The 113,971-nt window shown below is 68.0% G+C and carries 100 protein-coding genes and 2 pseudogenes (1 of these 102 running past the window's edge); 39 read left to right on the top strand and 63 right to left on the bottom strand.

Going from position 1 to position 113,971, the window contains the following annotated elements; genetic code table 11:
* The 4 genes from J2X65_RS07320 to J2X65_RS07305 all read right to left on the bottom strand — a co-directional run.
* Nucleotides 1-383, bottom strand: partial view of a sarcosine oxidase subunit gamma family protein gene (locus J2X65_RS07320; protein WP_310199799.1) — the 5' portion only. Its footprint begins 175 nt before the window's first position; the window shows 383 of its 558 coding nt (coding positions 1-383); it begins with the start codon at nt 381-383; its stop codon lies off the left edge, out of view.
* On the bottom strand, nt 376-3,438 hold the full coding sequence (locus J2X65_RS07315; RefSeq protein ID WP_310199797.1) for a sarcosine oxidase subunit alpha family protein: 3,063 nt from the start codon (nt 3,436-3,438) through the stop codon (nt 376-378). The genes J2X65_RS07320 and J2X65_RS07315 overlap by 8 nt, the downstream gene beginning before the upstream one ends.
* Nucleotides 3,439-3,819: 381 nt before the next feature.
* Nucleotides 3,820-4,110, bottom strand: coding sequence for a sarcosine oxidase subunit delta (locus J2X65_RS07310; RefSeq protein ID WP_310199794.1), 291 nt, complete (start codon nt 4,108-4,110; stop codon nt 3,820-3,822).
* Between the two features lie 251 nt (nt 4,111-4,361).
* Nucleotides 4,362-5,627 carry a sarcosine oxidase subunit beta family protein gene (locus J2X65_RS07305; RefSeq protein ID WP_310199792.1) on the bottom strand — a complete coding sequence of 422 codons (1,266 nt, stop codon included), beginning with the start codon at nt 5,625-5,627 and terminating at the stop codon, nt 4,362-4,364.
* 274 nt (nt 5,628-5,901) lie between these two features.
* Between J2X65_RS07305 and J2X65_RS07300 the strand changes: the two genes are divergently transcribed.
* Both J2X65_RS07300 and J2X65_RS07295 read left to right on the top strand, forming a co-directional pair.
* Nucleotides 5,902-6,864 (top strand): DUF533 domain-containing protein, encoded by a 963-nt coding sequence (locus tag J2X65_RS07300; protein WP_310199790.1) that lies wholly within the window; start codon nt 5,902-5,904, stop codon nt 6,862-6,864.
* Nucleotides 6,865-7,072: 208 nt separating this feature from the next.
* Nucleotides 7,073-7,720, top strand: coding sequence for an outer membrane beta-barrel protein (locus J2X65_RS07295; protein WP_310199788.1), 648 nt, complete (start codon nt 7,073-7,075; stop codon nt 7,718-7,720).
* A 9-nt stretch (nt 7,721-7,729) separates the two neighbouring features.
* Here the strand turns inward: J2X65_RS07295 and J2X65_RS07290 are convergent, their stop codons facing one another.
* Entirely contained in the window at nt 7,730-8,311 is a 582-nt protein-coding gene (locus tag J2X65_RS07290) for a cytochrome b (RefSeq protein ID WP_310199786.1), read from the bottom strand.
* 231 nt (nt 8,312-8,542) lie between these two features.
* Between J2X65_RS07290 and J2X65_RS07285 the strand changes: the two genes are divergently transcribed.
* Nucleotides 8,543-8,806, top strand: a complete 264-nt coding sequence (locus J2X65_RS07285) for a GlsB/YeaQ/YmgE family stress response membrane protein (protein WP_310199784.1) — start codon at nt 8,543-8,545, stop codon at nt 8,804-8,806.
* Between the two features lie 158 nt (nt 8,807-8,964).
* Here J2X65_RS07285 and J2X65_RS07280 read toward each other — a convergent pair whose 3' ends face one another.
* On the bottom strand, nt 8,965-9,483 hold the full coding sequence (locus J2X65_RS07280; RefSeq protein ID WP_310199782.1) for a helix-turn-helix transcriptional regulator: 519 nt from the start codon (nt 9,481-9,483) through the stop codon (nt 8,965-8,967).
* A 368-nt stretch (nt 9,484-9,851) separates the two neighbouring features.
* Between J2X65_RS07280 and J2X65_RS07275 the strand changes: the two genes are divergently transcribed.
* Both J2X65_RS07275 and serA read left to right on the top strand, forming a co-directional pair.
* Nucleotides 9,852-11,027, top strand: coding sequence for a phosphoserine transaminase (locus J2X65_RS07275; protein WP_310199780.1), 1,176 nt, complete (start codon nt 9,852-9,854; stop codon nt 11,025-11,027).
* A gap of 217 nt (nt 11,028-11,244) precedes the next feature.
* Nucleotides 11,245-12,831 carry a phosphoglycerate dehydrogenase gene (gene serA, locus J2X65_RS07270; protein WP_310199778.1) on the top strand — a complete coding sequence of 529 codons (1,587 nt, stop codon included), beginning with the start codon at nt 11,245-11,247 and terminating at the stop codon, nt 12,829-12,831.
* A gap of 75 nt (nt 12,832-12,906) precedes the next feature.
* Here the strand turns inward: serA and J2X65_RS07265 are convergent, their stop codons facing one another.
* The 4 genes and pseudogenes from J2X65_RS07265 to eda form a co-directional block, all read right to left on the bottom strand.
* Nucleotides 12,907-13,875 (bottom strand): alpha/beta fold hydrolase, encoded by a 969-nt coding sequence (locus J2X65_RS07265; protein ID WP_310199776.1) that lies wholly within the window; start codon nt 13,873-13,875, stop codon nt 12,907-12,909.
* 3 nt (nt 13,876-13,878) lie between these two features.
* Nucleotides 13,879-14,061, bottom strand: a pseudogene (locus tag J2X65_RS07260) (GNAT family N-acetyltransferase); the annotation flags it as partial.
* Between the two features lie 12 nt (nt 14,062-14,073).
* Nucleotides 14,074-14,301 (bottom strand): hypothetical protein, encoded by a 228-nt coding sequence (locus J2X65_RS07255; RefSeq protein ID WP_310199774.1) that lies wholly within the window; start codon nt 14,299-14,301, stop codon nt 14,074-14,076.
* A 19-nt stretch (nt 14,302-14,320) separates the two neighbouring features.
* Nucleotides 14,321-14,968: a bifunctional 4-hydroxy-2-oxoglutarate aldolase/2-dehydro-3-deoxy-phosphogluconate aldolase gene (gene eda, locus J2X65_RS07250; protein WP_310199772.1), complete on the bottom strand. Its 648-nt coding sequence runs from the start codon at nt 14,966-14,968 to the stop codon at nt 14,321-14,323.
* Nucleotides 14,969-15,200: 232 nt separating this feature from the next.
* Between eda and puuE the strand changes: the two are divergent.
* Both puuE and J2X65_RS07240 read left to right on the top strand, forming a co-directional pair.
* A pseudogene (gene puuE, locus J2X65_RS07245) lies at nt 15,201-16,118 on the top strand (allantoinase PuuE); the annotation flags it as partial.
* 19 nt (nt 16,119-16,137) lie between these two features.
* The gene (locus J2X65_RS07240) at nt 16,138-16,494 is read left to right on the top strand and encodes an MliC family protein (RefSeq protein ID WP_310199770.1); all 357 of its coding nucleotides are present in this window, start codon (nt 16,138-16,140) and stop codon (nt 16,492-16,494) included.
* 28 nt (nt 16,495-16,522) lie between these two features.
* Here J2X65_RS07240 and J2X65_RS07235 read toward each other — a convergent pair whose 3' ends face one another.
* Entirely contained in the window at nt 16,523-16,954 is a 432-nt protein-coding gene (locus J2X65_RS07235) for a two pore domain potassium channel family protein (RefSeq protein WP_310199768.1), read from the bottom strand.
* Between the two features lie 15 nt (nt 16,955-16,969).
* On the opposite strand from J2X65_RS07235, the gene J2X65_RS07230 reads away from it, so the two are divergent.
* Nucleotides 16,970-17,842: a GNAT family N-acetyltransferase gene (locus J2X65_RS07230; protein ID WP_310199766.1), complete on the top strand. Its 873-nt coding sequence runs from the start codon at nt 16,970-16,972 to the stop codon at nt 17,840-17,842.
* Here J2X65_RS07230 and J2X65_RS07225 read toward each other — a convergent pair whose 3' ends face one another.
* Together J2X65_RS07225 and J2X65_RS07220 are read right to left on the bottom strand one after the other, a co-directional pair.
* Nucleotides 17,843-18,760 (bottom strand): DMT family transporter, encoded by a 918-nt coding sequence (locus J2X65_RS07225; RefSeq protein WP_310199764.1) that lies wholly within the window; start codon nt 18,758-18,760, stop codon nt 17,843-17,845. It lies immediately after the preceding gene.
* 223 nt (nt 18,761-18,983) lie between these two features.
* Nucleotides 18,984-19,859 (bottom strand): VOC family protein, encoded by an 876-nt coding sequence (locus J2X65_RS07220; RefSeq protein ID WP_310199762.1) that lies wholly within the window; start codon nt 19,857-19,859, stop codon nt 18,984-18,986.
* Nucleotides 19,860-20,178: 319 nt separating this feature from the next.
* Here J2X65_RS07220 and J2X65_RS07215 point away from each other — a divergent pair, with 319 nt between their 5' ends.
* The 3 genes from J2X65_RS07215 to J2X65_RS07205 all read left to right on the top strand — a co-directional run bounded on the left by J2X65_RS07215 (nt 20,179) and on the right by J2X65_RS07205 (nt 23,297).
* Entirely contained in the window at nt 20,179-21,474 is a 1,296-nt protein-coding gene (locus J2X65_RS07215; RefSeq protein WP_310199760.1) for an adenylosuccinate synthase, read from the top strand.
* A gap of 28 nt (nt 21,475-21,502) precedes the next feature.
* Nucleotides 21,503-22,981, top strand: a complete 1,479-nt coding sequence (locus J2X65_RS07210) for a hypothetical protein (protein WP_310199758.1) — start codon at nt 21,503-21,505, stop codon at nt 22,979-22,981.
* A gap of 184 nt (nt 22,982-23,165) precedes the next feature.
* Nucleotides 23,166-23,297 (top strand): hypothetical protein, encoded by a 132-nt coding sequence (locus tag J2X65_RS07205; protein WP_271180486.1) that lies wholly within the window; start codon nt 23,166-23,168, stop codon nt 23,295-23,297.
* 59 nt (nt 23,298-23,356) lie between these two features.
* Here the strand turns inward: J2X65_RS07205 and J2X65_RS07200 are convergent, their stop codons facing one another.
* The 8 genes from J2X65_RS07200 to gcl form a co-directional block, all read right to left on the bottom strand.
* The gene (locus J2X65_RS07200; protein ID WP_310199756.1) at nt 23,357-23,689 is read right to left on the bottom strand and encodes a YciI family protein; all 333 of its coding nucleotides are present in this window, start codon (nt 23,687-23,689) and stop codon (nt 23,357-23,359) included.
* Nucleotides 23,690-23,911: 222 nt separating this feature from the next.
* Nucleotides 23,912-24,808: a succinate--CoA ligase subunit alpha gene (gene sucD, locus J2X65_RS07195; protein WP_310199754.1), complete on the bottom strand. Its 897-nt coding sequence runs from the start codon at nt 24,806-24,808 to the stop codon at nt 23,912-23,914.
* Nucleotides 24,808-26,007 carry an ADP-forming succinate--CoA ligase subunit beta gene (gene sucC / locus J2X65_RS07190; RefSeq protein ID WP_310199752.1) on the bottom strand — a complete coding sequence of 400 codons (1,200 nt, stop codon included), beginning with the start codon at nt 26,005-26,007 and terminating at the stop codon, nt 24,808-24,810. The genes sucD and sucC overlap by 1 nt, the downstream gene beginning before the upstream one ends.
* Nucleotides 26,008-26,106: 99 nt before the next feature.
* Nucleotides 26,107-26,880 carry a fumarylacetoacetate hydrolase family protein gene (locus tag J2X65_RS07185; RefSeq protein ID WP_310199750.1) on the bottom strand — a complete coding sequence of 258 codons (774 nt, stop codon included), beginning with the start codon at nt 26,878-26,880 and terminating at the stop codon, nt 26,107-26,109.
* Nucleotides 26,881-26,891: 11 nt separating this feature from the next.
* On the bottom strand, nt 26,892-27,869 hold the full coding sequence (locus tag J2X65_RS07180; protein ID WP_310199748.1) for a 2-dehydropantoate 2-reductase: 978 nt from the start codon (nt 27,867-27,869) through the stop codon (nt 26,892-26,894).
* A gap of 369 nt (nt 27,870-28,238) precedes the next feature.
* A complete protein-coding gene (locus J2X65_RS07175) occupies nt 28,239-29,129 on the bottom strand; it encodes a 2-hydroxy-3-oxopropionate reductase (RefSeq protein ID WP_310199746.1) in 891 nt (296 codons plus the stop codon).
* Between the two features lie 39 nt (nt 29,130-29,168).
* Entirely contained in the window at nt 29,169-29,954 is a 786-nt protein-coding gene (gene hyi, locus J2X65_RS07170; RefSeq protein ID WP_310199744.1) for a hydroxypyruvate isomerase, read from the bottom strand.
* 221 nt (nt 29,955-30,175) lie between these two features.
* Nucleotides 30,176-31,942: a glyoxylate carboligase gene (gene gcl, locus J2X65_RS07165; RefSeq protein WP_310199742.1), complete on the bottom strand. Its 1,767-nt coding sequence runs from the start codon at nt 31,940-31,942 to the stop codon at nt 30,176-30,178.
* 333 nt (nt 31,943-32,275) lie between these two features.
* Between gcl and J2X65_RS07160 the strand changes: the two genes are divergently transcribed.
* Nucleotides 32,276-33,094, top strand: coding sequence for an IclR family transcriptional regulator (locus J2X65_RS07160; RefSeq protein WP_310199740.1), 819 nt, complete (start codon nt 32,276-32,278; stop codon nt 33,092-33,094).
* Nucleotides 33,095-33,240: 146 nt separating this feature from the next.
* Nucleotides 33,241-33,918, top strand: coding sequence for a hypothetical protein (locus J2X65_RS07155; protein ID WP_310199738.1), 678 nt, complete (start codon nt 33,241-33,243; stop codon nt 33,916-33,918).
* A gap of 373 nt (nt 33,919-34,291) precedes the next feature.
* Here J2X65_RS07155 and frc (J2X65_RS07150) read toward each other — a convergent pair whose 3' ends face one another.
* The 5 genes from frc (J2X65_RS07150) to J2X65_RS07130 all read right to left on the bottom strand — a co-directional run bounded on the left by frc (J2X65_RS07150) (nt 34,292) and on the right by J2X65_RS07130 (nt 41,010).
* Nucleotides 34,292-35,542, bottom strand: a complete 1,251-nt coding sequence (frc, locus tag J2X65_RS07150) for a formyl-CoA transferase (RefSeq protein ID WP_310199736.1) — start codon at nt 35,540-35,542, stop codon at nt 34,292-34,294.
* 248 nt (nt 35,543-35,790) lie between these two features.
* The gene (gene frc, locus J2X65_RS07145; protein WP_310199734.1) at nt 35,791-37,068 is read right to left on the bottom strand and encodes a formyl-CoA transferase; all 1,278 of its coding nucleotides are present in this window, start codon (nt 37,066-37,068) and stop codon (nt 35,791-35,793) included.
* 151 nt (nt 37,069-37,219) lie between these two features.
* Nucleotides 37,220-38,962, bottom strand: a complete 1,743-nt coding sequence (gene oxc, locus J2X65_RS07140) for an oxalyl-CoA decarboxylase (protein ID WP_310199732.1) — start codon at nt 38,960-38,962, stop codon at nt 37,220-37,222.
* Nucleotides 38,963-39,223: 261 nt separating this feature from the next.
* Nucleotides 39,224-39,949 carry a GntR family transcriptional regulator gene (locus tag J2X65_RS07135; RefSeq protein ID WP_213362632.1) on the bottom strand — a complete coding sequence of 242 codons (726 nt, stop codon included), beginning with the start codon at nt 39,947-39,949 and terminating at the stop codon, nt 39,224-39,226.
* 359 nt (nt 39,950-40,308) lie between these two features.
* Nucleotides 40,309-41,010 carry a GntR family transcriptional regulator gene (locus J2X65_RS07130; protein WP_310200071.1) on the bottom strand — a complete coding sequence of 234 codons (702 nt, stop codon included), beginning with the start codon at nt 41,008-41,010 and terminating at the stop codon, nt 40,309-40,311.
* 446 nt (nt 41,011-41,456) lie between these two features.
* Here J2X65_RS07130 and oxlT (J2X65_RS07125) point away from each other — a divergent pair, with 446 nt between their 5' ends.
* Both oxlT (J2X65_RS07125) and oxlT (J2X65_RS07120) read left to right on the top strand, forming a co-directional pair.
* Complete coding sequence (gene oxlT / locus J2X65_RS07125) at nt 41,457-42,755, top strand: oxalate/formate MFS antiporter (RefSeq protein ID WP_310199728.1); 1,299 nt, start codon at nt 41,457-41,459, stop codon at nt 42,753-42,755.
* A gap of 873 nt (nt 42,756-43,628) precedes the next feature.
* On the top strand, nt 43,629-44,948 hold the full coding sequence (gene oxlT / locus J2X65_RS07120) for an oxalate/formate MFS antiporter (protein ID WP_310199726.1): 1,320 nt from the start codon (nt 43,629-43,631) through the stop codon (nt 44,946-44,948).
* 124 nt (nt 44,949-45,072) lie between these two features.
* Here the strand turns inward: oxlT (J2X65_RS07120) and J2X65_RS07115 are convergent, their stop codons facing one another.
* Nucleotides 45,073-45,516 carry an NUDIX hydrolase gene (locus J2X65_RS07115; protein ID WP_310199724.1) on the bottom strand — a complete coding sequence of 148 codons (444 nt, stop codon included), beginning with the start codon at nt 45,514-45,516 and terminating at the stop codon, nt 45,073-45,075.
* Nucleotides 45,517-45,722: 206 nt separating this feature from the next.
* Here J2X65_RS07115 and J2X65_RS07110 point away from each other — a divergent pair, with 206 nt between their 5' ends.
* The gene (locus J2X65_RS07110; protein WP_404977677.1) at nt 45,723-46,961 is read left to right on the top strand and encodes a lytic murein transglycosylase; all 1,239 of its coding nucleotides are present in this window, start codon (nt 45,723-45,725) and stop codon (nt 46,959-46,961) included.
* Nucleotides 46,962-47,005: 44 nt separating this feature from the next.
* On the opposite strand, the gene J2X65_RS07105 is transcribed toward J2X65_RS07110, so the two are convergent.
* From J2X65_RS07105 to J2X65_RS07095, 3 genes are all read right to left on the bottom strand, one after another.
* Nucleotides 47,006-47,893: a cation diffusion facilitator family transporter gene (locus tag J2X65_RS07105; RefSeq protein WP_310199722.1), complete on the bottom strand. Its 888-nt coding sequence runs from the start codon at nt 47,891-47,893 to the stop codon at nt 47,006-47,008.
* Between the two features lie 182 nt (nt 47,894-48,075).
* Entirely contained in the window at nt 48,076-48,984 is a 909-nt protein-coding gene (locus J2X65_RS07100) for a sugar kinase (RefSeq protein WP_310199720.1), read from the bottom strand.
* A gap of 146 nt (nt 48,985-49,130) precedes the next feature.
* Nucleotides 49,131-50,339 (bottom strand): pyridoxal phosphate-dependent aminotransferase, encoded by a 1,209-nt coding sequence (locus J2X65_RS07095; RefSeq protein ID WP_404977676.1) that lies wholly within the window; start codon nt 50,337-50,339, stop codon nt 49,131-49,133.
* A 136-nt stretch (nt 50,340-50,475) separates the two neighbouring features.
* Here J2X65_RS07095 and J2X65_RS07090 point away from each other — a divergent pair, with 136 nt between their 5' ends.
* The 3 genes from J2X65_RS07090 to radC all read left to right on the top strand — a co-directional run bounded on the left by J2X65_RS07090 (nt 50,476) and on the right by radC (nt 53,377).
* A complete protein-coding gene (locus J2X65_RS07090; RefSeq protein WP_310199715.1) occupies nt 50,476-51,639 on the top strand; it encodes a GNAT family N-acetyltransferase in 1,164 nt (387 codons plus the stop codon).
* A 116-nt stretch (nt 51,640-51,755) separates the two neighbouring features.
* Nucleotides 51,756-52,580 carry a type I methionyl aminopeptidase gene (gene map, locus J2X65_RS07085; RefSeq protein ID WP_310199713.1) on the top strand — a complete coding sequence of 275 codons (825 nt, stop codon included), beginning with the start codon at nt 51,756-51,758 and terminating at the stop codon, nt 52,578-52,580.
* Nucleotides 52,581-52,684: 104 nt separating this feature from the next.
* On the top strand, nt 52,685-53,377 hold the full coding sequence (gene radC / locus J2X65_RS07080) for a DNA repair protein RadC (RefSeq protein ID WP_310199710.1): 693 nt from the start codon (nt 52,685-52,687) through the stop codon (nt 53,375-53,377).
* A gap of 18 nt (nt 53,378-53,395) precedes the next feature.
* Here the strand turns inward: radC and J2X65_RS07075 are convergent, their stop codons facing one another.
* From J2X65_RS07075 to J2X65_RS07055, 5 genes are read right to left on the bottom strand one after another with little or no spacing between them, the layout of a single operon-like run.
* Nucleotides 53,396-53,584 carry a hypothetical protein gene (locus tag J2X65_RS07075; protein WP_310199708.1) on the bottom strand — a complete coding sequence of 63 codons (189 nt, stop codon included), beginning with the start codon at nt 53,582-53,584 and terminating at the stop codon, nt 53,396-53,398.
* The gene (locus tag J2X65_RS07070) at nt 53,581-54,636 is read right to left on the bottom strand and encodes a cytochrome d ubiquinol oxidase subunit II (protein ID WP_310199706.1); all 1,056 of its coding nucleotides are present in this window, start codon (nt 54,634-54,636) and stop codon (nt 53,581-53,583) included. Before J2X65_RS07070 ends, J2X65_RS07075 begins: the two co-directional genes overlap by 4 nt.
* 2 nt (nt 54,637-54,638) lie before the next feature.
* Nucleotides 54,639-56,078, bottom strand: coding sequence for a cytochrome ubiquinol oxidase subunit I (locus J2X65_RS07065; protein ID WP_310199704.1), 1,440 nt, complete (start codon nt 56,076-56,078; stop codon nt 54,639-54,641).
* A 2-nt stretch (nt 56,079-56,080) separates the two neighbouring features.
* Nucleotides 56,081-58,378: an FdhF/YdeP family oxidoreductase gene (locus J2X65_RS07060; RefSeq protein ID WP_310199702.1), complete on the bottom strand. Its 2,298-nt coding sequence runs from the start codon at nt 58,376-58,378 to the stop codon at nt 56,081-56,083.
* Between the two features lie 38 nt (nt 58,379-58,416).
* Nucleotides 58,417-59,256, bottom strand: coding sequence for an AraC family transcriptional regulator (locus J2X65_RS07055; protein WP_310199700.1), 840 nt, complete (start codon nt 59,254-59,256; stop codon nt 58,417-58,419).
* Between the two features lie 359 nt (nt 59,257-59,615).
* Here J2X65_RS07055 and J2X65_RS07050 point away from each other — a divergent pair, with 359 nt between their 5' ends.
* The 3 genes from J2X65_RS07050 to J2X65_RS07040 are packed head-to-tail and all read left to right on the top strand — an operon-like array spanning nt 59,616 to nt 64,985.
* Nucleotides 59,616-60,764, top strand: coding sequence for an efflux RND transporter periplasmic adaptor subunit (locus J2X65_RS07050; RefSeq protein ID WP_310199698.1), 1,149 nt, complete (start codon nt 59,616-59,618; stop codon nt 60,762-60,764).
* Nucleotides 60,765-60,769: 5 nt separating this feature from the next.
* Nucleotides 60,770-63,865: an efflux RND transporter permease subunit gene (locus J2X65_RS07045; RefSeq protein ID WP_310199696.1), complete on the top strand. Its 3,096-nt coding sequence runs from the start codon at nt 60,770-60,772 to the stop codon at nt 63,863-63,865.
* A gap of 10 nt (nt 63,866-63,875) precedes the next feature.
* The gene (locus tag J2X65_RS07040; protein ID WP_310199694.1) at nt 63,876-64,985 is read left to right on the top strand and encodes an FAD binding domain-containing protein; all 1,110 of its coding nucleotides are present in this window, start codon (nt 63,876-63,878) and stop codon (nt 64,983-64,985) included.
* Between the two features lie 18 nt (nt 64,986-65,003).
* On the opposite strand, the gene J2X65_RS07035 is transcribed toward J2X65_RS07040, so the two are convergent.
* The 3 genes from J2X65_RS07035 to J2X65_RS07025 form a co-directional block, all read right to left on the bottom strand.
* On the bottom strand, nt 65,004-66,590 hold the full coding sequence (locus J2X65_RS07035; protein WP_310199692.1) for an MFS transporter: 1,587 nt from the start codon (nt 66,588-66,590) through the stop codon (nt 65,004-65,006).
* 5 nt (nt 66,591-66,595) lie between these two features.
* Complete coding sequence (locus J2X65_RS07030) at nt 66,596-67,810, bottom strand: HlyD family secretion protein (protein ID WP_310199690.1); 1,215 nt, start codon at nt 67,808-67,810, stop codon at nt 66,596-66,598.
* A gap of 139 nt (nt 67,811-67,949) precedes the next feature.
* Nucleotides 67,950-69,164 carry an MFS transporter gene (locus J2X65_RS07025; protein WP_404977675.1) on the bottom strand — a complete coding sequence of 405 codons (1,215 nt, stop codon included), beginning with the start codon at nt 69,162-69,164 and terminating at the stop codon, nt 67,950-67,952.
* A 171-nt stretch (nt 69,165-69,335) separates the two neighbouring features.
* Between J2X65_RS07025 and J2X65_RS07020 the strand changes: the two genes are divergently transcribed.
* Nucleotides 69,336-70,226 (top strand): LysR family transcriptional regulator, encoded by an 891-nt coding sequence (locus J2X65_RS07020; protein ID WP_310199689.1) that lies wholly within the window; start codon nt 69,336-69,338, stop codon nt 70,224-70,226.
* Between the two features lie 72 nt (nt 70,227-70,298).
* Here the strand turns inward: J2X65_RS07020 and J2X65_RS07015 are convergent, their stop codons facing one another.
* From J2X65_RS07015 to J2X65_RS06985, 7 genes are all read right to left on the bottom strand, one after another.
* Nucleotides 70,299-72,110: an ATP-binding protein gene (locus J2X65_RS07015; RefSeq protein ID WP_310199687.1), complete on the bottom strand. Its 1,812-nt coding sequence runs from the start codon at nt 72,108-72,110 to the stop codon at nt 70,299-70,301.
* 228 nt (nt 72,111-72,338) lie between these two features.
* Nucleotides 72,339-72,866, bottom strand: coding sequence for a DsbA family protein (locus tag J2X65_RS07010; protein ID WP_310199685.1), 528 nt, complete (start codon nt 72,864-72,866; stop codon nt 72,339-72,341).
* Nucleotides 72,863-73,375 (bottom strand): redoxin domain-containing protein, encoded by a 513-nt coding sequence (locus J2X65_RS07005; RefSeq protein ID WP_310199683.1) that lies wholly within the window; start codon nt 73,373-73,375, stop codon nt 72,863-72,865. The genes J2X65_RS07010 and J2X65_RS07005 overlap by 4 nt, the downstream gene beginning before the upstream one ends.
* A 61-nt stretch (nt 73,376-73,436) precedes the next feature.
* Nucleotides 73,437-73,955: a DNA starvation/stationary phase protection protein gene (locus J2X65_RS07000; protein WP_310199681.1), complete on the bottom strand. Its 519-nt coding sequence runs from the start codon at nt 73,953-73,955 to the stop codon at nt 73,437-73,439.
* Between the two features lie 258 nt (nt 73,956-74,213).
* Complete coding sequence (locus J2X65_RS06995) at nt 74,214-74,573, bottom strand: response regulator (protein WP_310199679.1); 360 nt, start codon at nt 74,571-74,573, stop codon at nt 74,214-74,216.
* A gap of 125 nt (nt 74,574-74,698) precedes the next feature.
* On the bottom strand, nt 74,699-75,358 hold the full coding sequence (locus tag J2X65_RS06990; RefSeq protein ID WP_310199677.1) for a response regulator transcription factor: 660 nt from the start codon (nt 75,356-75,358) through the stop codon (nt 74,699-74,701).
* Entirely contained in the window at nt 75,355-76,800 is a 1,446-nt protein-coding gene (locus J2X65_RS06985; RefSeq protein ID WP_310199675.1) for an ATP-binding protein, read from the bottom strand. Before J2X65_RS06985 ends, J2X65_RS06990 begins: the two co-directional genes overlap by 4 nt.
* A 337-nt stretch (nt 76,801-77,137) precedes the next feature.
* On the opposite strand from J2X65_RS06985, the gene poxB reads away from it, so the two are divergent.
* Complete coding sequence (poxB, locus tag J2X65_RS06980) at nt 77,138-78,871, top strand: ubiquinone-dependent pyruvate dehydrogenase (RefSeq protein WP_310199673.1); 1,734 nt, start codon at nt 77,138-77,140, stop codon at nt 78,869-78,871.
* A 266-nt stretch (nt 78,872-79,137) separates the two neighbouring features.
* Here the strand turns inward: poxB and J2X65_RS06975 are convergent, their stop codons facing one another.
* The 10 genes from J2X65_RS06975 to J2X65_RS06930 all read right to left on the bottom strand — a co-directional run bounded on the left by J2X65_RS06975 (nt 79,138) and on the right by J2X65_RS06930 (nt 89,010).
* Nucleotides 79,138-79,974, bottom strand: coding sequence for an alpha/beta hydrolase (locus J2X65_RS06975; RefSeq protein WP_310199671.1), 837 nt, complete (start codon nt 79,972-79,974; stop codon nt 79,138-79,140).
* 259 nt (nt 79,975-80,233) lie between these two features.
* Nucleotides 80,234-81,001 (bottom strand): AprI/Inh family metalloprotease inhibitor, encoded by a 768-nt coding sequence (locus J2X65_RS06970; RefSeq protein WP_310199669.1) that lies wholly within the window; start codon nt 80,999-81,001, stop codon nt 80,234-80,236.
* 8 nt (nt 81,002-81,009) lie between these two features.
* Nucleotides 81,010-82,014 carry a 2-hydroxyacid dehydrogenase gene (locus J2X65_RS06965; RefSeq protein ID WP_310199667.1) on the bottom strand — a complete coding sequence of 335 codons (1,005 nt, stop codon included), beginning with the start codon at nt 82,012-82,014 and terminating at the stop codon, nt 81,010-81,012.
* 228 nt (nt 82,015-82,242) lie between these two features.
* Nucleotides 82,243-82,731 carry a MarR family transcriptional regulator gene (locus J2X65_RS06960; RefSeq protein ID WP_310199666.1) on the bottom strand — a complete coding sequence of 163 codons (489 nt, stop codon included), beginning with the start codon at nt 82,729-82,731 and terminating at the stop codon, nt 82,243-82,245.
* A 100-nt stretch (nt 82,732-82,831) separates the two neighbouring features.
* Nucleotides 82,832-83,452 (bottom strand): NAD(P)H-dependent oxidoreductase, encoded by a 621-nt coding sequence (locus J2X65_RS06955; RefSeq protein WP_310199664.1) that lies wholly within the window; start codon nt 83,450-83,452, stop codon nt 82,832-82,834.
* An 87-nt stretch (nt 83,453-83,539) separates the two neighbouring features.
* Entirely contained in the window at nt 83,540-84,946 is a 1,407-nt protein-coding gene (locus tag J2X65_RS06950) for an FAD-binding oxidoreductase (protein WP_310199662.1), read from the bottom strand.
* Complete coding sequence (locus J2X65_RS06945; RefSeq protein ID WP_310199661.1) at nt 84,943-86,286, bottom strand: cytosine deaminase; 1,344 nt, start codon at nt 86,284-86,286, stop codon at nt 84,943-84,945. Before J2X65_RS06945 ends, J2X65_RS06950 begins: the two co-directional genes overlap by 4 nt.
* Before the next feature lie 26 nt (nt 86,287-86,312).
* Nucleotides 86,313-87,107 carry an ABC transporter permease gene (locus J2X65_RS06940; RefSeq protein WP_310199659.1) on the bottom strand — a complete coding sequence of 265 codons (795 nt, stop codon included), beginning with the start codon at nt 87,105-87,107 and terminating at the stop codon, nt 86,313-86,315.
* Between the two features lie 15 nt (nt 87,108-87,122).
* Nucleotides 87,123-87,965 carry an ABC transporter ATP-binding protein gene (locus J2X65_RS06935; RefSeq protein ID WP_404977683.1) on the bottom strand — a complete coding sequence of 281 codons (843 nt, stop codon included), beginning with the start codon at nt 87,963-87,965 and terminating at the stop codon, nt 87,123-87,125.
* 19 nt (nt 87,966-87,984) lie between these two features.
* Complete coding sequence (locus J2X65_RS06930) at nt 87,985-89,010, bottom strand: ABC transporter substrate-binding protein (protein ID WP_310199655.1); 1,026 nt, start codon at nt 89,008-89,010, stop codon at nt 87,985-87,987.
* 122 nt (nt 89,011-89,132) lie between these two features.
* Here J2X65_RS06930 and J2X65_RS06925 point away from each other — a divergent pair, with 122 nt between their 5' ends.
* From J2X65_RS06925 to J2X65_RS06915, 3 genes are read left to right on the top strand one after another with little or no spacing between them, the layout of a single operon-like run.
* Nucleotides 89,133-89,528, top strand: coding sequence for a RidA family protein (locus J2X65_RS06925; protein ID WP_310199653.1), 396 nt, complete (start codon nt 89,133-89,135; stop codon nt 89,526-89,528).
* Between the two features lie 32 nt (nt 89,529-89,560).
* Nucleotides 89,561-90,379: a creatininase family protein gene (locus J2X65_RS06920; RefSeq protein ID WP_310199650.1), complete on the top strand. Its 819-nt coding sequence runs from the start codon at nt 89,561-89,563 to the stop codon at nt 90,377-90,379.
* Nucleotides 90,380-90,411: 32 nt separating this feature from the next.
* Nucleotides 90,412-91,419 (top strand): Ldh family oxidoreductase, encoded by a 1,008-nt coding sequence (locus J2X65_RS06915; protein ID WP_310200065.1) that lies wholly within the window; start codon nt 90,412-90,414, stop codon nt 91,417-91,419.
* 99 nt (nt 91,420-91,518) lie between these two features.
* Here J2X65_RS06915 and ppa read toward each other — a convergent pair whose 3' ends face one another.
* Nucleotides 91,519-92,046: an inorganic diphosphatase gene (gene ppa / locus J2X65_RS06910; protein WP_310199649.1), complete on the bottom strand. Its 528-nt coding sequence runs from the start codon at nt 92,044-92,046 to the stop codon at nt 91,519-91,521.
* 218 nt (nt 92,047-92,264) lie between these two features.
* Here ppa and J2X65_RS06905 point away from each other — a divergent pair, with 218 nt between their 5' ends.
* The 8 genes from J2X65_RS06905 (at nt 92,265) to J2X65_RS06870 (ending at nt 101,751) form a co-directional block, all read left to right on the top strand.
* Nucleotides 92,265-92,555, top strand: a complete 291-nt coding sequence (locus J2X65_RS06905) for a hypothetical protein (protein WP_310199647.1) — start codon at nt 92,265-92,267, stop codon at nt 92,553-92,555.
* Nucleotides 92,555-93,301: a zinc ABC transporter ATP-binding protein AztA gene (gene aztA / locus J2X65_RS06900; protein ID WP_310199645.1), complete on the top strand. Its 747-nt coding sequence runs from the start codon at nt 92,555-92,557 to the stop codon at nt 93,299-93,301. The genes J2X65_RS06905 and aztA overlap by 1 nt, the downstream gene beginning before the upstream one ends.
* Nucleotides 93,298-94,170 carry a metal ABC transporter permease gene (locus J2X65_RS06895; protein WP_310199644.1) on the top strand — a complete coding sequence of 291 codons (873 nt, stop codon included), beginning with the start codon at nt 93,298-93,300 and terminating at the stop codon, nt 94,168-94,170. The genes aztA and J2X65_RS06895 overlap by 4 nt, the downstream gene beginning before the upstream one ends.
* A gap of 12 nt (nt 94,171-94,182) precedes the next feature.
* On the top strand, nt 94,183-95,148 hold the full coding sequence (locus tag J2X65_RS06890; RefSeq protein ID WP_310199642.1) for a metal ABC transporter substrate-binding protein: 966 nt from the start codon (nt 94,183-94,185) through the stop codon (nt 95,146-95,148).
* Nucleotides 95,149-95,224: 76 nt separating this feature from the next.
* A complete protein-coding gene (locus J2X65_RS06885; RefSeq protein WP_310199640.1) occupies nt 95,225-96,199 on the top strand; it encodes a GTP-binding protein in 975 nt (324 codons plus the stop codon).
* Nucleotides 96,200-96,291: 92 nt separating this feature from the next.
* Nucleotides 96,292-97,281, top strand: a complete 990-nt coding sequence (locus J2X65_RS06880) for a WD40 repeat domain-containing protein (RefSeq protein ID WP_310199639.1) — start codon at nt 96,292-96,294, stop codon at nt 97,279-97,281.
* A 189-nt stretch (nt 97,282-97,470) separates the two neighbouring features.
* Nucleotides 97,471-100,893 (top strand): autotransporter domain-containing protein, encoded by a 3,423-nt coding sequence (locus J2X65_RS06875; protein ID WP_310199637.1) that lies wholly within the window; start codon nt 97,471-97,473, stop codon nt 100,891-100,893.
* 117 nt (nt 100,894-101,010) lie between these two features.
* Entirely contained in the window at nt 101,011-101,751 is a 741-nt protein-coding gene (locus J2X65_RS06870) for an acetoacetate decarboxylase (RefSeq protein WP_310199635.1), read from the top strand.
* 64 nt (nt 101,752-101,815) lie between these two features.
* Here the strand turns inward: J2X65_RS06870 and J2X65_RS06865 are convergent, their stop codons facing one another.
* The 6 genes from J2X65_RS06865 to J2X65_RS06840 all read right to left on the bottom strand — a co-directional run bounded on the left by J2X65_RS06865 (nt 101,816) and on the right by J2X65_RS06840 (nt 107,972).
* Nucleotides 101,816-102,760: a nickel/cobalt transporter gene (locus J2X65_RS06865; RefSeq protein WP_310200063.1), complete on the bottom strand. Its 945-nt coding sequence runs from the start codon at nt 102,758-102,760 to the stop codon at nt 101,816-101,818.
* Nucleotides 102,761-102,765: 5 nt separating this feature from the next.
* Nucleotides 102,766-103,407 carry a DUF1007 family protein gene (locus J2X65_RS06860; RefSeq protein WP_310199634.1) on the bottom strand — a complete coding sequence of 214 codons (642 nt, stop codon included), beginning with the start codon at nt 103,405-103,407 and terminating at the stop codon, nt 102,766-102,768.
* Between the two features lie 245 nt (nt 103,408-103,652).
* The gene (locus J2X65_RS06855; RefSeq protein ID WP_310199632.1) at nt 103,653-104,690 is read right to left on the bottom strand and encodes an aspartate-semialdehyde dehydrogenase; all 1,038 of its coding nucleotides are present in this window, start codon (nt 104,688-104,690) and stop codon (nt 103,653-103,655) included.
* A 204-nt stretch (nt 104,691-104,894) separates the two neighbouring features.
* Nucleotides 104,895-106,100: an MFS transporter gene (locus J2X65_RS06850; protein ID WP_310199630.1), complete on the bottom strand. Its 1,206-nt coding sequence runs from the start codon at nt 106,098-106,100 to the stop codon at nt 104,895-104,897.
* Nucleotides 106,100-107,383, bottom strand: coding sequence for a flavodoxin-dependent (E)-4-hydroxy-3-methylbut-2-enyl-diphosphate synthase (gene ispG / locus J2X65_RS06845; RefSeq protein ID WP_310199629.1), 1,284 nt, complete (start codon nt 107,381-107,383; stop codon nt 106,100-106,102). The genes J2X65_RS06850 and ispG overlap by 1 nt, the downstream gene beginning before the upstream one ends.
* Nucleotides 107,384-107,468: 85 nt before the next feature.
* Nucleotides 107,469-107,972, bottom strand: coding sequence for a transcriptional repressor (locus tag J2X65_RS06840; RefSeq protein WP_310199627.1), 504 nt, complete (start codon nt 107,970-107,972; stop codon nt 107,469-107,471).
* 188 nt (nt 107,973-108,160) lie between these two features.
* Here J2X65_RS06840 and J2X65_RS06835 point away from each other — a divergent pair, with 188 nt between their 5' ends.
* From J2X65_RS06835 to J2X65_RS06825, 3 genes are all read left to right on the top strand, one after another.
* Nucleotides 108,161-108,940, top strand: a complete 780-nt coding sequence (locus J2X65_RS06835) for a 3-hydroxybutyrate dehydrogenase (RefSeq protein WP_310199625.1) — start codon at nt 108,161-108,163, stop codon at nt 108,938-108,940.
* A 29-nt stretch (nt 108,941-108,969) separates the two neighbouring features.
* Nucleotides 108,970-110,550 carry a patatin-like phospholipase family protein gene (locus tag J2X65_RS06830; RefSeq protein ID WP_310199623.1) on the top strand — a complete coding sequence of 527 codons (1,581 nt, stop codon included), beginning with the start codon at nt 108,970-108,972 and terminating at the stop codon, nt 110,548-110,550.
* Between the two features lie 94 nt (nt 110,551-110,644).
* Nucleotides 110,645-111,388, top strand: coding sequence for an RNA pseudouridine synthase (locus tag J2X65_RS06825; RefSeq protein WP_310199621.1), 744 nt, complete (start codon nt 110,645-110,647; stop codon nt 111,386-111,388).
* Nucleotides 111,389-111,475: 87 nt separating this feature from the next.
* Here J2X65_RS06825 and J2X65_RS06820 read toward each other — a convergent pair whose 3' ends face one another.
* Complete coding sequence (locus tag J2X65_RS06820) at nt 111,476-112,426, bottom strand: glucokinase (protein WP_310199619.1); 951 nt, start codon at nt 112,424-112,426, stop codon at nt 111,476-111,478.
* 143 nt (nt 112,427-112,569) lie between these two features.
* On the opposite strand from J2X65_RS06820, the gene rsmB reads away from it, so the two are divergent.
* The gene (rsmB, locus tag J2X65_RS06815) at nt 112,570-113,946 is read left to right on the top strand and encodes a 16S rRNA (cytosine(967)-C(5))-methyltransferase RsmB (RefSeq protein WP_310199617.1); all 1,377 of its coding nucleotides are present in this window, start codon (nt 112,570-112,572) and stop codon (nt 113,944-113,946) included.
* Nucleotides 113,947-113,971 lie beyond the last annotated feature (25 nt).

Here is a 113,971-nt window from a genome sequence, read left to right as displayed (position 1 = left end):
GGGCACCCTTGGTTGAGCACATAGGCGGCGCGCGGGCCTTCCACCGCGATGCCGAGCGCGCGGGCGGAAACATCGACCAGCGCATGCGGCAGGCCGGCAAGCGCGGCTTCAAGATCGGCCTGGAGCGCCGCCGGATCGGCGTCCTCGGCGATCAGCAGCCATTCGTCCGGCCCGAGCCAGGCGGCGAGGCGGGCGCCGGAACGATTGAGCCGGCAGGCCTGGCGCGGCAGGGCGACGCCGAAGCTGGCGCCGGCCGGGCCGATCGCCGCCTCGCGGCCGCGGAAAGAAAGCTGCGTCGACGGGGCAATCACCGACAGGCGTGCCTCGGCGATGTCGGCGGAGGTGGCGGCGAGGGAGCCGAGAGGCGAGATGAGATCAGACATCGAGGCGGGCTCCTTCGGCGTCGTAGAAGACCGGATCGACCACCTCGACGGCAATCGGGCCGCTCGGCATCGGCACATACAGGGTCTGGCCGATGCGCCCGCGCCCGCCCTTCACCATGGCGAGCGCGATGGAGCGGCCGAGCGTGGCGCTGGCATAGGAGGAGGTGACGTGCCCGAGCATCGGCACCGGCAGGGCGGCGTTGGGCGCGGCGACCAGCTGGGCGCCTTCCTCCAGCACCACGGAAGGATCCCTGGTGAGCAGGCCAACCAGTTGCTTGCGGTCGGGCATGAAGAAGGCGGCGCGGCCGAGCGAACGCTTGCCGACAAAATCCTTCTTCGCCTTGCCGATCGCCCAGCCGAGGCCGACATCATCGGGCGCGGCGGTGCCGTCGGTCTCCTGGCCGACAATGATGTAGCCCTTCTCGGCGCGCAGGACGTGCATGGTCTCGGTGCCGTAGGGGGTGATGCCGAACGGCTCTCCGGCCTTGAAGATCGCCTCCCATACCGCGCGGCCCTGCGCCGCCGGCACATTGACCTCGAAGCCGAGCTCGCCGGCGAAGGAGAGCCGGAACAGCCGCGTCGGCACCCCGGCGATGCGGCCCTCGCGCACGCTCATATTGGGCATGGCGTCCTTCGACAGGTCGATGCCCTCGACCAGCGGCGCCAGCACCTCGCGGGACTTCGGCCCCTGCACGGCGATGACCGCCCATTGCTCGGTGGTGGAGGTGAGCCAGACATCGAGATCGGGCCATTCGGTCTGGAGATAGTCTTCCATATGCGCCAGCACCCGGGCGGCGCCGCCGGTGGTGGTGGTGACGTGGAAGCGGTCCGGCGCGAGGCGGCCGACCACGCCGTCATCCATCACGAAGCCGTCCTCGCGCAGCATCACGCCGTAGCGCAGCCGGCCGGGCTCGAGCTTGCTCCACGGATTGGTGTACATGCGGTTCATGAACTCGGCGGCGTCGGCGCCGACCACCTCGATCTTGCCCAGCGTCGAGGCATCGAAGATGCCGACGCCCGCGCGCACCGCACGGCACTCGCGGGCCACCGCCGCGTGCATGTCTTCGAGACGCCCACCCTCGCCCTTCTCGGGGAAATAGTGCGCGCGCATCCACAGCGAGACCGGCTCGAACGCCGCGCCGCGCGCTTCCGCCCAGCGATGGATCGGGGTGACGCGGACGGGATCGAACAGGTCGCCGCGGGCGGTGCCGGCGAAGATGCCGAAGGTGGTGGGGGTGTAGGGCGGGCGGAAGGTGGTCAGCCCGATCTTCGGCACGCTCTCGCCCAACGCCTCCGACACAATGCCGAGCGCATTCATGTTGGAGGTCTTGCCCTGGTCGGTCGCCATGCCGGTGGTGGTGTAGCGCTTCACATGCTCGATGGAGCGGAAGCCTTCGCGTGTCGCCAGCGCGATGTCCTTGGCGGTGACGTCGTTCTGCCAATCGACGAATGCCTTGGCGAAGGCCGGGTTGCGGCCGTGCGGCGTGGCGCCGATGAAGCCGTCCGTACCGGTTTCGCGGGCGACGACGCCGAAGGCGCGGCTGGCGATGGCATGGCGGCCGGCAGGCCTGGCGGAGCCCTTCAAGGCCTCGGCGGCGGTGCTTTTCAAGGCCTCGGCGGCGGCCTGCTCGCCGGCGTGGTAGCCATCGGCCAGGGCGGCGGCGAGCCCGTAGCGGCCGCGGCAGGCGCCGGCGGAGCGCTCGCGCTCGGCCGACTGGGCGGGCAGATAGGCGCCAAGGGTCTCGTCCCAGGCCAGCCTGCCGCGCGACTGCGAGAACAGGTGCACCGAGGGGGTGAAGCCGCCGGACATCAGCACGGCGTCGCAGGCGACGACCTCCGGCGGGCCGACGACGCCGTTCTTCACCTTGGCGAGGCGGGCCGCCTTCACCCGCAGCCGGCCGGCGGTGCCGGCGACCACGGTGGAGGGGCGCACATCGATGCCGGCGGCGAGCGCGCGGGCCGGCCACTCGCCTTCCGGAGCGGCGCGCAGATCGGCGATGGCGGCGATGGCGACGCCGCCCGCCGCGAGATCGAGCGCGGCGCGGTAGCCGCTGTCGGCGGCGGTGAAGATCACCGCCCGCTCGCCGGGGCGCACGCCGTAGCGGGTGAGGTAGGTGCGGGCGGATTCCGCCAGCATGACGCCGGGCCGGTCATTCTCCGGGAACACCAGCGGGCGTTCCAGCGCGCCGGCGGCGATCACCACCTGCTTCGCCCGCACCTGCCAAAGCCGCTCGCGCGGCAGGTTCGGGTCCGGGCTGGCGAGATGCTCGGTGACGCGCTCGCAGAGCGCGACCATGTTGTGCGGGAAATAGCCGAAGGCGGTGGTGCGCGGCATGATGACGACGCCCGCCGCCGTGAGTTCGGCGAGGGCGTCGGCAAGCCATTGCGTAGCCGGCTTGGTATCGATCGCGGCATCGGTGGCGGCGAGCAGGGAGCCGCCGGGCTCGGCCTGCTCGTCGACGAGGATGACGCGGGCGCCGCCGGCCGCGGCCGCCAGCGCGCCGGCGATGCCGGCCGGGCCGGCGCCGATCACCAGCACGTCGCAATGGGCATAGTGCTGGGTGTAACGATCGGGATCCGGCAGGGTCGGCGCCCGGCCGAGGCCGGCCATGGCGCGGATCTTCGGCTCGTAGAAGCGCTTCCACGCCCCCGCCGGCCACATGAAGGTCTTGTAGTAGAAGCCGGCCGGCAGGAAGGGCGCGAACAGGTCGTTCACCGCGCCGGCATCGCGGGCGAGCGAGGGCCAGCGGTTCTGGCTCGCCGCCTCCAGCCCGTCATAGAGCTCGACCTGGGTGGCGCGCAGGTTCGGGGTGATGCGGGCGGCGTCGCGGCGGATTTCCACCAGCGCGTTCGGCTCGTCGGAACCGGCCGAGAGAATGCCGCGCGGGCGGTGATATTTGAACGAACGGCCGACGAGATGCACGCCATTGGCCAGCAGTGCCGAGGCGAGGGTGTCGCCGGCAAAGCCGTGATAGGTCGCTCCGTCGAAGCGGAAGGCGAGGGCGGCGGCGCGATCGATGCGGCCGCCGGTGGGGGTGCGGAAGCGGGCGGTCATGGCCACAACTCCGAGGGCAGGTTTACCTCTCCCCGGTGGGGAGAGGTCGAGGCGCAGCGGCGGGTGAGGGGGAACGACATCGGGGAGCCAGGAAGAGGGCGCCCCCCCCCCCCCCCCCCCCCCCCCCCCCGGCGGGGGGGGGGGGGCGGGGGGGGGGGGGGGGGGGGGGGGGGGGGGGGCCCCCCCCCCACGACATCGGGGAGCCAGGAAGACCCCTCACCCCAACCCTCTCCCCCATGGGGAGAGGGAGAAAGAGTCTGCTCATTTCGTTCCCCGTTCGGCATCGGTCCACGCCGGACTGGAGGGCGTGGATGGTCGGGCCAAGCCCGCCTATGACGGGGTTCGTCGGCGCAGGAGAAGCAGCAAGACGAATGGCGGCGTTCATTGTACGTCCCCCTCGACATCCCGTCGGGCCTCGCCGGGCTTGTAGGTGGCGACGAAGAAGTCGCTCACCGTGTCGCGCACGGCGTTGAAGAAGCGGCCGCAGCCATGGGTGTGGCGCCAGCGCTCGGCGTGGCGGCCCTTGGGGTTGGTGCGGTTGTAGAGGAAATCCGCCCATTCCTGGTCCGACAGGGCGGACGGATCGGCCGGGCGGGCGATGTGCGCCTCGCCGCCATAGACGAACTCGACCTCGGGCCGCTCGCCGCACCAGGGGCAGGTGATGATCAGCATGGATCAGAGCCTCGTCTTGGCGGCGGCGGTCGCCGGATGGCCGGTGTCGGGGGTGCGCAGCTTCCCGATGTCGTTCCCCCTCACCGACCCGCTGCGCGGGCCACCTCTCCCCCTCGGGGAGAGGGAATCCAGGCCCGGATCCCCGCCTCGGGGGTCGTTCCCGGCGGTTGATGCACCCTCATCCCGAGGCGCAAGGCGATGCGCCGGGCTTTGAGGGACGGTCGTGGGAGAGTCTTGCATCCTCGCCCCCCTCAATGCGCCACCGCCGCCGCAGCAGCCTCGTCGATGAGCAGGCCGTCGCGGAAGCGCTCGATGGTGAAGGGCGCGTTGATCGGGTGCGGCGCGTCCCTGGCGATGGTGTGGGCGAAGACATGGCCCGAGCCGGGCGTCGCCTTGAAGCCGCCGGTGCCCCAGCCGCAATTCACATAGAGGCCGGGCACCGGGGTCTTGGCGATGATCGGCGAGCGGTCCGGCGTCACGTCGACGATGCCGCCCCAGTTGCGCAGCATGCGCAGCCGGCGGAACTGCGGCACCAGCTCGCAGATGGCATCGAGCGTGTGGGTGGTGACGTGCAGGGCGCCGCGCTGCGAATAGGAGGTGTAGGCATCGGTGCCGGCGCCGATCACCATCTCGCCCTTGTCCGACTGCGAGATGTAGGCGTGGATGGTGTTGCTCATCACCACGGTGGGGAAGGCGGGCTTGACCGGCTCGGACACCAGCGCCTGCAGCGGGAAGCTTTCCAGCGGCATGCGCACCCCGGCCATCGCCATCACCACCGAAGTGTGGCCGGCGGCGGAGACGCCGATCTTCTTGGCGCCGATGAAGCCCTTCGATGTCTCCACCCCCTCCACCGCGCCGGAGGGGCCGCGGCGGATGCCGGTCACTTCGCAGTTCTGGATGATGTCGACGCCGCGGGCATCGGCCGCGCGGGCGAAGCCCCAGGCCACCGCGTCGTGCCGGGCGGTGCCGCCGCGCCGCTGCAGCGCGCCGCCGAGGATCGGGTAGCGCATGGAGGTGATGTTGAGCGGCGGGCAGAATTCCTTCACCTGCTCGGCGGTCAGCCACTCATTGTCGACGCCGTTGAGGCGGTTGGAATGGACGTGGCGCTTGAAGCTCTGCACGTCGTGATGGTTGTGCGCCAGCATCAAGACGCCGCGCGCCGAATACATGACGTTGTAGTTGAGATCCTGCGACAGACCTTCCCACAGCTTCACCGCGTGCTCGTAGAGCCCGGCGCTCTCGTCGAACAGATAGTTGGAGCGCACGATGGTGGTGTTGCGTCCGGTATTGCCGCCGCCCAGCCAGCCGCGCTCGATCACCGCGACATTCGATATGCCGTGCTCTTTCGCCAGATAATAGGCGCAGGCGAGGCCATGGCCGCCGGCGCCGACGATGATCACGTCATATTCCGCCTTCGGCTCGGGAGTGCGCCATTGCGGCTGCCAGCCCTTGTGGCCGCCAAGCGCGCGGCGCAGCAGCTGGAAGCCGGAGAAGCGTTGGCCGGAGGAGGTCTGCATGGCGTGGTCCTGCCCCGAATGTCCGTCCGATTGAGCGTGATGACAGCCATGCTGGACCGGCGGCGGCGGATGGGCGAGCATCTTTTGGGCGCTGACGTTGAATGGATGCGACATGAGGAATGCGACGCCGGCTGCCGGGCATCCGGGCGCCTGCCTTCATGCCGTCAATGTGATCTGCACTTGTCGTGCGCTGACGAAGGGGCCCGGAACTCACCTTGCGGAAGCCATGTTCGGGCCCTACCTCGCTGCTGACCTTAGCTTAAGGAAACCGAGCATGTTCGACCCCCGCACCTTCGACGCCAAGCGCCTCCTCGACCAGTTCCTCAGCCCGCAGCAACCGGCGGGCGGACAGGTGCCCGCGCGTCCGGCGCAGGCGGGCGGCAGCCCGCTCGACGGCATACTCGGCCAACTCGGCTCGCTTGCCGGCGGCTTCGGCGGCGGGCAGCCCGCCCGCAGCCCCAACGGCTTCGGCGGCACCCAGCCTCCCGGCGCCCGGCCTTCCCATGCCCAGCCTTCCCATGCCCAGCCTTCAAATGCGCAGCCTGCCGGCGCGCAGCCCTCCGGTGCCGGCGACCTGATGGGCCGGGCCAAGGACTATCTCGGCAATAATGGCGGCTCGCTCGCCTCCGGCGCGGCGGCCGGGGCGCTGGTCTCGCTGGTGCTCGGCTCCAAGAGCGGGCGCAAGATGGCCGGCAACGCCGTGGCGCTGGGCGGCCTCGCGCTGGTCGGCACGCTGGCCTACAAGGCCTACACCAATTACCGCAACGGCGAGGCGCCGCAGCAGACCACCGCCGACGTGACGCGCAACCCGGTGCCGACCCCGGCGCAGCTGCCGCCGCCCAACTCGCCCTTCAACCCGTCGCAGACCTCGGATTCGCAGCTGCCGCTGACGCTGCTGCGCACCATGATCGCCGCCTCGCTGGCCGACGGGCATATCGACGATGCCGAGCGCGTCGCCATCGCCGGCAAGCTGAACGAGAGCGGCGTCGCCGATCTCGGCGAGGCCGAGCGCTTCCTCTCCGACGAACTCGCCAATCCCGCCACCGTCGAGACCATTGCCCGCGCGGTGGCGAGCGAGGAGGAGGCGGCGGAGGTCTATATGGCGGCGCTGCTCGCCATCGATCCGGATTCCACCTCCGAGCGCGCCTTCCTCGCCCGGCTCGCCATGGCGCTGCGGCTCGATCCGGCGCTGACGCCGCATCTGGAATCCGCCGCCCGCGCCGCCCGGCAGGGCTGAGCACGGCAGGGCTGAGGGTGGCCGGGCTGAGCATGTCCGGGCGGGCTTCGGCCCGCCCGGACATTCCGCGACAACGCTTCGTTAAGGTTAACCGCCACTTAAGCTATCGCGGCGAGACTGCGCTCCGCGTATCGATTCCGGCGACCGCCGCCGGAGCAGTGCAGGAGCGGTTCGCATGGATGTGTGTCGGCGTTGGATGCGGGGTGTCGTGGCTCTCGGGCGGGTCGCCGGGCTCGGCCTGGCGCTGGGCGGGGCGGCGATGGCGGCCGATCCGGCAGCCACCCTTCCCGCCGACGACATCTCCGCCGACGACATCTCCGCCGACGACTTGCTCGCCAAGGCGCCGCAGGTCGAGGAAAGCCGCTTCTGGTATCTGCGCCTCGATGCCGGCTATGTCTTCAACGAGACGCCGTATGCCGGTGCCCCGCTCGACGATGCCGGGCTGATCGGCATCGGCATTGGCGGGCGGTTCTCCGACTGGCTCCGGCTCGACCTCACCGCCGATTACCGCACCCAGGCGGATTACGCGATCGACGGCGTGACGGGCGACTACAGCGTCGCCACCCTGCTGGCCAATGCCTATGTCGATCTCGGCACCTGGTACCGGATCACCCCCTATGTCGGCGCCGGCATCGGCCTCGGCTATGCCGATCTCGACGCGCCGGGCTTCGGCTCCGGCCTGGGGCTTGCCTGGGCGGCGATGGGCGGCGTCGCGGTGGAGCTCGCGCCGAACTGGCAGCTCGATCTCGGCTATCGCTATCTCAGCCTGGAGAATGTCGATCTCGGCGGCGGGCTCCCCGATCTCGACCAGCCGGCGCACGAGATCCGCATCGGCCTGCGCATCCTCCTCGACTAGGAAGGCCGATCAGGGCTCGCGGCCGGCCGGGGCCGGATCGGCGGGGCCGGTGGTGCGGGTCATGCGGTAGAGGATGCGGTCGCCCAGGAACAGCTGGTGCACCGCCACCATGAAGACATGGCCGGCAATGAAGGCCAGCAGCGTCCAGGCCAGCGGGCCGTGCAGGGCGTTGGCCGGCGCCATCAGCCACTCGATCCTGGTCTCCGACGGGGCGAAGATCTCGATGCCGAAAGGCGCATAGCCGCGTCCCGAGCCATAGAGCCGCAGCAGCGCCAGCGTCGGCACCACCAGCATCAGCCCATACAGCCCGGCATGGCCCAGCCGGGCGGCGCGACCGAGCAGGCCGGCCTCGTAAGGCGGCCGGTGCGCCCGGTTGGCCAGCGCCCAGACAAGGCGCAGTAGCCCGAGCGTCAGCAGCAGCACCCCGACCGTGACATGGGTGCCGACGAAGAAGCCCACCACCGGCGTGCGGCCGAGCGTGGCGCGCAGGATCATGCCGAGGAACTGCCAGGCGAAGAGCAGCGCCATTCCCCAGTGGAGGGCGCGGCTGACGGCGCCATAGCGGATCGCGGTGTCGGACAGGGCGGGCATGGCGTCTCCGGCGAAGGGCATGAGAGAGGATGCGTTCTTAGAGCGGTTCGCGCCGGGAGGAAATCGGCCTGTGCCGGGCCTGTTCTGCCGCCGCGGGTAACCTGCCGGGGAACCGGGGGCCTACCTTGCCGGTTCTGGTTTCGGCATCACGATGCCGAACTGAATGGGAGCTGCGGCGACCGCCGGGGAAGACCCGCGACAGCGCCGCCGAAAAGGGAGCTGAGGCTTGCCATGGAAGACGCACAGATCGGATGGATCGCCGCCATCATCATCGGCGGGTTAGCGGGCTGGATCGCCTCCAGCGTGATGAAAAGCGACACCGGAATTTTCTTGAACATCGTGCTCGGCATCATCGGCGCCGCGATTGCCAGCTTCCTGTTCAGCTTCCTGGGCGTGAGCTTCGGCGGCTGGCTGGGCTATCTGGTGGCCGGAATCGTCGGCGCCTGCATCCTCATCTGGGGGGCGAGGGCGCTGCGGGGCTCACGCACGGCATGATGCGCCGCAGCATAACGATTTTGCGGCGACGCCGGTGCGTCGCCGCTCTTCGAGGTATCAGGATGCTTTGAGGCGGCTCGACGCCTTGCCTCGCCTGAATTTCTCGGCGCCTGGGGTGGCGCCGGGTGATTCGCCGAGGCAGATCGAAACTGGTTCGATTATTGAAGTTTATTTTGCGCGGTTGCCCAGGACTGCCCTTCGCCGGCCTCCACATGCAGCACTGGCGTGGCCTGTTCGGCCGAAATCTCGGCAAGGTAGTTGATGGCGTAGCGCACCTGCGGGATCAGCATCGAGACATCTTTCTTGGCGAGGCAAAGATCAATCCCGATCTCCTCAAGCGCCAGCAGATGCGATTTCTTCAGCGACCTCAGGCCCAATTCCATCTCGACGTAAGATTGCCGCGGCAGGCCCAGGCGATCAGCCAGGGAATCCTGCGAAAGTCCCCAGTTTAGGCGCATGGCAACGAGATCGTTTGCTTTCATTTGCTTTATTCCCGTGCGTCGAAAATGGTCGGCCGGCAGGCTCCTGGAATCGAATACAGGCAGGCATACCTCTTCGTTCTTCGGCTGAAGACTGTCCGTCTTCCTGCCCGAAGAAATAACTCCGGCAGGAATCGCGGCAATCCTGTCGAAGAAGAGGCGCAAACCCGATGTCGAAAACCAGGAAAGCTGCGTCATGTGCTGCCCTCACGTCATTCCTATGTCCACAACAAGTGTGGGGTAGAGAATCTAACTATGGAATGAACGTCATATCCAGTTTTTTGTTCCAAATGCGGCGTGAATACGTATTGCGCTGCGTCAAGCTCGCGTTCTTTTCAGTTTGCAGCGCGGAAACGATTTCCACGCCGCGCGCCGGGCGCGCATGAAATCGGCATGCTCATCAGATAAGCAGCGGCCACCCTGCCGAGGGTCAACGGCGGATCGGCGTCATGGGTTCCGACATTCCGGCCAGGGGAACCCGCTTGCGCTCCTGCCCCGACCGGCGTATTCCCCCGCTCGGGCCACCCCTCCCCAACGAGGGGCTTCCATCTGAAAGGATGGCGATCATGACGACCAACGCTGTTCCGGCGACCAAGCCGGTAAATCCCAATTTTTCTTCCGGCCCCTGTGCCAAGCGTCCCGGCTGGACGCTTGAAGCGCTTGGCGACGCGCCGCTCGGTCGCTCGCACCGCGCCAAGGTCGGCAAGGCGAAGCTGAAGCTCGCCATCGACCTCACCCGCGAGGTTCTCGACATCCCCGCCGACTACCGGATCGGCATCGTCCCCGCCTCCGACACCGGCGCGGTGGAGATGGCGCTGTGGTCGCTGCTCGGCGCCCGGCCGGTCGACGTGCTGACCTGGGAGAGCTTCGGCGAAGGCTGGGCCACCGACATCGTCAAGCAGCTGAAGCTGAAGGACGCGCGCGTCCTCAAGGCCGGCTACGGCGATTTGCCGGACCTCGCGGCGGTGAATTTCGACCATGACGTGGTGTTCGCCTGGAACGGCACCACCTCCGGCGTGCGGGTTCCGAACGCCGACTGGATCCGTGAAGACCGCACCGGCCTGACCATCTGCGACGCCACCTCGGCGGCCTTCGCGCAGGATCTCGACTGGGGCAAGCTCGATGTCGTCACCTTCTCCTGGCAGAAGGTGCTGGGCGGCGAGGGCGGCCACGGCATGCTGATCCTCTCGCCCCGCGCAGTGGAGCGGCTGGAGACTTACGTGCCGGCCTGGCCGCTGCCGAAGATCTTCCGCATGACCAAGGGTGGCAAGCTGATCGACGGCATCTTCGAGGGCGAGACCATCAACACCCCGTCCATGCTGTGCGTCGAGGACTATCTCGACGCGCTCACCTGGGCGAAGACGGTGGGCGGCGGCAAGGGCCTGCGCGCCCGCTCCGACGCCAATTTCAAGGTGCTGGCCGACTGGGTGGCGAAGACGCCGTGGGTCGACTTCCTCGCCAGGGAGCCGGCGACGCGCTCCAACACCTCGGTGTGCCTGGTGGTCGCCGATCCCGAGGTGACGGCGCTGGCGCCGGACGCGCAGGCCGCCTTCGCCAAGGCGATCGCCGGCGCGCTGGAGAAGGCCAAGGTCGCCTATGATATCGGCGCCTATCGCGACGCCCCGGCGGGTCTGCGCATCTGGGCCGGCGCCACGGTGGAGGCCTCCGATCTCGCGGCGCTCACCCCCTGGCTCGACTGGGCCTATGCCGAGGCCAAGGCCGGCCTGAAGCAGGCGGCCTGACGCCTCCTCGCCTCCCGTCGCTGACGCGAGGGGACGGCGAGGGACAGGCGGCCCGGCAGATCGACGGCGGGTGTGTTCTCCCGGCACGACCCGCCGCATGCGCCAGAGGCCGCGTGCCCGACGAACGCTCGTCGCCCCCTCCCGCCAGCGGCGGGACGCGTTTCGCTCTCCCGCCGCCGGCGGGACCGATATTCCCTTTTCGAACAGGATGAAGCCGATGGCTCCCCGCGTTCTGATTTCCGACGCCCTTTCCCCCGCCGCCGTGCAGATCTTCAAGGATCGCGGCATCGAGGTCGATTTCCAGCCGAACCTCGGCAAGGACAAGGACAAGCTCGCCGAGATCATCGGCGACTATGACGGCCTCGCCATCCGCTCCGCCAGCAAGGTGACGCCGAAGATCCTGGAGAAGGCGGCGCGGCTGAAAGTGGTCGGCCGTGCCGGCATCGGCGTCGACAATGTCGACATACCCGCCGCCACCGCCAAGGGCGTGATCGTGATGAACACGCCGTTCGGCAATTCCATCACCACCGCCGAGCACGCCATCGCCATGATGTTCGCGCTCGCCCGCGAAATTCCCGCCGCCGACGCCTCCACCCAGGCCGGCAAGTGGGAGAAGAACCGCTTCATGGGCGTCGAGCTGACCGCCAAGACGCTCGGCATCATCGGCTGCGGCAATATCGGCTCCATCGTCGCCGACCGCGCGCTCGGGCTGAAGATGAAGGTGGTCGCCTTCGACCCGTTCCTCTCGCCGGAACGGGCGCTCGATATCGGCGTCGAGAAGGTGGAGCTGGACGACCTGCTGGCGCGGGCGGACGTCATCACCCTGCACACGCCGCTGACCGAGAAGACCCGCAACGTGCTCTCGGCCGAAGCGCTGGCCAAGACCAAGAAGGGCGTGCGGATCGTCAACTGCGCCCGCGGCGGCCTCGTCGACGAGGCGGCGCTGGCCGAGGCACTGAAATCCGGCCATGTCGCCGGCGCCGCCTTCGACGTGTTCGTCACCGAGCCGGCGACCGAGAACCCGCTTTTCGGCCTGCCGGGCGTGATCTGCACGCCGCATCTCGGTGCTTCCACCTCGGAAGCGCAGGAGAACGTGGCGCTGCAGGTCGCCGAGCAGATGAGCGACTATTTGCTGCGCGGCGCCATCTCCAATGCGGTGAACTTCCCCTCGATCACCGCCGAGGAGGCGCCGAAGCTGAAGCCGTTCATCGAGCTGGCCGAGAAGCTCGGCTCCTTCGCCGGCCAACTCACCGACACCGACATCAAGACGGTGCGCCTCACCTATGAGGGCGCGGTGGCCGACCTCAAGATCAAGGCGCTGACCTCGGCGGCGGTGGCGGGGCTGCTGCGCCCGGCGCTCGCGGATGTGAACGTCGTCTCGGCGCCGAGCGTCGCCAAGGAGCGCGGCATCGTGGTGGAGGAGACCACCCGCGCCGCCACCGGCGACTATGAAAGCCTGGTCACGCTGACCGTGGTCACCGACAGGATGGAGCGCTCGCTCTCCGGCACCGTGTTCGCCGACGGCCGCCCGCGCATCGTCGATATCAAGGGCATCAAGGTTGATGCCGAGTTCGCGCCCTCGATGATCTATGTGACCAACGAGGACAAGCCCGGCTTCGTCGGCCGCTTCGCCAGCCTGCTCGGCGATGCCGGCATCAACATCGCCACCTTCGCGCTCGGCCGCGACCATCAGGGCGGCGACGCCATCGCGCTGGTCGAGGTCGATGGCGCGGTGCCGGCCGAGGTGCTGGCCAAGGTGCAGGCGCTGCCGCATGTGAAGCAGGCCAAGCCGCTGACGTTCTGATCGCCGTGACGTTCTGACGGCACTAAGCTACCTAAAGACAGGCGCGCGGATCGCGGGGTCCGCGCGCTTTGCGTTTCAGCGCGCCGCGATGATGAAGCCGGCGACCGCCTCGACGACGCCGGGGGCGAGCGGCAGGTCGGCTTCGGCATAGGTGGCGAGATTGGCGGCGCGGTCGTCGGTCGCCACGCGCTTCAGCACATGATTGACGTCCGGCAGCCGCACCAGCCCTGCCGTCGGCCGGGCAGCGGCGAGCCGGCGGGCGTCCGCGTCGCTCACCTGCAGGTCGCGTCCGCCCTGCACGATCAGCGCCGGCAGGCGGAGGCCGGCGAGCGCCGGCGCCGGATCGAAGGCGAAGGCGGAGATGAGGAAGCGCTGTAGCGGCGGCGCGAACAGCGGTCGCAGCGGCGGGGCGAGCGTCGCCGGATCGACGTGGCGGCCGGCCTCCAGCGCCGCGATGGCCTCGAAGGCGGCGGCGCGATAGGGCGCATTGGCGGGGTTGGCCCGGAACTGTCGGCGCAGCACCTCGCCCATCGGGCGGCCGGGCGTGGCGAGAAGCACGATGCCGCAGAGGCCGTCGGTGTCTGCGGCGGCCTTCAGCGCGACGAGGCCGCCTTCGCTGTGGCCGACCAGCCAGATGCAGGCGGCACCGGTGCGGGCTTTCAGCACCTTCACCCAGGCATGGATGTCGGCGGCATAATCGTCGAGGGTGACGGCGTTCGCATCGGCGAGAGCGCCGGCGCTGCCGAACAGCCCGCGCTTGTCGATGCGCAGGCTGGCAATGCCGCGTGCCGCCAGCGCCTGCGCCAGCAGCCGATAGGGCGCCGCCTTGATGCCGAGCGGGCTGTCGCCGTCGCGGTCGGTGGGGCCGGAGCCGGGAATGATGAGCGCCACCGGCGGGTTCGCTGCCGCCGGCATCAGCAGCGTGCCGGCGAGCGGCCCCTGCGGGCCGGGCGCTTCCAGCGGCGCGGCGACGGCGGGCGCGCAGGGCGCGGCCAGGGTGGCGAGGATTGCCGCCACGAGGCGTGTCGCCGTCGAGCTGCGCATGCGTCAGAACCGTCGATGGTGCCAGAAGACGTGGGGGATGCGCTCCATGCCGGCTTTTTCATAGAAGCCGACCGCTTCCGGCACCGAGGCGAGGATGACGCCGACCCCGTCGCCGAGCTGGCGGTAGGTCTCGTCCATCAGGCCGCGGCCGACGCCGAGGCCCTGGACCGAGGAACTGACGGCGAGATCGGCGAGATATCAGACCCAGGCCGAATCGGTCACCCCGCGGGCGAAGCCGACGAGGCTGCCGGCCCGACGGGCGGTGACGATGAGGTTTGAGCCTTCGATGATCGCCGCGAGACGTGCGTCGTCGTTCACCGGACGGATGCGCGACAGGCCGGATTCGAGGAGCAGCCGGCGATACTCCTCGACGCCGATCCGCGCCTCGCGGGCATAGTCGATCTGCACCTCCGGCGCGGCGATCATGGCGGGGCCGGGCCGCGCCTCACGCCGGAAAGGCGGCGCGGTGCAGCTTGGCGGCCGCCTTGGAGAGCTCGACGATGCGGCCCCAATCGCCGGAGGCGATCGCGTCATTGGGGCACACCCACGAGCCGCCCACGGCGAGGATATTGGGCTGCGACAGGTATTTGCCGACATTGTCCGGGCCGATGCCGCCGGTGGGGCAGAAGCGCAGGTCCGGCAGCGGCGCGGACAGCGACTTGATCAGGTTCGAGCCGCCGACCGCCTCGGCCGGGAACAGCTTCAGCACCGAGAAGCCCGCCGCCGCCAGCGTCATCGCCTCCGAAGCGGTGGCGCAGCCCGGCAGCACCGGCACCGGGGCCTCGGCGAAGGCCTCCAGCAGTGCCGGGGTGACGCCGGGCGACACCAGGAAGCGGGCGCCGGCGGCGATCGACTTCTCGATCAGGTCCGGCCGGGTGACGGTGCCGGCGCCGACGATGGCGTCCGGCACTTCCGCCGCGATGGCGGCCATCGCCTCCAGCGCCGCCGGGGTGCGCAGCGTGACCTCGATGAGCGGCAGGCCGCCCTCGACCAGCGCGCGGGCAAGCTTCACGCCCGCCGCGACGCTGGGCACGGTGACGACGGGAACGACCGGCGCGCGGGCGAGCAGGAAGCTGGGATCGGGAAGCGACATGGCGGGGACCTTTGGCGAATGACGTGAGGGCGGCACGAATTGGGCGGCACGAATTGCGGCAGCGCCGAAGCGCGCGGTCAATCAAAAGCGCCCGGCGCGGATTGTCGAGAGGCTTCCCGAGTTTTATGCCGGTAGGCGACGAGATAGTTTGGCGCCCATGCGGCAGCCGCATGCTTCCGGCATATGCCTTGCACGGCTGTCGTCTCTGCGTCCCGTACCGCGAGTGCCCCGCATGCCGCCGATCTTCGACTACGACCAGCCCTATCCCCGCGACCTCATCGGCTATGGCCGCCACACGCCGGACCCGCGCTGGCCGGGCCGGGCGCGGGTGGCGGTGCAGTTCGTGGTGAACTACGAGGAAGGCGGCGAGAACTGCATTCTGCATGGCGACGCCGCCTCGGAGGCGTTCCTCTCCGAGATCGTCGGCGCCCAGCCCTGGCCGGGCATGCGGCACATGAACATGGAGTCGATCTACGAATATGGCGCCCGTGCCGGGTTCTGGCGGCTGTGGCGGCTGTTCACCCGCCGCAACCTGCCGGTCACGGTGTTCGGGGTCGCCACCGCGCTGGCCCGCAATCCGGAGGCGGTGGCGGCGATGAAGGAGGCCGACTGGGAGATCGCCAGCCACGGGCTGCGCTGGATCGACTATCGCGACCATTCCCAGGCGGCGGAGAAGGCGGATTTCGACGCCGCCATCGCCCTGCACACCCAGGTGACCGGCGAGCGGCCGCTCGGCTGGTACACCGGCCGCACCTCGGTGAACTCGCGGCACATCACCATGGCGGAAGGCGGCTTTCTCTATGATTCCGACGCCTATGCCGACGACCTGCCCTATTGGATCGCGGGGCCGACGCAGCCGCATCTGACCATTCCCTACACGCTCGACGCCAACGACATGCGCTTCGCGGTGGCCGGCGGCTTCAACTCCGGCGACCAGTTCTTCGCCTATCTGCGCGACAGCTTCGACGCGCTCTATGCCGAGGGCTCGGAAGCGCCGAAGATGATGTCGGTGGGGCTGCATTGCCGGCTGGTCGGCCGGCCGGGGCGCATCGTGGCGCTGGAGCGCTTTCTCGACCATATCGCCCGCCACGACCGGGTGTGGGTGCCGCGCCGCATCGACATCGCCCGCCACTGGCATGCCGAGCACCCGCCGGCGTGAGGAGACCGACGTGACCAGACGATCCCTGTGCGCCGCCGCCCTGCTCATCAGCGCCGTCGCCGGCCCGGCCGCCGCCGACACGCTCGCCATTCCGCTGCCGGCGGGAGCGAAGCCGCAGACGATCCATGCCAGCTATCGCTGCGCCGACGGTTCCCGCCTCGCCGTGAGCTACTACAACGCCCCGCCGGTGGCGCTGGCGAGCCTGACGGTGGGCGGCGAGCTCGTGGTGCTGGCCAATGTGCTCTCCGGCTCGGGCGCCCGCTATGCCGGCGGCCGCTTCATCTGGTGGAGCAAGGGCAAGAACGGCGATCTCTATGATCTCACCAAGGGCGAGGACGCGCCGCCCCTGAGTTGCATGGGCAGCTAGAGGGCGGCGCGGCCGGCGGGGGGGCCGATCAGTCGCGTGTCGCCAGCCCCGGCGGCAGATGGCGCTGGACCACCAGGACCAGGATGGCGGTCGACCAGCCGAACATCAATATGCCGTTGGCCGAGGCGAGCGGGCCGAGCAGGCGGGTCTCGACCACCCGCTGCGAGCCGCCATAGCCCAAGGTCGTGTAATTGACGAAAGCCGAGTAATAGGCGTCCTCGGTGCGCTCGGCGAGGCCGAGGAAATCGAAGAGGTACCCCCACAGGCCGACCTCCAGCACATGCGCCGCCAGCATCACCAGATAGGTGGCGACCAGCGCGACGGTGAGGCGGAGATGGACGCGGCGGCGCATCACGCCGTGGAACGGGTTCATCAGCACCACGAGAAGCAGGGTGCCGGCGAGGTGAATGAGCATGGCCACAAGACTGACCGAGAGGCCGAGGACGAGGTCGCTTATCATGAACGGGCCGCTTGGATGAGGCGGGAAGGGAGCGAGTCGGTGAAAGACGTTCCTACTATCCGTGCCATGCGACCGGAGGAAATCCCCCTCGCCATCGACTGGGCGGCCAAGGAGGGGTGGAATCCCGGCCTCGCCGATGCCGCTGGCTTCGGCGCCGTGGACCGCGAGGGCTTCCTGATCGCCGAGATCGGCGGGACGCCGGCGGCGGTGATCTCGGTGGTGAATTACGACCAGGCCTTCAGCTTCCTCGGCTTCTACATCGTGCGGCCGGAGCTGCGCGGGCGCGGGCTGGGCTTCAAGCTGTGGCAGGCGGGCCTCGCCCATGCCGGGGCGCGCAGCATCGGGCTCGACGGGGTGGTGGCGCAGCAGGCCAACTACGCCCGCCAGGGCTTCGCCTTCTCCCATCGCAACATCCGTTACCGCGCCGTCGGTGCTGTCGGGGCGGCCGCTGCGCTGGAGACGACGAGCGACCTGCGCGACGTGCCGTTCGCGGACCTCGCGGCGAACGATGCGCGGGTGTTTCCGGCGGCGCGGCCGGCCTTCCTCAGGGCCTGGCTCGACACGCCGGGCCATGTCGGGCGGGCGGTGCTGCGCCAGGGCTGGCTGGCCGGCTGGGGGGTGATCCGGCCGGCGCGCACCGGGTTCAAGATCGGCCCGCTCAATGCCGAGGACCCGCAGGCCGCCGCGGCGGTGCTCGCCGCGCTGCTCGACGCGGCGGGCGGGGGCGAGGTGTTCCTCGACCTGCCGGAGCCGAATGCGGCGGCGGTGGCGCTGGCCGGGCACCACGGCTTCGCGCCGGTGTTCGAGACCGCGCGCATGTATCGCGGACCGGTGCGGCCGGTGGCGCTGGAGCGGGTCTACGGGGTTGCGAGCTTCGAGCTCGGCTGATCATTCCGGCGGCAGCGGGGCGGCCTTGCGCCGGCCCCACAGCGTGGCGATGACGATGCCGGACAGCACCAGCGCGTAGCCGACCGCGTGGTAGAGGCGGAACGCCTCGCCGAGAAAGGCGATGGCCAGCACCGAGCCGAACACCGGCATCAGGTGGAAGAACGGCGCGGCGCGATTCGGCCCGACCAGGTGGACGCCGCGGATGAAGCAGAGATAGGCTAGTACCGAGGGGAACACCCCGACATAGACGACGATGGCGAGCGTCTTCAGATCGGGGTGGAAGGGGACGCCCTCCATCCGCTCCCAGGCGAAGAGCGGCGCCAGCATCAGGCTGCCGAGCACGGTGGAGACGGTGAGGAAGCCGATCGGGCTCATGCCCGGGCGCCGCGCCAGCAGCGACGAATAGATGCCGTAGATCACCATGGCGGCCAGCACCCACAGGTCGCCGACATTGAAGTCGATGTGCCGGGCGACCGCCGGGTCGCCGCGGCAAATGATGACGAACACGCCGAGCAGCGACAAAAGGATGCCGGCGAACTGGCCGAGCGACAGGTGTTCGCGGTTGATCACCAGCGACCAGAAGGCGATCATCAGCGGGCCGGTGGACTGGATCAGCAGCGCATTGACCGCCGGGGTGTATTGCAGCCCCCAATACATCATGGTGTTGAAGGCGCCGATGCCGGTGAGCGACAGCACCAGCACCACCACGACATGGCCGCGCAGCAGCGGCCATTCGCGCCGGATATGCGGCCAGGCGAAGGGAAGGAGGATCGCCGAGGCGATCACCCAGCGCAGGAAGGCGAGCCCGATCGGCGGCACATGGCCGGCGGCGAGGCGGCCAAGCACGATGTTGCCGGCCCAGAACAAGCTCGTCAGCGACAGGAGCAGATAGGGCGCGTCATAGAGCCGGCGGAACATGGCGGGACCGGAAAGCCTGCGGAACGAGCGTCCGATCTAGAGCCTTTTGCCGTGCTTTGGAATTGCCGGATCGTCGAGAAGATGCTCTCCCGTTCATCGACGGGAGCGATGCATGAGGCACCGCAGCCCGGCCGCAACGCCGCCGGAGGCGCCGCGAAGCGGTTCCCGCGCCGGGCTGCCGGGGAGGCGCCGGAAGCGATCTGAGTGGTTTTGTCGCGCCGGCTCAGCCGGCGACGAAGACGGCGCGTGTCGCCCACGGATCGGCGACGGCGAAGCCGCCGGCACTGTCGCGGACATCCTCTCCGGCGGCGGCGAGACGGGTGCGCAGGGCGGCGATCTCGGCCTCCGGCAGCACCACCTCGTAGTGCACCAGGCCTACCGCGCCCTCCGGCGCCGGGCCGCCGCGCCGGCTCGACCAGGTGTTGAGGCCGAGATGGTGATGATAGCCGCCGGCGCTGACGAAGAGCGCGCCGGGATAGCTCTCGGTGGTGATGGCGAAGCCGAGCTGCCGGACATAGAAGCGGCGGGCGGCTTCGAGATCGCCGACCTGAAGATGCACATGGCCCATGACGGTGGCGTCCGGCAGCGGCTGCGCGACCGGCACCAGCGCCGGCGCCTCGGCGACGAGGCGGTGAAGATCGAGGGCCTCGGTCGCCATGGCGACGCTGGCGCCCTGCCAGCGCCATTCGCTGCGGGGGCGGTCGCGATAGACCTCGATGCCGTTGCCATCCGGGTCGTCGAAATACAGCGCCTCGCTGACGAGGTGGTCGGAAGCGCCGACCGGCACGCGATAGGCGGCAAGGCGCCGCAGCACCACGGCGAGCGCGGTGCGGTCCGGCACCAGGATGGCGAGATGGAACAGGCCGGTGGTGCCGCGCGGGCGCGGGGGAGCGCCGGGTGCGACCTCCAGCTCGACCAACGCACGGCCGCCGGCGCCGAGACGGATCGCGCCGTCGGGTGCGGTACCGAGCGGGGCGAGGCCGACCACGTCGCGATAGAAGGCGACGGACCGCGCGCCGTCGCGCACCCGCAGGCGTACCGCGCCCATGCGCAGCGACGCGGGAAGGGCGGGGGCGGGCGCAATGGTCGGGGCGTTCATGATCGGGCCTCGGGACACGGGAACATCTGCACTGAGAGTCATGCCGGGGCGGTGCGGTTGCAAGTCGCGAATGCTTGCAAGATTGCAAGGTCGAGCTGTCATCGCGGCCGTTTCGGTTCGCCGGGGCGGCGGCCGGGCCGCGGTTAGACACCGTCCAAAGTCCGACAAGTCCCCTGCCAAAGTCTGACATGTCCTTGCCTCCCCCCGGCCGATCCCTTAAGACGTGGGCGCCCCGGTCGGACCGCTTCGCCGGGGTTTCCTTTCGTGCGCGCCCGGTGCTTCCCGTGCCTTTCCGCGCGCCCAATCAGGAGCTCGGCTCGTGGCGAATGTGGTCGTCGTCGGATCCCAGTGGGGCGACGAGGGAAAAGGCAAGATCGTCGACTGGCTCAGCGAGCAGGCCGATGTGGTGGTCCGCTTCCAGGGCGGGCACAATGCCGGCCATACACTGGTGGTGGGCAACAAGACCTACAAGCTCTCGCTGCTGCCTTCCGGTCTGGTGCGCGGGGCGCGGCTGTCGGTGATCGGAAACGGCGTGGTTCTGGATCCGCAGGCGCTGATCGACGAGATCGGCCGCATCCGCGACCAGGGCGTCGAGGTTTCCCCCGAGCGGCTGCGCATCGCCGAGAACGTCACCCTCATCCTGCCGCTGCACCGCGAGCTCGACGCCATCCGCGAGAACGCCGCGAGTGCCGGCACCAAGATCGGCACCACCAAGCGCGGCATCGGCCCGGCCTATGAGGACAAGGTCGGCCGGCGCGCCATCCGCCTGATGGACCTCGCCTATCCAGACACGCTCGCCGACAAGATCGAGCGGCTGCTCACCCATCACAACGCGCTGCGGCGCGGCCTGGGGCTGGATGCGGTCGACGGCGCGGCGCTGAAGGCCGAGCTGCTGGCGCTGGCGCCGAAGGTGCTGCCCTATATGGACCGCACCTGGGCGCTGCTCGACGATGAGCGCCGGCACGGCTCCAAGATCCTGTTCGAGGGCGCGCAGGGCGCGCTGCTCGATGTCGACCACGGCACCTATCCCTTCGTCACCTCCTCCAACACGGTGGCGGCGCAGGCGGCGACCGGCTCCGGCCTCGGGCCGGGGGCGATCGGCTATGTGCTCGGCATCACCAAGGCCTACACCACCCGCGTCGGCGAGGGGCCGTTCCCGAGCGAACTGCATGACGAGATCGGCCGCAGGATCGGCGAGCGCGGCCATGAGTTCGGCACCGTCACCGGCCGGCCGCGCCGCTGCGGCTGGTTCGACGCGGTGCTGGTGCGCCAGACCGTGCGCACCTCCGGCATCAACGGCATCGCGCTGACCAAGCTCGACGTGCTCGACGGGTTCACCGAGCTGAAGGTCTGCACGCGCTACCGGCTCGACGGGCAGGAGATCGACTACCTCCCGGCCGGGCAGGACGCGCAGGCGCGGGTCGAGCCGATCTACGAGGCCATCGAGGGCTGGACCGAATCGACGGCGGGCGCTCGCTCCTGGGCCGATCTGCCGGCCGAGGCGGTGAAATATGTGCGCCGTATCGAAGAACTGATCGGCTGCCCGGTGGCGCTGCTTTCCACCAGCCCCGAGCGTGATGATACAATCCTCGTTCAGAATCCCTTCGAGGCCTGATACTCCGCACAGGTGATCGCTTAGCGTAATGGCTGATTATTATCCGCTTCTGGCCCGTGCCATCGAACAGCAGCCCAACAAGGGCCGCGAGGCGCGCGAGGTCATCTACGCGCGGGCGCGCAAGGCCTTGCTGGCGCAGCTCAGCGGCGTCAACCCGCCCATGGCGGAGGAGGATATCGCCCGGCAGCAGGATTTCCTCGAAGGGGCGATCCGGCGGCTGGAAGCCGATTATGGCGGCGGGAATCCCGAGCCGGTCGTCCCGGCGGCGGCGCAGCCGGCGCCCACGCCCGCCGCGGCCCCACATGCACCGTCGCCGGCGAAGCCGCCCGCGCCGGAGCCTGCCTCGTCCAAGCCCTTCACTTCCAAGCCCTTCACTCCCAAGCCCTTGATTTCCGAGCCTGAAACTCTCAAGCCCGTGGCGTCCAAGCCGGCTGGGCCGACGGTCGAGGGGGCGACGGTCGAGGGGCCGGCGGCGGGCGCCGGGTCCGAGCCGGAATTGCCGGGGCGGGCACCACGTCCGCGTGCGCTGGAAGAAGGCGCCGCCGAGGAGGCGGAGGCTGACGACCTCTGGTATCGCACCGAGCGACCGCTGCTCGACGAGGAAACCGGCCTCGACGCCGACACCGCAGAGCAGGCGAAAGCCTCGCGCGGCCGGCGCTGGAACCTCATCCTCGGCGCCGTGGCGGCGGTGGTGCTGCTCGCCGGTGGGGTGGCAGCGGTGCTGTTCACCGGCATTCTCGGGCCCAAGAGCGAGATCAGCCAGAGCCAGGGCGGTTCCGCGCCCGCCGGATCTCCCCAAACAGCGCAGGCGCCGGCCGGCGCTGCGCCGGAGGCGGCCGGGAAATCCACCGATCGCGTGGCTCAGGCGCCATCCGCGGCGACGGCCCAGCAGCCGGTTGCCCCGCCACCGGCGGTGCAGGCCGCGCCACGGGCGATGCTGCTGGAGGAATCCGCCGGCGGCGGGCAGGGCCTGCAGCAATTTGTCGGCAACGTCACCTGGAGCACCGAGACCTTCCAGCCGGGCACCGGCCAGCCGCAGGACATCGGCATCCGCGCGCTGATCGACATTCCCGACCGGAACTTCAAGGCGACGATGACCATCCGCCGCAATCCGGACCCGAACATCCCGGCGTCGCATATCGTCGACGTGCAGTTCCAGCTGCCGCCCGATTTCGACTACGGCAATGTGTCGAGCGTGCCGGGCATGCAGGCCATGGTCTCGGAAGGGGCGCAGGGCACGCCGCTGCGCGGCCTCGCTGTGCGGGTGGCGCCGGGCTATTTCCTCATCGGCCTGCTCTCGGGCGAGCGCGAGCAGCAATATAATATGAGCATGATGTTCAGCCGCGGCTTCCTCAACGTGCCGGTGGTGTTCGAGAATGGCCGCCGCGCCATTCTGGTGGTGGAGAAGGGAGCCTCCGGCGAGGAGGCCTTCCGCACCGCCTTCACCGCCTGGGGGCTGCTGCGGCCGTCGCAGCCGGCCCAGCCTCCGCAGTCAAACGGCAACTGACGCGGCGCGGCGACCGGCGTGTCGCCGCCGCGATCACCGGCATTTTCCGGCTTCCGCAGCGTCCTTATACCAAAGGATGATCAGCCATGCGTTTAGCGCATGGGCCTGATGTGGCATGCGGTATACCAGATACAAGGCGCCTCCATTACCTTGCTCGACACGAGACAGCGCCATGGAGGCACATATGTTCGCGTCGGTTTTCCCGGTTCTGCCGGCCCTGATCCTGGCTCACGCCTGGATGACGTTCATGGTGGCGCAGACGCTTTCGGCCGAGGCGGAGCTCGCCACCCTGCCGCCGGAAGCCTACCCGATCTGAGGACCTGCCCGAGCGGGCGCCTGCCGTGGCCGATCCCTGGATCGGCACGGGGCGCGTCCTCAGCCCTTGTCCTCAAGCGGCCAGATCTCGACCACCCCATGGGCCACTGCGCAGGGGGTGAGCGATACCAGCCGGATCGCCTGCGCCATATCGGCGGCCTCGATCACCGCAAAGCCGGCGATCGGCAGAACGGAGGACATGAAGGCGCCATCGGTGACTTCGAGCCGTGCCGCCTCCGGGTTGCGCAACTGGACGGGCTGGCCGGCTATGCCCATCAGCGCGCCGTCGCGGCGGAGCTTTTCGTCATGTGCATGCGCGACGTCGCGCAGGGCAGGAGCGATGCGCTCGTAGCCCTCACGGTCGCCATATCCGATCGTCACGAATTTCGGCATGGCCGGTTCTCCCATCGCGGCGCGTCCCTACCCGACGGGCGCGGACGGCTGTGGGGAAGAATGGCACGGGGGCCGGCATGGTTCCCGGAGCGACGACCGGCCGTCATCTGCCTGCCCTTTGGAGCGCCAAAGGCGGCTGACATAAAGAAAGCCCCGCATCGCAGCGGGGCTTTCCATTTCGGGCGGACCGGCCAGGATTACGCCGACCGGAGTTCGCCGCGCTCAGGCGGCGGCGCGCTTGTTCAGCACCTCGACCAGGGTCTTGCCGAGGCGGGCCGGGGAGGGGGAGACCACGATGCCGGCCTCTTCCATCGCCGCGATCTTGTCCTCGGCGCCGCCCTTGCCGCCGGAGATGATGGCGCCGGCATGGCCCATGCGGCGGCCGGGAGGGGCGGTGCGGCCGGCGATGAAGCCGACCATCGGCTTCTTGCGGCCGCGCTTGGCCTCGTCCTTGAGGAACTGCGCGGCTTCCTCCTCCGCCGAGCCGCCGATCTCGCCGATCATCACGATCGACTCGGTGGCGTCGTCGGCGAGGAACAGTTCGAGCACGTCGATGAACTCGGTGCCCTTCACCGGGTCGCCGCCGATGCCGACCGCGGTGGTCTGGCCGAGGCCTTCCTGCGAGGTCTGGAACACCGCCTCATAGGTCAGCGTGCCCGAGCGCGAGACGATGCCGACATTGCCCTTCTTGAAGATGTTGGCCGGCATGATGCCGATCTTCGATTCGCCGGCGGTGACGATGCCCGGGCAGTTCGGCCCGACGAGGCGCGACTTGGAGCCGTCGAGCGCGCGGCGCACCTTCACCATGTCGAGCACCGGAATGCCCTCGGTGATGCAGACGATGAGCGGGATCTCCGCCGAAATCGCCTCGCAGATGGCGTCGGCGGCGCCCGGCGGCGGCACATAGATGACCGAGGCGTCGGCGCCGGTCTTCTCCTTCGCCTCGGCCACGGTGTCGAACACCGGCAGGCCGAGATGGGTGGAGCCGCCCTTGCCCGGCGAGGTGCCGCCGACCACCTTCGAGCCATAGGCGATCGCCTGCTCGGAGTGGAAGGTGCCGTTCTTGCCGGTGAAGCCCTGGGTGATGATCTTGGTATCCTTGGTCAGCAGAACCGACATCACGCAGCCTCCTTCACGGCCTTGACGATCTTCTGGGCGGCGTCGTCGAGATCGTCCGCCGGGATGACGTTCAGCCCGCTCTCGCGGATGATCGCCTTGCCTTCCTCGACATTGGTGCCTTCCAGGCGCACCACCAGCGGCACTTCGAGCCCGACCGCCTTCACCGCCGCCAGCACGCCGCGCGCGATGACGTCGCACTTCATGATGCCGCCGAAGATGTTGACGAGGATACCCTTCACCTGCGGATCGGAGGTGATGATCTTGAACGCCGCCGTCACCTTCTCCTCGGTGGCGCCGCCGCCGACATCGAGGAAGTTGGCGGGGGATTCGCCGTAGAGCTGGATGATGTCCAGCGTCGCCATGGCGAGGCCGGCGCCGTTGACCATGCAGCCGATGGTGCCGTCGAGGGCGATATAGGCGAGGTCGTATTTCGACGCCTCGATCTCCTTGGCGTCCTCCTCGCTCTCGTCGCGCAGCGCCATGATGTCGGCGTGGCGGTAGAGCGAGTTGGAATCGAAGGAGATCTTGGCGTCGAGGCACTTCAGCTCGCCGCCCTTGGTGATCACCAGCGGGTTGATCTCCAGCATCGCCATGTCCTTGGCGACGAAGGCCTTGTAAAGTTTGTCAACCAGCGCCCCGGCCTGCTTGGCGAGGTCGCCGGTCAGGCCGAGCGCCTGGGCGACGGTACGGCCGTGATGCGGCATGACGCCGGTCGCCGGATCGACGGAGAAGGTGTGGATCTTCTCGGGAGTCGAGTGGGCGACTTCCTCGATATCCATGCCGCCTTCGGTGGAGACCACGAAGGCGACGCGCGAGGTGGCGCGATCGACGAGGGCAGAGAGGTAGAACTCCTTGTCGATATCGGAGCCCTCCTCGATATAGACGCGGTTGACCTGCTTGCCGGCCGGGCCGGTCTGGATGGTCACCAGCGTCTTGCCGAGGATCTGCTTCGCATTGGCGGCGGCCTCAGTGGCGGACTTGACGACGCGCACGCCGCCCTTCTCGCCCGCCTCGGCTTCCTTGAACTTGCCCTTGCCGCGGCCGCCGGCGTGGATCTGGCTCTTCACGACCCATACCGGGCCGGCGATCTTCGCCGCGGCGGCATCGGCCTCTTCGGCGCTCAGGATGGCGACGCCGCTCGGCACCGGGACCCCGAATTCGCGGAGCACTCCCTTCGCCTGATATTCATGGATGTTCATAAATCCCGCTCCTCCACAACCGGACGGCCGGAGGCGCGGCGAGCGCCCCCGTCGATTGGCGTATCCGTTTTCCCTATTACGCGCTGCGGCGCAAGGATGCTACTGCACGAAAGTGTTGCTGAGGGTTCCGATGCCCTCAATCACGATGTCCACCGTGTTGGTGGGATTCTTCATCACGCCGACGCCGACCGAGGTGCCGCAGCAGATGATGTCGCCGGGGTTCAGCGTCATGTCGTGCGAGATGCGGCTCACCAGCTGGCGCGCCGAGAACACCATGTCGCTGATCGGGTAGTTCTGCCGCTCGTCTCCATTCAGTACCGTACGCACCACCAGCGTCGCCGGATCGAGGCCGGTGACCACCGCGGGGCCGAACGGGCCGAAGCCGTCGAAGCTCTTGGCGCGCACCCACTGGGCGAAGGTGGCGTCCTTGTTGATGATGTCGGCGGCGGTGATGTCGTTGACGCAGGTATAGCCGAAGATGTGCGCCTCGGCGTCGTCCTCGGAAACGTTGGTCGCCGTCTTGCCGATGACGATGCCGAGTTCGCCTTCATAGACCACCTTGCCGTCATAGCTCACCGGCCGCCGCACTTCCGCGCCGGGGTTGGTGAGGCAGGAGCCGGCCTTGAGCAGATAGAGCGGATCGGCCGGGACCGGCGAGTTGATCTTGGCCGCCAACGCGTGGAAATTGTTCCACAGCGCGAGGATCTTGGTCGGAACCGTCGGGGTGAGCAGCTTCACCGAGGACAGCGCGAGGCTCTCCCCGGTCGGCTGCGCGCCATTGAACATGTCGCCGGTGTGGACGGCGATGCTGTCGCCCTCGAGCGTGCCGAAGCCGGCGACGCCCGAGTGCTCGAAACGAACCCAATGTGCCATTTACGCGGGACTCAGTTGTAGCAGCCGGCGATCTGGGCGCGCTGACGCACCAGAGCCAGCACGATGTCGATGGTCGGGGTCGGGATGCCGGCGAGGCGCCCCATTTCCTGCACCACGGTGACGAGCGGATCGATCTCCATGGCGCGCGAACGCTCGAGATCCTGCAGCATCGAGGTCTTGTGGGCGCCGACGGCACCGGCGCCGTCAATGCGGCGCTCGACGCCGACGCGGAAGTTCACCCCGGACTGCACCGCGATCTCCTGCGCCTCCAGCATCATCGCCTTGGCGACCGCGCGGGTGCCCGGATCGGAGGCGATGGTGTCGAGCGTCGCATGGGTGAGCGCGCTGATCGGGTTGAAGCAGAGATTGCCCCACAGCTTCAGCCACAGCTCGTCGCGGATGTTCGGCATCACCGGCGCGCGCAGGCCGCCGGCGGCGAACGCCTCCGAGAGCTTGGTGACGCGCTCGGTGATCTCGCCGGACGGCTCGCCGAGCGGGAACTTGTCGCCATAGACGTGCTGAATGACGCCGGGCGCTACGACCTCGGTCGCCGGATAGACGATGCAGCCGATGGCGCGCTCCGGGCGCAGGCCCTTCCACTGCTTGCCGCCGGGATCGACGCTTTCCAGCGTGGTGCCTTCGAGCTGGTCGCCGTGCTTGTAGTAGTACCAGTAGGGCACGCCGTTGACGGCGGTGACCACCGCAGTGTCGTTGCCGAGCAGCGGCTGCATGGCATCGACCACGCCCGGGACCGAATGGCCCTTCAGCGCGACGATGACATAGTCCTGCGGGCCGAGATCGGCGGGATTGTCGGAGCAGGCGATGTGCTCGACACGCTCCTCGCCATCGATGATCAGCTTCAGGCCATTGGCCTTCATGGCTTCGAGATGCGGACCGCGCGCGACCAGGCTGACGTCGACGCCAGCGCGCTTCAGCTGCACGCCGACATAACCGCCGATGGCGCCGGCACCATAAATGCAGACCTTCATAGGGCTCCCTCCATTGTCCGCGTCGACCCCCGTACATCGCGGACGTCATTATCTGGTATTTTGTATGCCATGATTGGGCACACTACGACTTTCGTCAAGTCTCATTCGATCGCCCGTGCGCAAACGTCGCGCCTGCCGTTACGTCGGCTTATTGGAGGCGAGGGCAAACTTCCCGACAGTGATTCAAGTTAAGCGAGGCGGTGGTGTATTGTCCACCGTGTAAAGCGTTGTAAATCGCAGAACAATTGTCTCGGCATGCTATCAAAAGACTGCCCCGGCAGTGGGTTCCACTACCGGGGCAGCAATGCTTACTCATCTGATGGTACGGATTCCGATCGGAAAACCGGACCGGGTGATGCGAACGATCAATCACGCATCGGGTGCGACGGTGTGGCCGGCGAGCAGCTCGAGCGCCTTGACCAGCGCCGAGTGATCGAGCGCCGCCCCGCCCTGCGCCGCCACCGCGCTGAACAGCTGCTGCGCCACCGCGGTGGCCGGCAGCGCCATCTGCAGCTGCCGCGCGCCGTTCAGCGCCAGGTTCAGGTCCTTCTGGTGCAGCTCGATGCGGAAGCCCGGATTGAACGTCCGCTTGACGATCCGCTCGCCATGCACTTCCAGGATGCGCGAATTGGCGAAGCCGCCCATCAGCGCCTGCCGCACCTTGGCCGGATCCGCGCCCGCCTTGGAGGCGAACAACAGCGCTTCCGACACCGCGAGGATGTTCAGCGCCACGATGATCTGGTTGGCCACCTTGGTGGTCTGGCCGTCGCCATTGCCGCCGACCAGGGTGATGTTCTTGCCCATCTTCTCGAACAGCGGCTTCACCGTCTCGAAGGCCTTCTCCGGGCCGCCGACCATGATGGTCAGCGACGCCGCCTTGGCGCCGACCTCGCCGCCCGATACGGGGGCGTCGAGATAGTCGCAGCCGAGCTCGTTGATCTTCCTGGCGTATTCCTTGGTCTCCACCGGCGCGATGGAGGACATGTCGACGACGATCTTGCCCGGGGTCAGGCCGGCGGCGATGCCGCCCTCGCCGAACAGCGCCGCGCCGACATGCGGGGTATCGGGCACCATGGTGATGATGATGTCGGAATTCTTCGCCACCTCGGTGGCGTTGGCGCAGGCGACGCCGCCCTTGCCGGTCAGCTCCGCCGGAACCGGCTTGATGTCGTACAGATACAGCGTGTGACCGGCGTCGATCAGGTGCCCGGCCATCGGGTGGCCCATGATCCCAAGACCGACAAATCCTACGTTCGCCATGTTATTTTCCTCGCGTCCTAGACTTCGAATGAATGGTGATCAGGCAGCGCCGGTGAGCGCCGAGATCCAGCCGAGGCCGGCTGCCGTGTCGCCCTTCGGCTTGTATTCGCAGCCGACCCAGCCGGTATAGCCGATGGCATCGAGATGCTTGAACAGGAAGCCGTAATTGATCTCGCCGGTGCCGGGCTCGTTGCGGCCGGGATTGTCGGCAAGCTGGATATGGGCGATCTGGGCGAGGTTCGCCTCGATGCTGCGGGCGAGATCGCCCTCCATGATCTGCATGTGATAGATGTCGTACTGGATGAAGAGGTTGTCGGAGCCGACCTCTTCGATGATCGCCTTGGCCTGCCTGGTGTAGTTCAGGAAGAAGCCGGGGATGTCGCGGGTGTTGATCGGCTCGATCAACAGCTTCAGCCCGGCTTCCTTGATGCGCGGCGCGGCATATTTGAGATTGTTCACGAAGGTGTTGTGCAGTAGCTCGCGATCGGCCCCGGCGGGGGCGATGCCGGCGAGGATATTCACCTGCGGGCAGCCGAGCGCGGTGGCATAGGTGATCGCCTTGTCGACGCCGGCGCGGAATTCGTCCACCCGCTCCGGGAAGATCGCGATGCCGCGCTCGCCGCCGCCCCAATTGCCGGCCGGCAGATTGTGCAGCACCTGGCTGAGATTGTTGGCCTTCAGCTTGGCGACCAGCTCTTCCACCGGGAAATCATAGGGGAAGAGGTACTCGACGCCGGTGAAACCGGCGCTCGCGGCCTTCTCGAAGCGATCGAGAAACGGCACCTCGTTGAAGAGCATGGTGAGATTGGCGGCAAAACGGGGCATGGACCGCTCCTAGGCAGGGACAGGATTTTTGAGCTCTCCCGGATCGGCCGGGAGCGCCGGATCGATAAGAAAACGTTTTCGTTTCAATTGTTTGACGCGGGCTACCCCGACGGGTTGCCCAGGCGCGAGGCACTTTGCCGTCCTGTCGAGGGCGCGCCACGGTGGAGGCGCGCGGCCTCCACCGTGGTGCTATGGGGCGGCATGCGTCCCGCGCCGAACGTTCACGCGTTCTCCTTGGCGGTCTCCAGCGGCAGATCGAGCACTTCCTCGAACTCGTTCACCGCGTCGATCTCCAGACCCATGGCGATATTGGTGACGCGCTCCAGGATGAACTCCATCACCACCGGCACCTGATGCTCGGCCATCAGCGCCTTGGCGCGGGTGAAGGCATCCTTGAACTCGTTGGGCGAGGAGACGCGCACCGCCTTGCAGCCAAGGCCTTCCGCCACCGCGACATGGTCGACGCCGTAGCCGGCATTCTCCTCGGCATTGATGTTGTCGAAGGCCAGCGACACCTCGAAGTCCATGTTGAAGCCGCGCTGCGCCTGACGGATCAGTCCGAGATAGGAGTTGTTCACCACGACATGGATGTAGGGCAGCTTGTGCTGGGCGCCGACCGCCAGTTCCTCGATGAGGAACTGGAAGTCGTAATCGCCGGACAGCGCCACGATCTCGGCGTCCGGATCGGCCGCGCGCACGCCGAGCGCCGCCGGCAGGGTCCAGCCGAGCGGGCCGGCCTGGCCGCAATTGATCCAGTTGCGCGGCTTGTAGACATGCAGCATCTGCGCGCCGGCGATCTGGCTGAGGCCGATGGTCGAGACATAGCGGGTGTCACGCCCGAACGCCTCGTTCATCTCCTCATAGACGCGCTGGGGCTTCAGCGGCACATTGTCGAAATGCGTTTTGCGCAGCAGGGTCTTCTTGCGGTCGAGGCATTCCCTGGCCCAGGCCGCGCGGTCCTTCAGCCTGCCGGCGGCCTTGTACTCCTTGGCGACCTCGATGAAGAGCTCCAGCGCCGCCTTGGCGTCGGAGACGATGCCGAGATCCGGGCCGAAGACGCGGCCGATCTGAGTCGGCTCGATGTCGACATGGATGAACTTGCGACCCTTGGTGTAGACGTCGACCGAGCCGGTGTGACGGTTCGCCCAGCGATTGCCGATGCCGAACACGAAGTCCGAGGCCAGCAGGTTGGCATTGCCGTAGCGGTGCGAGGTCTGCAGGCCGCACATGCCGGCCATCAGGTCGTGGTCGTCCGGGATGGTGCCCCAGCCCATAAGGGTGGGGATGACCGGCACGCCGGTGAGCTCGGCGAACTCGACCAGCAGGTCGGAGGCGTCGGCGTTGATGATGCCGCCGCCGGAGACGATGAGCGGCTTTTCCGCCGCGTTCAGCATCTCGATGGCCTTCTCGGCCTGCTTGCGGGTGAGCTTCGGCTTGTAAACCTCCAGCGGCGCGTAGGTGTCCTCGTCGAACTCGATCTCGGCGAGCTGGACGTCGATCGGCAGGTCGATCAGCACCGGGCCGGGACGGCCGGAGCGCATGACGTGGAAGGCCTGCTGGAACACCATCGGCACCAGCGCCGGCTCGCGGACCATGACGGCCCACTTGGCGACCGGCTTGGCGATGGACTCGATGTCGACCGCCTGGAAGTCTTCCTTGTAGAGGCGCGCGCGCGGCGCCTGGCCGGTGATGCACAGGATCGGGATCGAATCCGCGGCCGCCGAATACAGGCCGGTGATCATGTCGGTGCCGGCCGGGCCGGAGGTGCCGATGCACACGCCGATGTTGCCGGCCTTGGCGCGGGTGTAGCCTTCGGCCATGTGCGAGGCGGCCTCGACGTGGCGCGCCAAGATGTGACGCGTCTTCCCATGGGCGCGCATGGCGGAATAGAGCGGATTGATCGCGGCGCCCGGCACGCCGAAGGCGACGCTGACGCCTTCCTTTTCGAGAACCCGGATAGCAGCATCGACGGCACGCATCTTGGCCATGGCAATTCCTCCTCGCCACCTTCTGGCGACATGACAGGCGACCCCTTCGGCTTGGGCCTCGCCCCGCCGATGCAGGGCCGGCAGCGCCGCGCCGAGGTGTCGGTTCCTTGGTGTCGGTTCCCTTCCAATCCGCGGCGGGCAATGCTGCGGAGCAGCATTATTCCCGCACCGCGGAATGAATTTCCGAAATCGCGGAAAACATGCCACGGGTCTCCCATTTCCGCAATACGGGATATATTTCTGATTTGCGAAAAAATCGGAGTTGCGCCTTTATGATGGGGCGACCCTTGAGGAAGGCGGCTGCCGCCGCGCCGTCGCCTGCGGAGGATGAAAATGAGCGAGGCCGTAACCAGCATTCGACGCCGCGGGCGCCCCTCCTCTTCCGGTGCCGCCGAGAGCGGCGGCGAGGTGCAGTCGCTCGATCGCGCGATCTCGCTGCTGGAAGTGCTGGCACTGTCCGACGGCATGACGCTGAGCGAGCTCGCGCGCCGCGCCGAACTACCGACCTCCACCGTGCATCGGCTGCTCGCCACGCTCGATCGCCGCGGCCTGGTGGGTAACGACCCGGCAACCGGGCAGTGGATGGTCGGGCTGGGCCTGTTCCGCATCGGTTCGGCCTATCTGCGCATCCGCAAGCTGCCGGAGATTTCGCGCATGCTGCTGCGGGAATTGTCCGGCGCCGTCGGCGAGACCGTCAATCTCTCGATGATCGACGGGCCGCACCTGATCTGCGTCGCGCAGGTGGAGAGCCATGCGGCGGTGCGCGCCTTCTTCCGCATCGGCGGGGCGCTGCCGATCCACGCCTCGGGCGGCGGCAAGGCGATTCTCGCGGCGATGAACCCGGAGGCCCGGCGGGCTTGGCTCGGCGGCGATCAGTTGCAGCGTTTCACCGAGCACACCCATGTGAGCCGGCGCGCCTTGCAGGCCGATCTCGCCGACCTTGCCGAGCGCGGCTATTCGATCGACGACGAGGAACACACGCCCGGCATGCGTTGCGTCGCCGCCGCGGTGCTCGACGAGTGGCGCGAGCCGGTAGGGGCGATCTCGATTTCCGCACCGACGGTGCGCATGCCGCCCGAGCGCATCGCCGATCTCGGCGCCCGCGTCCGTGACGCCGCGCAGCGACTGACCCACCGCTATTCTGGGTTGTAGAATTTCGCGGTTCTTCCAATATTCCGCTTGTCTCGGCAGGCGGTCGGGTTATCGTGCGCTACAACCACTGGGCGGGGCGTGCGATAGATATGCAACTTTTAAGAGTTCGTCGGCCGGCGGTGTTCGATGCGGCGCCGGAATGGCGGATGGGACTGCATCTGGCGGTCGGCACCGATGAGCGGGCCTATCTGGTGATCGGTGGCGAAGTTGCCGTCGCTGTCGAGGAGATCGGCACCCCCATCGAGCCGGTCGAGCGCGTGACCTATCTCACATCTTCCTGGCTGCGGCCGGACTGCCCGCGTCGCGAGGAACTGTTCGAGGAATGGCTCGACTATCTCTGGCCGACGCCGGAGCTGAGAGCGGTCGGCGGGGAGGAACTGGGCTTGCCGGGTCGCGGGGTCGGTCTTCGCGTGGCGCCGCCCGCCGAAGCCGGCGCGGCGAACGGCCTCGCCACCGCGCCGGCGAATGGCGGGCAATTGCCTTTCGCCACCCGCAGCCAGCCCGGCACCATCGTCTATCGCTGGGAGCCATTTCCGGTCAGCCGGCGCTGCCGGGCCGGCGGCTCGATGATCGCCGCCGCGAGTTTTGCCGCGCCGGAGCAGGAGCGGCCGTTCATGCCCAGCGGCTTCGCTGCGGCCAGCCGGCTGGCGTGGCCTTCGCTGCTGCCGGCCTGCTTCCTCTATGCGCTCGAACCGGCGGCGGATTCCGCCATCGAATGTGGGGCGGTGGGGCCGATGCCGGATGGCGGGGTGAAAATGCGTTTCCCCCATGCCACGCCAACCCGGGCGATGATTGCCGCACCGGCGGTGCTGCCGCCATTGTGAGCGGTTGAATCGAGGGAGCTTGCAATGCCGGATGTGGCGGCGCCAAGGGGCCTGCCGATGCGCGGCAGTCGCTGCCTTGATCTGGAGCCGGACCAGACACGGGACCCGCGGCCCGATCGGTGGCCGGCAGCCTGAAATTCAAAAAATGGCCGGCGCACCCGCTCTCCGGATGCGCCGGCTCAGTCGCCTAGGAGGAACCGAACGTCAGGTGGCTGCCCGGACCGGACGAGGTGTCCGGCGGAACAGTCGCCAGAGCGCTCCGCTCCGGGAGGCTCGTGGGCGGCGCGGCGCCCCGTGGCGCGCGCCGCCGATCTTCAGACGGCCGGGGCGGCAAGCGCCGCCGGCCGGGGTTCCGATCAGACGCCTTTGCCGATCAGACCGCCTTGGCGTCGTGCAGCTGGGCGATCTCTTCCTGCGAATAGCCGAGGTCGGCGAGCACTTCGTTGGTGTGCTGGCCGAGCAGCGGCGAGGCGGTGATGTTGACCTCGACGTCCGAGAACTTGATCGGCGAGCCGACGGTCAGGTACTTGCCGAGCTTGGGATGATCGACCTCGACCACGGTGCCGCTCTTGCGCAGCGACGGGTCGTTGGCGATCTCCTTCATCGACAGCACCGGCGCGCAGGGGATGTCGAACTTGCGCAGGATGTCGATGGCCTCGAACTTGGTCTTGTCCGAGAGCCAGTTCTCGATGAAGGCGAAGATGTCGAAGATCTTGTCCTGGCGGGCTTCGGCGGTGTTGTAGGCCGGATCGTCGATCCACTCCGGCTTGTTCAGCGCCTTGCAGATCGGCGCCCAGGCGTGGCCCTGCACGGTGAAGTAGATATAGGCGTTCGGGTCGGTCTCCCAGCCCTTGCACTTCAGCACCCAGCCCGGCTGGCCGCCGCCGCCGGCATTGCCGCCGCGCGGAACCACGTCCGAGAACTCGCCGTGCGGGTACTGGGGATATTCCTCGAGATAGCCGAGGGCGTCGAGGCGCTGCTGGTCGCGCAGCTTGACGCGGCAGAGGTTCAGCACCGAATCCTGCATCGACACGGCGACCTTCTGGCCCTTGCCGGTCTTGATCTTCGCATGCAGCGCCGTGAGGATGCCGATGGCGAGGTGCATGCCGGTGTTCGAATCGCCGAGCGCGGCGGCCGACACGGTCGGGGGGCCGTCCCAGAAGCCGGTGGTGGAGGCGGCGCCGCCGGCGCACTGCGCGACGTTCTCGTAGACCTTCAGGTCCTCATAGGCGTGGCCTTCCGAGAAGCCCTTCACCGAGGCGAGGATCATGCCCGGGTTGAGCGACTGGATGTGCTCCCAGGTGAAGCCCATGCGATCGAGCGCGCCGGGGCCGAAATTCTCGACCATCACGTCCGACTCTTTGATGAGCTTCGTCAGCACTTCCTTGCCCTGCGGGGTCTTGGTGTCGAGGGTCAGGGAACGCTTGTTGGAGTTCAGCATGGTGAAGTACAGCGCGTCGGCGTCCTTCACATGGCGAAGCTGGCTGCGCGTGACGTCGCCCGCGCCGGGACGCTCGACCTTGATCACGTCGGCGCCGAACCAGGCGAGAAGCTGGGTGCAGGCGGGACCCGCCTGGACGTGGGTGAAATCGATGATCTTTATACCTTCAAGCGGCTTAGACATCGTTGTCGACTTCCCTTCATTCGGTTTCGTTCGGCACGACGGCTCTCCCGAGCGTGCCGTAGAACTGAGCTCCTACCCGCGCAGGTATCAGGAGCTTCCGTCTCCCCGTCTCCGCCGACGAGCCGGCGGAGTACGTCCCAGGTGGTGTTCGACATCGGAATTACGGACATCCGACCGTTCACGACTTCTTCTGCCACCTCAGGTCTCGTGGCGCGGAGCCGGGGAGCTCCGCGCTCGTCCGTCTCCGCCTATTCGGCGGCCTGCCGCACCGGCTCGCCCACCGCGCCCGACGCCTTGACGGCATCGATACGGTCGATGCCGAAGCCGAGCACCTGTGCCAGGATTTCTTCCGTGTGCTCGCCGAGCAGCGGCGAGCGCTCCACCGGCACGTCATTGTCCGACAGCTTGATCGGGTTGCCGACGGTCAGGTAGCTGCCGCGCGTGGGGTGATCCACCTCCACCAGCGTGCCGGTCTCGTAGAGCGACCGGTCCTCGGCGATCTCCTTCATCGACAGCACCGGGCCGCAGGGAATGTCGTATTTGTTGAGGATCTCCATCGCCTCGAATTTGGTGTGGGCCATGGTCCACGCTTCGACGCGGGTGAAGATTTCGTTGAGATGCGGCAGGCGGGCGGCCGGGGTCGCATAATTGGGATCGGTCTTCCACTCGGGCTCGTGGATGACGTCGCAGATCTTGGCCCACACCGGCGCCTGGGTGATGAAATAGATATAGGCGTTGGGATCGGTCTCCCAGCCTTTGCAGCGCAGGATGCGCCCCGGCTGGCCGCCGCCGGAATCGTTGCCGGCGCGCGGCACGGCGTCGCCGAAGGGAATGCCCTCGCCGAACTGGCTGTATTCGCGCAGCGGGCCACGCTCGAGGCGCTGCTGGTCGCGCAGCTTGACGCGGCACAGGTTCAGTACCGAATCCTGCATGGCGCACAGCACCTTCTGGCCGCGGCCGGTCAGGGTGCGCTGGTAGAGCGCGGTGACAATGCCCAGCGCGAGATGCAGCCCGGTGCCGCTGTCGCCGATCTGCGCCGCGGTGACCAGCGGCAGGCCGTCGCGGAAGCCGGTGGTGGAGGCGGAGCCGCCGGTGCACTGGGCGACGTTCTCATAGACCTTGCAGTCCTCGAACGGGCCGGGGCCGAAACCCTTCACCGAGGCAAGGATGATGCGCGGATTGAGCTCCTGGATGCGCTCCCAGGTGAAGCCCATGCGATCGAGCGCGCCGGGGGCGAAATTCTCGACCATGACGTCGCAGATCTTCACCAGTTCCTCGAGGATCTTCTTGCCTTCGGGGTTCTTGGTGTCGAGCGTGATCGACCGCTTGTTCGAGTTCAGCATGGTGAAATAGAGGCTGTCCGCGTTCGGGACGTCGCGGAGCTGCGCCCGCGTGACGTCGCCCTCGCCGGGACGCTCTACCTTGATGACATCGGCGCCGAACCACGCCAGCAGCTGCGTGCAGGTCGGTCCGGATTGAACATGGGTGAAATCGAGGATGCGGACGCCGTCCAGTGCCTTGCCCATGAGGTTCCCTCTCAGATGTGACGCCCGACTTTTCGCCGGTGCTGTATTTGTTTGGGGGGTGGAGGCGGGCGATCTCCGGGATCGCCCGCCATCCGCGTCATTCACCGTTCCGGGCGGACACCGCGCCCCGGCGACCGGAACGGTGTGGTCCTCAGCTCTTCTTCTTGACGACGCTCTGCGGGTTGAGGCTGCCGATATTGCCGCTCTCGCTGCCGGCCGCCGGGTCGATGACCGCATTGATGAGGGTCGGGCGACCGGAGTTCATCGCCTCGTCGACGAAGCGCTTCAGCTCGTCCGGCGTGGTGGCGTTGTAGCCGACGCCGCCGAAGGCCTCCATCATCTTGTCGTAGCGGGAGTCCTTGACGAAGACGGTGGTGCCGGGATCACGGCCGGTCGGGTCGGTATCGAGACCGCGATAGATGCCGTTATTGTTGAACACCACGATGCAGACCGGCAGGTTGTAGCGGCAGATGGTCTCCACCTCCATGCCGGAGAAGCCGAAAGCCGAGTCCCCCTCGACCGCCAGCACCGGCTTGCCGGATTCCACCGCCGCGGCGATGGCGAAGCCCATGCCGATGCCCATCACGCCCCAGGTGCCGACGTCCAGGCGCTTGCGCGGCTGGTACATGTCGATCACGCCACGGGCGAGATCGAGGGTGTTGGCGCCCTCATTGACCAGGATCGCGTCGGGACGCTCCTTGATCACCTGCTTCAGCGCACCGAGCGCCGAGTGGAAGTCCATCGGGGTGGAGTTCTTGAGCAGGCGCTGCGACATCTTGGCGATGTTCACTTCCTTGCGCGCCTTGATCTCGCCGATCCACGCGTCGGAAGGAGCGGTCCAGCCGGTCTTCACGCCGTCGAGCAGGGCGGACACCACCGAGCCGATATCGCCGACCAGCGGGGCGACGATCTCGACGTTGGAGTCCATCTCCTTCGGCTCGATGTCGACCTGGATGAACTTCTTGGGCGCGTCGCCCCAGGTCTTGCCCTTGCCGTGCGACAGCAGCCAGTTGAGGCGGGCGCCGATGAGCAGGACGACGTCCGAGTCCTTCAGCACCGTCGAACGGGCGGCGCCGGCCGACAAAGGATGAGTGTCGGGCAGCAGGCCCTTGGCCATCGACATCGGCAGGAAGGGGATACCGGACGTCTCGACGAATTCGCGGATGGTCTCGTCGGCCTGGGCATAGGCGGCGCCCTTGCCGAGGATGATCAGCGGCTTCTTCGCCGATTTGAGCACCTCGAGCGCGCGCTCGACGGCGGAGGGGGAGGGCAACTGCTCGGGAGCGGCGTCGATGACCTTCACCAGCGACTTGGCGCCCTTCTCGGCGTCGATCACCTGCGAGAACAGCTTGGCCGGCAGATCGAGATAGACGCCGCCGGGACGGCCGGACACCGCGGCGCGGATGGCGCGGGCGACGCCGATGCCGATGTCTTCGGCGTGCAGCACGCGGAAGGCCGCCTTGCAGAGCGGCTTGGCGATGGCGAGCTGGTCCATCTCCTCATAGTCGCCCTGCTGCAGGTCGACGATCTCGCGCTCGGACGAGCCGGAGATGAGGATCATCGGGAAGCAGTTGGTCGTCGCGTTGGCGAGAGCGGTCAAGCCGTTCAGGAAGCCGGGCGCCGAGACGGTGAGGCAGATGCCGGGCTTCTTGGTGAGGAAGCCGGCGATGGCGGCGGCGTTGCCGGCGTTCTGCTCGTGGCGGAACGAAATCACCCGGATGCCTTCGGCCTGCGCCATGCGGCCAAGATCGGTGATCGGAATGCCCGGAACGCCGTAGATGGTCTCGAGGCCGTTCAGTTTGAGCGCGTCGATAACGAGGTGGAAGCCGTCCGTCAGCTCCACCTCGGCCTCGGCGGCCGAGTTCGTGTCAATAACCTGTGCTACTGCGGACATCCTGCTTCCTCCCGGAATCTTGTCTGCACCGTTTTTGAAGATCATCACCAGAGCGTCGGACCCATCGGACCCGGAGTCGGGCAGGGGGCGGGGGAAGGTTGCCGGCGAACCGTGCCGTTCCGGCGGCGGTCCCTCAGCTGGCGATCGGCGGCCGGCCTGGAAGCCGACACACATCCCGCACCTGTTCCATCCCTACCCATGCCTTCACGTCCCGCGTCGTCAGGCCCCGTCGGCAAACCGCGCCGTTGCGGGCCCGCCGCTCTAGTCAAGGTTCACGTGGCTCTCGACATGCCTCGCCAGCCGGAGCGTGTGGTCACGGACCAAACGCTCGGCGCGGTCTGCGTCCCGCGCCTCGATTGCCTGGATGATCTCGAGATGGTCGGAGGCGGAACGCTGCGCCCGGTCCATCTCGAAGATCGTGCGGTGGCGGATGGCCCGAACATGGAAGAACAGGTTGTCCGTCATCGCTGCGAGAAGTGAGGAGCCGCTCAGCCGGATCAGCGCCTGGTGGAACGCGATATTCGCGGTCGAATATTCGTCACACCGCTCGCGCTCGATCCGGTTGAAATCGAACTCCTTGAAAAAGGCCCTCAATTCGGCGATCGCCTCGTCGCTTGCGCGGGAAGTCGCGAGGCGAGCCGCCATGCTTTCCAGTGCCGCCCAGGCCTCGATCATCTCGATCATCTCGGCCTTGGTGCGGCGAACCACCAAAATACCCCGCCTCGGCACGGCCTTGAGCAGGCCTTCCTGCTCAAGCATCGCCACCGCCTCACGAATCGGCGTGCGGCTCGCGCCCAGGCGCTCAGAAATGTCACGCTCGTCGAGCAGCAGCGGCTCGTCCGAGCCGTAGATGTTCATGTTGGTGATGGCTTCCTTCAGAGCGGCATAAGCCCTGCTCTTGAAGCTCTCCTTCGCCGGCAGACGCTCGATGGCCAAGCCATTGTCGCCGCTCTGCCACCTCTTGTTCAAAGCCGCTTTCGTACTCACGCGAAAATCCTCATCGGGGCGAGCCCGCCGGGGATTTCCTCGAAATTTGGCATACCAAATACCAGCATGTCAATCGGCGATCCCGTACCCGCGGAGACCGCGGCGCTTCTCGTCCCACATCGATTATCGTTGATGGATCAGCCTTCTATGAGGCCTTGGCATCCTGCGCTCCATCATTGCGTATGCAATATACCACGACGGCGAGCGTATGGCGAGAGCGCCTGAACACTTTGCTCGATGTGAGGGCAAAATGTTCGCCCATCGGACGACGCGCGACAGCGACCGCGCCCTCGCGGGCCGGGGCGTGGCCGGCTCGAAGCTTGGAAGAACGGCGGTCGCCGGAATGCCGGCCGGGCCGGTCAGGTCAGGAACTTGCCGTGCTTTTCCACATGGGCGGCCAAGCCGAGCGTGTGTTCACGCACCAGCCGCTCGGCCAGGTCGGCATCGCGGGCGACCAGCGCGGCGATGATCGCCTGGTGCTCCTGCAGCGAACGCTCGGCGCGATTCTCCTGCCGCATCGACACCGCGCGGATGCCCCGGATGTGAATGAACAAATTTGCCGTCATCTCGCCGATCATCTCGCAGCCGGAGAGCCGGATGATGGTCTGGTGGAATCGGATGTTGGCGTCGGAATATTCATTCATGTGGTCGGCCGGCGCTTCGGCCTCGAAATCGTGGAACATGTCGCGCAGTTCGGTGAGGTCGCGGTCACCGGCGCGGGTGGCCGCGAGGCGGGCGGCCATGCTCTCAAGCGCTGCCCAGACGATGATCATGTCGATGATTTCGCGCTTCGACTTGCGCACCACGAAGATGCCGCGCCGCGGCACCGAACGGACGAAGCCTTCCTGCTCCAACACGGTGAGCGCCTCGCGGATCGGCGTGCGACTGACCCCGAGATCCTGCGACAGCTGCCGCTCGTCGAGCCGGATCTCGTTGTCCTGCCCGTACAGGTCCATCTCGGTGATCGCCTTCTTGATGGCGTCATAGGCGAGGGCACGCAGGCTCGTATTGGCGGCGAGGGGCGCGATGTTGAGGCGAGCTTGAGTATCGGCGGCTTCCACGGCGGTTCCCTCGTCTAGGTTTTTGCAGCCGTCCCTGGCGGAACGGATCGCCAGCGGCGTCGAGGCCGCCCGCATGCGCGCGAATCCTCCAGAAACACCGGTCACGCTGGATCATCGTATACCACAGACCACGGATGCAATCCTCACCTTAGCCGCCGGTAGGCCGGCGGGTGCCTGCGGTGTTCGCCAGCGGCCCAGCACGGGGATGTATTTTCATTTCAAGTTGACCTTAAGTAATTACGCTAGGGAAAGTTACGCTGCGTCACTATCAGAAGAAATTTTTCTGCATTGCTGGTATGCAAAATTTTGCATATTAAAAAAACCGTAGTATACATGCTTCCGATCCGTCAGGTCAGGCTGTGCCTGTCACCCTGACGATACGGAAGAAATCAAAAGCAATACGGCGTTCAGCCGAGTGATTACGTTTGGAAACGTTCGAGGAAGCCATGACAACTCCCGTTACGTCATCTGTGAATAAGACGCGCTGGCTGCAGCTGGTGTTCGGCGTGATCTGCATGTGCATGATCGCCAACATGCAGTACGGCTGGACGTTCTTCGTGAACCCGATCCAGGAGCGTCACGGCTGGGATCGCGCCGCCATTCAGGTGGCCTTCTCCATCTTCATCGTCACCGAGACCTGGCTGGTGCCGGTCGAGGGCTGGTTCGTCGACAAGTACGGCCCGCGCATCGTGGTGCTGTTCGGCGGCATCATGTGCGGCCTCGCCTGGGTGCTGAACGCCTATGCCGACACGCTGACGATGCTCTATCTCGGCGCGGCCGTGGGCGGCATCGGCGCGGGCGCGGTCTACGGCACCTGCGTCGGCAACTCGCTGAAGTGGTTCCCGGATCGCCGCGGCCTCGCCGCCGGCATCACCGCCGCCGGCTTCGGCGCCGGCTCGGCGCTGACCGTGATCCCGATCCAGAACATGATCAAGAATCAGGGCTATGAGGCGGCGTTCCTGTATTTCGGCATCGGCCAGGGCGTGGTCATCACCGTGCTCGCCCTGTTCCTGATGGCACCGAAGAAGGAGCAGATCGCCGCCTTCGCCGTGAACGTCGCCAAGAAGGTTGCCCAGACCGCCCGCGACTTCTCGCCCAAGGAGATGCTGTCCACCCCGCTGTTCTGGGTGATGTATGCGATGTTCGTCATGATGGCTGCCGGCGGCCTGATGGCGACCGCCCAGCTCGGCCCGATCGCCAAGGATTTCGGCATCGCCGACATACCGGTCAGCCTGATCGGCATCACCCTGCCGGCGCTCACCTTCGCCGCCGCCATCGACCGCGTGCTGAACGGTCTTACCCGTCCGTTCTTTGGCTGGGTGTCGGATCACATCGGCCGCGAGAACACCATGTTCCTCGCCTTCGCCATCGAGGGCGTCGGCATCTATGCCCTCTCGGTGTTCGGCTCCAACCCGGTGCTGTTCGTGATCCTGACCGGCCTCGTCTTCTTCGCCTGGGGTGAGATCTACTCGCTGTTCCCGGCGATGTGCGGCGACGCCTTCGGCACCAAGTTCGCCACCACAAACGCCGGCCTGCTCTACACCGCCAAGGGCACCGCGGCGCTGATCGTCCCGTTCACCAGTATCCTGACCACCCTGACGGGCAGCTGGCACGCGGTGTTCGTCTCGGCGGCCGCGCTCAACATCATCGCCGCCATCATGGCGCTGCTGATCCTGAAGCCCCTGCGCCGCGCCCATGCCGAGCGCGCCGAGCGCGCCAAGCTGAATGCCGTCGCCGCCGAGTGATCGGCTGCCACCGATTTTTCGGTTCCTTTTGAGGGCGCACCGCAAGGTGCGCCCTTTTTGTTTGTGCTGCCGGAAGCGGCTTTCACGAATGATTCTAAGTTTACTATAGGAGAGACGCCTGTTGATTTGAGGCGTAAGTCGTTATGTCGTTGTATCCTGTGACATGGCGTTTCAGTTATGCTTTCATGTAATTTAGGTAAAATGACCTAAAGTGTCTTATATTTATTCCAAGTGTACTGAAGTTCATTAAAGTTTAATCGAGAGCTTTGCGGATAAATTTTTTGACATATTGTTTATATGTCAAAATATAGTTCGTTGGATGCGAGTTCTAGACGTGCGACATAAGTGTGAAAATGAGATTGGCATACATAATATTGTGGATTAGGATGCGTCCTTAATGGGTCGGGTCCGATACCTTGCGTAAGACGCTGCGGGAGGCTCCCGCGGTCGTGGCGCCAGGGCGAGGAGGCCAGCACCCGAAAGACCAATCCGCACATGAGGCGGTCGCCGTGGGAGACGGAAGCGCCACCCGCGGCCAAGCAGAAAAGCAGGCGCCCGCTGCCAAGCGGAGCGACCGCAAAAGCCGGTCAACGGCGAGTTCATTCGGGAGAGGAGAACGTCAATGGGCATGTCCACAGCAATGGCGCCCCATCGTCCGCTCGGTACCTCGCGTCGTCCGTCGACGCTGGGGTGAGCCGGCGCCTGTCCCGACATCTCGCCACTTTCTAACATCAAGCGACGCCGGGCGGCTCCGCCCGGCGGGCGGTTTGACTGCATCTGTCGTCCCTGCCGCTGCGCGGCCGGGCGTCCAAAAACAGCAAGGCCGGCGCCTGCCGGACCCCGAGGCGGAAAAAATCGTTCAAGGAGAATTTCATGGCTACCCCAACCACTGCGGCCCTCGGGCCGGGTAAGGATTTTTCCGAAGGCAGGCGCTGGCTCCAGCTGATCGTCGGCATCGTCTGCATGGTGGCGACCGCCAACATCCAGTACGCCTGGACGCTGTTCGTTCCTGAAATCCAGAAGACCTTCGGCTGGGAGCGCGCCTCGATCCAGATCGCCTTCACCATCTTCGTGCTGGTGCAGACCTGGCTGGCGCCGATCGAAGGCTACTTCATCGACAAGTTCGGCCCGCGCGTGATGGTCGCCTTCGGCGCGATCATGATCGGCACCGCCTGGGTGCTCAATTCGCAGGCCGCCAGCCTTACGGGCTTCTATGTCGGCGCGGCCGTGGGCGGCATCGGCGTCGGCTGCATCTACGCCACCTGCATCAACAACGCCCTGAAGTGGTTCCCGGATCGCCGCGGCCTCGCCGTCGGCCTCACCGCGGGCGGCTTCGGTGCCGGTTCGGCCGCCACCATCCTGCCGATCGCCTCGATGATCGAGAGCGCGGGCTTCCAGGAAACCTTCTTCTTCTTCGGCCTGCTGCAGGGCGGTCTCGCCTTTGTCGCCGCCTGGTTCCTCCAGTCGCCCAAGGCCGGCCAGGTCAAGGCGTCCGACAAGCTCAACCAGAGCCGTCGCGACTACACCCTGAAGGAAGCGCTGAACACCAAGCTGTTCTGGCTGATGCTGCTGATGTTCACCTGCGTCGTCACCGGCGGCATGATGGCGGTCGCCCAGCTCGGCGTCATCGCGCAGGATCTCGGCGTGAAGGAATTCCAGGTCAACCTGTACTTCTTCACCATGGCCGCCCTGCCGCTCGCCCTGATGCTCGACCGCATCATGAACGGCATCTCGCGTCCGCTGTTCGGCTGGATCTCCGACCATATCGGCCGTGAGAAGACCATGGTGATCGCCTTCACCCTCGAAGGCTTCGGCATCATCGCGCTCGGCTATTTCGGCCACAATCCGTGGGCGTTCCTGATCCTGTCCGGCGTGGTGTTCCTGGCCTGGGGCGAAGTCTACTCGCTGTTCTCGGCGCTGGCCGGCGACGCCTTCGGCACCAAGCACATCGGCAAGATCTACGGCGTGCTCTACTGCGCCAAGGGCATCGGTGCGCTGTTCGTCCCGGTCGGCAACCTGCTGATGGAAGCCACCGGCACCTGGTCGAGCGTGCTCTACACCGTGGCTGCCATGGACCTGTTCGCTGCCTTCCTCGCGGTGACGCTGCTGCCGAAGACGCTGGCGAGCCATGTCGCCAAGTCGACCATTCCCGGTTCGGCGGCAACCGCGGGTACGGCCTCGGCGCACGCCTGATCCCCTGTCGGAGGTGGGGGCCGCCAAGCGGTCTCCACGCCTGCACCTCAACAAGGAAAGGGCCTCCTCCGGGAGGCCCTTTTCATTTTGTTCGCCTTCGGATTCGCCGGCCCTCGATGCCGCATCAACCTGCCGGCGGCAGGCCGAGCGCCCGGCGTGCGATGGCCTCGACCTTGTCGCTGGCGGTGCTGCCCATGCCGGCGACGTCGGCGAGGGTGAACCAGCCGGTTTCCAGCGCGTCGTCGGCGGCCTCGCCCTCGCCGGACAGCCAGCGGCACGCCACGGCGATCATCGCGAAATGATGGGCAAGGGTGCCGGCCGCATCCGCCTCGATGAAGTCGAGCACGTCGATCAGCTCCGGCGAATCCGCCACGATGCCGGTCTCCTCCGCCAGCTCGCGCAGCGCCGCGGCACGAAACGGTTCGCCTCTTTCGATGCGGCCGCCCGGGTAGCCCCAGCGGCCCTGGTCCGGCGGATTGGCGCGGCGCACCAGCAGGAGGCGATCGTCGCGGATGACGACGGCGAGTACGGCGGCCACGGGGCGTACGCCGGTATTGGAAAAGGGCATGACGTCTTGTGCCTCGCTTGAGGTGAAGGTACGGCTTCGCCGGACGCCATGGGCCTGATCGCCTCGAATCGGTCCGGCGCCGCATGGGCTCGCAAAAGCTGCCAACGGCCGGCGGAGTTGCTAGCATTCATTGTCGCGTCGTCGATGTCTCGCCTTTAATCCGGCGATTCGCCGATCCGACCCACCGACCATCCCCGAGGGCACCCATGCGCAAGAAACTGATGAACCGGCTGCGAATCGCGGTCCTGGCCATGCTGGCAGCGGCGCCGATCGCGCTTCCGTCCGCGGCTCTGGCGCAGGCGAGTTGCGGCAATAACGGCGCCGGCTTCGACGCGTGGCTCGCCGGTTTCAAGCAGCAGGCGGTGGCCCAGGGCGTTTCGCCGCGTACTGTGGCGGCGGCGCTGAACGGAGTGACCTATGACCCCAACATCGTCGGTACCGACCGCGGGCAGAAGGTCTTTGGGCAAAGCTTCTTCCAGTTTTCCGACCGCATGGTGGCGAATTATCGCATCGAGCAGGGGCGGGCGCTGATCCAGAAGAATCAGGTGCTGTTCAGCCGCATCGAGCAGCAATTCGGGGTGCCGGGCGCGGTGCTGGTGGCGTTCTGGGGGCTGGAGACCGATTTCGGCGCCTTCATGGGCGATAAGCCCAGCCTGCGTTCCATCGCGACACTGGCCTGGGACTGCCGGCGGGCGGACATGTTCCGCACCCAGCTCATGGCGGCATTGAAGATTATCGACCGCGGCGACCTCACGCCGCAGACCATGCGCGGGCCCTGGGCCGGCGAACTCGGGCAGTTCCAGTTCCTGCCCGATCACTATCTGAACTACGGCGTCGACGAGGACGGCGACGGACGCGTCGACCTCATCCGCTCGGCACCGGACGCATTGGCTTCGGCGGCCAACTACATCAAGGCACTCGGCTGGCAGCGCGGCCAGCCCTGGCTGGAGGAGGTGCGTGTGCCTCCCAATCTGCCGTGGGACCAGACCGACCTGTCGACCAAGCTGCCGCGCGCGCAATGGGCACGTTTCGGCGTGGTACGGGCAAATGGCGCGCCGCTGCCTTCGGACAATCTGCCGGCCTCGGTGCTGCTGCCGATGGGGCGGCTGGGGCCGGCCTTCCTCGCCTATCCCAATTTCAACGTCTTCACCGAGTGGAACAATTCACTCACCTACGCCACCTCGGCGGCCTATCTCGCCACCCGCGTCGCCGGTGCGCCAGCGTTCAATCGCGGGCAGGGCAAGGCGATCCCGATCTTGTCGCAGGCCCAGGTAGTGGAACTGCAACGGCTGCTGAATGCGCGAGGCCACCATGTCGGGCGGGTCGACGGCATTGCCGGCGCCGCGACCCGGCAGGCGGTGAAGGTCGAACAGATGCGGCTCGGCCTGCCCGCCGATTCCTACCCGACGCCGGAACTGCTCGCGGCGCTCAAGGCCGGGCGCTGATCCCGGCCGAGGAGCCCGGCCGTCGGGCTGGTCGGATCGCCATGTCACAGTACCGGGATGCCGGCATGCTTGGCCTTGGCCTCCGGCTCCACATGGATGTTGACGAAGAGATCATGCACCTCGCTGCGCAACGCCTCTTCGATGCGGTCGCATATGGCGTGCGCCTGGCTCACCGGCATCTCGCCGGGCACCACTAGATGGAAGTCGACGAAGGTGAGCCGGCCGGCCTGCCGGGTCCGCAGGTCGTGCGCCTCGATGGCGCCGACCGCCTCCTCGGCGATGCGGGAGCGGATGCGCGCCAGCGTTTCGCCCGGCACCGCCTGGTCCATCAACCCGCCAATGCTCTCCTTCAGCACGCCGTAGCCCGACCACAGAATGTTCACCGCCACCAGCGCGGCGAGCACGAGATCGGCCTTCTCATAGCCGGTGGTCATGGCGAGGGCGATGCCGGCCAGCACCGCTGCGGAGGAGACGACGTCGGTCAGCAGGTGCTTGCCGTCGGCGACCAGCGCCGGCGAGCGCAGGCGCCGGCCTTCCCGCAGCAGCACCCAGCACCACAACGCGTTGATGATGCCCGCCAGTGCATTGGCACCGAGGCCGTCGAGCGACAGGTCAAGCACATGCGGCTCCTGCCAGGCGACATACACTTCGCGGAAGATCGACAGGGCGGCGACGACGATCAGCACGCCCACGATGACGGCGGAGAAATATTCCGCCTTGGCATAGCCATAGGGATGGGCGGCATCGGCTGGCCGGGCGCTGACCTTGAGCGCGATCAGCGCGGCGGCGGCGGTGCTGACATTGACGAGACTTTCCAGCGCATCGGAGTAGAGCGCGATGCTGCCGGTCAGCCGGTAGGCGATGTATTTCAGCGCCAGCACCACGATGCTGACGACCACACTACCGGCCGCCAGCCGCAAGGACCGTTCCATCCGCCCATTCCGCTCCGATGGCGCCGCGCGCCGGGGTCGTCCGATTAGACAGTCGGGATGCGAAAATCAAGCCATGTCAAGGGTTTGCAACTGGTTCGCAGGAGCGTTCGCAACCTCCGCCGCTGTCATGTGACGGGCTTGAACCCGATGGCGCCTCAGCTTTCGCCGTCACAGCCGGTGCCTCAGGCATGGGCGGCGCGCGGCAGGATGGCGCCGCGATGCCGGATGACCCGGCCGGCCAGCGCATGTCCGGCCTCGGCCGCCACGAGCGGCGGCTTGCCCTCCAGTCGAGCGGCGAGATAAGCGGCGTTGAAGCTGTCGCCGGCGGCGGTGGTGTCGACCGGCGTTACCGGCTCGGGAATGGCGACCAGCTGCGAGGCGCCGTTCGATACCACCAGCGCGCCCTCGGCGCCGTTCTTCACCACCACCTCGCCGACGCCGAAGGTGGCGAGCCGCTCGGCGGTGGCGGCGGGCGAGCCGTCGTTCCACAACAGCGCCTCGTCCTCGAAGGTGGGCAGGGCAAGGGTGGAGCGCTTCAGCGCCTGGGCGTAGACGGTGCGGGCGCGGGCGACGTCGCCGCCCCAGTTGCGCGGGCGGTAATTGCCATCGAACACCACTTTGGCACCGCGTTCGCGGGCGAATTCGAGGGTCGCCAGCAGCCGGCCCAGGCCGGTGTTGGAATAGATCGAGAGGGTGATGCCGGAGAGATAGATCACCTGCGCCTCGATGATCGCCTCGGCAATACGCTCCCAGCCCGGTAATTCGAACAGCTCGCGCGCCGGGGCATTGTCGCGCCAATAGCTGAAGGTGCGCTCGCCGAAGGCATCGGTATCGATCACATACAGGCCGGGCACGCGGCCGGGCGCACGGAGAATCTGATCGGTGCCGATGTTCTCCGCCCCGGCGGCGGCGACGATCTGCTCCGAATAGCGGTCGTCGCCCAGCGCGGTGGCGTAGGCGACCTCGACGCCGGCGCGGGCGAGATAGACGGCGGTGTTGAAAGTATCGCCGCCGATGCCGAGACCATAGCGTCCGTCGGCGCCGCGGGAGAACTCGACCATGACCTCGCCGATCGAAACAACCTTCGCCATGGGCTTCTCCTGCTGCTACGGGCGATGCTGACGCCCTCAAGATTCGCGTGCAGGTTCGCCTCATTCGGCGGCCGCGGCAACCCGCGGGACGGCGGGACGCCATCGTCGCTTGCTGTGCCCTTCGAGTTGAGGGTCTTGTCGGCGGTTCAGGCCGCCCGCGCCGACAGGAAGTTGCCCATCCGCTCCAGCGCCCGCCGGATGTTTTCCGCCGAATTGGCATAGGAGAGACGGATATAGCTTTCGCCGTACACGCCGAAATCCGGCCCGCCAATGGTGGCAACGCCGGCGGTTTCCAGCAGAGCATTGGCAAGCGCCTTCGCCGAACTCCAGCCGGTGCCCGATACATTGGGAAAGGCGTAGAAGGCGCCCTTCGGCGTCGCGCAGCGGACGCCCGGCAGCGCGTTGAGCCCGTCGACCACGAGTTTTCGTCGGGCGTCGAACTCGGCGACCATGGCGGCGACGCAGTCCTGCGGGCCGGTGAGCGCGGCGAGCGCCCCGAACTGGGCGGGGGCGTTGACGCAAGACCAGGCATTGACGCTGAGCTTGCGCACCGCCTCGAACAGCGCCGGCGGCCACAAAGCCCAGCCCATGCGCCAGCCGGTCATCGCATAGGTCTTGGACCAGCCGTTGAGCAGGATCAGCCGGTCGCGGATCTCCGGGTAGGCGAGCAGGGTGGTATGTGCTTCCTCATCGAACAGGAACTGGTCGTAGATCTCGTCCGACAGGATGGCGACATGCGGGTGGCGCTCCACTCCCGCGACCAGGGCATCGATCTCCGCCTTCGGCGTCACGCCGCCAGTGGGATTGGCTGGCGAGTTGAGGATGAGCAGGCGGGTCTTCGGCGTGATCAAGGTCAGTGTCTCTTCCGCCGAGAACGCGAAGCCGTTCTCCTCGCGGATCGGCACCGGCACCGGCGTGGCGCCGGTGAACTCGATCATCGAGCGATAGATCGGAAAACCAGGATCGGGGTACAGGATTTCCACGCCCGGCTCGCCCAGCATCAGTATGGCGGCGAACATCGTCACCTTGCCGCCCGGCACGATGACCACCCGACCGGGATCGATCTGCGCGCCGTGGCGGCGGTGGATGTCGGCAGCGACCGCCTCGCGCAGCGGTGCGATGCCGATCGAGGGGGTGTAGCCGTGCTCGCCATCGCGCAACGCCTTGATCGCGGCTTCCACGATGTGCTCCGGCGTGCGGAAATCCGGCTGGCCGATGCCGAGATTGACGATGTCGCGTCCCTCGCCGGCGAGCGCCGCCGCGCGGGCGAGCACGGCGAAAGCATTTTCCTCGCCGATGCGTTCGAAAGCCGGCACGGGACGGATGGGGGAAACGAGCAATGTCACGGGCTTCATCTACGTTGGCGTTGATCTGAGACAGGCCGGCTGCAAATTGCTTGTAGTTTCGTCATTGGTGTCACATGAACGGTGCGGGCTTCAAGCCGTTCTGTCCGCTTTGCCATCCAATGCGCGTGACGCCGGGGTCTTTTAGATGAGCACTGATGCGCCTGGGCTGCCCCTGGGAGATATCGTCGATTCCCGGCCGGCGCCACGGCCGCAGCGCGTCGTGCTCGCGGGTCGGCATGTCGACATCGTGCCGTTCGACATCGGCGTGCACGGGCCGGCGCTCTACGAACGATCACACGGCCCGGAAAAGGAACGGCTTTGGGCCTATCTCGGCAGCGCACCTTTCGAGAGCTACGCGGCATTCGAGACGCATTATGCCGCGGCGGCGCAGAAGGACGATCCGCTGCTCTATGCCATCCTGGACAAGTCCTCCGGCGAGGCGGTGGGGCATGCCACACTGATGCGCATCGATCCCGCCAACCGGGTGATCGAGGTCGGCAACATTCTCTACACGCCGGCGCTGATGCGCACGCCGGGCGGTACCGAGGCGATGGAACTGCTGGCCCGCTATATCTTCGATACGCTGGGCTATCGTCGCTACGAGTGGAAATGCAACGCGCTCAACGCCCCTTCGCGCCGAGCCGCGGAGCGTTATGGCTTCCGCTTCGAGGGCATCTTCCGCCAGCACATGATCGTCAAGGGCCGCAGCCGTGACACGGCCTGGTTCTCGATGCTGGACAGTGAATGGCCGCAGCGTGCCCATGGGTTCGCGCATTGGCTGGCGTCGGAAAACTTCGATGCCGACGGGCGCCAGCGGCTCCCGCTCGGCACTTTCAACGCCGATGTGATCGAACTCGGCGAAGGGCGGCTGAGGCGCGCCAGCCTTGCCGACCAGGCCCCGGTGGAGGAACTGCAGCGGCGCGCCTATGCCAAGAACCGCATCCTGCTCGGCGTCGAGCCGGTGCCGCTAATGTGGGACTATGCCGAGGTGTTCCGCGAGCGCGAGGTGTGGGTGATCGACGGGGCGGCGGCGCTCGATGCGGTGCTGATTCTCGAACCGCGCGCGGACGACCTGCTGCTCGACAGCCTCGCCATCTCGCCGATGGCGCAGGGGCGCGGGCTCGGCAACGTGCTGCTCGCAGCCACCGAGGCGCGGGCACGGGCTCTCGGGCGCGCGCAGGTGCGGCTCTACACCGGCGAGCCGCTTTCCGCCAACATCGCCTGGTATCGCCGCAAGGGCTTCGCCATCGAACGGGTGGAGCAGATGCCCGATCGCCGGCTGGTGCATATGGTGCGGGGGCTCGGTTGACATTTCTCCGGCGGCCGCCGCCGAGCCTTTCCTTGCGTGCGGCGGCGGATCGCTTACATTCCCGCTGACGACCGATCTGCGTCGCCAGCGCCGCGACCGAACTGGACTTGCCTGTCATGAGCTATATCGAGGCGGCCGCCGCGCCGCTCAGGAAAACCGGCCAGATCCGCCTGCACGGGCCGGAGGGCTTCGAGGGCATGCGCCACGCCGGGCGGCTCGCCGCGCAGGCGCTCGATCTCGTGCACGAGATGGTGGCGCCGGGGGTGAGCACCGAGGCGATCGACAATCTCGTCTTCGAATTCGCCATGGACAACGGTGCCATGCCGGCGACGCTGATGTATCGCGGCTATCGCAAGTCGACCTGCACCTCGATCAACCATGTGGTCTGCCACGGCATTCCCAATGAGAAGCCGCTGCGCGAGGGCGACATCGTCAATGTCGACGTGACGCTAATCTTTGACGGCTGGTATGGCGATACAAGCCGCATGTATCCGGTCGGCGAAATTCCCCGCCGCGCCGAGCGGCTGCTGGACATCACCTACGAATCGATGATGCGCGGCATTGCTGCGGTCAAGCCGGGTGGCCATGTCGGCGACATCGGCGCGGCGATTCAGGATTATGTCGAACCCTTGCATATGAGCGTGGTACGCGATTTCTGCGGTCACGGCGTCGGCCAGCTGTTCCACGATGAGCCGAACATCGTGCATGTCGGCCGTCCCGGCGAAGGGCCGGAACTGCTGCCGGGCATGATCTTCACCGTCGAGCCGATGATCAATCTCGGGCGGCCGCATGTGAAGGTGCTCTCGGATGGCTGGACGGCGGTGACACGCGACCGCGCGCTCTCTGCCCAGTTCGAGCATTCGGTCGGCGTTACCGAGACCGGGGTCGAGATATTCACTTTGTCGCCGAAGGGCTATCACAAGCCGATCTTCGGCGGTTGATCGGGCCGGGGTGGCGGATGAAGCCGAAGCCGGGCTTTGGCGAAACGCCGACGACAGGCCCAGCGCGGTCTGAGCTCCAGGAAGCGAAGCCTGGGGCGCCGGAAATGCCCGGACTGGCAGAGTATGCGCCGCACTTCACCGGCCATCGCGAGCGGCTGCGTGAGCGCTTCCGCACGGGCGGCGGCGAGGTGCTGCCGGATTACGAGTTGCTGGAACTCGTGCTGTTCCGCGCCGTGCCGCGCGCGGATGTGAAGCCGCTCGCCAAGAAGCTTGTGGAGCGATTCGGCTCCTTTGCCGAGGCGATTGCCGCCCCGCCGGCGCGGCTGCGGGAGATCAAGGGCGTCGGCGAGGCGATCATCACCGAGTTCAAGCTGATCGGCGCCGCCGTGGAGCGGGTGACGCGGGCGCAGGTGCGCGCCCGGCCGGTGCTTTCCTCCTGGAGCGCGGTGATCGCCCATTGCCGCGCTTCCATGGCCTTTGCCGATCGCGAACAGTTCCGGGTGCTGTTCCTCGACAAGCGCAACCAGTTGATCCTCGACGAGGTGCAGCAGAGCGGCACGGTGGATCACACGCCGGTCTATCCGCGCGAGGTGGTGAAGCGGGCACTGGAAGTCTCGGCGAGCGCCATCATCCTGGTCCACAATCATCCTAGCGGCGACCCGACGCCGTCCAAAGCCGACATCCAGATGACGAAGACCATCATCGATGTCGCCAAGCCGTTTGGCATCGAGGTGCACGACCACATCATCGTCGGCAAGGACGGCCATGCCAGCCTCAAAGGCCTGCGGCTGATCTGAGGGCCTGCCGGCATGCGGTCAGAAGCCGCCTAACGGCAGGGCGAAGGGCAGCAGCAATAGACCGCTGCCGATCAATGCGACGTCGAGCACCACGCAGGCGCCAACCAGCAGGGGGCGGGGGGCGGGGCGCTGCACCAGGAGGGTGGCGCCGATAAACAGTACGATCAGACCGGCGAGGATGGGTGCGAGCGCGAGGGCGGGGTTCATGGGCGCGCGCCCTCGGCCGGCTCGAGTTTCTCGCCGCCATAGCCGCCGTGACGGACCGTCTTGCCGCGGAACACCCAATAGGCATGTGCTTGATAAGCAAGCACAATCGGCAGGATCACCGCGAGCCCGACGGCGATGAAGGCCAGCGTCTGCGGGTCGGCGGCGCCGTCCCACACCGTGACGTGGCGCGGCACCACATAGGGCCAGAGGCTGACCACGAGGCCGATCAGGCCCAGCGCGAACACCGCCAGCGACAGCAGGAAAGTGCGCGGCTCGGCGCCATCCCAGACGCCTCTCCAGATCGCCACCAACACCGCCAGCGTGGCAAGCGGCACCGGCGCCAGCAGCAGGATATTCGGCAAGGCGAACCAGCGCGCGGCCACTTCCGGCACGGTGAGCGCGCTCCACAGGCTGACCAGCGCCATCATGGCGGCGGTGAGGATCAGCGCCGCGTGGGCGATCTCGCGGGCGAAAACCTGGGTCGCGCCATCGGTTCTCCAGATCAGCCAGCCGGCGCCGATCAGCGCGTAGCCGCCGATGAGGCCGACGCCGCAGAGCAGGCCGAGGAAGGAGAAGAAGCTGAACGCGCCACCGGAGAACATGCCGTCCTGCATCGGCACGCCGCCGATCAAGCCGCCGAGAATCAAGCCCTGGCAAAGGGTTGCCAGGATCGAGCCGGCGGAGAACGCGATGTCCCACAGGAAGCGGAAGCGGGTTGCCTGCAGCCGGAACTCGAAGGCGATGCCGCGGAAGATCAGCGCGAACAGCATGAACATGATCGGCAGGTAGAAGGCCGGCAGCAGCACGTAATAGCCGGCCGGGAAGGCGGCGATGAGCAGCGTGCCGCCCATCACCAGCCAGGTCTCGTTGGCGTCCCATACCGGCTCGATCGAGGCCATCATCAGATCGCGCTGGTCGTCGCGGGGGGCGGCGAGGAAGATGATGCCCACCCCGAGGTCGAGGCCGTCGGCCAGCACGTAGACGGTGACGCAGAAGGCGGCGAGCGCGCCGAAGGCGAGGGGTATGTAGGGGCCTTGCATGAATTCGATCATCGTCAGGCTCCTGCCTGTTCGAGGCCGCCATGCGCCGTCGATGAGGACGAAACGGAGGCCGGTGAGGTGGACGATGAGGCCGGCGCCCCGGCATTGGTGCGGTCGAGGCCGGGATGCTCGTGCGCCGGCAGCGTGTCGCCTGCCGGTCCCCTGAGCGCGATGCGCCCGGCGAACCAGATGAAGCTGGCGAGCAGCAGGTTGTAGACGAGGAAGAAGATCAGCAGCGAGGTGGTGACCGCCCCGACGGTGACCGGCGCCGCCGCGTCGACGGTGCGCAGGTGGCCGTAGACGATCCATGGCTGGCGTCCGGCTTCGGTCACCGTCCAGCCGGCGAGCACGGCGAGGAAGCCGAGCGGGGTGGCGGCCATGGCGAGGAGGTGGAACCAGCGCGCATAGAACAGCCGCCCGCGCAGCCGCAGTATGAGCCCGGTGACGGCGGTGGCCAGCAACACCAGGCCGATGCCGACCATGATGCGGAAGGCGAAGAACACCACCGGCACATTGGGCTGGTCGGCAGGCGCCACCGTCTTAAGCCCCTGCACCTCGCCGTCCCAGCTATGGGTGAGGTAGAGGCTGGCGAGATGGGGGATGTCGAGGGCGTAGAGGTTCTTCTGCTCGGCCATGTCCGGCCAGCCGATGACCGTCATCGCCGGTCCCCGGGTGGTGTCCCACAACCCTTCCATGGCCGCGAGCTTCACCGGCTGGTGCTCCAGCGTGTTGCGGCCGTGCAGGTCGCCGAGCGCGATCTGGGTGGGGGCCAGCACCAGCGCCAGCCACATCGCCATGGAGAAGGCCTTGCGGCTCGCCGCCAGATGCTGCCCGCGCCACATGTGGAAGGCCGAGACTCCCGCCACCACGAAGGCGCCGGTGAGGAAGCTGGCGCACACCATGTGGGCGAGGCGATAGGGGAAGGAGGCGGTGAAGATCGCCTGCCACCAGTCGGTGACATGGAAGATGCCGTCGGCGCCCGCCACCGCGCCGGCCGGGGTCTGCATCCAGCTGTTGGCGGCGATGATCCAGGTGGCGCTGAACAGCGCGCCGGACGACACCATCAGGCAGGAGAACAGGTGCATGCCCTTGGACACGCGCCCCTCGCCGAACAGCATGATGCCGATGAAGCCAGCCTCCAGGAAGAAGGCGGTGAGAGTCTCATACATGAACATCGGGCCGAGCACGTTTGACACCGAGCGGGAATAGCCGGCCCAGTTGGTGCCGATCTCGTAGCTGAGCACGATGCCGGTGATGACGCCCATGCCAAAGCTGAGGGCGAACAGCCGCATCCAGAACCGCATCAGGTCGCGATAGACCGGCTTGCCGGTGCGCCACCACAGGGCGCTGAGCAGGGTGCAGAACCAGGCGAGGCCGATGGAGAGCGTCGGCCACAGGATGTGGAAGCCGATGGTGAAGGCGAACTGCGCCCGGGCGAGATCGACCGCGTCCATGGTCAGAGCGCTCCCTGTCCAGCGGTCTTCACGAGGCGCACCGGCACGCCCTTATAGGCGGGGGTGAAGCTCATCGGATCGCGCGCATAGAGCGGCACCAGCGGGTTCATTTCCGGGTAGTAGGCGGCGCAGCCGCCATCCGGGAAGGCATAGGGCACCACGCGGAAGCCGCGCACCGCCCGTTCCACGCCGTCGGTGGACAGGGTGACGATGTCGACGCGGTCGTCGGCCTTGAGCCCGCGCTTCGCCATCTCCTCTTCGTTGAGGAAGATCACGTCGCGCTGATTGTAGACGCCGCGATAGCGATCTGAGTTGGAATAGAGCGTGGTGTTGTACTGGTCGTGGCTGCGCACCGAGGTGAGCCAGAGCGCTTCTTCGGCCGCTACCGAGCTGTCCTCGCAGAGCCCCTCGACAACGAGGAAATTCGCCTTGCCGGTGGGGGTCGCCCAGATGCGCTCGCGCGCCAGCGAGGTGAGGTGGAAGCCGCCCGGCTGCTTGAGGCGGGCATTGTAGGCCTGGAAGATCGGGAACACCGCCTGGATGTCCTCGCGGATCAGCGCATAGTCGCCGACCAGCTTTTCCCACGCCACTTTCGAGCCGGCGCCCAGCGTGGCGCGGGCCATGCCGGCGATGATGGCCGGCTCGCTCCTGAGATGCTCGGAAGCCGGCGGCCGGATCCCGGCCGAGGTGTGCACCATCGACATCGAATCCTCCACCGTGACCGCTTGCGGGCCGGTGGCCTGAAGGTCGATCTCGGTACGGCCGAGGCAGGGCAGGATCAGCGCCTCGCGGCCATGCACCAGATGGCTGCGGTTGAGCTTGGTGGCGATGTGGACGGTGAGGTCGAGGCCGCGTATCGCCTTCCGGGTGGCCTCCCAATCAGGAATGGCGGCGGCGAAGTTGCCGCCGAGGCCGATGAAGACCTTCGATTCCCCGCGCGCCATGGCTTCCAGCGCGGTGACGACGTTATGCCCGTGCGCGCGCGGCGGCGCGAAGCCGAAACGGGCCTCCAGCCGATCGAGCAGTTCCTTGCCCGGCACCTCGGTGATGCCGACGGTGCGGTCGCCCTGCACGTTGGAATGGCCGCGCACCGGGCATATGCCGGTGCCCTCGCGGCCGATATTGCCCTTGAGCAAGGCGAGATTGGCCAGCTGCTGGACGTTGTGCGCGCCGTGGCGATGCTGGGTGATGCCCATGCCATAGACGAAGATGGTCCGCTCGGCCTTGATGTAGGCGCTCGCGGCCGCGGCGATATCGGCGCGGGACAGGCCGGACTTGCGCTCGATGGCGCTCCACTGCGTGGCGGCGACGTCGGCGACCAGCGCCTCGATGCCGGCCGTGTGGCCGCGGATGAAATCCCAGTCGAGCACCGGCGCCGCTTCGGTGCGGCGGGCCTCGTCATCGGCTTCGAAAAGGCATTTCATGATGCCCTTGATCACCGCCACGTCGCCGCCGACCTTGACCTGGAACAGGCGCGAGGAGATCGGCGTCGAGGTGAGCGTCGCCATCTCGATGGGATTCTGCGGCGCCTGGAAGCGCTCCAGCGCCCGCTCGCGCAACGGGTTGAACGACAGGATGGTGGCGCCGCGCCGCGAGGCGTTGCGCAGGTCGGTCATCATGCGCGGGGAATTGGTGCCGGGGTTCTGGCCGAAGATGAAGATGGCGTCGGCCTTCTCGAAATCCTCGAGCAGCACCGTGCCCTTGCCGACCCCGATCGACTGCGGCAGGCCGACGCTGGTGGCCTCGTGGCACATGTTCGAGCAATCGGGGAAGTTGTTGGTGCCGAACTCGCGGGCGAACAGCTGGTAGAGGAAGGCCGCCTCGTTGGAGGCGCGGCCGGAGGTGTAGAACTCCGCCATGTTCGGATCGGGCAGGGCGTTGAGATGGCGGGCGACGAGGGCGAAGGCCTCTTCCCAGCTCACCGGCTCATATTTGTCGCCAACGGAATCGTAGCGCATCGGATGGGTGAGGCGGCCCTCCATCTCCAGCTCGAAATCGGTCATCCGCGCCAGTTCGCTCACCGTGTGGGCGGCGAAGAACTCCGGCGTGCAGCGCTTCGCCGTGGCCTCCCAGGCGACGGCCTTGCCGCCATTCTCGCAATATTCGAACGGCGAGGTGTGCTTCGGATCGGCCCAGCCGCAGCCCGGACAATCGAAGCCGCCCGGCTGGTTCATGCGGGACAGCAGCTCCATGCCGGCGACGGCGACGTGCTGCTCGACCAGGGCGGTGCCCATGGCCTTGAGGGCGCCCCAGCCGCCGGCAGGGCTGTGATAGGGGCGAATGGATTTCGCGATGCCCATGTCAGGGTCTCCTGTCGTGCGGCGGAGAGGGGAGAGGTTCAGTTGCGGCCGCGCTGGGCGCTGCGCCACTGGTGCGGGGTGTCGCCGACGAAGCGGCGGAACACGGTGGTGAAGTGCGCCTGGGTCTGGAAGCCGACATCGAGCGCGATGGCGACCAGCGAGTCGCGGGTCTCCAGCATCAGCGCCTGCGCCTTCTCGATGCGCCGGCGCAGCAGGAACTCATGCGGACGCACGCCGGTGGACACGCGGAACTGGGCGGCGAAGTGCATGCGGCTCAGGCCCGCGGCATCGGCCATGCCGGCCAGGGTGACGCTTTCGCCGAGATTCTCGTCGACATAGGCGACGACCTTCTTCAGCCGCCACTTCGGCAGGCCGGAGCGGGGGCGGCGCGGGGCGACCTCCGGCCCGGTCTCGCGGGCCTCGAGCGCATCGCCCGCCGGGCGGGTGCTGAGCGCGCGGGTGACGATGGCGAGGCGCAGCGCATCGGCATAGACGCCGCCGAACTCATCGGCGCCGTGCTCGGCGGCTTCCAGCGCCTGCGACAGGCGGTGGATCACCGGATCGTCGTTTCCGGCGATGACCGGATCGACGCCGAGATTGAACGAGGTCGGCAGCGGGTTGCCGGCGAGGTGGAGATGCAGGACGCCGTCGCGGGCGCGGCCGGACTCGGTGAAGGAGACGCCGACGGCGGGGGCCGCGCTCGCCGCCGAGATGGCGAGGACGAGATCAATATGGCCGAGGCGGACGGAGAGGGTGTCGGGAGCCGGCGCCGCCGCGGTCGACACGGCCGGGCGGACCTCGAACGGCACGGGCAGGATGTCGGCGGGATGCGCGGGGGTGACGGTGCCACCGATCGGCGGGGAAACATGGAACGACATGGCCGGAACTCCCTCTGTGGGTGGAGTAGGACGGAGCGTCTGCCCGTGGTCCCGGCGATGGAGATTTCGTGGAGGAGGGGGCTTGCGTTGCCCGACCGCACGAAGAGTTTCCCATCGCCGTATCTGGACGCATCCAGGCATCGGCTGGTGATGGGGAAAGAATAGGGGAGGGGTGGATTCCCTCCATTCTACGTGGGTTTGGCTGGCTATATGAAGAGTTTGCCAGCCCCATACCTTGGTATGGCCGCCAGCGGCGCGCACAGGAAGGTCCGGCAAGGGCGGCGGCATTCGAGAAAGAATTCGCCGCAGTGCGGGCGCAGTGAAGGAGCCGGATTCACTGCTGCAAGGAGGAGCGTGCCATGCCGGGCTCCCATATTCGCCGCGGATATGTGCTGTCGGCGGTGCTGGTGGCGGCGCTGGCCGCCTCGGGCTACGGGCTCTGGCGCGTCGAAAGCCATCCGCCGGCGCCGCTGCCGGCGCCCGCGCCGGTGCCGGTCGAGGTGGCGCAGGCCGCACGGCGCGACGTGCCGGTATATCTCAGCGGCATCGGCACGGTGCAGCCCTTCAACAGCGTGACCGTGCGCTCGCGCGTCGACGGGCAGTTGCAGCAGGTGCTGTTCAAGGAAGGCCAGGATATCCGGCAGGGCGACCTGCTGGCGGTGATCGACCCGCGCACCTTCGAGGCGGCGCTGCAACAGGCGCAGGCCAAGCTGGAACAGGACGAGGCGTCGCGCGCCAATGCCCAGCTGATCCTCGACCGCGACACCCAGCTCGGCAAGGACGCCTTCGCCAGCACCCAGGCAGTCGACAACCAGCGCAGCGCGGTGCAGCAGCTCGACGCCCAGATCGCGCAGGACAAGGCGGCGATCTCCACCGCGCAGACGCAGCTCTCCTATACCCGCATCACCGCGCCGCTCGACGGCCGCGCCGGGTTGCGGCTGGTGGACGAGGGCAACATCGTCCACGCGACCGATACCAACGGCCTGGTGGTCATCAACCAGCTGCACCCGATCGCGGTGATCTCGACCCTGCCGCAGGCCGACGTGCCGGCGATCCGCGCCGCGCTCACCAAGGGCGCGACGCAGGCGCAGGCGGTGTCGCGCGAGCAGGGACAGACGCTCGCCACCGGCACGGTCGAGCTGATCGACAACAAGATCGACCCGCAGAGCGGCACGCTGCAGGTCAAGTCCGTTTACGCCAACATCGACGACGCCCTGTGGCCGGGCCAGTATGTCGAGGTGCGGGTGCGGGCGGCGACCCTGCCCGGCGTCGTCACCGTGCCCTCGGATGCGGTGCAGCGCGGGCCGTCCGGCGAGTTCGTCTTCGTCGTCGGCGCCGACAGCCGGGTGGCGGTGGCGCCGGTGACGGTGGGGCCGATCGCCGACGGCATCGCGGTGATCGAGAAGGGTCTCGATGAAGGCCGGACGGTGGTGGTGCGCGGCCAGTACCGCCTGACGCCCGGCACGGCGGTGGCACCGACGCCGTTCCAGGCCGGCAGCGGGAGCTGAATCTCATGTCGCTCTCGTCCTGGTTCATCCGCCACCCGATCGGCACCTCGCTGCTGATGGCCGGGCTGCTGATGATCGGCGCCGCCGCCTTTCCTCTGCTGCCGGTGGCGCCGCTGCCGGAGGTGGACTTCCCGACGCTGTCGGTTTCCACCCAGCTGCCGGGTGCCAGCCCGGAGATCATCGCCTCCTCGGTGACGCAGCCGCTGGAGCGGCAGTTCGGCGAGATTCCCGGCCTGTCGCAGATGACCTCGATCTCGACGCTGGGCAATTCGTCGATCACCCTGCAATTCGGCCTCGACGTCGACATCAACGCGGCGGCGCAGGACGTGCAGACGGCGATCAACGCCGCCGGCGGCCAGCTGCCGACCGACCTGCCGGCACCGCCGACCTATCGCAAGGTGAACCCGGCCGATCCGCCGATCCTGGTGCTGGCGCTGAGCTCAAAGACGCTGCCGATCACGCAGGTCGACGACTACGCCGAGAACGTGCTGGAGCAGCATGTCAGCCAGATCGGCGGCGTCGGCCAGGTGGTGGTCTACGGCCAGCAGAAGCCCTCGGTGCGGATCCAGGTCGATCCGGCCAAGGTGGCCAATCTCGGCCTGTCGCTGGAGGATCTGCGGCAGGCGATCGTCTCGCTGACGGTGAACGATCCCAAGGGCACGGTGCAGGGGCGCCAGCGCACCTTCACCCTGTTCGACAACGACCAGCTCACCTCGGCCGGGCCGTGGCAGGACGCCATCCTCGCCTATCGCGACGGCGCCCCGGTGCGGGTGCGCGACATCGGCACCGCCGTCGACGCGCCGGAGAACGACCAGCTCGCCGCCTGGTCGAATGGCGAGCCGGCCGTGCTGATGCCGGTGTTCAAGCTGCCCGGCGCCAACGTCATCGAGACGGTGGAGCAGATCAAGGCACAGCTTCCCGCCCTGCTCGCCACCGCGCCGGCGGGCGTCGAGCTGACCATATTGAGCGACCGCACCGGCACCATCCGTGCCTCCGTCGAGGATGTCGAGAAGACGCTGATCATCACCGTGGTGCTGGTGGTGGCGGTGATCTTCGTGTTCCTGCGCAGCCTGTGGGCGACGGTGATCCCCTCGATCGCGGTGCCGCTGGCGATCATCGGCACCTTCGCGGCGATGTACGGCCTCGGCTACAGCCTCGACAACCTGTCGCTGATGGGGCTGTCGATCGCGGTGGGCTTCGTGGTCGACGACGCCATCGTCATGCTGGAGAACATCGAACGGCATCTGGAGATGGGCAAGACGCCGCTCGAGGCGGCCCTCGACGGCTCGGCGGAGATCGGCTTCACCATCCTGTCGATCAGCCTGTCGCTGATCGCGGTGTTCATCCCGCTGCTGCTGATGGGCGGGCTGGTCGGCCGGCTGTTCCGCGAATTCGCCATCACCGTGACCATCACCATCGCGATCTCGGCCTTGGTGTCGCTGACGCTGACCCCGATGCTGTGCGCGCTGTTCCTCAAGCCGAAGACACAGGTGGCGCACGGCCGGCTCTATCTATGGTCCGAGCGCGGCTTCGACGCCTTGCTGGCGGGATATGCCCGCACGCTCGACATCGCCCTCGACCATCGCCGCGCCACCCTGGCCGTGTTCGCCGCGGCGGTGGCGGCGACCGGGGTGCTGTTCTACGAGATCCCCAAGGGATTCTTCCCCTTGCAGGATACCGGCCTCATCATCGGCGTGTCGGAGGCGGCGCAGGACATCTCCTTCACCCAGATGGTGCAGCACCAGCTGGAACTCGGCCGGATCGTCCTCTCCGATCCGGATGTCGCCACCGTCGGCATGGGGGTCGGCGCCGGCGCCGGCCAGACGGTGAACAATGGCCGCATGTTCATCACCCTGAAGCCGCGCGACGAGCGTCAGGCCTCGGTGTTCCAGATCATCGACCGGCTGAACGCCAAGCTCGCCAAGGTGGAGGGCGCTGCGCTGTTCCTGCAGGCGGCGCAGGATCTCAATGTCGGCGGCCGGGTGTCGCGCACGCAGTTCCAGTACACGCTGCAGGACGGCGACATCGCCGAGCTCAATGAATGGGCGCCGAAGATGCTGGCCAAGCTGAAGACGCTGCCGCAGCTGAGCAGCCTCGCCAGCGACCAGCAGACCGGCGGCGCGACGCTGACGCTGAGCATCGACCGCGACCAGGCGGCGCGGCTCGGCATCAGCCCGGCCGACATCGACAACACGCTCTACGACGCCTTCGGCCAGCGGCAGGTGACGCAGTACTTCACCCAGCTGAATTCCTACCATGTGATCCTGGAATTGCTGCCGCAGCTGCAGAACTCGCCGCGGGCGCTGGACGAGATCTATCTCACCTCGCCGGTGACCGGCGCCAAGGTGCCGCTCTCGGTGCTGGCGAAATGGACCAGCGAGCCGACGAGCTTCCTGTCGATCAACCACCAGTCGCAATTTCCCTCGGTGACGCTGTCGTTCAACCTCGCCCCCGGCGCGGCGCTCGGCGACGCGGTGGCGGCGATCCACCAGGCGGAAGCCGAAATCGGCAAGCCGGCGACGCTGACCGGCACCTTCCAGGGCAATGCGCAGGCCTTCCAGGCCTCGCTGGCGAGCGAGCCGGTGCTGGTGCTGGCGGCGCTCGTCGTGATCTACATCATTCTCGGCGTGCTCTATGAGAGCTATGTCCACCCGATCACCATCCTGTCGACGCTGCCCTCGGCCGGGCTCGGGGCGCTGATCATGCTGTGGCTGTTCGGCTTCGACTTCTCGATCATCGCGCTGATCGGCATCATCCTTTTGATCGGCATCGTGAAGAAGAACGGCATCATGATTGTCGACTTCGCCATCGAGCGCGAGCGCGGCGAGAACATGTCGGCGCATGACGCCATCCGCGAGGCCTGCCTGCTGCGCTTCCGGCCGATCCTGATGACCACCTTCGCCGCGCTGCTGGCCGGCGTGCCGTTGATGATCGGCCATGGCACCGGCTCGGAGCTGCGCCAGCCGCTCGGCTACGCCATCGTCGGCGGCCTCGTCGTCAGCCAGATGCTGACGCTCTACACCACGCCGGTGATCTATCTCGCCCTTGACGGCCTGCGCGCGCGGTTCGCCCGCCGGGGCGAGGCTTCCGTCCCTTCCTGAGGAGACCTTCATGCGCATCGTCATCGCCGGCGGTTCGGTCGGCGGGCTGTTCGCCGCCGAGCTGCTGCGCCGGGCCGGGCACGACGTCACCATTTACGAGCGCTCGTCGTCGGGACTGGAGGGGCGCGGCGCCGGCCTCGTCGCCCAGCAAGAGGTGTTCGCCATGCTGCGCGAGGCCGGCGTCGAGCATGTGGCGCGGTTTGGCGTCGAGGCGCGGGAGCGCATCGTGCTCGACCGCGCCGGCGCCATAGTCCACCGGCAGGCGACGCCGCAGACGCAGCTGTCCTGGGACCGGCTGTTCCGGGTGTTCCGCGAGCGGGTGCCGGAGGGCTCCTATGTCGGCGGCCGGGCGGTGACGGGGGTGACGCAGGAGGCGGGCCGCGCGCTGGTGCATCTCGCCGACGGCACGACGCAGGCGGCGGATCTGGTGATCGCCGCCGACGGGCTCGGCTCGACCCTGCGCGCCGCGGTGGCCGGGCCGGGGGCGCGGCCCGCCTATGCCGGCTACGTTGCCTGGCGCGGCCTGGTGCCGGAGACGGCGGTGCCGGCGGAAGCGGCGGCGGTGCTGTTCGAGCGCTTCGCCTTCTACGACATGCCGGGCGCGCAGGCGCTCGGCTATCTGGTGCCCGGGCCGGACGGGGCCATCGCGCCGGGCCGGCGGCGCTACAACTGGGTCTGGTACCGCCGCTCTACGCCGGAGCAGCTGGCGGAGGTGCTCACCGATGCCGACGGGCAGCCGCATGATTTCTCGCTGGCGCCGGGGCAGATGCGGCCCGAGGCGGCGGAGGCGCTGCGCGCCGATGCGCTCCGGCTGCTGCCGCCGGCCTTCGCCGCGGCGGTGGAGGCCGAGCCGCGCCCGTTCGTGCAGGCGATCTTCGACTATGCGGCGCCGCGCCTGGTGGCGGGGCGGCTGGTGCTGATCGGCGACGCCGCCTTCGTCGCCCGGCCGCACACCGCCATGGGCGTCGCCAAGGCGGCCGGCGACGCCTTCGCCCTGCGCGACGCGCTGGCCGGGGCGAGGGAACTGCCGGCGGCGCTGGCGGCGTTCGAGCGGGCGCGCCTGGAGCATGGGCGCGCCGTGGTCGCCTATGGCCGGCGGCTGGGCGCCTCGCTCGGCTGAGACGGTGCGCCAGCCGGCTCAGTAATAGCGCGGGCTCAGCGGCCCGCGCGGGGCCTGCCCCAGCAGGGCGACGACCACGATGCCGGCCAGCGCGCCCCAGTAGCAGAGCTGGAACCCATCGATATAGGCGAGCACGTTGGCCTCCCGCGCCACCAGGCCGGCAAGGCTGGCGACGCCGCGCGCGCCGGCGGTCTGTGCCGAGCCGCCGGCATCGGCGAAGGGCGCGGTGAAGCCGTGCAGCGCGTCCGCGACCCTGGAGCTGTCGGCCGGGAGATGCAGGCCGAGCAGATAGGAATGCAGCTGCTCGCGATGGCGCAGGAAGGTCGTCATCACGCTGATGCCCATCTCGGCGCCGCCGAGGCGCAGCACCTGGATATAGGCGCCGACGGCCGTCGCCTGCCTGGGGTCGGAATTGGTGAGCAGGTACACCACCGCCGCCAGGAAGGTGAAGCCCTGGCCGACCGACTGAATCAGCAGCATCGGCAGGAAGGTCCAGGGCGACCATTCATGGGTGATCTGCGTGCCCATATGCGCGGCGACGGCGAAGGCGAGGAAGCCGATCAGCAGGCTCAGCCGCGCGTCGAACAGGCGGATCATGATCACCGCGACCGGCATGACCACCATTAGTGGCAGCGCGACGCCGACGACGATCGGCCCGCCGATCTCCTCCGGGCGCAGACCGACGACGTTGGAGAGGAAGTTCGGCACCAGCAGGCTGTTCGACATGCTGGCGAGGTTGAAGCAGAGGATGACCAGGAAGCCGAGGATGATGTTGGGCTTGGCGATGACGCGATGGCTGGCCCATGGCGCCTTGACCAGCAGCTCGTTGGCGAAGAAGCCGAGATGCAAGGTGATGCCGGCCAGCAGCAAGGTGAGGATCAGCCCGGATTGCAGCCAGTCCAGCCGGTTGCCCTGGTCCAGCGCGACATAGACCAGCGCCCAGCTGGTGCCGAGCAGCGCCATGCCGCCCCAATCCGCCCGTTGCAGCAGGGCGAAGTCGATCTTTTCCACCGGCGAGCCGAGGCGCACGAGAATGCCGATCACCGGGGCGAGGAAGACGTCCTGCCAATAGACCCACTGCCAGGACAGATGGGTCTCGTAGAAGCCGACGATCGCCACCCCGGTGCTCTGCGAGAAGGCGAGGCGGAAGGCGTAGACGGCGAGCGCAGGCACCCACCATTTCAGCGGCAGGTTGCGGAAGATGATCATGATCGTCGCCGGAATGAAGATTCCGAGCATGAAGCCGCGCAGCCCGTGCAGGATCGCCAGCGTCTCCCAGTTGCGCACCTCGGGGATGATCAGCGACACCACCGCATAGGCGAGGCTGGGCCAGAACAGCACCCGGCCGACGCCGAAGGTGGCCGCCAGCCAGGCGACCGCCGGGGCGATGAATATCTGCGGCGCGGTGGCGATGGTGGAAAGCCAGGCGCCCTGATCGAAGCTGAGATGGAAGGCGCCGCGCAGGTCCGGCAGGCCGATGGAGAACAGCCGCGTGTCGAAGCCGACGAGGAAGGAGCCGAGCAGCACCGCGGCGGCGGCGAGGGCCGGCCGGCCATAGGGCCGGTCCTGCGCCGGGGCGGGAGGGGCGGCGGCGAGGGCTGCCATCAACGTCACTCCGCCCGGTCGATGTGGATCTTCGCCTCGACCGACATGCCGGCGCGCAGCCGATCGGTCAGCGCCTGTCCCGGCTCGATGGCGATGCGCACCGGGATGCGCTGCACCACCTTGGTGAAGTTGCCGGTGGCGTTGTCCGGCGGCAGCAGCGCGAAGACCGAGCCGCTCGCCGGCGAGATGCGCTCCACCCTTCCGCGCAGGCTCTGGCCGGGGAAGGTATCGACGGTGATATCGACCTTCTGGCCGGGCGCGACGTGGGTGAGCTGCGTCTCCTTGAAATTGGCGATGACGTAGACATTGGGGATCGGCACCGCGGCGATGAGGTTGGTGCCGATGTTCACATAGTCGCCGACCTGCACCAGGCGGGTGCCGACGATGCCGTCGAAGGGAGCGGCGACCCGGGTGTAGCCGAGCTTCAGATCGGCGGTCTTCAGATTGGCATTGGCGGCGTCGAGATTGGCGCGCAGCGTGCCCTCCTGCCCGGTCAGCACGTCGAGCTGGCGCTTCTGCGCCTCGATCGCCGCCTCGGCGGAGCGGACGTCGGCCTGCGCCTTGGCGAGGTTGGCGGTGGCCTGCTGGAGCTTCTGCTCGGTGCCGGCGATGCCGCCCTTCACCAGCGTCTGCTGCCGATCGAACTCCTCGCTCATCTCCACCTCGGCGGCCTTGGCCGAAACCAGCTGCGCTTCCGCCTGGTTGATGACCGCCTGTTGCAGCTCTTCCTGGTTCTTCAGATTGGTGAGCGCCGCCTGCGCCCCTTCCACCGCCGCCTGCGCGCCGTCGCGGGCGGCCTGGTAATCGGCCGGATCGATCTCGACCAGGGGCTCGCCGGCCTTTACCGCCTGATAGTCGTCGACCAGCACCTGCAGCACGTTGCCGCTGATGCGGGCGCTGAGCGTCGAGACATCGGCGCGCACATAGGCGTCGTCGGTGTATTGCAGCGGCTGGTCGCTGGCCCATTCGCCCCAATGGTCGTTGGTGTAGATCAGCAACCCGCCCACGGCGAGGATCGCCGCCAGCGGGATCAACAGCCGGCGCAGGCTGGCGCCGAGCGAGCGCGGCGCCTCGTCGCCCGACGGAGCCGCAGCTGACGGAGTGGGGCTCGGCGCGGCGGGGCTCGGTGCGGTGGGGCTCGGCGCGGCAGGGCTCGATGAGGTCGGGCCGGTTGCGGCGGGGCCGGTCGCGGGTTCATCGGGGGGTGTCTGGACGGCCATGGTCACGGGTGCCTTGCATCGGGCGGACACTGCACCGCCGGCCCGGTGACCATGACGATCATCGGGCCGGCGGGCTTTTCAAAATCCATTTCAAACCGTCGGCGGCGTGTGGGTCCGCAACGGCAGGTGGAGGAGCATGTCACCCGGCGCGGCGGCGGGCCAGAGCCGCGAGCTGCAGCACGGTCGCCACCGCCGAGAGGCCGACGCCGAGGGCGCAGACGGCGGTCCAGCCGCCGGCGTTCCAGGCGAGGCTCGCCGTGCCGGAGCCCAGGGCGCCGCCGAGGAACATCGCCCCCATCAGCACGGTGTTCAGACGGGCGCGGGCGGCCGGGCGCAGCGAGAACACGATGTGCTGGTTGGAGACCAGCGCGCTCTGGATGCCGAAATCGAGCAGGATCACCCCGACCACCAGGCCGGCCAGCGAGCCCCAGGCACCGAACACCAGCCACGACGCCAGCGTGACCGCCGCGCCCAGCATCACCGCCTGCGAGGCGCCGCGCCTGTCGGCGAAGCGGCCGGCGAGCGGAGCGGCGAGGATGCCGACCGCGCCGACCAGGCCGAACAGGCCGGCAATATCGGCGCCGAAGCCGAAGCGCGGTTCCTCCAGCCGGAAGGCGAGGATGGTCCAGAACGCGGTGAAGGCGGCGAACAGCGCCGCCTGGGTCAGCGCCGCCAGCCGCAGCGCCGGGAACTCGTTCCACAGATGCACGATGGAGTGCAGCAGCCGGCCATAGGGCAGGGTGGAATCCGGCCGGCTGTGCGGCAGGGTGAGCGCCATCAGCCCGGCGGCGGCCAGCGCCATCGGCACCGCCAGCCAGAACATTTCGCGCCAGCCGCCATGGGTGGCGACGAAGCCGGCGAGGGTGCGGCTGAGCAGGATGCCGGTCAGCACCCCGGCCATCACCGTGCCGACGGTGGCGCCGCGCCGCTCCGGCGCGGCGAGATGGGCGGCGAGCGGCACGATTTGCTGCGCCACGGTGGCGGCGAGGCCGACTGCCAGCGAGGCGAGCACGATCATCAGCCCGGTGGGGGCGATGGCGGCCAGTACCAGCGCCGCCGCCAGCACGACGAACTGCGCGACGATCAGCCGGCGCCGCTCGACGAGATCGCCGAGCGGGACGAGCAGGAACAGCCCGATGGCATAGCCGAGCTGGGTCGCGGTGGGGATCGCCGCGGTGGCGGCGCCGGGCAGGTCCTGCTCGATGATGGCGAGCATGGGCTGGTTGTAATAGATGTTGGCCACGGCGACGCCGGCGGCGGCCGCCATGGCGAAGGTGGTGCCAAGGCCGAGGACGCCCGGCGTCGGCGCGGTGTGGGCGTGCACGCTTTCGAGCACGCTTTTCTGCGTGGTCATGATGGTATCTCCTGCGCGCCCGGCGCCGGATGCCCGGCCTGCGCGGGTGGCGCGGGCGGGTTCTCCGAGGTCGGGCGCGACGGTGCGTTGTCGGTTGTGCTGAAAATAGTGTTCGGCGGGATTTGATATAGTGTCTTGTCGTGATGCACGATTATATCGGATCTTGATGTAATGGATTTCGCCGCCCTGGCCGTTCTGGTGGAGACCGCTTCCGCGGGGAGCCTGGCGGGGGCAGCGCGGCGGCTGCGGCTGTCGCCGATGAACGCCACGCGCCTGCTGGCCGGGCTGGAGAAGGAACTCGGGGTGCGGCTGGTGCACCGCACCACCCGTTCGCTGTCGCTGACCGATGACGGCCTGTCGTTTCTGCCGCATGCGGAGACGCTGCTGGAGGAGCGCGCAGCGGCGCTGGCCAGCGTGCGCGGCCGGCAGGACGGCGCCAGCGGCCTGCTGCGGCTGAGCGCCTCGCTGGCCTTCGGCCGGCAGGTGGTGGCGCCGCTGGCGGCGGAATTCATGGCGACGCATCCGCGGGTGACCATCGACCTGCAGCTCTCCGACAGCCTGGTCGACATCGTCGCCGAGGGGCTGGACCTTGCGATCCGCATCGCGCCGCTGGACGACAGCAGCCTGATCGCCCAGCGGCTGGCCGACAATCCGCGCCGGCTGGTGGCGGCGCCGGCCTATCTCGACCGGCACGGCGCGCCGGCGACCCTCGCCGAACTGGCGGGGCACCAATGCCTGACGGTGAGCGCGGCGCCGCATTGGAGCTTCCGGGTCGGCGGCGCGATCCGGCGGGTGAAGGTGGCGGGGCGGTTCTCCGCCAATTCGATCGACGCCATCCACGAGGCCTGCCGGGGCGGCCTCGGCATCGCCAATCTGTCGGACTGGAACCTCAGGGACGACGTCGCGCGCGGGCTGCTGCGCCCGGTGCCCCTCGCCGATGCCGAGCCGGAGCCGCTGGCCATCTGGGCGGTCTACCCGACGCGGCGGCTGGTGCCCGCCAAGGTGCGGCTGTTCATCGAGGCGCTGGCGCGCCGGCTGAAGGCCGAGGCGGCGGCAGGGTGACGTCCGCCCCCTGACGGCCGCTTCCCTGACGGCCGCTTCCCTGCCGGCCGCTTCCCGCCGCTGCAGGCGAGCTCAGCCCTGCAGCAGGGTGCGGCCGGCGCCGGGAAGGGTGATCGAGATCTGGCCGCCCCAGACACCATCGGGCGGATCGATGCGGATCTCGCCGTCATGCGCGTTGACGATGGTGCGGCACATGGCGAGGCCGAGGCCCATGCCGCCCGCCTTGGTGGTGAAGAACGGCTCGAAGGCCTTCTGCGCCGCCTCGGCGGCGAAGCCCGGCCCGGAATCGCGCACCTCGATGCCGACCTTTCCGCCGATACGCCAGGTGCGAACGGCGATGCGGCGCTCGCCGGCCGGCTGTGCGTGCATCGCCTGGACGGCGTTGGTGATCAGGTTGATCAGCACCTGCTGCAGCATGATGCGATCGCCCTCCACCGCGAGGCCGTCGGCCTCCAGCGTCGGCGTCAGCGCCACGCCATGGGCGGCGATCTCGTGCTGCACCAGCCGCATCGCCTCCTCGACCAGGGAATCGACGTCGAGGCGGGTGCGTTCCGGCTCGAGCTTGGTCATGAAGGAGCGCACCCGGCGCACCACCTGCGAGGCGTGCCGGGCGGCCTCGCCGGCGGCATCGAGCGAGGCGCGGACCTCGGCGAGGTTGGGGGGATCGCGGTCCATCCAGCGGCTGGCCGCCGCGGCATAGGCCGAGATGGCGGCGAGCGGCTGGTTGATCTCATGGGCGATGGAGGCGGAGACCTCGCCGATGGTGGCGGCGCGCAGGGCGTGGTCGAGCTGGCTGCGGGTGCGCTGCAGCGCCTCCTGGACGCGAATGCGCTCGGTGATGTTGAGCACGCTGGCCTGCACCCGGTCCAGAAGTTCCGGCGGCGGGAAGTTGAACGCGACCAGCACGCGCAGCAATTCGCCCTGGTGGGTGCGGATGCCGGCCTCGCCCTGGTAATGCGGCGCACCCGAATCGAGCGCGAGGAGGAAGCCGATGAAATCCTCGTCGGGATCGGTAAGGAACCCGTCGAGATGGGTGAAGAACTCCTCCTTCGAGGCGACCCCCATCAGCCGCAGCCCGGTGCTGTTCACATCGGTCACGCGGACGCTGGCGCGGATGCGGCGCAGCAGCTCCGGATGCTGGGTGAAATGGAGCGCGAGGTCGTCGACGCCCTGCGCCCGCAGCGCGTCGAGCTCCGCCTTCACCGGCCGCAGATCATGTTCCCAGATCGCCACCGCCAGCGTTTCGAAGATGGTGCGGAAGCGCTGCTCGCTCTGGCTCAGGGCCTCGATATCGGCCTTGCGCTGGGTGATGTCGGTATTGGTCTCCAGCGTGGTGCCCTGATAGCGGCCGGGCTCGGTGCGCCGGCGCAGCCGGCTGAAGACATGGATGGTGCGCCCGTCGCGGGTGATCTGGGTGATCTCGCCCTCCCACGAACCGTCACGCGCCAGGGCGGCGCGGACGGCATCGCGCGACTGCGGATAGTGCGAGGCGAGCAGGGCATGCGAATCCTGCCCATGAGCCTCGGCGAAGCTCCAGCCATAGAGGACCTCGGCGCCGTGGTTCCAGTAGACCACCCGGCCGGCGGTGTCGGTGAGGAAGATGGCGTCGCTGGAGACGTCGAGCAGTTCCGCCTGCGAGGCGACGGTTTGCTGGTCGGCATAGCGCTTGAGGACGATGAAGGCGGTGGCGCCGATCGCCGCCAGGCTGAACAGCAGGCGCAGTATGGTATCGACAGAGAAATACTCGCCATGCCCATATAAGAAGCTGAAGAGGGCGAGGGCGATGCAGCCGACCGCCGTCGCGCGGATGGCGCGCTCCGACGCGGTGTCGCCGATGAGGATCAGTACCAGCACATACAGGACAGCGACGGCGCTGCTCAGCATGGTGAAAGTGTCGATGGCAAAGATCGCCGCGGCCAGAGCGGCGGCTCCGGCATAGCGACATCTCAATGCCAGAACGCTCGGCGCTGCTTGTCTTCGCATCCGGAACTAGGGAGCCATATTACGTGAGGTCAACTTGGCTCCATTATAAAGATCGTGCACGACATGTCATCGGCAAATGCGCTCCCTATCCCCCGTGCGAAGGTATGATTGGAGCGCCGGCGCGCCTCGCTATGCCGGCTCCGCCGCCGCCCGCAACACCGCCACAAGGCTGTCGACGTCACGCGGGCCGTCATAACGCACGCCATTGATGAACAGCGTCGGGGTGCCGTTGACGCCGCTGCGCAGGCCGCTGGAGAAATCCTGGCGGATCTTGTCGTCGTACCGCCCCTCGAAGGCGGCGACGAGATGCGCGCCGTCGAGGCCGATCGCCCGCGCATAGGCGTGGAGGCTGGCGTCGTCGAGCGCGTCCTGCCGTTCATAGAGAAGATCGTGCGCTTCCCAGAAGCGGCCGGCGGCAGCCGCCGCCTCGGCGAACTGGGCGGCGCGTCCGGCATGGGGATGCTGCTCGGTGAGCGGGAAATTGCGGAACACGAAGCGCAGCCGGTTGCCCATGGCCTGCTGCACCGCCTTGAGCACCGGATAGGCCTCGCCGCAATAGGGGCATTCGTAATCGCCATATTCGACCAGCGTGACCGGCGCGGCAGCCGGGCCCTGGCTGTGGTCGCCGGGGCCGACGGGGGGCTTGAGCGTGCTCATGACGCGGCTCCCGCCGAGCTGTTCTGCTCGACCAGCCGATCCAGCGCGTCGAGGATGCCATCGGCGCCGGGATTGAGACCGAGAGGCGAGACGTAGCTCCAGCGGATCACGCCGTCGCCATCGATGACGAACAGCGCCCGCTCCGAGGTGCCGTCATGGTCGCGATAGACGCCGTAGCGGCGTGCCACCCCGCCCTTGGGCTCGAAATCGGCCAGCAGCGGGAAATGCAGCTTGCGCTCGGCGGCGAAGGCGGCGTGGCACCACACCCCGTCGGTGGAGATGCCGACCAGCTGGGCGCCATAGCGGTGAAACTCGGAGAGCACTTCATTGTACAGCGCCATCTGGTCGCCGCAGACCGGGCTCCAATCGGCGGGATAGAAGGCGAGGATGACCGGACGACCCTTCAGATCGGCGAGGGAAAGCTGCTGGTCGGGCGTCGCCGGCAGAGTGAAGGCGGGAGCCTGCGCGCCGGGCTGCAGCACCGCAGCGGGAGAGGAAGCTTCAGGCATCGGGTTGTCTCCACTGGACCGCTGCCGGTGCCCTGCGGCACCGGCGCGAAGGGACCTGCGCTCAATGGTTCGAGCGGGTGCACTCGTAGAGGAACCAGGTGCGGCGTTCGGTCTCGTCGATCCAGTTCTCCAGCACGCTGGCGGTGGCCACGTCGTTATACTCGTCGCAGACGGCATGGGTGGAGCGCAGCGCCGCGGTGAGCTGCTGGTTGTCCTGCGCCAGCTCGGCGAGCATGTCCTGCGCCGTCACATATTCGGCGTCGTTATCGGCGATCCGCTGCAGCCGGGCGATATGGCCGATGGAGCGCAGCGTGGTGCCGCCGACCTTGCGGGCGCGCTCGGCGATATCGTCGGTCATGGCGAAGATCTGATCGCCCTGCTCGTCCAGCATCAGGTGGTAATCGCGGAAATGCGGCCCGGACAGATGCCAGTGGAAGTTCTTGGTCTTGAGGTAGAGCGCGAACACATCGGCCAGCAGAGTGGTGAGCGCGGCGGCGATGTCGCGCGTGGCGTCGGCCCCGAGATCGGTGGGGGTGCGGAGCGGCGCGATCTGGCGCGTCTTCGCCGGGATGTCGGTCATGGCACGTTCTCCAATCAGGCGGTTGAATTCAGTAGGGTGGCGTTGGCGCGCCGCGGAGCCCGCCGCATCGGCCGATGGCCGCCACCGGTAGCGGGATATCCGATGCAGGCGACGCTAGACCCGCCTTCCGGCCCGGGAAATCGGCCGTTCGGTTGGCGGCATCATACATGAGTTTGGAGGTTCCCCGCCGGGGGCATCCCTGCCACGGGGCAAGTCGTGGCGGCCCCTCGACCCCGCGCCTCCGCGGAAGGAGGAAAGTCAGGCCGTCCGGCTGAGGGCCTCGTCGAGGCAGGCGATCATCTCGCTGCCGTCGAACGGCTTGCTGAGGAAACCGACGGCACCGGAAGCCGTGACCTGGCGGCGCAGGCGCTCCTCGGGGAAGGCGGTGATGAAGATGAGCGGCATGCGGTGGCCGCCCTGGCGCAGACGGGCCTGCAGCTCGACGCCGCTCATGCCGGGCATCTGCACATCGGTGATGACGCAATCGCTGTCGAGCAGCCGCGGCGAATGGAGAAAATCCTCGGCCGACGCGAAGGTACTGGTATCGAAACCCAACGAGCGCACCAGGCTGGCGGTCGCGGTCCGCACCGACTCGTCATCATCGATGATCGAGATCATTGCGGTCTGGCTCACGATGGTTGCTTCCTTCTTGCTGATCGGGACGCGTACCGACCGCGCGCCTCTCGTCATCTTCTATAGCGTCAGCACCGTGAGTTTCGAAATTATATGAAGGTTTGCGTCATCTATCTCTTCGGTGCCGCAAGACCGAGGGTCTCGGCCATGCGCACCAGATCGGCGAGCGAGCGGGCGCCCATCTTCTTCATCACGTGACCGCGGTGGATCTTGACGGTGATCTCGCTGAGGCCGATCTCCGCCGCCACCTGCTTGTTCATCAGGCCGGAGGTGACGAGCGCCATCACCTCCTTCTCGCGCGCGGTGAGCGTCTCGTAGAGTTCCTGCACGCCGGCGACCGCCCGGTCGGCGAGGCGGCGGGCGCGGTCCTGCTCGATCGCCGCCGAGACGGCGTCGAGAATGTCCTGGTCGCGGAACGGCTTGGTGAGGAAGTCGACCGCCCCCGCCTTCATCGCCCGCACCGTCATCGGTATATCGCCATAGCCGGTCATGAAGATCACCGGCATGTTGCGCTCGCTGCGCGCCAGCTGCGCCTGGAAGTCGAGGCCGCTGACGCCGGGCAGGCGGATGTCGAGCACCAGACAACGCGGGACATCCGGCAGCTTCGCCGCCAGGAATTCCGCCGCCGAGCCGAACAGTTCGACCCCGAGGCCGATGGAACGGAACAGGCTGGACAGCGCCTCGCGCAGGGGCTGGTCGTCGTCGACCACGATGACCAGCGGTTCGGTCGGCTCGGATGCGGCGCGGCGCGGCGGGGAGGTCGCAATCACGGGGTCGGCTCCTTGAGCGCAGGCAGGAGGACGCGGAACGTCATTCCGCGACCGGCGTTGGGGGTGGCTTCGATGCGGCCCATATGGGTCTCGACGATCGACCGGCAGATCGACAGCCCCAGCCCCATGCCCTGGGATTTGGAACTGTAGAACGGCTCGAACAGCCGTGGCAGGGCCTCGGCGGCGACGCCGATGCCGCGATCGGTGAACGCGACCTCGACCACCGGCTCGCCCGCCTCGTCGCGTCCCGGCCGGGATGCCACGACCAGCGGCCGGCCGCCGGCCAGCCCGTCCATCGCCTGCGCCGCGTTGATGGCGAGATTGATCAGCACCTGCTGAAGCTGCACCCGGTCGCCCTTCACCTGCGGCAATCCCGGCGCCAGCTCCAGCCGCAGCTGGACGCGATGGCGGTGCAGCTCCCGCTCGATGATGCCGAGCGTTTCCTCGATCAGCTCGTTGAGGGCGATGGGCTCGTGGCGGAGTTCGTCGCGGCGCGACAGCGCGCGCAGCCGCGCCACCACGTCGCTGGCCCGGCGCCCATTGGCGATCATCCGCTCGACCGAGGCGACGGCCTCGGCGACATCGGGAACCGGCCGGCGCAGCCAGCGCAGACCGGCCTCGCCATTGGTGACCACCGCCGCCAGCGGCTGGTTCACCTCATGGGCGATCGAGGCCATCAGCTGGCCGAGCGTCGCCACCCGCGTCACCTGGGCGAGTTCCGCCTGGGCCTGGAGCAGGCGGTCCTCGGCCCGCTTGCTGCCGGTGATGTCGTTATTGGTTTCCATGGTCGCCATCGGCCGGCCCTGCGGGTCGCGGTGCAGCGACCAGCGGCTGGTGACGAGGACATGGGTGCCGTTCTTGCAGGTGTGGCGCAGCTCGCCTTCCCAGCGGGCGTCGCGATGCAGCTGCTCGGTTGCCGCCTCGCGGCTGGAGGGAAACACCGTGCGCAGCAGCTCGGTGGTCTTCTGCCCCACCGCCTCGCCGGCGGACCAGCCATAGAGCTCCTCGGCACCGCGATTCCAGTAGAGGATGGTGTCGTCATCGTCGCGCACCAAAATGGCGTCGTGCGTCAGGTCCAGCAGCGCCGCCTGGCCGCGCAGCGTTTCGGTCGAGCGGCTGTAGCGGAGCGACAGCAGGGTCACGATGACGATGGCGACGATGGCGACAATCGCCCGCATCACCGCCTGCAATTCGTTGCCCTCTCCATGGACGGCGAGGAAGCTCGCCGCGGTCAGCCCGATGCAGACGGTGCCGGCCAGCAGGATGCCCCGCGGGGTCAGGCGGTCGGCCGCCAGCATCACCACCGCGACATAGAGCACGGCGATGGCGATATCGAGCGACGTCAACGTGTCGATGGCGAAGATGATCGCCGCGAGCAGCGCCGCCAGCACCGGCAGCAGCGTTCGGCCGGGCCGGAACAGGGCGGCGAGCCGAGCTGTCACGCCAACACTCCACCGCCCGGCCGGCAAGCCGGGTGCGCGGCGACGGGATGCGGGCGCGCGCGGCGCGTGAAGGCAGGGCGCGCCAAGGAATGACGCGGCGAGACGGAACGCAGTATCCGCCCGAAGGGGGCAAGGGCACAAATCATGCCGCATGCTAGCAAATTCCCGCTCCCGCAAGCCTATACAAACGTATGTTTTTCATCGACTGATCGTATGCTGAAGCGAGCAGACGTAGAATTGAGCCGAAGGTTAGATCGTCGATAGTCACGGGAAAAGGCCATACCTCGCATCGAGGTGTGCCGCCCGATTCCACACCCATCGATGAATGAGGAATGCCATGAGCCGGAACATCGCCGATCTGACGATCACCACCCTGGCCCAGATCGGGGTCAAGCGGATCTACGGCGTGGTAGGCGACAGTCTGAACGGCCTGACCGAGGCGATCCGCCGGACCGATGCCATCGACTGGGTGCATGTGCGTCACGAGGAGGTCGCCGCCTTCGCCGCCGCCGGCGAGGCCGCGATCACCGGCGAGCTGGCGGTGTGCGCCGGATCCTGCGGGCCGGGCAACCTGCACCTCATCAACGGCCTGTTCGACGCGCAGCGCTCGCGGGTGCCGGTGCTGGCCATCGCGGCGCAGATCCCCTCCTCGGAAATCGGCGGCGGCTATTTCCAGGAGACGCATCCGCAGAACCTGTTCCGCGAATGCTCGGTCTATTGCGAGCTGGTGTCCGACCCGGCGCAGATGCCCTTCGTGCTGGAGAACGCCATCCGCGCCGCCCTCGGCCGGCGCGGCGTCGCCGTGGTGGTGATACCGGGCGATATCGCGCTGAAGCCCGCCCCCGAGCGGCCGGTTTCCGCCGCCGCCGGCCTCAAGCCGCCGGTGCCGGTGGTGAAGCCGGCGGATGAGGAGATCGACCGGCTCGCGGCACTGCTCAACGCCGCCGCGCGCGTCACGCTGTTCTGCGGGCGCGGCTGCGCCGGCGCGCATGAACCGCTGATGGCACTGGCGGAAAAGCTGAAGAGCCCGATCGTTCACGCTCTGGGCGGCAAGGAGCATGTCGAATACGACAATCCCTACGATGTCGGCATGACCGGCTTCATCGGCTTCGCCTCCGGCTATGAGGCGATGCACGATTGCGACACGCTGCTGCTGCTCGGCACCGACTTTCCCTACAAGCAGTTCCTGCCCACCGGCATCAAGATCGCGCAGGTCGATATCCGCCCCGAGCAGCTCGGCCGGCGCTGCGCGCTGGAGCTCGGCCTCGTCGGCGATGTCGCGACGACGCTGGAGGCCCTGATCCCCATGATCGCCACCAAGGACGACCGGCTGCATCTCGACGACGCCGTGGCGCGCTATCGCAAGTCGCGCAAGGGGCTGGACGACCTCGCGACCGGCACGCCGGGCCGCAAGCCGATCCATCCGCAATATCTCGCGCGCCTGGTCAGCGAGGCGGCGGCGGAGGATGCGGCGTTCACCTTCGATGTCGGCACCCCGACCATCTGGGCGGCGCGCTACCTCGCCATGAACGGCAAGCGGCGGATGGTCGGCTCGCTGGTGCACGGCTCGATGGCCAACGCCATGCCGCAGGCGATCGGCATCCAGGCGTCGCAGCCGGGCCGCCAGGTGATCTCGCTCTCCGGCGATGGCGGCTTCACCATGCTGATGGGCGACCTGATCACGCTCAAGCAGGAAAAGCTGCCGGTGAAGGTGGTGATCTTCAACAACGGCACGCTCGGCTTCGTGGCGCTGGAAATGAAGGCGAACGGCTTTGTCGAGATCGGCACCAATCTCGACAACCCCGATTTCGCCGCGATGGCCCGCGCCATGGGCATCCATGGCGTGCGGGTGGAGGACCCCGGCGATCTGCCCGCGGCGGTGGCCGAGGTGCTCGCCCATGACGGGCCGGCGGTGCTCGATGTCGTCACCGCGACGCAGGAGCTCTCCATGCCGCCGACCATCGAGCTCGCGCAGGCCAAGGGCTTCGGCCTGTGGATGATCCGGGCGGTGATGAGCGGGCGCGGCGACGAGGTGCTCGACCTCGCCAAGACCAACCTGCTGTCGCGCTGAAGCGCGACGATCTGCGCGCGGCAGACGATCCGCGCGCGACACATGAGGCGAAGGACGGCGGGGCGTCTTCCGGTGGGAAGACGCCCCGCTGCTATGGCGATTGCTTATGGCGATTGCTTATGGCGATGCATGGCGCGTGCCGTTCGCCGAGGACGTGGCCGGACCCGAGGCGGTGCCGGCATCGCCACGCAGAACGGCGCGGCATGCCGGGAGGGCGCGCCGCGCCGCAGGTTCGTCCGGCCGTGGCCGGCTCGGCGATGGGCGGTTCAGCTCTGGATGAAGGCGAGCAGATCCGGGTTGAGCACGTCGGCATGGGTGGTGAGCATGCCATGGGGAAAGCCCGGATAGACCTTCAGCGTGCCGTTCTGCACCAGCTTGACCGACTGGCGGCCGGCGGCGTCGATGGGCACGATCTGGTCGTCGTCGCCGTGCAGCACCAGCACCGGCACCGAAATGGCCTTGAGGTCCTCGGTCTGGTCAGTCTCGGAAAAGGCCTTGATGCCTTCGTAATGGGCCTTGTTGCTGCCCATCATGCCCTGGCGCCACCAATTGCGGATGGTGCCTTCGGAAATCTTGGCGCCCGGACGGTTGAAACCGTAGAACGGGCCGGTCGGCAGATCGAGGAAGAACTGCGCGCGATTGGCCGCCTGGGCGGCGCGCAGGCCGTCGAACACCTCGATCGGCAGGCCGCCGGGGTTGCTCTCGGTCTTCACCATCAGCGGCGGCACGGCAGACACCAGCACCGCCTTGGCGACGCGGCCGGCCGGCTCGCCGTGCTTCGCCACATAACGGGCGACCTCGCCGCCGCCGGTGGAATGGCCGATATGCACCGCGTTCTTCAGATCGAGATGCTCGACCACCGCGAAGGCATCCGCGGCATAGTGGTCCATGTCGTGGCCTTCGGAGACCTGCGCCGAGCGGCCATGGCCGCGGCGGTCATGGGCGACGACCCGGTAGCCCTTCTGCACGAAGAACAGCATCTGCGCGTCCCAATCATCGGACGACAGCGGCCAGCCATGATGGAACATGATCGGCTGGGCGTCCTTCGGACCCCAGTCCTTGAAGAAGATCTCGACGCCGTCCTTGGTGGTGACGAAAGGCATGATTGCGATCCTTCGATCTGGCGGTGAAAACGGTGGCAGCAGGCCCTACGCAGGCAGGAAAGCTGTCGCGGGCTGACAGATAGGGCGTCAGCGGCGACCGGTAAGTGACGAAAGCATGCATGTTATCGCGAACGCCCGACCGCGTGCCACGCGGCCGCACATTCGCGCCTCCTTTACGCGCGCGGTGCCGGGGCACCACACCCGCCGAAGCCTCCCCGGTGGCCGCGTGATGGCTGGCGAGGGCCGGTTGCGCCGCCGCCTATGGGCTGCGCGAGAGCATGAGAGAGGTGCGGTCCTCCGGCACTTTCAGCCAGCTGCCGTCTTCCTGCGCGGCGAAGCGCAGGGGCTCGCCCTTGTCGCGGAGCAGCAGCAGGTCGCCGGCCTCCAGCCGCCAGCGCTCCGGCGCGACCGGGCCGAGCAGCGGCCCGCAGCCATCGTCGGGGGCGAGCGGATAGTCGCCGTCGCCGAAGGGCTGCTCGTCCAGCATCACGGTGCAGAACGGCGTGTCCGGCCCGCGCGACAGCCGCCACAGACCGAACAGATCCGCCGGTTGCGCCAGCGGCGCCGCCTGCGCCAGCCGCGGATTGACCAGGAAATAGACGCCGTCGCGCTCGCGCAGCGCTTCCCAGGTGCCGCCGGCACCCTCGGTGAACTCCGCCACCAGCCGGCCGGAGGCGGCGTGCAGGCGGATCGAATCCCCCGGCCCCGGCGACCAGGAGGCGATGTCGGTGGCGAAGGTGATCTGCTCGGCGCAGGCGGCGCGGTCGAGGTTGAGGCCGAACAGCGGATGATCGACCCCCGCCGGCGGCCGGACGGCCTTCGTCGCCAGAGCGAGCGGGCAGATGCGGTCGCCATCGGCATTGGTGAGCTGATAATTGTCCGCCAGCCGCCTGGCGACCTGTGCCGGCGTCTCCTGCACCGGCGACGCGTCCGGCGTCTCGGCTTCCTGCGCGATGGCGGGCGGCGCCCCGGCGCCTGCCAGACCGGCGAGCAGCAGCGCGGCGCAGAGGTGGCGACGGCTCCTCACGGGACGCCTCAGGCCCTGGCCGGCGGCCAGGGCGTCTCCGCCACCGGGGTCAGCGGCGGCCGGCCCGAAGCCCAGGCGAGAAGATTGTCGACCACCAGCTGGCCCATGGCGTCGCGGGTGAGCTGCGTCGCCGAGGCGACATGCGGCAGCAGGACGACATTGTCGAGGGCGATCAGCGCTTCCGGCACGTTCGGCTCATGGGCGAAGACGTCGAGGCCGGCGCTCATGATGGTGCCGTCCTGCAGCGCGGCGATCAGCGCCGGCTCGTCCACCACCGAGCCGCGCGCGACATTGATCAGCACGCCGCGCGGGCCGAGGGCCTTCAACACCTCGGCATTGATCATGTGATGCGTCTGCGCGCCGCCGGGCACGATGACGATCAGCGTGTCGACAGCGCCGGCGAGGGCGAGCAACTCGGGATAGTGGGGATAATCGACATCGGCGGCGGGACGGCGGCTGTGATAGGCGATGGGACGGCCGAAGCCTTCCAGCCGCCGGGCGATCGCCTGGCCGATGCGCCCCATGCCAACGATGCCGATGGAGCGGTCGCGCAGCGTCGCGGTGAGCGGGAAGGCGCCGCCGGGCCATTTTCCCGCGCGCAGATAGCGCTCGGCCTGCGGCAGGCGGCGAATGGCGGCGAGCAGCAGCGCCAGGGTGAGGTCGGCGACCTCGTCGTCGAGCACGCCGGGGGTGTTGGTGACGACGACGCCGCGGGTGCCGGCGGCGGCGGCATCGACGGAATCGTAGCCGACGCCGAAATTCGACACGATCTCGAGATTCGGCAAAGCGTCCATCAATTCGGCGGTGACCCGTCGCCGCGCGGTGGCGCCGACGCCGGTGGCGATGGCGCGAATGCGCGGGCCGACACGGGCCAGCACGGCATCGCCGTCCTCGCCATCGAGCCGATGCACGACGAAATGCTCGGCGAGCTGGGTTTCGATCATCGGCATGAGCGGGCCGGTCTGCAGCAGCTCGATGCGGCCGGCGGCACGTGCGGTCTCGGATTCGGACATGTCAGGCTCCTTCGCGTCGGCGGCTATTCGTCACCAAAGCACCGGCGCTGGCAATCCGTCTTAGGCAGGCTCGCCATGGCCCCGCCGGCGGGAGACCGCCGATCGGCGGGCGCGGCTGTGGACAAGCCTGTGGATCGCAAGTGGACGACTTTCGGAGGCGCAAGCAAGCGGCTCACGCCGCCGGAGGAGGAGGGGCCGTCGGTTCGGAAGCGATGCAGCCGAACGCCGCTACGCCGGCTCCTCGACCTCGTCCGCCTGCTCGTCGAGATCGGGATCCTCGGCGCCGAGCTTTGCGGAGAGGTTCTTCTCGATCCGCCGCAGCAGCTTGCGCAGGCGCTTGCGGTCCTTGCCGTCAATGCCGCCGGTCATGGTGTCTTCGAGCGAGTCCCAGATCTCGTCGATGGCGCCGGCACGGCTGCGACCCTCATCCGTGAGGTGGACGCGCACCAGCCGGGCGTCGGCGTCGGAGGCCTTGCGAACCAGCAGACCCTGCGCCGCCAGCCGGCCCACTGTCTTGGAGGCGGTGGGCGGGCGCACGCGCAATGCCCCCGCCAGTTCCGACATGGTGCGGCCGTCCGTGTCGAACAGCAGTTTCAGAACGGTTTCCTGACCGGGGAACAGACCGAGTTCCTGAAGCCGCCGTGCCGCAAGGGCGCGCTGCAGGCGTGCGGCGTGTTGCAGGCGAAGACCGATGCTCTTGTCGAACCCGTCCTTCATGGGGCGTCCCGTCGACCGCATGGCGGCAACAACCATTGTTGCAGCAAAAACAGCGTGTCATGACAGGAGGATGGCGGTAAACGCCGATTTCGTCAAAATCTTACTCCGGACGCGAAATTCTGAGCCGGGCGAAGCGCTCCTCTACCCGGCTAAGGAAGGCGGTGCGCTTGGCGAAGCTCACCGAATCCATGCCGTGCAGCGCCAGCCAGAGTTTCGGCGCGCGGGGATGGATGATCCCTCCAATGCCATCGAGCAGGATGCGGCGGCCCGGCTGGCCGATCCACCGCCACCAGAACCACGGCGAGCCGAGGGTGGAGACCGCGGCGATCAGCCGGATGTTGGTGAGGTGGCGCTCCAGCGGCCGGTACGGCCTGGGCATGCCGAAGGTCTCGAACGGCACCAGCACCCGGTCGAGCCAGCCCTTCAGCATCGCCGGCGGGCCATACCACCAGGTGGGGGCGACGAAGACGAGCGCGTCGGCGGCCTTCACCCGATCGAGATGATCGGCCACCGGCAGCCGGTTGAGCCCCAGCGTGTGATAATTGCGCCGCTCCTCCTCGGAGAGCGCCGGCTGGAAACCATCGGCATAGAGATCGATGAGGTCGGCCTCGATACCGGCCCTGTCCAAGCCGCGCAGCACCGCGTCGCGGAGCGCGGCGCCGTAGCTGTCCGGCACCGGGTGGCAGAAGACGATGAGCGCGCGCGTGGTTTTCTCAGGCAAATGGGTTCCTCAGGCAGATGGCTTGCTTGGACGGCTTGCTCGGCAAGGTGGCTTGCTCGGCAAATGGCTTGCTCGGGCAAACGCCGTTCAACCGAGCCCCTGGAACAGATAAACGCGGCCGGAGGCAAGGTCGAATTCCGGATTCTCCCAGCCGATCATCTTGCCCGGGTTGAGCAGGCCGGCGGGATCGGCCTCGCGCTTGAAGGCGAGCTGCACGGCGTCGGTCTGCTTCATGCCGCCTTCCTCCAGCGTGTAGCGGTGCGGGTTGAACACCACCGCGTCCATCTCCTCATGGAGGGCGATGATTTCTTCCAGCCGCTGCTCGGTGGTGAAGTGCACCAGCGGCAGGCCGAAACAGGTGATCTTGCCGTCGAAGCGGACGAATTCGAGATGCGCCGGCACCTCGGCGCCGAGCCGGGCATGGATGCGGGCGACGAGATCGAGCTGGTGCGGGAAGGGATAGAGCGTCTGCAGATAGGTGACCGCCGGATCGACGCGCAGCGCCCTGAGCGTGGTGTGGTTCCAGGCCAGTTCGTAAAGCGGCGGCAGCCCGGCCTGCCTCGCCGCCGGCACCAGGTCGGAGCGGAACAGCGTCTCGCCGCCATGACGGGCGGTAAAGGCGGCAAAGGCATCGATGGCGAGCGCATCGACCATGACCAGCACCACATGCTTGCCATCGGGCAGAAACGGCTTGTGGCGCAGGAAATAGAGCTGCGGCACCGGCGCGGCGACGACGCTGACCAGCTTCTTGGCCAGCGCGTCCTGCTCGCCCAGCGCATTCGCATAGGCGCAGGCCGCGGCGAAATCCTCGAAGCCGATGATCGCCTCCACCCAGGCATAGGCCGGGGCGAGCGGCATGGTGACCTCGGTGATGATGCCGTTGGTGCCATAGGCATGGGCGACCTTGCCGACCTCCTCGCCGGTGAGGCGGAGCACGCGCGGCGCGGCCTCCATCGTCACGACGGTGAGGCCGAGGATGTTGCCGAGGTCGCGTAGCCCGCCCCACATGATCGAGCCGACGCCGCCGGAGCCGCCGGCGATGAAGCCGCCGATGGAGGCGGTGCGGTAGGTGGACGGGTGCAGGCGCAGCTCGCGGCCGACCGCCTTGCGGGTGGCGGCGTCGATCTCGGCCAGAATGGCGCCGGCCTGCGCCACCACATGGCCGGGGCCGATGTCGAGGACGCGGTTCATCCCGGACAGATCCAGCACCACGCCGCCGGCCAGCGGCATGGCCTGGCCGTAATTGCCGGTGCCGGCGCCGCGCGGCGTCACCGGGATCGCCAGCTCGGCGCAGGCCGACAAGATGCGAATCACCTCGTCCTGCGAGGTGGCATGAGCGACGATGTCGGCGACCGTGGCGTCGAGCTGGCGCTTCAGGACCGGCGAATACCAGTAGAAATCGCGGCTCTTCTGGCGGACGAGGGCGGGATTGTCCTCGAGGCGGATGCCGTCGAGGCGGGCCTTCAGGGCGGCAAGGTCGTAACGGTCGCTCATCGGGGCTGATCCATCAGGTCGTCGAGTTCGGCAGGATCCGGCGGCGTGGTGTCGATGATCGCGCCGCCCCGCAGCACCAGGCGGTCGGCCTGCGGGCGCGACAGCAGCTCGTTGAGGCTGCGGGCCCGGAACAGCGACAGGTCGGCCGGCGCGCCGGGCAGGAACAGGCCGGCGCCGGCCAGGCCCATCGCGGCGGCGGGGCGGGCGGTGACGATGTCCGGCCAGTCGCCCAGCGGGTGGTCGAGATGGGCGATGCGGACCGCCTCGCGGAACACCTCGACGAGATCGAGGTCGCCATAGGCGTAGAAGGGATCGCGCACATTGTCGCTCGCCACCATCACCGGAATGCCGCGGGCCCGCATCTCGTGCAGCAGGGTGACGCCGCGGGCGCGGGGCGTGCGGCCCGGCGCGCGGTCCTGGAGGTAGAGGTTGCACATGGGCAGCGAGACCACGGCGATGCCGGCGCGGGCCACCAGATCGAGCGTGCGCTCGACGGCAGCGGACTCCTGCCGCGACAGCGAGCAGCAATGGCCGACCAGGATGCGGCCCTCGAAGCGGCGCCTGAGCGCCGTCTGCGCGATCAGCGCGAGGGAATGGGCGGCGGGGTCGAGAGTTTCGTCGACATGAAAATCGAGGTCGAGGCCGTGGCGCTCGGCGGCCTCGAACAGCCGGTCGAGGCCGTTCTGGATGCCGGGCGCGAGATAGGTGAAGGTGCCGAGCACGCCGCCGAAGCCGGTCACCGCCGCCACCAGCGCGCCGAACTCGGCATCGTCCAGCACCAGCTCCACCGGCGCCAGCGCCACGCCCTGCAAGGCGATGCGATCCGCCCATTGCGCGCGCTTTTCCGCGAAGACCGGCCAGGAAATGGCGGTCTGCGGGCCGATGGAATCGAGATGGGTGCGGATGGCCACCGTGCCGTGCGCATAGGCGCAGCGCAGGGCGAAATCCATGCGGCGTCCGACATCCTCGGCGCTCCAGCATTGCTCCCGATCGGCGGTGTTGGCGGCGAGCGCGCCGGCGAAGCTGCCGTCCGGGTTCGGACGGCGCGGCCAGATGAACGCCTTGTCGAGATGGGTGTGGGCGTCGACGAGGCCGGGCAGGACGAGCGCGCCGTCGAGTTCCAGCCGCGGCAGCGGGTGGTTGTCGGCGCCATGCGGAGCCAGGCCGGCAATCGTGCCCTCGGCGATGAACAGATCGAACTGCACCAGCCCTTCCGCATCGGGCCGGGCGGCGAAATCGCGCATGAATTCCGGCACCAGCACCGCAGGCGCGCGCACGCCGACCAGCACATAGGCATCGGGCGGATGGCCCAGGAAGGCGGCGCGCAGGGCGGCTTTCATGGCTTCAGCTCCGGTTCCCTCAGGACTCAGTTGCCTTTGCCGAGGGCGCTCTCATGCCAGCGACGCAACAGCAGCCAGGAGAGCAGGCTCAGCCCGGCATAGATGAGGATGCCGGCGAGAGAAATCAGCAGCAGGGCGGCGAACATGCGCGGAATGTTCAGCCGATAGGCGGATTCGACGATGCGGAAGGCGAGGCCGGAGCCTTGGCCCGCCGAGCCGGCGGCGATCTCGCCCACCACCGCGCCGACAAGGGCGAGGCCGCCGGCGATGCGCAGCCCGCCGAGGAAATAGGGCAGGGCGGTGGGAAGCTGCAGCAGGCGCAGGGTCTGCACCCGCCCGGCGCCGGAGAGGCGGAACAGGTCGCGCAGGTTGGGATCCACCGAATTGAGCCCGAGCGTGGTGTTGGACAGGATCGGGAAGAAGGCGACGATCCAGGCGCAGGTGAGCACCGCCGTATCGGTGGAGAGGTAGATCAGCATCAGCGGCGCGATGGCGATCAGCGGGGTCACCTGCAGGATGATGGCGATCGGGAACAGCGAGAACTCGACGATGCGGGCGGAGGCGAACAGCAGGGCCAGCGCGCCGCCGCCGATGGCCGCCAGCACCAGGGCGATGAGGGTGGTGCGCAGCGTCACCATGAGCGAGCCGAGCAGCACCTCGCGATCGGCGATCAGGGTGTCGAGCACGCGCAAGGGGCCGGGAAGGATATAAGGCGGCAGATCGTTGAGCCGCACCACCAGCGCCCAGCCGAGGATGACGAGGCCGAGCACGGCCACCGGCAGCAGCCAGCGGAAGGGCGAGGTCTCCAGCCGATGCGCCATGCCGCGCCGCTCCTTTCAGCCGGCGTTCATGGCGGCGGCGAGCGCCGTCGACGTCCGCCGGCACAGGGCGGCATATTCCGGCGAGGTGCGGAAGGCCTCGTCGCGCTCCAGCGCCGGATCGATGGCGAGCTCGGCGGCGACCCGGCCCGGCCGGGCGCGGAACACCAGGATGCGGGTGGAGAGGTAGACCGATTCGAACACCGAATGGGTGACGAACACGATGGTGCAGTTGAGCTGGCGCCAGACCTGCAGCAGGTCGTTGTTCAGCTTGAAGCGGGTGATCTCGTCGAGCGCGGCGAAGGGCTCATCCATCAGCAAAAGGCGCGGCTTGGTGACCAGCGCGCGGGCGATGGAGACGCGCATCTTCATGCCGCCGGAGAGCTCGCGCGGATAGGCGTCGCGGAATCCGTCAAGGCCGACCATCTCCAGCGCCTCCATGATCGCCGGCTCGGCCTCCCGGCGGCCGATGCCGGCGAGCTTGAGCGGCAGGTGGACATTGCCGAACACGCTCGCCCACGGCATCAGCGTCGGCTCCTGGAAGACGAAACCGACAGACGGATGGGTAGCCGCTGTCCTGTGGGTCGCTGATGGCTTGTGAGCAGCTGATGGCTTGCCCGCGCGCTCGCCGTTGAAGGCGATACGGCCCGAGCTCGGTTCGGCGAGGCCGGCGATCAGGCGCAACGCCGTCGACTTGCCGCAGCCGGAGGGGCCGAGCAGCGAGAGGAACTCGCCACGGCGCACCTCCATGTCGAGCCCGTCGAGGGCGGTCACCTGATTGCCGAAGCGCTTGCCGACACCGGCAAGGCTCAGCAGCGGCGCGCCGGCCTCGGGCGCGGCCGGACGCGGCTGTTGCAGGATCGCGGTCACGCGCGGCGGCTCATTTTGGGGCAAGTTCCTTACCGACGCCCTTATTCACGAACTGCGTGGTGTAGGACTTCTTGTAGTCGATGTCGGCCTTGACCACCTTGGCGCGCACCATTTTGTCGTAGAAGCTCTTGATCTTCTCATCCGTCATCGCGCCGACACCGAGGCTCCTGGTGTCGCCGGAATCGACGATGCCGTATTCCTTCATCTTGTCGATGGAGAAGGCGATCATCTCATCCGTCATTTCCGGATTGTCCTTCTTGATCAGCGCATTGGCCTTGGCGTTGTCCCCATAGAGGTAATTGTACCAGCCGATGATCGAGGCATCGACGAAGCGCTGCACCAGATCGGGGTTGGACTTCACCAGCTCGGAGCGGGTCTCGATGGTGGTGGAATAGGTGTCGAAGCCCTGGTCGGCGAGCAGGAACAGCTGCGGCTTGAAGCCGCCCTGCTGCTCTACCGCATAGGGCTCGGAGGTGATGTAGCCCTGCATGGCGCTGTTCTTGTCGGCGAGGAACGGCGCGGCATTGAAGGTGTAGGGCTTCACCTGATTTTCGCTGAAGCCGAAATCGGCGACCAGCCATTGATAGTAGCTGGCAAGGCCTTCCTTGGAGATGAACAGGGTCTTCGTCTTCAGATCCTCGAAGGTCTTCACGTCCGGATGGGCGATCAGCACCTGCGGGTCCTTCTGGAACAGCGCGGCGACGATGACCGTCGGGATGCCTTCCACCACCGAGGAGAAGGCCTGCAACATGTTCGCGCCCATGTAGAAATCGATCTTGCCGACCGGCAGCAGCAGGCGGTTATTGGCCTGCGGGCCACCGGGCAGGATCGTCACGTCGAGCCCGTACTTCGCATAGGTGCCGTCGACCACCGCCTGGTAGAAGCCGCCATGCTCGGCCTGCGCCACCCAGTTGGTGCCGAAGGTCACCTTGTCGGCGGCGAAGGCGGGCGGAGCGGCGGTGAACGTCGTCAGGGTGGCGGCGAAGGCGAAGGCGAGCGAGCGCAGGAAATGGCGGCGCGGAAAACTGCGGCGCATGGACAGGGTCTCCCAACAGGCGGTGCCGGCGGCAATGCCGCCATACTAGGCGAGCTTAAAGCCGATGCACATATCTCCCACATGGCCTTGTCCGCACAAATTTGCGGGCCTAAGGATGGAGCATGCTGCGCCATCTCCTGCCGACCGCGATCCGCCGCCCGTTCGCCCGCTACAGCCACGCCGTCGAGGTGACCGCCGGCGCACGGCTGCTGCTGACCTCAGGCCAGCTCGGCATTTCGCCGGACGACGCGATTCCCGAAAGCGCCGAGGAGCAGGCGGCGTTGTGCTTCCGCGCCATTTCCGCCTGCCTGGAAGAGGCGGGGATGGGACCGGGCGACATCGTGCGGCTCAACGCCTATGTCACTGACCGGGCGCATATGGCCGGCTACATGGCGGCGCGCGACCGGTTCGTCGCCGATCCGCCGCCGGCCTCGACGCTGATGATCGTCTCCGGCTTCACCCGCCCGGAATTCAAGGTCGAGGTCGAGGCGCTGGCGGCCCGGGCGGATCGGGACTAGAACGCCGCCTTCGAACGTCGCGGAGCCCAATCATGCCGCCCAAGCGCCTGTGGACCGAAATGAGCTGGACCGATTTCGCGCAAGGCGATGTCGGAAGCTGGATCGCCGTGCTTCCGGTGGCGGCGGTCGAGCAGCACGGGCCGCACCTGCCGGTCGGCGTCGACGCGATGATCGGCCAGGGCTATCTCGACGAGGTGATGGAGCTGCTGCCCGACGACCTGCCGGCGGTGTTCCTGCCGATGCAGCCGATCGGCAAATCCAACGAGCACCTCTTCTTTCCCGGCACGCTCACCTTGTCGGCCGAGACGCTGGCCCGCGCCTGGATCGAGATCGGCGAGAGCGTTCACCGCGCCGGCGTGCGCAAGATCGTGCTGGTCAACTCGCATGGCGGCAATGTTTCCACCCTCGACATTGTGGCACGCGAGCTGCGTGCCCGGCTCGGCATGCTGGCGGTGACGGTGTCCTGGCATCGCTTCGGCTATCCCGAGGGCCTGTTCTCGGCCACCGAGCGCCAGCACGGCATCCATGCCGGCGGCATCGAGACCTCGCTGATGCTGCAGTTCCGCCCCGACATGGTGCGGGAGGACAAGATCGACAATTTCGTCCCGGCGACGCTCGGCATGGAACAGGAGTTCCAGTATCTGCGCGCCGGCACGCCGGCCGGCTTCGGCTGGATGTCGCAGGATATCAACCCCACCGGGGCTATGGGCGACGCCACCGAGGCCGATGCCGAGAAGGGGCGGGCCTGCGCCGTCTATGGCGCGCGCGCCTTCGTGGCGCTGCTCGCCGATGTGCAGCGTTTCGACCTGTCCCGCTTGCCCGCCGGCCCCCTCGGCGGCGGCGCCAAATGAACGCTCCCCTGACCGCGATGGATACGACCGCCATGCCGATGCGCCTGACGCTCGACGAAGCCCGCGCCTATGCGAGCCGGGTGCTGGAGACCTTCGGCGCTTCGCCGGCCAATGCCGCGACGACGGCGCAGGCGCTGGTGGCGGCCGAGGCCGACGGGCTGGGCAGCCACGGCCTCGCCCGCCTGCCGAGCTATTCGGCAATGGTGGCGGCCGGCAAGATCGACGGTTATGCGACCCCGGCGAGCCGGCGGGTGGCGCCGAGCGTGCTCAGCGTCGATGCCGGCAACGGTTTCGCCTATCCGGCCATCGAGCACGCGCTGCCGCTGGCGGAAGAGATCGCCCGCGAGACCGGGATCGCGCTGGTGTCGATGCGGCGCTCCAGCCATTTCGGCGTCGCCGGCCAGCCGGTGGAAAAGCTTGCCGGGCGCGGGCTGGTGGCGCTGGCCTTCTCCAACGCCTCGGCCTCGATCGCGCCCTGGGGCGGCAAGAAGGCGGTGTTCGGCACCAACCCGCTCGCCTTCGCCACGCCGCTGCGCGACCGGCCGCCGGCGGTGGTCGATCTTTCGGTCGCCAAGGTGGCACGCGGCAATGTGCTGGCGGCGGCGCAGCGCGGCGAGCCGATCCCGGAGGGCTGGGCGCTCGACACCGAGGGCCGGGCGACCACCGATTCCAGGGCCGGCCTCGCCGGCACCATGGTGCCGATGGGCGAAGCCAAGGGCACCGCGCTCGCCTTCCTCATCGAGGTGATGGCGGCGGGGCTGACCGCCTCCACCTTCGCCTTCGACACGCCGAGCTTCTTCGACGGCGAGGGGCCGCCGGCGGCGGTCGGCCATGTGATCCTCGCCATCGATCCCGGCCGGACGGCGGGGGCGGCCTATCTCGACCATATGGAGCGGCTGGCGGCGACGATCGAGGGCGAGCCCGGTGCGCGCCTGCCGGGCCAGCGGCGCCTCGCCAATCGCGAGAAGGCGGCGCGCGAGGGCGTGAGCGTGCCGCCGGCGCTTCGGGCGGCGCTGGCCGGGATGGGGTTCGAAGGCTGAGGCCCTCGGCCGGCGCCGAATGCAAAAAGGGCCGCCCGCTGTCAGCGGACGGCCTCCTCGACATTCGTCGCGATGCGGCTCCGCCGATGGCGGAACGGCTCACTTCTTGGCGGCTTCGATCGCCTTGACGATCAACTCGCGGGCGCGCTCGGGACCGTGCCAGTCGGCGACGTTGACCTTCTTACCCTTCTCCAGGTCCTTGTAGTGGGTGAAGAAGTGCGCGACCTGCTCGACGACGAGCGGGGGAAGGTCCTGATAGGACTTCACGTTGGAGTGGTACGGGTAGACGCTGTCCGCCGGCACGGCGAGGATCTTCTCGTCGCCGCCCTTCTCGTCCGTCATCATCAGCACGCCGACCGGGCGGCAGGGAATGACGCAGCCGGCCATCAGCGCCACCGGCGAGATGACGATCACGTCGAGCGGATCGCCGTCGTCGCCCAGCGACTGCGGGATGAAGCCGTAGGCGCCCGGATAGAACATCGGCGTGTGCAGGAAGCGGTCGACGAAGATCGCGCCGGATTCCTTGTCGAGCTCGTACTTCACCGGCGCGCCGCCGGCCGGGATCTCGATGACGGCGTGGATCTCGTCCGGCGGGTTCGGTCCGGCAGAAATGCGTGAAATGTCCATGAACGGGCTCCAGAACGAAGAATGCCGGGCAGACCGGCCGACAAAGCGCTTCCTAATAGGTCGGAGGAAGCCCGCCGTCGAGAGAGTGTGAGCGGGCAATTCGGCGCATATGCCGCAATGCGGCGGTAAATCTCGCAGATGCGATGTGATAATGTATCAAATGGCTGGACGCAGTCCGGTGATATGTTGTATCAGTCGAGCTGTCTTCGAGGTTACGCATGCCTGCATCCCACCATCAGCACGATCATTCCAACCACGCGCACTCCAACCACGCGCACTCCAACCACGCGCACTCCAACCACGCGCACTCCAACCACGCGCACTCCAACCACGCGCACTCCAACCACGCGCATCCGCATCATGGGCATCCGCCCGGCACCCGCCATCCGGCGGCCGTGGTGGGTCCGTCGCTGCTGCGGATGTCCGCCTTCGCGCGGCTGGCGCTGGTGCTGCCGGTGGCCGTGCTTTTGTGGGCGGCGGCGCTTGCGGTGCTGTGGGGAGGCGCGTGATGGCGGAGGAAGTCCTTGCCTTCCGCGACGTGACGCTGGGCTACGACCGGCATCCGGCGGTGCATCATCTGAGCGGGGCGGTGACGCGCGGCGAATTGGTCGCGGTTTGCGGGCCCAACGGTGCCGGCAAGTCGACGCTGCTTAAGGGCGTGATGGGGCTGCTGTCGCCGCTGTCGGGCAGCATCGCCCGGCCCGACGACGGGCGGCGCATCGCCTATCTGCCGCAGGCGGCCGAGGTCGATCGCTCGTTCCCGATCAATGTCTACGATATCGTGGCGCTCGGCCTGTGGCGGCGCACCGGGCTGTTCGGCGGCGTCTCGCGCGCCGACCGCGAGCGCATCGCCGCGGCGATCTCGGCGGTAGGCCTCGACGGCTTCGAGCGCCGGACCATCGGCACGCTGTCCGGCGGGCAGATGCAGCGGGCGCTGTTCGCGCGGCTGCTGCTGCAGGATGCCGAGATCATCCTGCTCGACGAGCCCTTTACCGCCCTCGATGCCGCCACCGTGCGCGACCTGATCGCGCTGGTGGAGCGCTGGCACGGCGAGGGCCGCACGGTGCTGGCGGTGCTGCACGATCTCGAACTGGTGCGCGCTCATTTTCCCCGCACGCTGCTGCTGGCCCGCTCGCCGGTGGAATGGGGCGAGACGCGGGCGGTGCTGACGCCCTCCAACCTGATCAAGGCGCGGCACATGTGCGAGGCCTGGGACGAGAGCGCCCATGCCTGCGAGGCGGAGCGCGCGGCATGAGCCCGTATGAGCTGTTGATCGCGCCCTTCGCCGAGTTCGACTTCATGCGCCGGGCGCTGATCGGCGTGATCGCGCTCGGCCTCGGCGCCGGGCCGGTCGGCGTGCTGATGATGCTGCGCCGGATGAGTCTCGCCGGCGATGCCATGGCGCACGCCATCCTGCCCGGCGCGGCGGTGGGGTTCCTCGCCGCCGGACTGAACCTGTTCGCCATGACCATTGGCGGGCTGGTCGCCGGTTTTGCGGTGGCGATCGGCGCCGGCGCGGTGGCGCGGGCGACGCAGATGAAGGAGGACGCGGCGCTGGCCGCCTTCTACCTGGTCTCGCTGGCGCTCGGGGTGATGCTGGTGTCGCTGCGCGGCTCGAATGTCGATCTCCTGCATGTGCTGTTCGGTACCGTGCTGGCGCTCGACGACCCGACGCTGCTGCTGATCGTCGGCGTCTCCACCGTCTCCATGGTGACGCTGGCGATGCTGTGGCGGCCGATGGTGGTGGAGTGCGTCGATCCCGGCTTCCTGCGCTCGGTGAGCCGGGCGGGAACGCCGACGCACCTCGTCTTTCTCGCGCTCGTGGTGCTCAACCTCGTCGGCGGCTTCCATGCGCTCGGCACGCTGCTGGCGGTGGGGCTGATGATGCTGCCGGCCGCCACCGCCCGCTTCTGGGCGAGCGACCTCACCGCGCTGGTGCTGACCGCCGTGCTGGTCGCCTGCGGCTCGGGGGTGATCGGCCTGCTGGTTTCCTATCATCTCGGCGTGCCCTCGGGCCCCGCCATCATCCTCATCGCCGGCGGCGCCTATGTGCTGTCGGTGCTCGTCGGACCCATCGGCGGCATCCTGCTCCGCCTGATGCCGCGCCGACATCTCGAAGCCTGAAGGAGTTGTCGCATGAAGCTCTCCCGCATTGCCGCAGCCGGCGCGTTGCTGATGGCGCTGGCCGCCGTTCCCATCGCCGCTCCTGCGTCGGCCCAGTCCACTCCCGGTGCCACTGAGACCCGGCTGCCGGTGGTGGCGTCCTTCTCGATCCTCGGTGACCTGGTGAAGAATGTTGGCGGCAACCGCGTCGCGGTCTCGACGCTGGTGGGCGCCGACGGCGACGCCCACGTGTTCCAGCCGGCGCCGGCCGACGCCAAGAAGGTGGCCGCTGCCAGGGTGGTGTTCGTCAACGGCCTCGGTTTCGAGGGCTGGATGGATCGGCTGGTGAAGTCCTCCGGCACCAAGGCGACCATGATGGTGGTCTCCAAGGGCGTCGAGGCGCGCGAGATGGAGGAAGAGGGGCACGCGCATGGGGCCGGCAAGGGCGCGCATGCCGGCCACGATCATGAGGAGACCGATCCGCATGCCTGGCAATCGGTCGGCAATGCCGAGATCTATGTCGCCAACATTCGCGACGGGCTGATCGCTGCCGATCCGGACGGCAAGGCCGCCTACGAGGCCAATGCAAGCGCGTACCTCGAAAAGCTCAAGGCGCTCGACACCGAGATCAAGGCGGCCGTAGCCCGCATCCCGGCCGACAAGCGGCGGGTGATCACCTCGCATGATGCCTTCGGCTATTTCGAGGGCGCCTACGGGCTGGAATTCATCGCACCGCAAGGCGTTTCCACCGAGGCCGAGGCGTCGGCCAAGGACGTCGCCCGCATCATCCGGCAGATCAAGGCCGAGAAGATCCCGGCGGTGTTCATGGAGAACATCTCCGACCCGCGGCTGATCAAGCGCATCGCCGACGAGACCGGCGCCAAGATCGGCGGCACGGTATTTTCCGACGCGCTGTCCGATGACAAGGGGCCGGCCGCCACCTATATCGACATGATGCAAAACAACATCCGCGAGTTCTCGGCCGCGCTGTCGAGCTGAGAATTCCGAGCACATTCAAGACGCTCATGCCCGGGTCCCGCCCGGGCATGACGTTGTTCCAAGGATCGAGGTTTCCATGCCCGACGCCCAATCCAGCAAAATCCCCGTCACCGTGCTGACCGGCTATCTCGGCGCCGGCAAGACGACGCTGCTCAACCGCATCCTCTCCGAGCCGCACGGCAAGAAATTCGCCGTCGTCGTCAACGAGTTCGGCGAGATCGGCATCGACAACGACCTCGTGGTCGGCGCCGACGAGGAAGTGTTCGAGATGAACAACGGCTGCATCTGCTGCACCGTGCGCGGCGACCTCATCCGCATCATCGACGGCCTGCTCAAGCGCAAGGACGGCTTCGACGGCATCATCGTCGAGACCACCGGCCTCGCCGATCCGGCGCCGGTCGCCCAGACTTTCTTCGTCGACGAGACGGTCGGCGCCAAGACCGCGCTCGACGCGGTGGTGACGGTCGCCGACGCCAAATGGCTGAAGGACCGGCTGAAGGACGCCCCCGAGGCGAAGAACCAGATCGCCTTCGCCGACGTCATCCTGCTCAACAAGACCGACCTGGTGTCGGAGGCGGAGCTGAAGGACGTCGAGCTGCGCATCCGCGCCATCAACCCTTTCGCCCGCATCCACCGCACCCAGCGCTCCGACATCGCCATCGACAAGGTGCTGGGGCAGGGGGCGTTCGACCTCGACCGCATCCAGGCCATTGATCCGGATTTCCTCGAAGCCGGCCACAAGCATTTCCACGACGAGGACATGCGCTCGGTGTCGTTCACCAGCGACGCGCCGCTCGACCCGGACAAGTTCTTCCCGTGGATCCAGGAGCTGACCCAGCGCGAGGGGCCGAACATCCTGCGTTCCAAGGGCATCCTCGCCTTCAAGAACGATCCGGACCGCTTCGTCTTCCAGGGCGTGCACATGATCCTCGACGGCGACCATCAGCGCCCGTGGAAGGCGGATGAGCCGAAGCTGAGCCGCATCGTGTTCATCGGCCGCAAGCTGGACGTGCCGGCGCTGGAAAAGGGTTTTCGCGCCTGCGTGGCGTGAGCGCTCGCACAGGCGGGCTGCGTGACGGCGGGCGCAATATGCGCTAGTCCGGCGCAGCCCTTTGCGTTTTCCGATCCGAGCCCGACCTGTTCATGGCCGTCAACAGCACTCCCTCCTCCCTGACCTCGAAGCTGCGCGTGTATGCGCTCGACGGCGCCGTCGTCGGCGCGGCCTATCTCGGCACCACCCCGGTTTTCGCGCTGGCCGAGGGCGTGCTCGCCTTCGCCGGCGAGGAGCCGCTGCGGGTCGAGGCGCATAAAGGCGTGCTGCTGTCGCTCGCCGCCGATGCGCGCTCGATTCTCAGCGGCGGCGATGACGGCCGGGTGATGCGCACGCGTGGCGACGGCTCCACCGAGGTGGTGTTCGAGCAGAAGGGGCGCTGGATCGACCAGGTGGCGGTGGGGGCCGATGCTGTCGCCTTCTCCGCCGGCAAGACCGCGCATTTCCTGCCCGCCAAGGGCGAGATGAAGACGCTTGCGGTGCCTTCCACCGTCGGCGGGCTGGCTTTCGCCCCTAAGGGCACGCGGCTCGCCGTGGCGCATTATGGCGGGGTGACGCTGTGGTTCCCCAACGCGCAGGCCAAGCCGGAATTTCTGGAGTGGAAGGGGTCGCATCGCGGGGTCGCCTTCAGCCCCGACATGCGCTTCGTGGTGACCACCATGCAGGAGGCCGCGCTGCATGGCTGGCGGCTCAGCGATGGCGGCCATATGCGCATGAGCGGCTATCCGGCGCGGGTGAAGTCGATGGTGTTCACCGCCGGCGGCAAGTTCCTCGCCACGTCCGGCTCCAACGAGGCGATCCTCTGGCCGTTCGCCAGCAAGGACGGGCCGATGGGCAAGCAGCCCTCCATGCTGGCGCCGCGCGACGTGCGCGTCTCCTGCGTCGCCGCGCATCCGAAGGATGAGGTGATCGCGGTGGGCTTCGAGGACGGCATGGCGATGCTGGTGCGCATTTCCGATGGTGCCGAGATCCTGGCGCGGGCGCCCGATGCCAGCCCGGTTTCCGCCATGGCGTGGCGCGCCGATGGCGGGGCCCTGTGCATCGGCACCGAGAGCGGCAGCGCCGGCGTGCTGGTGCTGTGAGCCCACCGGCGGCGGAAAGGCTGCCGGCTTCATAGACTTAGGTGCGCGGTGCTGTTGCCGCTGGGGCACAGCCGTGCCCGCGAGCGCCGGTATCCTCCGACGATCGCTGTCCGGTTATGCGTGCGTCACCTGCTTGTCATCCAGGCTGGGTAGCGCAGATCGCTAGCGCTATGGGCTGGGGATGTCCGCATGAACCGCTTCTTCTCGTCGGCGAGCTGCCGTGCACTGCTCGCCGCCAGTTCGCTCCTGTTCGTGCCGCTCGCGGCCCGCGCCGACAGCTTCACGGTGCCGGCCGGGACCACCCAGACCAAACAGCAGACGGTGTCGGGAACCGACAGCGGTACGGTCGAGGCAGGCGGTAAGCTCGACGTGACCAAGAGCGCGGTGATCTGGGACGGCCCGGCCACCGGCAGCGGGGTCGTGATCGTCAATGACGGCGAGATCCTCAGCGAGAAGCGTGCCTTCGACACTGACGGCGCCGTGAGCGGCAGCTATTCCCTTACCAATAATGGCGGCATCGCCTCCACCGATGACGGCTTCCGCATCGACGATGCCTTTGCCGGTGGCACGCTCACCGTGGTCAATACCGGCTCCATCACCTCGGAAGAGGGGCAGGCCTTCGACCTCAACTCAGCCAATGACGTCACCGCCAAGGTGCGGATCGAGAATGCCGGTACCATCACCGCCGAGCAGAACGACGCGGTACGGCTCGGCGGCGGCACGATCGTGCTGGTCAATTCCGGCACCATCCAGACGCTGAGCGGCGAAGACCGGGCGATCAAGTTCGACGACGAGGCGAATGTCGAGACGCTGAAATCGTTCACGCTGGTCAACGAGGCCGGCGGCCGGCTGATCGGCGGCGACGACGCCATCAAGATCGCCGCCGGTTCGGACGCGACCTCGGCCGTCATCACCATCGAGAATCACGGGCTGATCGATGGCGGCGCCGGACAGGCGCTCGACTTCGCCGACCTGACCTCGCCCGACAACGTCATCACCATCACCAATTACGGCACCTTGCAGTCGCGCGAGGCCGACGGCATCCGCCCCGGCGCCGGCGCCAGCGTGATCAATCACGGGCTCATCCAGTCGACCGACCTCAACAGCAATGGCGACGGCGTCGACTTCCAGGAGACCGGCGGCAGCGTCGTCAACAAGATCAACGCCAGCATCTACGGCGCCAAGCACGGCATCACCGGCGACGGAGAGATCTCCGTGTTCAACGATCAGGGCGGCCTGATCATCGGCCGCAACGGCTCCGGCGTGAATGTCGACAGCACCGGCGACACCGTCACCACCGTGATCAATTACGGCATCATCCGCGGCGAAGTGACCGGCCTCATCGACGATGACGGCGAGGCGGACGGCGTGCCGGATGGCGACGGTGACGGCGTCGATGTCGACGGCAAGGTCGAGCTGCACAATTACGGGCTGATCCAGGGCACCGGCGCCACCGGCACCAATGATGGCGTGCCCAACACCGCCGACGGCCTCGCCATCGGTGGCGGGGTGATTCACAACCACGCCACCGGGGTGATCGAAGCCTTCGACAATTATGCCAATGAGGGTGCCGAGAATGTCGGCCGGGCGATCCTGGTCGACGACAGCAACCAGGGCCCGGCGCCGTTTGCCACCACGCTGATCAACGAGGGCATCATCCGCTCGGACGGCGTGGCGGTGACCTTCATTGGCGACCATGCCGACATCATCGACAATGCCGGCACCCTACAGGGCGGCAATGCCAAGGCCGTCGACATGGGCGGCGGCGACGACCTGTTCATCTATCGTCCCGGCAGCACGGTGACCGGCTATGTCACCGCCGGCAGCGGCAGCGACACGCTGCGCCTGGCGGGCAGCGGCAGCTTCAATGTCGGCCTCGTCGGCAATGTGGCGCAGTATCGCGACTTCGAGACGCTATTCCTCGGCTCCGACGCCAACTATGCGGCAACGGGGTCGAGCAGCTTTGCCGGCAACGTAGTTCTCGACGGCCGGCTGAATCTCAATGGCTGGCTGGCCTCGGCCAGCGTGGCCATGGGCAATGGCGCGAGCCTCTCCGGCAATGCCAGCCTCGGCGCGCTGACGGTGAATTCCGGCGCCGTCGTGTCGCCCGGCAATTCCATCGGCACGCTGAACGTCGCCGGCACCGTTACCTTCAATGCCGGCTCGACCTATGTGGTCGAGGCGAACGCCACCCAATCCGACCAGATCGTTGCCGGCACCTCGGCGATCAATGGCGGCACGGTGGTGATGTCGATCGCCGACGGCCCCCTCAATGTCGGGCAGGTTTACACCATCGTCTCGGCCCAGCAGACCACAACGCCGGGCGGCCAGTTCTCGGCGCTGGTGGCGCCGGACTACCTGTTCATCGACCCGACGCTCGGCCGCGACGGCGCCTCGGTGACGGTGACGCTGGCGCGCAACGGTACCGCCTTCGCCAGCTTCGCGCAGACCGCCAACCAGGGGGCGGTGGCCGGCGCGCTCGACGCGGCGGGCACCGGCACGCTCTACGCGCAGATCGTCGCGCTGCAGCCGGGCGAGCAGGGCGGCCTCGCGCCCGGTTTCGACCTTTTATCCGGCGAGGCGCATGCCTCGCTCGGCACCACGCTCTACAGCCAGAACCCGCTGGTCGCCGACACGCTGGTCTCCCGCCTGCGGCAGGCGGCGGAGACGAATACCGGGGCCGCGGCGCTCGGCATGGGCGGCCCGGCGACCGCCTATGCCGCCAAGGCACCGGCTGCCGCCAGCCCGATCCCGGTGAAGACGCCGCCGGCCGCCGCGCCCAGCCCGGTCTATGCCGGCTGGGTGCAGGGCTACGGTCAATGGAGCACGGCGGATGGCAACGGCAATGCCGCCGAGGTCGAGTCTTCGCTGGGCGGTTTCCTTGCCGGCGGCGACGTCACGGTGGGCGCGGTCACCTTCGGCCTGGCGGCCGGCTATGTGTCGGCCTCGAGCGATGTCGACAACCGGCTGAGCCGCGTCGACGCCGCCACGGCCTTGATCGCCGCCTATGCCGGCACAAGCCTGGAGGCGTGGCGGCTGCGCGCCGGCGCCTCCTATGGTTGGAGCAGCGTGGACAGCCGCCGCACCGCCAGCCTGCTCGATGTCACCGAAAATCCGCGTGGCTCCTATGATGGCGCGACCGCCAACCTGTTCCTCGAAGCCGGCTATGCGGTGGAGATGGACGCTCTCGCGCTGGAGCCCTTCGCCCAGATCGCCTGGAGCTGGGTCGAGACCGACAGCTTCACCGAGACCAATGCCCCGGTGACCGGGCTGAGCTCGTCGGGTCTGTCGTTCGACACGCCCTATTCGACGCTCGGCCTGAGGCTGGCGACCAGCCTCGCCATGGGCGGCGGCACGCTGACCCCGCACGCCTCGCTGGCCTGGCGCCACGCCTATGGCGACATCACCCCGCAAATGGCGATGTCGTTCATCCAGACCGGCGGCGGTTTCACCGTCGCCGGCGCGCCGATCGCCGAGGACAGCTTCGTGCTGGGTGCCGGGCTGGGTTTCGATGTCGGCATCAACCTGTCGCTAAACATTGGTTATGAGGGCCAGTTCGGCGACGCGGTGGAGACCAATGCGGTCAAGGGCGGGCTGACCTACCGTTTCTGAAGGGCGACTGGCCGGGCGGCACGGGGGCGCCGCGGCGTCCGGCGATCCGGCAAAGAACCCCTACCGCGTCGCGGCAAATGGGCTAGGCTTGATGCATCTCAGCAAGGACCGCATGCCATGAAGATCGAGGACGTCCGCCGTACCGCCTATTCGATGCCGCTGACCAGCCCCTCCTATCCCAAGGGGCCCTATCGCTTCTTCAACCGCGAATATTTCATCATCACCTACCGCACCGACCCGGCGGCGCTGGAAAAGGTGGTGCCCGAGCCGCTGAAGGTCACCGACCCGATCGTCAAATACGAGTTCATCCGCATGCCGGACTCCACCGGCTTCGGCGACTACACCGAGACCGGGCAGGTTATCCCGGTGGAGTTCGAGGGCAAGAAGGGCGGCTTCGTCCACTCGATGTATCTCGACGACGAGGCGCCGATCGCCGGTGGCCGCGAATTGTGGGGTTTTCCCAAGAAGCTTGCCAAGCCCAGCTTCGCGGTCGAGAGCGACGTGCTGGTGGCCAAGCTGAACTATGGCAGCGTGCTCTGCGCCTGCGGCACCATGGGCTACAAATATGAGGCGCTCGACAAGGACGCGGTCCTCAAATCCATGCTGGCGCCGAACTGGATGATCAAGATCATCCCGCATGTCGACGGCTCGGCGCGGATCTGCGAGCTGGTCGAGTATTATCTCGAGGACGTCACCATCAAGGAGGCGTGGACGGGACCGGCGGCGCTGGGCCTGTTCCCGCACGCCATCTGCGACGTCGCCAAGCTGCCGGTGCTGGAGGTGCTCTCCGCCGTGCACATCAAGTCCGACCTGACGCTCGGGCTCGGCAAGGTGGCGTATGATTATCTGAAAGACTGAACGCTGCGCCACGAGGCGATCGGAAAGCCCGCGCGGTTCGGCGCGGGCTTTTTCATGGCCTGCCTCAGCCGAGGCCCAGCCGCTCGCTCGCCATGAAGCCGAACAGCAGGGCGAGGCCGAAGGCGACGAGCGCGAGGGCGGCGGCGAGTTCCACCGCCCGCAGCGCCACCGCGATGCCATTGCCCTCGCGACGGGCGGCGAGGCGCACCGCCAGATGCTTGGCGAACACCGCGATGGCGGCGACCGCGCTGACCGTGATCGCGGTGCCGACCCCCATCAGCGCGGTGGAGGCGGCGCCGACCCAGAAGATGCCTTGGGTAAGCGAGAACACCAACACCAGGATCGCGCCGCTGCACGGGCGCAGGCCGACCGACAGCACCGCCGCCCACCACTCCTTCACGCCGCCGCGCGGCAGCGCCTCCGGCCCCGGCAGATGCGCATGCCCGTCCTCGCAGGCCTCGCCGGCGGCATGGACATGGTCCGGCTCGCCGCGCCAGGCCCGGACCAGTGCGCCGGCCTTCACATAGGCGAGGCGGGCGCCGAGCAGCACGATGAGGCCATAGGCGGTGATCTCGATAAGGAACACCGCGCGCTGCATGGCGGCGGCGGTGGCGCCGAGGATGACGGCGAAGATGCCGGCGACCAGTATGGCGGTCAGCGACTGGGCGAGGGCGCTCGCAAAGGCGAGGCCGATGCCGCGTTTCAGGCTCGCCTCATTGGCCAGCAGATAGGAGGAGATCACCGCCTTGCCATGGCCGGGGCCGGCGGCGTGGAAGACGCCGTAGGCGAAGGAGATGCCGCCGAGCAGATACAGCGCCGAGCCATCCTGCTTGGCGGCGCGCACGGCGCCGGTGAGCAGGCGGTAGAATTCTGCCTGCTTGGCGAGGATGAAGCCGACAAGGCCCTCCGGCGCGGGCGGCGGCGGCGCGACGCCGAACGGCGATTGGGCGAGGGCGGGCAGAGCGAGGACGGCGCCGGCGACCAGAGCGCCCGCCAGCAGCCAGGCCATGCGCCTCACGGGCAGCTCACCGTGGCGCGGTTGGCGAATTGCGAGCCGAAATTGCTCGCCGAGGTCAGCGCGTTGAAGAAGCCTTCCGACAGGCTGGTGGAGCCGGCCGCCGGATCGGGCCGGTGCACATCCACCGTGCAGCCGGCCGGACTGCCGGCGAGCCTCACCGGATTGTTGTCGGCGAGTTGGAAGGCGACGAAATAGGTCGGATCGTAGACGTCGACCGCGGTGCTGCCCTTGGCCGGCAGCGGCTTCTGCAGCGGCAGGGTGAAGTGCAGCGTCAGCGCCGTTCCGTCATAAGTCAGGCTGTAGTCGCGCGGCGGGGCGAAGGGAAACTGCTCCTTCCCACGCTTGGCAAAGGTGAAATAGTCGAATTCCTTGAGCGAATCGATGTTCACCTGCGCGAGTTCGGAGAGCGTCTTCGGCGTCGGCTTGCCGTCAGGCGTCTGTTCCAGTCCCTGAAGGGCGAAGCTGGAGAACTCCTCGTCGAAGGTCCAGTCATGGCGCACGCCGGTGAGGGTGCCGTCCGGGCCGTAAAGCAGCTGGGAGTTGATCACCACCCAGACATGCGGATGCGCCACAGCGGGCGAGGCGAGGGCGGCCAGCGCAAGAACGAGCGCGGCGAAGCGGGCGAGGAGGCGAGCCAAGGGCCGAATCCGGTGATCAGCGGCAGGGACATCATTGATCCACGAGGAGTTCGACCGAAACGTGACACCGGGATCGCGGAAACGAAAACGGCCGCCCGAAAGCGGCCGTTCCGGATTTTTGCGGCTGCAAGCCGGAGCCGGCTCACGCCGCCTTGGGTCTGTGCGACAGAAGCCGGCTCACGCCGCCCTGGTTCTTGCAGCAGAAGTCGGCTCACGCCGCCTTGGTTCTTGCAGCAGAAGTCGGCTCATGCCGCCTTCTGAGACTTCGGCTGCAGCAGCTTGCGGTTGACCAGCACCTCGGCGATCTGCACCGCATTCAGCGCCGCGCCCTTGCGCAGATTGTCCGACACGCACCAGAAGGAGAGGCCGTTCTCCACCGTCGCGTCCTCGCGGATGCGCGACACATAGGTGGCGTCCTCGCCGGCCGCCTCGTAAGGCGTGATGTAGCCGCCGGGCTCACGCTTGTCGACGACCAGCACACCCGGCGCGTTACGCAGCACCTGGGTGGCTTCCTCGACGGTGATCGGGCGCTCGAACTCGACGTTCACCGCTTCCGAATGCGAGACGAACACCGGCACGCGCACGGCGGTGCAGGTGAGCTTGATCTTCGGATCGAGGATCTTCTTCGTCTCCGCCATCACCTTCCATTCCTCCTTCGTGTAGCCGTCTTCCATGAAGACGTCGATGTGAGGAATGACGTTGAAGGCGATGCGCTTGGGAAACTTCTTGGCCTCGATCGGATCGGAGACGAACACGGCGCGGGTCTGCGAGAACAGCTCGTCCATCGCTTCCTTGCCGGCGCCCGACACCGACTGATAGGTCGCCACAACCACGCGCTTGATCGTCGCGGCGTCGTGCAGCGGCTTCAGCGCGACGACGAGCTGCGCGGTCGAGCAGTTCGGGTTGGCGATGATGTTCTTCTTCGTGAAGCCGCCAATGGCATCGGCATTGACTTCCGGCACGATCAGCGGGACGTCGCTGTCGTAACGGAAGGCCGAGGAGTTATCGATGACGACGCAGCCCTGGGCGCCGATCTTCGGCGACCACTGCTTCGACACCTCGCCGCCGGCCGACATCAGGCAGATGTCGGTGTCGGAGAAGTCATAGTTCTCGAGGGCTTTAATTTTCAGGGTCTTGTCGCCGAAGGAAACCTCCGTCCCGACCGAACGGCGGGAGGCGAGCGCGATCACCTCGTCGGCGGGGAAGCCGCGTTCGGCGAGGATGTCGAGCATTTCGCGGCCCACGTTGCCCGTGGCGCCGACGATAGCGACCTTGTAGCCCATCTCGAATATCTCCTGACGGCCCTGCCATTCACAGGCTCGGGCGAGGGCGGGCTTTTACGCCGAAAGTCGAGGCGTGGCAACGCCCCTGACACGCGCCGGACGCAGGGGTGGCACGCGCCGGGTGGTGCATGTTCCGCAAGGGGATCGAGCCAGCGGGGATCGGGCCAGCGGGGATCGGGCCAGCCGGGATCAGGCCAGTGGGGATCAGGCCGATCGCCGGGTCCCGCGCAGCAGCAGGAAGCCGAGGAGGGCGAATGCCGTCAGCGCGCCGCTCGCCAGGAAGGTCGCCGACGAGCCGTGTGCCTGCCACAGCCAGCCGGCGGCGATGTTGCCGACCAGTACCGTCAGCCCGGTCATCAGGTTGAAGACGCCGAAGGCGGTCGCCTTCAACTGCGCCGGCGCGGTATCGGCGATCAGCGTGGCGAGGATGCCCTGCGAGAAGCCCATATGCAGCCCCCACAGCACGATGCCGGCGAAGAAGGCCGGCAGCGTGCCGGCCTGTGCCAGCACCAGATCGGCGGCGAGCAGCAGGACCAGGCTGATGGCGAGCGGCGCCAGGCGGCCGGTGCGGTCGGACAGGCGGCCGACGGGATAGGCGGCCAGCCCATAGACCGCGTGCATCACCACCATGGTGATCGGCACCCAGGCGGTGGCGAGGCCCACTTCCTGCGACTTCAGCAGCAGGAAGGCCTCGCTGAACCGCGCCATGGTGAAGAGACAGGCGACGGCGATCATCGCCCATGTCGCGCGGTTCAGCCGGCCGGCCGCGGCAAGGCGCGGCCGTTCCTTGGCCGGCGCCGGCGGCTGCGCCGGCTCGTTTATGCCGACGACCAGCAGGGCGACAGCGAGGAAGGCGGGGAGGGTGGCGATCCAGAACACGGTGAGGAAGTCCCCGCCGGTCGCGAGCATCAGGCCGATAGCGACCAGAGGGCCGACGAAGCCGCCGACGGTATCGAGCGACTTGCGCAACCCGAAGGCGGCGCCGCGGATCTCAGGCGGCGTGGTATCGGCGATCAGCGCGTCGCGCGGCGCGCCGCGAATGCCCTTGCCGACGCGGTCGAGCGCCTTGGCGGCGACGATCCAGCCGAGCGAGCCGGCGAGCGGGATCATCGGCTTGGACACCGCGCCGAGGCCATAACCGAGCACGGCCAGCGGCTTGCGCTTGCCGGTCCAGTCGGAGACCACGCCGGAGAACAGCCGCGTCACCATGGCGACGGCCACCGCCAGCCCTTCGATGAAGCCGATGGCGAGCGCCGAGGCGGCGAGCTCGGTGACGAGATAGAGGGGCAGCAGCGTCTGGACCATCTCCGAGGAGATATCCATGGCGAGGCTGACCAGGCCCAGCACCCACACGGTGGCCGGGATCGGCGGCCTTGCTCCTGCCGCCATCGGCGCGGGCGAAGCCGGCATTATTCCGCCGCGCCGGCGCGGGCGACGCCGAAGCGCCGCGCCACATACTCCTCGACGATCTTCTTGAAGTCGTCGCGCAGGGTGGGGCCGCGCAGGGTCATCGCCTTCTTGCCGTCGATATAGACCGGGGCGGTGGGAAACTCGCCGGTGCCGGGCAGCGAGATGCCGATATCGGCATGCTTGCTCTCCCCCGGCCCGTTGACGATGCAGCCCATCACCGCGACGTTCAGCGTCTCGACGCCGGGATAGTGCTTCTTCCACTCCGGCATCGAGGTGCGGATGTAGTCCTGCACCTCGAAAGCCAACTCCTGGAAGGTGGTCGAGGTGGTGCGCCCGCAGCCGGGGCAGGCGGCGACCAGCGGCACGAAGGTGCGCAGGCCCATGGTCTGCAGCATCTCCTGCGCCACCGTCACCTCGCGGGTGCGGTCGCCGCCGGGCTCGGGGGTGAGCGAGACGCGGATGGTGTCGCCGATGCCTTGTTGCAACAGGACACCCATTGCGGCAGTCGAGGCAACGATGCCCTTCGAGCCCATCCCCGCTTCGGTGAGGCCGAGATGCAGCGCATAGTCGGCGCGCCGGGCGAGCTCGGAATAGACGGTGATCAAATCCTGCACCGCCGAGACCTTGGCGGAGAGGATGATCTTCTCGCGCTTCATGCCGATCTCTTCCGCCAGCGCGGCGGAGAGCAGGGCCGAGCGCACCAGCGCCTCGCGGGTGACGGCGCGCGCATCGGCCGGGCGCGGGAGCCTGGCGTTCTCGTCCATCAGCCGGGTCAGCAGGTCGTCGTCCAGCGAGCCCCAATTGGCGCCGATCCGCACCGGCTTGTCGTGTTTGATCGCGATCTCGACGATGGTGGCGAAGTGGCGGTCGCGCTTGTTGCCGAAGCCGACATTGCCGGGGTTGATGCGGTATTTCGCCAGCGCCTCCGCGCAATCGGGGAAATTCGCCAGCAGCAGGTGGCCGTTATAGTGGAAGTCGCCGACCAGCGGGGTGTCGAGCCCCATGCGGGCGAGCCGCTCGCGGATCTCCGGCACGGCGCGGGCGGACTCCTCGCGGTCCACGGTGATGCGCACGATCTCCGAACCGGCGCGGGCGAGGGCGGCGACCTGGCGGGCGGTCGCCTCGGCGTCGGCGGTGTCTGTGTTGGTCATCGACTGCACCACCACCGGCGCGCCGCCACCCACCGTGACCGCGCCGACCTTGACCGGCACGGTGATGCGCCGCTCATGCGGGCCGGCGGCTTCCAGCTCGGGCGCGACGATCGGGGCGGGCTCAGCAGTCATGACACGGGTTCCGGCGGCGTGGCGGCCAGTAGGACGAACAGCCCGGAGGGGTAGGCCGGGCGTGAGCTTGCGTCAACCGCCGGCGTCAACCGGCGGCGGCCTTGCCGGCCTCCGCGCGGCAGCGGGCGCAGGTGCCGGCGATCTCCAGCACCGGGGTGCGCGGCGTGAAGCCGGCGGCGCGGGTCGCCCAGGCGATGTCGCGGCCGATGGCGTGCGAGGCGACCTCGTCGGTCAGGCCGCAGCGCTCGCAGATCAGGAACACGATCACGTCATCGGCCTCATGCGCCCGGCCGCAGGCGAGGAAGGCGTTGCGGCTCTCGATGCGGTGGGCGAGGCCCTCGGCGACCAGGAAGTCGAGGGCGCGATAGACCGACATCGGCGGCGGACGCTCGCCGACGGCACCGAGCTTCTCCACCAGCTCATAGGCGCCGAGCGGTATGTGGCTCTGCGCCAGCGTCTCCAGCACCCGCCGGCGCAGCGGCGTCAGGCGGGCGCCGCTCGCATCGCAGCATGCCTCGGCGCGCGCGAGCACATCGGCAACGCAGGCGGTGTGGTCATGGTCGTGATGTGCGGCGGCCGGAACTGTCATGCAGGGATCGTAGCTGACGGATAGGAAACGGGAAACCGTCTTGGCGGCCAGCCGTTTGCGACCGTGCGACGGGACTAGCAATGACGGGCGGCCATGCTAGCGTGACACATATGGGGACGAGGCCGCGCGACGGCGAGGCGTCCCGCGATCGGTTGCGATGCCGCAGAACTCAGGCAGGAGAATTTTCAATGCTCAAGGGTAAGAACGCCGTCGTCACCGGCTCGACCAGCGGGATCGGCCTTGCCATCGCCCGTGCGCTGGCGGCCGAAGGCGTGAACATCACGCTCAACGGCTTCGGCGATGCAGCGGCGATCGAGAAGGAACGCTCGGGCATCGAGAGCGCGTTCGGCGTGAAGGCGGTGTATTCCGCCGCCGACCTCACCAAGGGCTCGGAATGCGCGGCGCTGATAAAGTTCGGCGAGGAGCAGCTCGGCTCGGTCGACATCCTCGTCAACAATGCCGGCGTGCAGCATGTCTCGCCGATCGAGGACTTCCCGGACGACAAATGGGACCTCATCATTGCGCTGAACCTCTCGGCCGCCTTCCACGCCACCAAGGCGGCGGTGCCGGGCATGAAGGCGCGCAAGTGGGGCCGCATCATCAACACCGCCTCGGCGCATGCGCTGGTCGCCTCGCCCTTCAAGTCGGCCTATGTCTCGGCCAAGCACGGCATTGCCGGCCTGACCAAGACGGTGGCGCTGGAGACCGCCACCTTCGGCATCACGGTGAACGCGATCTGCCCCGGCTATGTGTGGACGCCGCTCGTCGAGAAGCAGATCCCCGACACCGCCAAGGCGCGCGGCATCACAGAGGAGCAGGTGAAGGAGTTCCTGCTCGCCGAGCAGCCGACCAAGGAGTTCGTGAAGGTCGAGGAAGTGGCGGCGCTGGCCGTGTTCCTGTGCAGCGACGGCGCGAAGTCGATCACCGGCTCGCTGCAGCAGATCGACGGCGGCTGGGTGGCCGAGTAAGCCAAGGGTGAACCCGAGGGGAGGCGCAGGTGACTGACAAGGTGGTCGACATTTCGACGTCGCGGCGTTCCGCCGCCAGAAAGGGCACCGCCGGGCGTGCCGCCGTCCAGAAGGATGGCGACGAGGCCGTCTCCGTCACCGGCGATTCCACAAATGCGCCGCAGCCGGCGGCTCCGGGACTGGCGGTCCAGCCGCCGGAAGCCGCTTCGCCGGTCGCCAAACCGGCAGCTGGAGCGACGGCGGCGTCCGGTCGCGCCGCCGCCAAGCGCGCCGCATCCGGCAAGGCGACGGCCAGCAAGGCGGCAGCGGGGAAGGCTGCCACGGCGAAGTCCTCGTCCGCGAAGCCCTCGCCCGCGAAGCCCTCGCCCACGAAGTCCGGCGCCGGTAAGACCGCCGCCGCGCCATCCCTCGCGGCCGCACCGGTTGCCGCCTCCGAAAAGCCTGAGGCGCCCCCGGCGGCGAGCAAGGAGACCGAGACCGTGGCCACCGCGATTTCGGTGCACGGCCCGGTCGGCAAGGAGGCGGTGCGCCGCAATACCAATTCCACCGCACCGGCCAAGGCGGAGGCGCTCAAGAACCACCTCAAGCCGATCAACCTCGCCTTGCAGGGCGGCGGCGCCCATGGCGCCTTCACCTGGGGGGTGCTCGACCGGCTGCTGGAGGACGGACGGATCGTCGTCGAGGGCATTTCCGGCACCAGCGCCGGCGCCATGAATGCGGCCGTGCTGGCCTCGGGCCTCGCGCGCGGCGGCAATGAGGGCGGACGCGAGGCGCTGGCGAAATATTGGCGCGCGGTTTCCAAGGATGGGCGCACCAGCCCGCTGCAGCGCACCCTGCTCGACCGGCTGATGGGCAACTGGTCGCTGAACATGAACCCGGCCTACATCACCATGGATGTGATGAGCCGGTTCTTCTCGCCCTACGACCTCAACCCGCTCAACATCAACCCGCTGATGGACCTGATCGCCGAGCATGTCGATTTCGACTCGGTGCAGGCGTGCAGCCATGTGCATGTGTTCGTCAGCGCCACAAACGTGCACACCGGCAAGGTCAAAGTGTTCTCCAAGCACGAGCTGACACCGGCCGCGATCATGGCGTCGGCCTGCCTGCCCAACATGTTCCAGGCGGTGGAAATCGACGGCGTGCCCTATTGGGATGGCGGCTTCATGGGCAACCCGGCCATGTTCCCCTTCTACGATGCGGTGAAGACCGACGACATCCTGCTCATCCAGATCAACCCGATCATCCGCCGCGAGACGCCGAAGACCGCCCGCGACATCCAGAACCGGATGAACGAGATCACCTTCAACGCCTCGCTGCTCGCGCAGCTGCGCGCCGCCGAATTCGTCACCCGGCTGCTCAATGAGGGGCGGCTGAGCCACAAGGGCGACGGGGTGGACGGCTATCGCAACCTGCGCATGCACCGGATCGACGGGGCCGAGAAGCTGGTGGCGCTCGATGCCTCGACTAAGATGAACGCGGAATGGGAGTTCCTGCTGTTTCTGCGCGACATCGGCCGGGAGGCGGCGGAAGGCTTCCTCGAGCGGCATTACGACGACATCGGCGTGCGCTCGACGCTCGACGTGCATCACGAACTGAAGAACGGCTAGCTCGTGGCCGGCCTTCGCAGCGGCACGGCCGCGGGGTACAGGGGCACAGGGCACGGGGGCTCGACGGGGCGACGGGCTTGTGCTGAGAGAGGACATGAGCCCCGATCACCCGCCTGTTCCCGACATCGCCGCCCGTGTGCTTCATCGCGACGGGATGATGCTGATCCTCGACAAGCCCGCCGGCCTGCCCGTGCACAAGGGCCCCAAGGGCGGGGAGACGCTGGCCGACCATCTCGACGCGTTGCGCTTCGGCCTGCCCAGCGCGCCGGAACTGGCGCATCGGCTCGACAAGGACACGTCGGGCTGCCTGGTGCTCGGCCGCCATCGCAAGGCGCTAGCCGAACTCGGCAAGGCGTTCGCGAGCGGGGCGGTGGGGAAGACTTATGTCGCGGTGGCCAAGGGCGTGCCGGCCGAGACGCGCGGGCGGGTCGAGCTGAAGCTCGCCAAGCGTTCGCCGCATCGCGGCTGGTGGATGGCGGTCGATCCGGCCGGGCAGCAGGCGATCTCCGAATGGGAGCTGATCGCCGCCGGCGAAGGGCTGTCGGTGCTCGCGCTCTCGCCGCTGACCGGCCGTACCCACCAGTTGCGGGTGCATCTCGACGCCATCGGCCACCCGATCCTCGGCGACAGCATCTATGGCGGGGCCTCGCGGCTGCCGGGCGGGCCGGTGCTGCACCTCCACGCGCGCCGGGTGGTGGTGCCGCAACCCAAGGGCAAGCCGGCGATCGACGCCCGCGCGCCGCTGCCGCCGCACATGATAACGACGCTCGCCGGCATGGGCCTCGATCCGGCCGAGGTGGCGCAGGCGGCGGATGCGGTGGCGTTCTCGAAGCTCTAGCTCGAAGCTCTAGAAATCCGCGTTTCAGCGGGTCGCGGCGCGCATGCATTCCTCGCGCACCGCCCACAGGCACTGCGCGACAGGACGTCAGACGAGCTCGCGGGCGAGGCGGCCGGCCAACTGGCCGCAGCCGAGCAGGCCCGGCGTCGGGTGGGTGATGATGTGCACCGGCGTCGCGATGAGCCGCGGATCCAGCGGCGGGTGCTCCTCGAAGGCGGCGCGGAAGGGCGAGCTTTCATAAAATGGCAGCAGCCCGGCGGAGACGCCGCCGGCGAGATAGACGCCGCCGCGAGCGTCGAAGGTCAGCGCGAGGTCGCCGGCGATGCGGCCGAACAGCCGCAGGAACATGTTGCAGGTCTCGCGCGCCTCGGTGTCGCCGCCAAAGGCGGCGGCGATCACCTGCTCGGGCGATAGCCGGTCGCCGGTGAGCACGCGGTGGATGCGGGCGAGGCCGGAGCCCGAGAGCGCGTGCTCCACCACCACCGGGCCGAGCTCGCGCACCATATGGGCGATCAGCCGGGCCTCCTCGGTATTGGTGGCGCCGAGGCGGGCATGGCCACCTTCGCCGGTGACGGCCCGGAAGGTGTCGCCGATCTTGAGCAGGCCGGCGACGCCGAAGCCGGTGCCGGGCCCGCAGACCAGCATGGGAGCGCCTTCGGCCGCCTCGCCGCCGCCGACCGCCACCAGATCATCCGGCCCGAGCGCCGGCACGCCATAGGCGAGCGCCTCGAAATCGTTGACGCCGAGCAGCTTCTGCCAGCCGAAGCGGCGGCGCAGCTCGTCCTTGGCGAAGGACCAGTCGCGATTGGTGAGCCGCACATGCTCGCCATCCGCCGGTCCGGCAATGGCGAGTACCGCGCCGCCGACATCGCCGGCCGCCACGCCACGCGCCGCAAGATCGATCTCGATCAACGCCTCGAAGCCGGAAAAGGCGTCGTTGCGGTGGATGCGCACATCCTGTGGGCGTCCATCGGGGCCTGCGAGGGCGAGGCGGGAGGAGGTTCCGCCAATGTCGGCGATCAGGATGAGATGGGGCATAGGGCCTGGATGTTCGGGTCGCGGTGGGAGGGTGGCGCATAGGAGCCAATCTCGCGCGCTTCGACAAGCCCCGGCTGCGTATCTTGACGACAAGCGGCATGGCGGCGGTTGCGTTCCGCCTCATACCGGCCTAGTCCGAAAAAATGAGCGAATCCCCCCGCCGTCCGCGCCGTCCCTCTGGCCGTCAGGCCGCCCCGGTCCTGCCGGGCCTTGCCGCCCGCCGTGCCGCGGCGGATGCCTTTGACGCCGTCTTCGTCAATGGCCGTCCGCTGGAGGAGGCGCTCGACCGGCTGTCACGCGATCTCGACGAGCGCGACCGCGGGCTCGCCCGCATGATCGCCGCCACCACGCTGCGCCGTCTCGGCTCGCTGCGGGCGCTGCTGTCGGCCTTTCTCGAGAAGCCGTTGCCGGAAAAGGCCCGGCGCGGCGAGACGCTGCTGCTGATCGGCGCCGCGCAGGTGCTGTTCATGGACGTGCCGGACCATGCGGCGGTGGCGACCAGCGTCGAGCTGGCCGGGGAAGCCCCCTCGACCGCCGGCTTCAAGGGGCTGATCAACGCCGTGCTGCGCCGGATCGCCCGCGAGGGGCGGGCGCGCCTCGAGGCCGATGCGGTGTACGATCAGCCCGAATGGCTGATCCGCGGCTGGAGCGCGGCCTATGGCGCCGAGACCGCCCGGGCGATCGCCCGCACCCTCGCCCGGGAGGCGCCGCTCGACCTCACGATCAAGGGCGATCCGCAGCCGTGGTTGGAGCGGCTCGGCGGCGAGTTGCTGCCGACCGGCTCGATACGGCTCATCGAGGCCGGCAACGTCACCGCCTTGCCGGGCTTCGACGAGGGGGCCTGGTGGGTTCAGGATGCGGCGGCGGCGATTCCGGCCCGGCTTATCCATGCCGGCCCCGGCATGCGCGTCGCCGATCTGTGCGCGGCGCCGGGCGGCAAGACCGCCCAGCTGGCCGCCGCGGGGGCGCAGGTGACCGCGCTCGACCGCTCCGCCGTGCGGCTCCGGCGGCTGGCGCAGAATCTCGGCCGGCTCGGGCTCGAAGCCGAGGTGGTGGAGGCGGATGCGGCGAGTTGGCAAGTCGGCACCGAGAAGGGGGGGCCGTTCGACGCGGTGCTGATCGACGCGCCGTGCTCGGCGACCGGTACCATCCGCCGGCACCCGGATGTCGCCTGGTCGAAGGCGCCGGCCGACATTGCCAGCCTGGGCGCGCTGCAGGCGCGGATCCTGCGCAATGCCGCCGACCTGGTGCGGCCGGGCGGGGTGCTGGTCTATTCCACCTGCTCGCTGGAGCCGGAGGAGGGCGAGCGGCAGATCGAGGCGCTGCTCGCCGGCCGCGACGATTATGAGCGCCTGCCGGTGCTGCCCGGCGAGAACGGCGTCGCAGCCGACTGGATCAACGCCGCCGGCGAGATCCGCACCCTGCCGACGCATCTTCCGCATGAAGACCCGCGCCGTGGCGGGCTCGATGGCTTCTTCGCCGCGCGGTTGCGGCGTCGCGGAGCCCCGGATGCTTCATAGGGAGCATAGGATGGTGGACGCGACT

Origin of the sequence: Ancylobacter sp. 3268 (genome assembly GCF_031456575.1) — a bacterium.
GTDB lineage: Bacteria > Pseudomonadota > Alphaproteobacteria > Rhizobiales > Xanthobacteraceae > Ancylobacter.
The sequence above is the reverse complement of the archived record's forward strand: the minus strand, read 5'-3'. Positions and strand labels throughout refer to the sequence as shown.

Coding starts and splice junctions, on each gene's coding strand:
- J2X65_RS06850 (WP_310199630.1), bottom strand. CDS start 106,100: ATGCCGGCTTCGCCCGCGCCGATGGCGGCAGGAGCAAGGCCGCCGATC.
- J2X65_RS07205 (WP_271180486.1), top strand. CDS start 23,166: ATGTTCGCGTCGGTTTTCCCGGTTCTGCCGGCCCTGATCCTGGCTCAC.
- ispG (WP_310199629.1), bottom strand. CDS start 107,383: ATGACTGCTGAGCCCGCCCCGATCGTCGCGCCCGAGCTGGAAGCCGCC.
- J2X65_RS07210 (WP_310199758.1), top strand. CDS start 21,503: ATGGCTGATTATTATCCGCTTCTGGCCCGTGCCATCGAACAGCAGCCC.
- J2X65_RS07110 (WP_404977677.1), top strand. CDS start 45,723: ATGCGCAAGAAACTGATGAACCGGCTGCGAATCGCGGTCCTGGCCATG.
- oxlT (WP_310199726.1), top strand. CDS start 43,629: ATGGCTACCCCAACCACTGCGGCCCTCGGGCCGGGTAAGGATTTTTCC.
- J2X65_RS07095 (WP_404977676.1), bottom strand. CDS start 50,339: ATGAAGCCCGTGACATTGCTCGTTTCCCCCATCCGTCCCGTGCCGGCT.
- J2X65_RS07285 (WP_310199784.1), top strand. CDS start 8,543: ATGGAAGACGCACAGATCGGATGGATCGCCGCCATCATCATCGGCGGG.
- J2X65_RS06865 (WP_310200063.1), bottom strand. CDS start 102,760: ATGGCCTGGCTGCTGGCGGGCGCTCTGGTCGCCGGCGCCGTCCTCGCT.
- map (WP_310199713.1), top strand. CDS start 51,756: ATGAGCTATATCGAGGCGGCCGCCGCGCCGCTCAGGAAAACCGGCCAG.
- J2X65_RS07220 (WP_310199762.1), bottom strand. CDS start 19,859: ATGAACGCCCCGACCATTGCGCCCGCCCCCGCCCTTCCCGCGTCGCTG.
- J2X65_RS07155 (WP_310199738.1), top strand. CDS start 33,241: ATGGGACTGCATCTGGCGGTCGGCACCGATGAGCGGGCCTATCTGGTG.
- poxB (WP_310199673.1), top strand. CDS start 77,138: ATGAGCCGGAACATCGCCGATCTGACGATCACCACCCTGGCCCAGATC.
- aztA (WP_310199645.1), top strand. CDS start 92,555: ATGGCGGAGGAAGTCCTTGCCTTCCGCGACGTGACGCTGGGCTACGAC.
- J2X65_RS07300 (WP_310199790.1), top strand. CDS start 5,902: ATGTTCGACCCCCGCACCTTCGACGCCAAGCGCCTCCTCGACCAGTTC.
- J2X65_RS06950 (WP_310199662.1), bottom strand. CDS start 84,946: ATGAGCGACCGTTACGACCTTGCCGCCCTGAAGGCCCGCCTCGACGGC.
- J2X65_RS07115 (WP_310199724.1), bottom strand. CDS start 45,516: ATGCCCTTTTCCAATACCGGCGTACGCCCCGTGGCCGCCGTACTCGCC.
- J2X65_RS06965 (WP_310199667.1), bottom strand. CDS start 82,014: ATGTCCGAATCCGAGACCGCACGTGCCGCCGGCCGCATCGAGCTGCTG.
- J2X65_RS06915 (WP_310200065.1), top strand. CDS start 90,412: ATGCCGATGCGCCTGACGCTCGACGAAGCCCGCGCCTATGCGAGCCGG.
- J2X65_RS07035 (WP_310199692.1), bottom strand. CDS start 66,590: ATGGCAGCCCTCGCCGCCGCCCCTCCCGCCCCGGCGCAGGACCGGCCC.
- J2X65_RS06895 (WP_310199644.1), top strand. CDS start 93,298: ATGAGCCCGTATGAGCTGTTGATCGCGCCCTTCGCCGAGTTCGACTTC.
- radC (WP_310199710.1), top strand. CDS start 52,685: ATGCCCGGACTGGCAGAGTATGCGCCGCACTTCACCGGCCATCGCGAG.
- J2X65_RS07070 (WP_310199706.1), bottom strand. CDS start 54,636: ATGATCGAATTCATGCAAGGCCCCTACATACCCCTCGCCTTCGGCGCG.
- J2X65_RS07005 (WP_310199683.1), bottom strand. CDS start 73,375: ATGCCTGAAGCTTCCTCTCCCGCTGCGGTGCTGCAGCCCGGCGCGCAG.
- J2X65_RS07160 (WP_310199740.1), top strand. CDS start 32,276: ATGAGCGAGGCCGTAACCAGCATTCGACGCCGCGGGCGCCCCTCCTCT.
- J2X65_RS06840 (WP_310199627.1), bottom strand. CDS start 107,972: ATGACAGTTCCGGCCGCCGCACATCACGACCATGACCACACCGCCTGC.
- frc (WP_310199736.1), bottom strand. CDS start 35,542: ATGTCTAAGCCGCTTGAAGGTATAAAGATCATCGATTTCACCCACGTC.
- J2X65_RS07230 (WP_310199766.1), top strand. CDS start 16,970: ATGAGGCGGGAAGGGAGCGAGTCGGTGAAAGACGTTCCTACTATCCGT.
- J2X65_RS06920 (WP_310199650.1), top strand. CDS start 89,561: ATGCCGCCCAAGCGCCTGTGGACCGAAATGAGCTGGACCGATTTCGCG.
- serA (WP_310199778.1), top strand. CDS start 11,245: ATGGCTCCCCGCGTTCTGATTTCCGACGCCCTTTCCCCCGCCGCCGTG.
- J2X65_RS07235 (WP_310199768.1), bottom strand. CDS start 16,954: ATGATAAGCGACCTCGTCCTCGGCCTCTCGGTCAGTCTTGTGGCCATG.
- J2X65_RS06960 (WP_310199666.1), bottom strand. CDS start 82,731: ATGAAGGACGGGTTCGACAAGAGCATCGGTCTTCGCCTGCAACACGCC.
- J2X65_RS07015 (WP_310199687.1), bottom strand. CDS start 72,110: ATGCTGAGCAGCGCCGTCGCTGTCCTGTATGTGCTGGTACTGATCCTC.
- J2X65_RS06820 (WP_310199619.1), bottom strand. CDS start 112,426: ATGCCCCATCTCATCCTGATCGCCGACATTGGCGGAACCTCCTCCCGC.
- J2X65_RS07065 (WP_310199704.1), bottom strand. CDS start 56,078: ATGGACGCGGTCGATCTCGCCCGGGCGCAGTTCGCCTTCACCATCGGC.
- J2X65_RS06885 (WP_310199640.1), top strand. CDS start 95,225: ATGCCCGACGCCCAATCCAGCAAAATCCCCGTCACCGTGCTGACCGGC.
- J2X65_RS07090 (WP_310199715.1), top strand. CDS start 50,476: ATGAGCACTGATGCGCCTGGGCTGCCCCTGGGAGATATCGTCGATTCC.
- J2X65_RS07185 (WP_310199750.1), bottom strand. CDS start 26,880: ATGGCACATTGGGTTCGTTTCGAGCACTCGGGCGTCGCCGGCTTCGGC.
- J2X65_RS07040 (WP_310199694.1), top strand. CDS start 63,876: ATGCGCATCGTCATCGCCGGCGGTTCGGTCGGCGGGCTGTTCGCCGCC.
- J2X65_RS07025 (WP_404977675.1), bottom strand. CDS start 69,164: ATGACCACGCAGAAAAGCGTGCTCGAAAGCGTGCACGCCCACACCGCG.
- J2X65_RS07280 (WP_310199782.1), bottom strand. CDS start 9,483: ATGACGCAGCTTTCCTGGTTTTCGACATCGGGTTTGCGCCTCTTCTTC.
- J2X65_RS07000 (WP_310199681.1), bottom strand. CDS start 73,955: ATGACCGACATCCCGGCGAAGACGCGCCAGATCGCGCCGCTCCGCACC.
- J2X65_RS06940 (WP_310199659.1), bottom strand. CDS start 87,107: ATGGCGCATCGGCTGGAGACCTCGCCCTTCCGCTGGCTGCTGCCGGTG.
- J2X65_RS07055 (WP_310199700.1), bottom strand. CDS start 59,256: ATGTCGTTCCATGTTTCCCCGCCGATCGGTGGCACCGTCACCCCCGCG.
- J2X65_RS07225 (WP_310199764.1), bottom strand. CDS start 18,760: ATGTTCCGCCGGCTCTATGACGCGCCCTATCTGCTCCTGTCGCTGACG.
- J2X65_RS07305 (WP_310199792.1), bottom strand. CDS start 5,627: ATGCAGACCTCCTCCGGCCAACGCTTCTCCGGCTTCCAGCTGCTGCGC.
- J2X65_RS06825 (WP_310199621.1), top strand. CDS start 110,645: ATGAGCCCCGATCACCCGCCTGTTCCCGACATCGCCGCCCGTGTGCTT.
- sucD (WP_310199754.1), bottom strand. CDS start 24,808: ATGTCGGTTCTGCTGACCAAGGATACCAAGATCATCACCCAGGGCTTC.
- sucC (WP_310199752.1), bottom strand. CDS start 26,007: ATGAACATCCATGAATATCAGGCGAAGGGAGTGCTCCGCGAATTCGGG.
- J2X65_RS06890 (WP_310199642.1), top strand. CDS start 94,183: ATGAAGCTCTCCCGCATTGCCGCAGCCGGCGCGTTGCTGATGGCGCTG.
- J2X65_RS06875 (WP_310199637.1), top strand. CDS start 97,471: ATGAACCGCTTCTTCTCGTCGGCGAGCTGCCGTGCACTGCTCGCCGCC.
- J2X65_RS07050 (WP_310199698.1), top strand. CDS start 59,616: ATGCCGGGCTCCCATATTCGCCGCGGATATGTGCTGTCGGCGGTGCTG.
- J2X65_RS06925 (WP_310199653.1), top strand. CDS start 89,133: ATGCTGCGCCATCTCCTGCCGACCGCGATCCGCCGCCCGTTCGCCCGC.
- J2X65_RS06855 (WP_310199632.1), bottom strand. CDS start 104,690: ATGGGCTACAAGGTCGCTATCGTCGGCGCCACGGGCAACGTGGGCCGC.
- J2X65_RS06995 (WP_310199679.1), bottom strand. CDS start 74,573: ATGATCTCGATCATCGATGATGACGAGTCGGTGCGGACCGCGACCGCC.
- J2X65_RS07310 (WP_310199794.1), bottom strand. CDS start 4,110: ATGCTGATCATCACCTGCCCCTGGTGCGGCGAGCGGCCCGAGGTCGAG.
- J2X65_RS07020 (WP_310199689.1), top strand. CDS start 69,336: ATGGATTTCGCCGCCCTGGCCGTTCTGGTGGAGACCGCTTCCGCGGGG.
- J2X65_RS06905 (WP_310199647.1), top strand. CDS start 92,265: ATGCCTGCATCCCACCATCAGCACGATCATTCCAACCACGCGCACTCC.
- J2X65_RS07315 (WP_310199797.1), bottom strand. CDS start 3,438: ATGACCGCCCGCTTCCGCACCCCCACCGGCGGCCGCATCGATCGCGCC.
- J2X65_RS07275 (WP_310199780.1), top strand. CDS start 9,852: ATGACGACCAACGCTGTTCCGGCGACCAAGCCGGTAAATCCCAATTTT.
- oxc (WP_310199732.1), bottom strand. CDS start 38,962: ATGTCCGCAGTAGCACAGGTTATTGACACGAACTCGGCCGCCGAGGCC.
- J2X65_RS07075 (WP_310199708.1), bottom strand. CDS start 53,584: ATGAACCCCGCCCTCGCGCTCGCACCCATCCTCGCCGGTCTGATCGTA.
- J2X65_RS07060 (WP_310199702.1), bottom strand. CDS start 58,378: ATGGGCATCGCGAAATCCATTCGCCCCTATCACAGCCCTGCCGGCGGC.
- J2X65_RS07255 (WP_310199774.1), bottom strand. CDS start 14,301: ATGATCGCCGCGCCGGAGGTGCAGATCGACTATGCCCGCGAGGCGCGG.
- J2X65_RS07010 (WP_310199685.1), bottom strand. CDS start 72,866: ATGAGCACGCTCAAGCCCCCCGTCGGCCCCGGCGACCACAGCCAGGGC.
- J2X65_RS07105 (WP_310199722.1), bottom strand. CDS start 47,893: ATGGAACGGTCCTTGCGGCTGGCGGCCGGTAGTGTGGTCGTCAGCATC.
- oxlT (WP_310199728.1), top strand. CDS start 41,457: ATGACAACTCCCGTTACGTCATCTGTGAATAAGACGCGCTGGCTGCAG.
- J2X65_RS06870 (WP_310199635.1), top strand. CDS start 101,011: ATGAAGATCGAGGACGTCCGCCGTACCGCCTATTCGATGCCGCTGACC.
- J2X65_RS07100 (WP_310199720.1), bottom strand. CDS start 48,984: ATGGCGAAGGTTGTTTCGATCGGCGAGGTCATGGTCGAGTTCTCCCGC.
- J2X65_RS07200 (WP_310199756.1), bottom strand. CDS start 23,689: ATGCCGAAATTCGTGACGATCGGATATGGCGACCGTGAGGGCTACGAG.
- J2X65_RS06945 (WP_310199661.1), bottom strand. CDS start 86,286: ATGAAAGCCGCCCTGCGCGCCGCCTTCCTGGGCCATCCGCCCGATGCC.
- hyi (WP_310199744.1), bottom strand. CDS start 29,954: ATGCCCCGTTTTGCCGCCAATCTCACCATGCTCTTCAACGAGGTGCCG.
- J2X65_RS07180 (WP_310199748.1), bottom strand. CDS start 27,869: ATGAAGGTCTGCATTTATGGTGCCGGCGCCATCGGCGGTTATGTCGGC.
- J2X65_RS07265 (WP_310199776.1), bottom strand. CDS start 13,875: ATGCGCAGCTCGACGGCGACACGCCTCGTGGCGGCAATCCTCGCCACC.
- J2X65_RS07290 (WP_310199786.1), bottom strand. CDS start 8,311: ATGCCCGCCCTGTCCGACACCGCGATCCGCTATGGCGCCGTCAGCCGC.
- J2X65_RS07175 (WP_310199746.1), bottom strand. CDS start 29,129: ATGGCGAACGTAGGATTTGTCGGTCTTGGGATCATGGGCCACCCGATG.
- ppa (WP_310199649.1), bottom strand. CDS start 92,046: ATGGACATTTCACGCATTTCTGCCGGACCGAACCCGCCGGACGAGATC.
- J2X65_RS06930 (WP_310199655.1), bottom strand. CDS start 89,010: ATGCGCCGCAGTTTTCCGCGCCGCCATTTCCTGCGCTCGCTCGCCTTC.
- J2X65_RS06975 (WP_310199671.1), bottom strand. CDS start 79,974: ATGCCTTTCGTCACCACCAAGGACGGCGTCGAGATCTTCTTCAAGGAC.
- J2X65_RS07030 (WP_310199690.1), bottom strand. CDS start 67,810: ATGGCCGTCCAGACACCCCCCGATGAACCCGCGACCGGCCCCGCCGCA.
- rsmB (WP_310199617.1), top strand. CDS start 112,570: ATGAGCGAATCCCCCCGCCGTCCGCGCCGTCCCTCTGGCCGTCAGGCC.
- J2X65_RS06835 (WP_310199625.1), top strand. CDS start 108,161: ATGCTCAAGGGTAAGAACGCCGTCGTCACCGGCTCGACCAGCGGGATC.
- frc (WP_310199734.1), bottom strand. CDS start 37,068: ATGGGCAAGGCACTGGACGGCGTCCGCATCCTCGATTTCACCCATGTT.
- gcl (WP_310199742.1), bottom strand. CDS start 31,942: ATGGCCAAGATGCGTGCCGTCGATGCTGCTATCCGGGTTCTCGAAAAG.
- J2X65_RS07045 (WP_310199696.1), top strand. CDS start 60,770: ATGTCGCTCTCGTCCTGGTTCATCCGCCACCCGATCGGCACCTCGCTG.
- eda (WP_310199772.1), bottom strand. CDS start 14,968: ATGTCGCTTCCCGATCCCAGCTTCCTGCTCGCCCGCGCGCCGGTCGTT.
- J2X65_RS06880 (WP_310199639.1), top strand. CDS start 96,292: ATGGCCGTCAACAGCACTCCCTCCTCCCTGACCTCGAAGCTGCGCGTG.